This is a genomic window from Agromyces larvae (assembly GCF_022811705.1).
Classification (GTDB): domain Bacteria; phylum Actinomycetota; class Actinomycetes; order Actinomycetales; family Microbacteriaceae; genus Agromyces; species Agromyces larvae.
The window spans coordinates 57,672-170,738 of sequence record NZ_CP094528.1 but is presented as its reverse complement, the minus strand read 5'-3'; the positions used below and the strand labels follow the sequence as shown (position 1 = coordinate 170,738).

At 70.4% G+C, this 113,067-nt stretch carries 102 protein-coding genes, 2 tRNA genes, 1 other RNA gene and 3 pseudogenes (2 of these 108 running past the window's edge); 41 read left to right on the top strand and 67 right to left on the bottom strand.

The features are described from left to right. Positions 1 to 404: the 5' portion of a type I DNA topoisomerase gene (gene topA / locus MTO99_RS00745; RefSeq protein WP_243556109.1), read on the bottom strand. Its footprint begins 2,416 nt before the window's first position; the window shows 404 of its 2,820 coding nt (coding positions 1-404); the start codon lies at positions 402 to 404; its stop codon lies beyond the left edge, outside the window. Positions 405 to 760: 356 nt separating this feature from the next. On the opposite strand from topA, the gene MTO99_RS00740 reads away from it, so the two are divergent. Then, the gene (locus tag MTO99_RS00740; protein ID WP_243556107.1) at positions 761 to 997 is read left to right on the top strand and encodes a hypothetical protein; all 237 of its coding nucleotides are present in this window, start codon (positions 761 to 763) and stop codon (positions 995 to 997) included. A 15-nt stretch (positions 998 to 1,012) separates the two neighbouring features. On the opposite strand, the gene MTO99_RS00735 is transcribed toward MTO99_RS00740, so the two are convergent. From MTO99_RS00735 to MTO99_RS00715, 5 genes are all read right to left on the bottom strand, one after another. Then, positions 1,013 to 1,453 (bottom strand): Rv3654c family TadE-like protein, encoded by a 441-nt coding sequence (locus tag MTO99_RS00735; protein WP_243556105.1) that lies wholly within the window; start codon positions 1,451 to 1,453, stop codon positions 1,013 to 1,015. Further along, on the bottom strand, positions 1,429 to 1,773 hold the full coding sequence (locus tag MTO99_RS00730; RefSeq protein WP_243556103.1) for a TadE family type IV pilus minor pilin: 345 nt from the start codon (positions 1,771 to 1,773) through the stop codon (positions 1,429 to 1,431). Before MTO99_RS00730 ends, MTO99_RS00735 begins: the two co-directional genes overlap by 25 nt. Then, entirely contained in the window at positions 1,754 to 1,999 is a 246-nt protein-coding gene (locus MTO99_RS00725) for a DUF4244 domain-containing protein (RefSeq protein ID WP_243556101.1), read from the bottom strand. The genes MTO99_RS00730 and MTO99_RS00725 overlap by 20 nt, the downstream gene beginning before the upstream one ends. 61 nt (positions 2,000 to 2,060) lie before the next feature. Further along, a complete protein-coding gene (locus tag MTO99_RS00720) occupies positions 2,061 to 3,101 on the bottom strand; it encodes a type II secretion system F family protein (RefSeq protein ID WP_243556099.1) in 1,041 nt (346 codons plus the stop codon). Then, positions 3,095 to 4,282 (bottom strand): TadA family conjugal transfer-associated ATPase, encoded by a 1,188-nt coding sequence (locus tag MTO99_RS00715; RefSeq protein WP_256461024.1) that lies wholly within the window; start codon positions 4,280 to 4,282, stop codon positions 3,095 to 3,097. Before MTO99_RS00715 ends, MTO99_RS00720 begins: the two co-directional genes overlap by 7 nt. Before the next feature lie 436 nt (positions 4,283 to 4,718). Between MTO99_RS00715 and acs the strand changes: the two genes are divergently transcribed. Then, positions 4,719 to 6,671, top strand: a complete 1,953-nt coding sequence (gene acs / locus MTO99_RS00710) for an acetate--CoA ligase (RefSeq protein WP_243556097.1) — start codon at positions 4,719 to 4,721, stop codon at positions 6,669 to 6,671. Positions 6,672 to 6,838: 167 nt separating this feature from the next. On the opposite strand, the gene MTO99_RS00705 is transcribed toward acs, so the two are convergent. Together MTO99_RS00705 and sp36 are read right to left on the bottom strand one after the other, a co-directional pair. Continuing rightward, a complete protein-coding gene (locus tag MTO99_RS00705; RefSeq protein ID WP_243556095.1) occupies positions 6,839 to 7,306 on the bottom strand; it encodes a RidA family protein in 468 nt (155 codons plus the stop codon). After that, positions 7,303 to 7,533, bottom strand: coding sequence for a Sp36 family protein (gene sp36, locus MTO99_RS00700; RefSeq protein ID WP_243556093.1), 231 nt, complete (start codon positions 7,531 to 7,533; stop codon positions 7,303 to 7,305). Before sp36 ends, MTO99_RS00705 begins: the two co-directional genes overlap by 4 nt. A 114-nt stretch (positions 7,534 to 7,647) precedes the next feature. Here sp36 and MTO99_RS00695 point away from each other — a divergent pair, with 114 nt between their 5' ends. The 3 genes from MTO99_RS00695 to MTO99_RS00685 all read left to right on the top strand — a co-directional run bounded on the left by MTO99_RS00695 (position 7,648) and on the right by MTO99_RS00685 (position 11,438). Next, positions 7,648 to 10,323, top strand: a complete 2,676-nt coding sequence (locus MTO99_RS00695) for a transglycosylase domain-containing protein (RefSeq protein ID WP_243556091.1) — start codon at positions 7,648 to 7,650, stop codon at positions 10,321 to 10,323. Beyond that, entirely contained in the window at positions 10,320 to 11,306 is a 987-nt protein-coding gene (locus MTO99_RS00690) for a metallophosphoesterase (RefSeq protein WP_435520780.1), read from the top strand. Before MTO99_RS00695 ends, MTO99_RS00690 begins: the two co-directional genes overlap by 4 nt. A 55-nt stretch (positions 11,307 to 11,361) precedes the next feature. Continuing rightward, positions 11,362 to 11,438, top strand: a tRNA-Pro gene (locus tag MTO99_RS00685). An 80-nt stretch (positions 11,439 to 11,518) separates the two neighbouring features. On the opposite strand, the gene MTO99_RS00680 is transcribed toward MTO99_RS00685, so the two are convergent. Then, the gene (locus MTO99_RS00680) at positions 11,519 to 12,820 is read right to left on the bottom strand and encodes a UDP-glucose dehydrogenase family protein (RefSeq protein WP_243556089.1); all 1,302 of its coding nucleotides are present in this window, start codon (positions 12,818 to 12,820) and stop codon (positions 11,519 to 11,521) included. Positions 12,821 to 12,885: 65 nt separating this feature from the next. Between MTO99_RS00680 and MTO99_RS00675 the strand changes: the two genes are divergently transcribed. Together MTO99_RS00675 and MTO99_RS00670 are read left to right on the top strand one after the other, a co-directional pair. Beyond that, complete coding sequence (locus tag MTO99_RS00675; RefSeq protein ID WP_243556087.1) at positions 12,886 to 13,359, top strand: VanZ family protein; 474 nt, start codon at positions 12,886 to 12,888, stop codon at positions 13,357 to 13,359. Between the two features lie 2 nt (positions 13,360 to 13,361). Continuing rightward, on the top strand, positions 13,362 to 13,886 hold the full coding sequence (locus tag MTO99_RS00670) for a VanZ family protein (protein ID WP_243556085.1): 525 nt from the start codon (positions 13,362 to 13,364) through the stop codon (positions 13,884 to 13,886). Here MTO99_RS00670 and MTO99_RS00665 read toward each other — a convergent pair. The 8 genes from MTO99_RS00665 to MTO99_RS00630 are packed head-to-tail and all read right to left on the bottom strand — an operon-like array spanning position 13,807 to position 23,073. Further along, a complete protein-coding gene (locus MTO99_RS00665; protein WP_243556084.1) occupies positions 13,807 to 15,117 on the bottom strand; it encodes a UDP-glucose dehydrogenase family protein in 1,311 nt (436 codons plus the stop codon). The two genes, MTO99_RS00670 and MTO99_RS00665, sit on opposite strands and share 80 nt — an antisense overlap. A 9-nt stretch (positions 15,118 to 15,126) precedes the next feature. Continuing rightward, a complete protein-coding gene (locus MTO99_RS00660) occupies positions 15,127 to 16,854 on the bottom strand; it encodes a S8 family serine peptidase (protein ID WP_243556082.1) in 1,728 nt (575 codons plus the stop codon). Continuing rightward, positions 16,854 to 17,996 carry a glycosyltransferase family 4 protein gene (locus tag MTO99_RS00655; RefSeq protein ID WP_243556080.1) on the bottom strand — a complete coding sequence of 381 codons (1,143 nt, stop codon included), beginning with the start codon at positions 17,994 to 17,996 and terminating at the stop codon, positions 16,854 to 16,856. Before MTO99_RS00655 ends, MTO99_RS00660 begins: the two co-directional genes overlap by 1 nt. Next, entirely contained in the window at positions 17,993 to 18,955 is a 963-nt protein-coding gene (locus MTO99_RS00650) for a glycosyltransferase family 2 protein (protein ID WP_243556078.1), read from the bottom strand. Before MTO99_RS00650 ends, MTO99_RS00655 begins: the two co-directional genes overlap by 4 nt. After that, positions 18,952 to 19,512 carry an acyltransferase gene (locus MTO99_RS00645; RefSeq protein WP_243556076.1) on the bottom strand — a complete coding sequence of 187 codons (561 nt, stop codon included), beginning with the start codon at positions 19,510 to 19,512 and terminating at the stop codon, positions 18,952 to 18,954. The genes MTO99_RS00650 and MTO99_RS00645 overlap by 4 nt, the downstream gene beginning before the upstream one ends. Beyond that, entirely contained in the window at positions 19,509 to 20,840 is a 1,332-nt protein-coding gene (locus MTO99_RS00640; RefSeq protein WP_243556074.1) for a wax ester/triacylglycerol synthase family O-acyltransferase, read from the bottom strand. Before MTO99_RS00640 ends, MTO99_RS00645 begins: the two co-directional genes overlap by 4 nt. Positions 20,841 to 20,852: 12 nt before the next feature. Continuing rightward, positions 20,853 to 21,785 (bottom strand): glycosyltransferase family 2 protein, encoded by a 933-nt coding sequence (locus MTO99_RS00635; RefSeq protein WP_243556072.1) that lies wholly within the window; start codon positions 21,783 to 21,785, stop codon positions 20,853 to 20,855. Next, positions 21,769 to 23,073, bottom strand: a complete 1,305-nt coding sequence (locus MTO99_RS00630) for a glycosyltransferase family 4 protein (RefSeq protein ID WP_243556070.1) — start codon at positions 23,071 to 23,073, stop codon at positions 21,769 to 21,771. Before MTO99_RS00630 ends, MTO99_RS00635 begins: the two co-directional genes overlap by 17 nt. A 260-nt stretch (positions 23,074 to 23,333) precedes the next feature. Between MTO99_RS00630 and MTO99_RS00625 the strand changes: the two genes are divergently transcribed. Genes MTO99_RS00625 through MTO99_RS00605 form a run of 5 tightly spaced genes read left to right on the top strand, consistent with a single transcriptional unit; the run spans position 23,334 to position 29,066 of the window. Next, positions 23,334 to 24,173 (top strand): hypothetical protein, encoded by an 840-nt coding sequence (locus MTO99_RS00625; protein ID WP_243556069.1) that lies wholly within the window; start codon positions 23,334 to 23,336, stop codon positions 24,171 to 24,173. A 3-nt stretch (positions 24,174 to 24,176) separates the two neighbouring features. Beyond that, positions 24,177 to 25,760 carry an O-antigen ligase family protein gene (locus MTO99_RS00620; protein WP_243556067.1) on the top strand — a complete coding sequence of 528 codons (1,584 nt, stop codon included), beginning with the start codon at positions 24,177 to 24,179 and terminating at the stop codon, positions 25,758 to 25,760. After that, positions 25,757 to 26,626, top strand: a complete 870-nt coding sequence (locus MTO99_RS00615) for a glycosyltransferase family 2 protein (protein ID WP_243556065.1) — start codon at positions 25,757 to 25,759, stop codon at positions 26,624 to 26,626. The genes MTO99_RS00620 and MTO99_RS00615 overlap by 4 nt, the downstream gene beginning before the upstream one ends. Next, a complete protein-coding gene (locus MTO99_RS00610; protein WP_243556063.1) occupies positions 26,623 to 28,137 on the top strand; it encodes a lipopolysaccharide biosynthesis protein in 1,515 nt (504 codons plus the stop codon). The genes MTO99_RS00615 and MTO99_RS00610 overlap by 4 nt, the downstream gene beginning before the upstream one ends. Further along, positions 28,134 to 29,066, top strand: coding sequence for a GDSL-type esterase/lipase family protein (locus MTO99_RS00605; RefSeq protein ID WP_243556062.1), 933 nt, complete (start codon positions 28,134 to 28,136; stop codon positions 29,064 to 29,066). The genes MTO99_RS00610 and MTO99_RS00605 overlap by 4 nt, the downstream gene beginning before the upstream one ends. 66 nt (positions 29,067 to 29,132) lie before the next feature. Here MTO99_RS00605 and MTO99_RS00600 read toward each other — a convergent pair whose 3' ends face one another. From MTO99_RS00600 to MTO99_RS00545, 12 genes are all read right to left on the bottom strand, one after another. After that, positions 29,133 to 30,089, bottom strand: coding sequence for a glycosyltransferase (locus MTO99_RS00600; RefSeq protein ID WP_243556061.1), 957 nt, complete (start codon positions 30,087 to 30,089; stop codon positions 29,133 to 29,135). Between the two features lie 51 nt (positions 30,090 to 30,140). Next, the gene (locus tag MTO99_RS00595; RefSeq protein ID WP_243556060.1) at positions 30,141 to 31,709 is read right to left on the bottom strand and encodes a sugar transferase; all 1,569 of its coding nucleotides are present in this window, start codon (positions 31,707 to 31,709) and stop codon (positions 30,141 to 30,143) included. 249 nt (positions 31,710 to 31,958) lie between these two features. Continuing rightward, the gene (locus MTO99_RS00590; RefSeq protein ID WP_243556040.1) at positions 31,959 to 33,176 is read right to left on the bottom strand and encodes a glycosyltransferase; all 1,218 of its coding nucleotides are present in this window, start codon (positions 33,174 to 33,176) and stop codon (positions 31,959 to 31,961) included. Beyond that, complete coding sequence (locus tag MTO99_RS00585; RefSeq protein ID WP_243556038.1) at positions 33,173 to 33,733, bottom strand: acyltransferase; 561 nt, start codon at positions 33,731 to 33,733, stop codon at positions 33,173 to 33,175. The genes MTO99_RS00590 and MTO99_RS00585 overlap by 4 nt, the downstream gene beginning before the upstream one ends. 18 nt (positions 33,734 to 33,751) lie before the next feature. Beyond that, on the bottom strand, positions 33,752 to 35,056 hold the full coding sequence (locus MTO99_RS00580) for a hypothetical protein (protein ID WP_243556037.1): 1,305 nt from the start codon (positions 35,054 to 35,056) through the stop codon (positions 33,752 to 33,754). A 164-nt stretch (positions 35,057 to 35,220) separates the two neighbouring features. After that, positions 35,221 to 36,555 carry a polysaccharide pyruvyl transferase family protein gene (locus tag MTO99_RS00575; protein WP_243556035.1) on the bottom strand — a complete coding sequence of 445 codons (1,335 nt, stop codon included), beginning with the start codon at positions 36,553 to 36,555 and terminating at the stop codon, positions 35,221 to 35,223. A gap of 132 nt (positions 36,556 to 36,687) precedes the next feature. After that, positions 36,688 to 37,854, bottom strand: a complete 1,167-nt coding sequence (locus MTO99_RS00570) for a heparan-alpha-glucosaminide N-acetyltransferase domain-containing protein (RefSeq protein WP_243556033.1) — start codon at positions 37,852 to 37,854, stop codon at positions 36,688 to 36,690. A gap of 41 nt (positions 37,855 to 37,895) precedes the next feature. Next, positions 37,896 to 38,747, bottom strand: a complete 852-nt coding sequence (locus MTO99_RS00565) for a universal stress protein (protein WP_243556031.1) — start codon at positions 38,745 to 38,747, stop codon at positions 37,896 to 37,898. A 66-nt stretch (positions 38,748 to 38,813) separates the two neighbouring features. After that, a complete protein-coding gene (locus tag MTO99_RS00560) occupies positions 38,814 to 39,794 on the bottom strand; it encodes a class I SAM-dependent methyltransferase (RefSeq protein ID WP_243556029.1) in 981 nt (326 codons plus the stop codon). Between the two features lie 151 nt (positions 39,795 to 39,945). Next, positions 39,946 to 40,746 (bottom strand): O-fucosyltransferase family protein, encoded by an 801-nt coding sequence (locus MTO99_RS00555; protein WP_243556028.1) that lies wholly within the window; start codon positions 40,744 to 40,746, stop codon positions 39,946 to 39,948. A 122-nt stretch (positions 40,747 to 40,868) separates the two neighbouring features. Beyond that, positions 40,869 to 41,165: a universal stress protein gene (locus tag MTO99_RS00550; RefSeq protein WP_243556026.1), complete on the bottom strand. Its 297-nt coding sequence runs from the start codon at positions 41,163 to 41,165 to the stop codon at positions 40,869 to 40,871. Positions 41,166 to 41,345: 180 nt separating this feature from the next. Beyond that, positions 41,346 to 41,744: a hypothetical protein gene (locus tag MTO99_RS00545; RefSeq protein ID WP_243556024.1), complete on the bottom strand. Its 399-nt coding sequence runs from the start codon at positions 41,742 to 41,744 to the stop codon at positions 41,346 to 41,348. A 350-nt stretch (positions 41,745 to 42,094) separates the two neighbouring features. Between MTO99_RS00545 and MTO99_RS00540 the strand changes: the two genes are divergently transcribed. Continuing rightward, a complete protein-coding gene (locus MTO99_RS00540; RefSeq protein WP_435520779.1) occupies positions 42,095 to 43,372 on the top strand; it encodes an IS110 family RNA-guided transposase in 1,278 nt (425 codons plus the stop codon). On the opposite strand, the gene MTO99_RS00535 is transcribed toward MTO99_RS00540, so the two are convergent. From MTO99_RS00535 to MTO99_RS00525, 3 genes are all read right to left on the bottom strand, one after another. After that, a complete protein-coding gene (locus MTO99_RS00535) occupies positions 43,333 to 44,541 on the bottom strand; it encodes a DUF4012 domain-containing protein (protein WP_243556022.1) in 1,209 nt (402 codons plus the stop codon). The two genes, MTO99_RS00540 and MTO99_RS00535, sit on opposite strands and share 40 nt — an antisense overlap. 37 nt (positions 44,542 to 44,578) lie before the next feature. After that, positions 44,579 to 45,473, bottom strand: a protein-coding gene (locus MTO99_RS00530; RefSeq protein WP_243556021.1) for an IS5 family transposase whose coding sequence is annotated in 2 segments (ribosomal slippage) — positions 44,579 to 45,121 and positions 45,123 to 45,473 — 894 coding nt in all. Because the reading frame shifts where the segments join, the coding sequence is not laid out codon by codon here. Between the two features lie 46 nt (positions 45,474 to 45,519). After that, complete coding sequence (locus tag MTO99_RS00525; RefSeq protein WP_243556019.1) at positions 45,520 to 45,927, bottom strand: hypothetical protein; 408 nt, start codon at positions 45,925 to 45,927, stop codon at positions 45,520 to 45,522. 229 nt (positions 45,928 to 46,156) lie between these two features. On the opposite strand from MTO99_RS00525, the gene MTO99_RS00520 reads away from it, so the two are divergent. After that, positions 46,157 to 47,899 (top strand): ABC transporter ATP-binding protein, encoded by a 1,743-nt coding sequence (locus tag MTO99_RS00520; RefSeq protein WP_243556017.1) that lies wholly within the window; start codon positions 46,157 to 46,159, stop codon positions 47,897 to 47,899. A gap of 356 nt (positions 47,900 to 48,255) precedes the next feature. On the opposite strand, the gene MTO99_RS00515 is transcribed toward MTO99_RS00520, so the two are convergent. After that, positions 48,256 to 49,494 carry an IS256 family transposase gene (locus MTO99_RS00515; protein WP_243558862.1) on the bottom strand — a complete coding sequence of 413 codons (1,239 nt, stop codon included), beginning with the start codon at positions 49,492 to 49,494 and terminating at the stop codon, positions 48,256 to 48,258. A 226-nt stretch (positions 49,495 to 49,720) separates the two neighbouring features. Here MTO99_RS00515 and MTO99_RS00510 point away from each other — a divergent pair, with 226 nt between their 5' ends. From MTO99_RS00510 to MTO99_RS00500, 3 genes are all read left to right on the top strand, one after another. Beyond that, positions 49,721 to 50,635, top strand: coding sequence for a glycosyltransferase family 2 protein (locus MTO99_RS00510; RefSeq protein ID WP_243556016.1), 915 nt, complete (start codon positions 49,721 to 49,723; stop codon positions 50,633 to 50,635). 425 nt (positions 50,636 to 51,060) lie between these two features. Next, entirely contained in the window at positions 51,061 to 51,948 is an 888-nt protein-coding gene (locus MTO99_RS00505) for an O-antigen ligase family protein (protein WP_243556014.1), read from the top strand. Continuing rightward, on the top strand, positions 51,945 to 52,943 hold the full coding sequence (locus tag MTO99_RS00500) for a glycosyltransferase family 2 protein (protein ID WP_243556012.1): 999 nt from the start codon (positions 51,945 to 51,947) through the stop codon (positions 52,941 to 52,943). The genes MTO99_RS00505 and MTO99_RS00500 overlap by 4 nt, the downstream gene beginning before the upstream one ends. 55 nt (positions 52,944 to 52,998) lie before the next feature. Here the strand turns inward: MTO99_RS00500 and MTO99_RS00495 are convergent, their stop codons facing one another. From MTO99_RS00495 to MTO99_RS00490, 3 genes are all read right to left on the bottom strand, one after another. Then, positions 52,999 to 54,129: a polysaccharide pyruvyl transferase family protein gene (locus tag MTO99_RS00495; protein WP_243556010.1), complete on the bottom strand. Its 1,131-nt coding sequence runs from the start codon at positions 54,127 to 54,129 to the stop codon at positions 52,999 to 53,001. A gap of 22 nt (positions 54,130 to 54,151) precedes the next feature. After that, complete coding sequence (locus MTO99_RS19110; protein WP_354002502.1) at positions 54,152 to 54,916, bottom strand: nitroreductase family protein; 765 nt, start codon at positions 54,914 to 54,916, stop codon at positions 54,152 to 54,154. A 244-nt stretch (positions 54,917 to 55,160) separates the two neighbouring features. After that, positions 55,161 to 55,874, bottom strand: a complete 714-nt coding sequence (locus tag MTO99_RS00490; protein WP_243556008.1) for a GT-D fold domain-containing glycosyltransferase — start codon at positions 55,872 to 55,874, stop codon at positions 55,161 to 55,163. A gap of 312 nt (positions 55,875 to 56,186) precedes the next feature. On the opposite strand from MTO99_RS00490, the gene MTO99_RS19105 reads away from it, so the two are divergent. From MTO99_RS19105 to MTO99_RS00480, 3 genes are all read left to right on the top strand, one after another. Then, on the top strand, positions 56,187 to 58,211 hold the full coding sequence (locus tag MTO99_RS19105) for a DUF2264 domain-containing protein (protein ID WP_354002501.1): 2,025 nt from the start codon (positions 56,187 to 56,189) through the stop codon (positions 58,209 to 58,211). Continuing rightward, positions 58,205 to 59,395 (top strand): polysaccharide pyruvyl transferase family protein, encoded by a 1,191-nt coding sequence (locus MTO99_RS00485; RefSeq protein WP_354002500.1) that lies wholly within the window; start codon positions 58,205 to 58,207, stop codon positions 59,393 to 59,395. The genes MTO99_RS19105 and MTO99_RS00485 overlap by 7 nt, the downstream gene beginning before the upstream one ends. Before the next feature lie 214 nt (positions 59,396 to 59,609). After that, complete coding sequence (locus MTO99_RS00480; RefSeq protein WP_435520778.1) at positions 59,610 to 60,851, top strand: IS30 family transposase; 1,242 nt, start codon at positions 59,610 to 59,612, stop codon at positions 60,849 to 60,851. A gap of 296 nt (positions 60,852 to 61,147) precedes the next feature. Here the strand turns inward: MTO99_RS00480 and MTO99_RS00475 are convergent, their stop codons facing one another. Both MTO99_RS00475 and MTO99_RS00470 read right to left on the bottom strand, forming a co-directional pair. Beyond that, on the bottom strand, positions 61,148 to 62,539 hold the full coding sequence (locus MTO99_RS00475) for a Coenzyme F420 hydrogenase/dehydrogenase, beta subunit C-terminal domain (protein WP_243556003.1): 1,392 nt from the start codon (positions 62,537 to 62,539) through the stop codon (positions 61,148 to 61,150). A 200-nt stretch (positions 62,540 to 62,739) separates the two neighbouring features. Next, positions 62,740 to 62,942: pseudogene (locus MTO99_RS00470) on the bottom strand (IS481 family transposase); the annotation flags it as partial. Positions 62,943 to 63,120: 178 nt separating this feature from the next. Between MTO99_RS00470 and MTO99_RS00465 the strand changes: the two are divergent. Together MTO99_RS00465 and MTO99_RS00460 are read left to right on the top strand one after the other, a co-directional pair. Further along, a complete protein-coding gene (locus MTO99_RS00465) occupies positions 63,121 to 65,031 on the top strand; it encodes a DUF4012 domain-containing protein (protein ID WP_243556001.1) in 1,911 nt (636 codons plus the stop codon). A gap of 68 nt (positions 65,032 to 65,099) precedes the next feature. Further along, positions 65,100 to 65,612, top strand: coding sequence for an RAD23 family protein (locus MTO99_RS00460; protein WP_243555999.1), 513 nt, complete (start codon positions 65,100 to 65,102; stop codon positions 65,610 to 65,612). A 67-nt stretch (positions 65,613 to 65,679) separates the two neighbouring features. On the opposite strand, the gene MTO99_RS00455 is transcribed toward MTO99_RS00460, so the two are convergent. Further along, positions 65,680 to 66,918, bottom strand: coding sequence for an IS256 family transposase (locus MTO99_RS00455; protein WP_243558862.1), 1,239 nt, complete (start codon positions 66,916 to 66,918; stop codon positions 65,680 to 65,682). A 149-nt stretch (positions 66,919 to 67,067) separates the two neighbouring features. On the opposite strand from MTO99_RS00455, the gene MTO99_RS00450 reads away from it, so the two are divergent. After that, positions 67,068 to 67,607, top strand: coding sequence for a nitroreductase family protein (locus tag MTO99_RS00450; RefSeq protein WP_256461044.1), 540 nt, complete (start codon positions 67,068 to 67,070; stop codon positions 67,605 to 67,607). A gap of 27 nt (positions 67,608 to 67,634) precedes the next feature. Here MTO99_RS00450 and MTO99_RS00445 read toward each other — a convergent pair whose 3' ends face one another. The 3 genes from MTO99_RS00445 to MTO99_RS00435 are packed head-to-tail and all read right to left on the bottom strand — an operon-like array spanning position 67,635 to position 71,166. Further along, the gene (locus MTO99_RS00445; RefSeq protein ID WP_243555997.1) at positions 67,635 to 69,110 is read right to left on the bottom strand and encodes a sugar transferase; all 1,476 of its coding nucleotides are present in this window, start codon (positions 69,108 to 69,110) and stop codon (positions 67,635 to 67,637) included. A gap of 30 nt (positions 69,111 to 69,140) precedes the next feature. Then, on the bottom strand, positions 69,141 to 69,743 hold the full coding sequence (locus tag MTO99_RS00440; protein WP_243555995.1) for an arsenate reductase/protein-tyrosine-phosphatase family protein: 603 nt from the start codon (positions 69,741 to 69,743) through the stop codon (positions 69,141 to 69,143). A gap of 1 nt (position 69,744) precedes the next feature. Continuing rightward, a complete protein-coding gene (locus MTO99_RS00435) occupies positions 69,745 to 71,166 on the bottom strand; it encodes a tyrosine-protein kinase domain-containing protein (protein ID WP_243555993.1) in 1,422 nt (473 codons plus the stop codon). 84 nt (positions 71,167 to 71,250) lie between these two features. Between MTO99_RS00435 and MTO99_RS00430 the strand changes: the two genes are divergently transcribed. Beyond that, positions 71,251 to 71,994, top strand: coding sequence for a CPBP family intramembrane glutamic endopeptidase (locus MTO99_RS00430; protein WP_243555991.1), 744 nt, complete (start codon positions 71,251 to 71,253; stop codon positions 71,992 to 71,994). A gap of 147 nt (positions 71,995 to 72,141) precedes the next feature. On the opposite strand, the gene MTO99_RS00425 is transcribed toward MTO99_RS00430, so the two are convergent. The 9 genes and pseudogenes from MTO99_RS00425 to MTO99_RS00385 all read right to left on the bottom strand — a co-directional run bounded on the left by MTO99_RS00425 (position 72,142) and on the right by MTO99_RS00385 (position 81,991). Further along, positions 72,142 to 72,756 (bottom strand): thymidine kinase, encoded by a 615-nt coding sequence (locus tag MTO99_RS00425; RefSeq protein WP_243555989.1) that lies wholly within the window; start codon positions 72,754 to 72,756, stop codon positions 72,142 to 72,144. A gap of 15 nt (positions 72,757 to 72,771) precedes the next feature. Further along, positions 72,772 to 73,995, bottom strand: a complete 1,224-nt coding sequence (locus MTO99_RS00420) for a hypothetical protein (RefSeq protein WP_243555987.1) — start codon at positions 73,993 to 73,995, stop codon at positions 72,772 to 72,774. Next, the gene (locus tag MTO99_RS00415) at positions 73,992 to 75,182 is read right to left on the bottom strand and encodes a sensor histidine kinase (RefSeq protein ID WP_243555986.1); all 1,191 of its coding nucleotides are present in this window, start codon (positions 75,180 to 75,182) and stop codon (positions 73,992 to 73,994) included. The genes MTO99_RS00420 and MTO99_RS00415 overlap by 4 nt, the downstream gene beginning before the upstream one ends. Positions 75,183 to 75,341: 159 nt before the next feature. After that, complete coding sequence (locus MTO99_RS00410) at positions 75,342 to 76,688, bottom strand: radical SAM protein (protein ID WP_243555984.1); 1,347 nt, start codon at positions 76,686 to 76,688, stop codon at positions 75,342 to 75,344. Between the two features lie 407 nt (positions 76,689 to 77,095). Beyond that, a pseudogene (locus MTO99_RS00405) lies at positions 77,096 to 77,233 on the bottom strand (hypothetical protein); the annotation flags it as partial. Between the two features lie 24 nt (positions 77,234 to 77,257). Next, positions 77,258 to 77,485, bottom strand: a pseudogene (locus MTO99_RS00400) (Rv2578c family radical SAM protein); the annotation flags it as partial. 66 nt (positions 77,486 to 77,551) lie between these two features. Further along, positions 77,552 to 79,318, bottom strand: a complete 1,767-nt coding sequence (locus MTO99_RS00395; protein ID WP_243555982.1) for an ABC-F family ATP-binding cassette domain-containing protein — start codon at positions 79,316 to 79,318, stop codon at positions 77,552 to 77,554. Between the two features lie 288 nt (positions 79,319 to 79,606). Beyond that, positions 79,607 to 80,317 (bottom strand): 4a-hydroxytetrahydrobiopterin dehydratase, encoded by a 711-nt coding sequence (locus tag MTO99_RS00390; protein WP_243555980.1) that lies wholly within the window; start codon positions 80,315 to 80,317, stop codon positions 79,607 to 79,609. An 84-nt stretch (positions 80,318 to 80,401) separates the two neighbouring features. Continuing rightward, the gene (locus MTO99_RS00385; RefSeq protein ID WP_435520777.1) at positions 80,402 to 81,991 is read right to left on the bottom strand and encodes a malate:quinone oxidoreductase; all 1,590 of its coding nucleotides are present in this window, start codon (positions 81,989 to 81,991) and stop codon (positions 80,402 to 80,404) included. Positions 81,992 to 82,051: 60 nt separating this feature from the next. Here MTO99_RS00385 and MTO99_RS00380 point away from each other — a divergent pair, with 60 nt between their 5' ends. The 3 genes from MTO99_RS00380 to MTO99_RS00370 all read left to right on the top strand — a co-directional run bounded on the left by MTO99_RS00380 (position 82,052) and on the right by MTO99_RS00370 (position 85,332). After that, positions 82,052 to 83,296 (top strand): alanine racemase, encoded by a 1,245-nt coding sequence (locus tag MTO99_RS00380; RefSeq protein ID WP_243555978.1) that lies wholly within the window; start codon positions 82,052 to 82,054, stop codon positions 83,294 to 83,296. Next, a complete protein-coding gene (locus tag MTO99_RS00375; protein WP_243555976.1) occupies positions 83,296 to 84,861 on the top strand; it encodes an N-acyl-D-amino-acid deacylase family protein in 1,566 nt (521 codons plus the stop codon). The genes MTO99_RS00380 and MTO99_RS00375 overlap by 1 nt, the downstream gene beginning before the upstream one ends. A gap of 78 nt (positions 84,862 to 84,939) precedes the next feature. After that, positions 84,940 to 85,332: a RidA family protein gene (locus tag MTO99_RS00370; protein ID WP_243555974.1), complete on the top strand. Its 393-nt coding sequence runs from the start codon at positions 84,940 to 84,942 to the stop codon at positions 85,330 to 85,332. Positions 85,333 to 85,429: 97 nt separating this feature from the next. Here MTO99_RS00370 and MTO99_RS00365 read toward each other — a convergent pair whose 3' ends face one another. Together MTO99_RS00365 and MTO99_RS00360 are read right to left on the bottom strand one after the other, a co-directional pair. After that, on the bottom strand, positions 85,430 to 86,485 hold the full coding sequence (locus tag MTO99_RS00365; protein ID WP_243555972.1) for an aspartate-semialdehyde dehydrogenase: 1,056 nt from the start codon (positions 86,483 to 86,485) through the stop codon (positions 85,430 to 85,432). Positions 86,486 to 86,595: 110 nt separating this feature from the next. Then, the gene (locus tag MTO99_RS00360) at positions 86,596 to 87,870 is read right to left on the bottom strand and encodes an aspartate kinase (protein WP_243555970.1); all 1,275 of its coding nucleotides are present in this window, start codon (positions 87,868 to 87,870) and stop codon (positions 86,596 to 86,598) included. Between the two features lie 156 nt (positions 87,871 to 88,026). Between MTO99_RS00360 and MTO99_RS00355 the strand changes: the two genes are divergently transcribed. Then, positions 88,027 to 88,518, top strand: a complete 492-nt coding sequence (locus MTO99_RS00355) for a hypothetical protein (protein WP_243555968.1) — start codon at positions 88,027 to 88,029, stop codon at positions 88,516 to 88,518. A 28-nt stretch (positions 88,519 to 88,546) separates the two neighbouring features. On the opposite strand, the gene MTO99_RS00350 is transcribed toward MTO99_RS00355, so the two are convergent. From MTO99_RS00350 to MTO99_RS00340, 3 genes are all read right to left on the bottom strand, one after another. After that, positions 88,547 to 88,906 (bottom strand): nuclear transport factor 2 family protein, encoded by a 360-nt coding sequence (locus MTO99_RS00350; protein ID WP_243555966.1) that lies wholly within the window; start codon positions 88,904 to 88,906, stop codon positions 88,547 to 88,549. Positions 88,907 to 89,080: 174 nt separating this feature from the next. Then, the gene (recR, locus tag MTO99_RS00345) at positions 89,081 to 89,677 is read right to left on the bottom strand and encodes a recombination mediator RecR (protein ID WP_243555964.1); all 597 of its coding nucleotides are present in this window, start codon (positions 89,675 to 89,677) and stop codon (positions 89,081 to 89,083) included. Between the two features lie 2 nt (positions 89,678 to 89,679). Beyond that, the gene (locus MTO99_RS00340; RefSeq protein ID WP_243555962.1) at positions 89,680 to 92,103 is read right to left on the bottom strand and encodes a DNA polymerase III subunit gamma and tau; all 2,424 of its coding nucleotides are present in this window, start codon (positions 92,101 to 92,103) and stop codon (positions 89,680 to 89,682) included. Positions 92,104 to 92,230: 127 nt separating this feature from the next. On the opposite strand from MTO99_RS00340, the gene MTO99_RS00335 reads away from it, so the two are divergent. Continuing rightward, the gene (locus MTO99_RS00335; RefSeq protein WP_243555960.1) at positions 92,231 to 92,611 is read left to right on the top strand and encodes a TraR/DksA family transcriptional regulator; all 381 of its coding nucleotides are present in this window, start codon (positions 92,231 to 92,233) and stop codon (positions 92,609 to 92,611) included. Between the two features lie 106 nt (positions 92,612 to 92,717). Here MTO99_RS00335 and qcrB read toward each other — a convergent pair whose 3' ends face one another. The 4 genes from qcrB to pta form a co-directional block, all read right to left on the bottom strand. Further along, complete coding sequence (qcrB, locus tag MTO99_RS00330; protein ID WP_243555958.1) at positions 92,718 to 94,274, bottom strand: cytochrome bc1 complex cytochrome b subunit; 1,557 nt, start codon at positions 94,272 to 94,274, stop codon at positions 92,718 to 92,720. Between the two features lie 5 nt (positions 94,275 to 94,279). After that, positions 94,280 to 94,723, bottom strand: a complete 444-nt coding sequence (locus MTO99_RS00325; RefSeq protein WP_243555955.1) for a sigma-70 family RNA polymerase sigma factor family protein — start codon at positions 94,721 to 94,723, stop codon at positions 94,280 to 94,282. Positions 94,724 to 94,815: 92 nt separating this feature from the next. Continuing rightward, positions 94,816 to 96,057 carry an acetate/propionate family kinase gene (locus MTO99_RS00320; RefSeq protein WP_243555953.1) on the bottom strand — a complete coding sequence of 414 codons (1,242 nt, stop codon included), beginning with the start codon at positions 96,055 to 96,057 and terminating at the stop codon, positions 94,816 to 94,818. A 1-nt stretch (position 96,058) separates the two neighbouring features. Next, complete coding sequence (pta, locus tag MTO99_RS00315) at positions 96,059 to 98,218, bottom strand: phosphate acetyltransferase (protein ID WP_243555951.1); 2,160 nt, start codon at positions 98,216 to 98,218, stop codon at positions 96,059 to 96,061. Between the two features lie 164 nt (positions 98,219 to 98,382). Here pta and MTO99_RS00310 point away from each other — a divergent pair, with 164 nt between their 5' ends. The 11 genes from MTO99_RS00310 (at position 98,383) to MTO99_RS00260 (ending at position 106,156) form a co-directional block, all read left to right on the top strand. Next, a complete protein-coding gene (locus tag MTO99_RS00310) occupies positions 98,383 to 99,732 on the top strand; it encodes a flavin-containing monooxygenase (RefSeq protein WP_243555948.1) in 1,350 nt (449 codons plus the stop codon). Continuing rightward, positions 99,729 to 100,682 carry a bile acid:sodium symporter family protein gene (locus MTO99_RS00305; RefSeq protein ID WP_243555946.1) on the top strand — a complete coding sequence of 318 codons (954 nt, stop codon included), beginning with the start codon at positions 99,729 to 99,731 and terminating at the stop codon, positions 100,680 to 100,682. Before MTO99_RS00310 ends, MTO99_RS00305 begins: the two co-directional genes overlap by 4 nt. Continuing rightward, on the top strand, positions 100,679 to 101,638 hold the full coding sequence (locus tag MTO99_RS00300) for an SDR family oxidoreductase (protein WP_243555944.1): 960 nt from the start codon (positions 100,679 to 100,681) through the stop codon (positions 101,636 to 101,638). The genes MTO99_RS00305 and MTO99_RS00300 overlap by 4 nt, the downstream gene beginning before the upstream one ends. A gap of 81 nt (positions 101,639 to 101,719) precedes the next feature. After that, positions 101,720 to 101,816, top strand: an RNA gene (gene ffs / locus MTO99_RS00295) — signal recognition particle sRNA small type. Beyond that, a tRNA-Ser gene (locus tag MTO99_RS00290) sits at positions 101,814 to 101,901 on the top strand. Before ffs ends, MTO99_RS00290 begins: the two co-directional genes overlap by 3 nt. Positions 101,902 to 102,099: 198 nt before the next feature. Continuing rightward, positions 102,100 to 103,278 (top strand): ThiF family adenylyltransferase, encoded by a 1,179-nt coding sequence (locus MTO99_RS00285; protein ID WP_243555942.1) that lies wholly within the window; start codon positions 102,100 to 102,102, stop codon positions 103,276 to 103,278. Further along, a complete protein-coding gene (locus tag MTO99_RS00280) occupies positions 103,275 to 104,483 on the top strand; it encodes a molybdopterin molybdotransferase MoeA (RefSeq protein ID WP_243555940.1) in 1,209 nt (402 codons plus the stop codon). The genes MTO99_RS00285 and MTO99_RS00280 overlap by 4 nt, the downstream gene beginning before the upstream one ends. After that, positions 104,483 to 104,953: a cyclic pyranopterin monophosphate synthase MoaC gene (moaC, locus tag MTO99_RS00275; protein ID WP_149159726.1), complete on the top strand. Its 471-nt coding sequence runs from the start codon at positions 104,483 to 104,485 to the stop codon at positions 104,951 to 104,953. Before MTO99_RS00280 ends, moaC begins: the two co-directional genes overlap by 1 nt. Continuing rightward, entirely contained in the window at positions 104,950 to 105,669 is a 720-nt protein-coding gene (gene mobA, locus MTO99_RS00270) for a molybdenum cofactor guanylyltransferase (RefSeq protein ID WP_243555938.1), read from the top strand. The genes moaC and mobA overlap by 4 nt, the downstream gene beginning before the upstream one ends. Next, on the top strand, positions 105,666 to 105,917 hold the full coding sequence (locus tag MTO99_RS00265) for a DUF6457 domain-containing protein (RefSeq protein ID WP_243555937.1): 252 nt from the start codon (positions 105,666 to 105,668) through the stop codon (positions 105,915 to 105,917). The genes mobA and MTO99_RS00265 overlap by 4 nt, the downstream gene beginning before the upstream one ends. Further along, positions 105,917 to 106,156 carry a MoaD/ThiS family protein gene (locus tag MTO99_RS00260; RefSeq protein WP_149159729.1) on the top strand — a complete coding sequence of 80 codons (240 nt, stop codon included), beginning with the start codon at positions 105,917 to 105,919 and terminating at the stop codon, positions 106,154 to 106,156. The genes MTO99_RS00265 and MTO99_RS00260 overlap by 1 nt, the downstream gene beginning before the upstream one ends. A 60-nt stretch (positions 106,157 to 106,216) precedes the next feature. Here the strand turns inward: MTO99_RS00260 and moaA are convergent, their stop codons facing one another. From moaA to MTO99_RS00245, 3 genes are read right to left on the bottom strand one after another with little or no spacing between them, the layout of a single operon-like run. Beyond that, a complete protein-coding gene (gene moaA / locus MTO99_RS00255) occupies positions 106,217 to 107,224 on the bottom strand; it encodes a GTP 3',8-cyclase MoaA (protein WP_354002499.1) in 1,008 nt (335 codons plus the stop codon). Further along, complete coding sequence (locus MTO99_RS00250) at positions 107,209 to 107,649, bottom strand: molybdenum cofactor biosynthesis protein MoaE (RefSeq protein ID WP_243555933.1); 441 nt, start codon at positions 107,647 to 107,649, stop codon at positions 107,209 to 107,211. Before MTO99_RS00250 ends, moaA begins: the two co-directional genes overlap by 16 nt. Beyond that, complete coding sequence (locus tag MTO99_RS00245; protein WP_243555931.1) at positions 107,646 to 108,143, bottom strand: MogA/MoaB family molybdenum cofactor biosynthesis protein; 498 nt, start codon at positions 108,141 to 108,143, stop codon at positions 107,646 to 107,648. Before MTO99_RS00245 ends, MTO99_RS00250 begins: the two co-directional genes overlap by 4 nt. 241 nt (positions 108,144 to 108,384) lie before the next feature. Here MTO99_RS00245 and MTO99_RS00240 point away from each other — a divergent pair, with 241 nt between their 5' ends. Then, on the top strand, positions 108,385 to 108,894 hold the full coding sequence (locus tag MTO99_RS00240; RefSeq protein ID WP_243555929.1) for a hypothetical protein: 510 nt from the start codon (positions 108,385 to 108,387) through the stop codon (positions 108,892 to 108,894). Between the two features lie 21 nt (positions 108,895 to 108,915). On the opposite strand, the gene MTO99_RS00235 is transcribed toward MTO99_RS00240, so the two are convergent. The 4 genes in view from MTO99_RS00235 to MTO99_RS00220 are tightly spaced (at most 46 nt apart) and all read right to left on the bottom strand, a layout consistent with a single transcriptional unit that may run on beyond the window. Further along, entirely contained in the window at positions 108,916 to 109,590 is a 675-nt protein-coding gene (locus MTO99_RS00235) for a GNAT family N-acetyltransferase (protein ID WP_243555927.1), read from the bottom strand. Positions 109,591 to 109,636: 46 nt separating this feature from the next. Continuing rightward, positions 109,637 to 111,628: a helicase HerA-like domain-containing protein gene (locus MTO99_RS00230; RefSeq protein ID WP_243555925.1), complete on the bottom strand. Its 1,992-nt coding sequence runs from the start codon at positions 111,626 to 111,628 to the stop codon at positions 109,637 to 109,639. A 9-nt stretch (positions 111,629 to 111,637) separates the two neighbouring features. Further along, the gene (locus MTO99_RS00225) at positions 111,638 to 112,759 is read right to left on the bottom strand and encodes a sulfate/molybdate ABC transporter ATP-binding protein (RefSeq protein ID WP_243555923.1); all 1,122 of its coding nucleotides are present in this window, start codon (positions 112,757 to 112,759) and stop codon (positions 111,638 to 111,640) included. Beyond that, positions 112,756 to 113,067, bottom strand: partial view of an ABC transporter permease gene (locus MTO99_RS00220; protein ID WP_149159737.1) — the final stretch only. The gene runs 528 nt beyond the window's last position; only the last 312 of its 840 coding nucleotides appear in the window; the start codon falls outside the window, past its right edge; the stop codon is at positions 112,756 to 112,758. Before MTO99_RS00220 ends, MTO99_RS00225 begins: the two co-directional genes overlap by 4 nt.

Genomic DNA, 113,067 nt, shown 5'->3' with positions numbered 1-113,067 from the left:
AGGATCGCGTCCTTCGTGATCTCGTGGAACACCATGCGACGCACCGGCACTTTGGGCTTCAGCTCCTGCAGCAGATGCCACGCGATGGCCTCGCCCTCGCGGTCTTCATCGGTGGCGAGCAGGAGTTCGTCGGCGTCCTTCAGCGCGCGCTTGAGTTCGGCGACCGTCTTCTTCTTCGAGTCGCTGACGACGTAGTACGGCTCGAAGCCGTTGTCGACGTCGACCGAGAACTTCGCGAGGCCGCCGCCGCGCTTCTTCACCTCGGCGGGCAGGTTCTTCGGCTCGATGAGGTCGCGGATGTGGCCGACCGACGACAGCACCGTGTAGCCGTCGCCCAGATACTGGGCGATCGACTTCATCTTGGTCGGCGACTCGACGATGACCAGTTTCTTCGCGCCTGACAACCAGACTCCTTGCGATTCGAACAGAGAGGGACGCACGTATCGACCCGCGCCCCCCCGGCGGTGTGCAGTCAACCGGTGCGCGCTCGGCACCGACAGCCACACCATACACACCCTCACCGTGAACCCCCACGGCCGTCCCCAGCGACGGGTACGGCGCGGACCCTTGCGGAAAACCCCTCTCCGCTCCCCGTCCCCTCTCCTCCGCGCCACTTCGGCGGCCCGCGCGCCACCGCGACTGGCGCGGAAGACGCCGAAGTGGCGCGGACGGGAGGCAGGTGCCGGCGCCCGCACCGAACCCGCGAGCCGGCGCGGCGCGCGCTCTTGCGGAACCCGCCGGGCGGAGGACAATAGCGAACATGGACACGTCATCCACGGCCTCGTACACCGCCAAGTTGATCGACGGACCGCTCGAAGGCCGCACCGTCGCCACCGCCTTCCTCGACACGGGCGACCCGCGCCCGCGCATCGAACTGAACGCCGACGGGGGCAAGCGCTACGTGTATTCACGCGGCGCCGGCCTCGAGTTCGACGGCGACAACTCGTCGCTGCCGACCGCGGTCGAGTACCGCTTCGTCGAGACCGTGTTCGACTGAGCACGACTCGGCCGATCAGTCCGCCCAGCCGGGCGGACCGGCTCGGGCGCGCGCCTCGACGGCGAGACCGAGCACTCCGCGGCGCACGCTGACGGACGCCACCGGACCGGCGGTCTCGCAGCCGACGAGTTGCGCGCCGTTCCGTTCGGCGACCGCTGCCGCGAGATCGCAGGGCACGCCCGCGATCGCGCCGCTCAGCGCGTCGGCGGCCGCGAGAGCGGCGGCATCGGCCGCGTTCGCCGCGCGCTGGGACGCGATCGGCACGGCCAGCAGCGGCACGATCAGCGCGGTGAGCGCGATCATGCCCGCCACCGTGGCGAGCACCAGCACGGTGCCGGCTCCGCGTTCGTCGCGGCATCCGCGGCGCCATCGCAACCGCAACCGCGACCGCAACCGCAACCGCAACGACGGCGCGGTGCCGGCGCACACGGTCAGCGCCCGCCGTCGATCGCGCACGATTCGCTCCGCAGTTCGATCGCCGACAGGAGCCCCGACCCGCCGGCCCGCAGCACCGCGCACACGAACGGGCCGTCGCGGGCGACCTCGAGCGCGGCCCCGCCCGAGACCCGGTCGGCGATGCCGGCCGCCGCGTCGAGCGACTCGCCGCGCGCGAGCGCGCGAGCGGCGTCCGCCGCGGCATCCGTCAATCGCACCTGCTGGGCGCCGAGCTGGATCGCCCCGAGGCACGCGGCCAGCACGAGCGCGACGGCGGGCAGTGCGACCGCGAGTTCCGCGGTCGCACTGCCGCGCTCGCGGTCAGCCGACCGTGAGCGCATTCCGCACGAGGTCTGTGAGGATGCCGCGCACCTCGTCGCCGCGCAGGATGACGACCAGCAGGCCGGCGAAGCCGACCGCGGCCATCGTCGCGACGGCGTACTCGGCGGTCGCCGCGCCGCGGTCGCCGAGGAGCCGACGGGACGACGCCCTGACGGCCCGCCGGACGCGCGCCCGTGCCAATCGGGCGAGGCGCGCCCGCCGGTCGATGGAGTGGGTGGAGTGCATGTGGTTCCTTCCTTCGGTTGGGTTCGGCACGAGTTCTGGGGAGATGCCGGCTCGGCCGGCTTCACGCGGCTCCGAGCGTTCCGGTGACGACCGAGATCATGAGCGGAGCGACGCCGAGCAGGACGAACGCGGGCAGCACGCACGCGCCGAGCGGCAGCATGAGCCGCACCGAGAGCGCCGCAGCCCGCACGACGGCGTCGGATCGGGCCTGCCGACGCCGACGCGCCGCCTCGGAACGCAGCAGGTCGGCCACCGGCGCACCCGCGCTCGACGCGAGCCGAACCGTGCCGTCGACGTCCTCGATGCCGACCGCGGCGGGCACGTACCGTTCGATCGCCGACGCGACGGACTCGCGCGACCGTTCGAGCGAGCCCCCGCCCGACATGGCGACCGCGAGCAGGTCGAGTTCGAGTCCGGGCGACGGCCGCTCGGGCGCGGCGCGGCGAGCGAGGGCCGCATTCCACCTGGCGCCCGCCCAGAGCAGGGCGCCGCCGACGGCCAGGCAGACGAGCCCGATCGGCGACCCGAGCAGCACGCCGATCGTGTCGAACCCGAGCAGCGCGCCGAACCCGATCGCGATGAGCGGCAGCGCGGTGACCAGGCGGGCGCTGGCCCGTGGCCCGGCCAGCGCCGCCCGCACGTCGCGTCGCGCCTGCGCCTCATCGCGCAGCGCGCCGGCCAGGTCGCGCAGGCTCGCCGCGAGCGGCGCACCGGACGACTCGGCGACGTGCCAGGCCGCAGCCAGCGTCGACCATGCGGCTCGGGTCGGGCCGTCGGGTGCGGCGCGCGCGATCGCTTCGCCGACCGGATGCCCCGCAGCCGCAGCCGCGCCCGCAGCCTCGGCCACCCCTGCGGTCGCAGCCGCGCCCGCAGCCGCGGCCACCCCGGCCGCCGGGGCCACCCCGGTCGCCGCATCGTCCAGGTGCCGCCACACCGAAGCGGCGGGCACCCCGGCCGCGAGCATCACCGCGAGCCGCTCGGCCACCACGGCGACCGCCTCGAACCCGGCGGCCTCGTCGGGCCGAGCGCGGCGCAGCCGTGCGAGCGGGCCGGCGCCGGGCTGCTGCGCTCCCCCGCCGGGTGCCCCACGCCCGTTCAGCACGGCGCCACCGCCAGCCGATCGCCCTCGAGCGCGAACCGCCCGATGCCGGCGAGCCGCCGGCCGCCCGCGGCACGCTCGACGTGCAGCACGAGATCGAACGCGCTGACCGCCTGCCGCGCGACGGCATCCGGCGTGAGCCCCGCGACCGAGCCGAGCGCCTCGAGCCGCGCCGGCACGTCGTCGAGCGAATTCGCATGCAGCGTGCCGGCGCCGCCGTCGTGCCCGGTGTTCAGCGCCGAGAGCAGTTCCCGGAGTTCGACGCCACGACACTCGCCGACCACGAGCCGGTCGGGCCGCATGCGCAGCGCCTCGCGCAGCAGTGCGTCGAGACCGACGCGCCCGCTGCCCTCGAGATTCGGCTGTCGCGCCTCGAGCCCCACGACGTGCGGATGCCCGACCCGCAGTTCGGCGACGTCCTCGATCACGACGATCCGCTCGGACGCGGACGCCTCGCCCAACAGGGCCGCGAGCAGCGTCGTCTTGCCGCTGCCGGCGGCGCCGGTCACGAGCAGGTTCGCCCGGTCGGCCACCGCCGTGCGCAGACGCGCCTCCTGTGCACCGTCGAGCATGCCGGCCCGAGCGAGCGCCGCGAGCGAGAACCCCGCGGCCCTCGGCACCCGCACCGAGATCACGGTGCCGATCGTCGATATCGGCGGCAGCACCGCGTGCACCCGGATCCCGCGCCCGAGCCGCACGTCGACCGCGGGAGTCGCCTCATCGATGTGGCGGCCGCCGCGGGCGACCAGCTGCACCGCGAGCGCACGCACCTGCGGCTCGTCGGCCCGCCAGGCCGGGTGCCGCTCGGCGCCGGCACCGCGATCGACCCACAGCCCCGCTTCGCCGTTCACGAACAGATCGGTGACGGGGCCGTCTGCCGCGTACGGCGCGAGCGGGCCGAGCAGCGCGAGGTCGTCGCGCGCGCCGTCGAACCCGAGGGACCCGGCGGCGGATGCCACCGGCACGGCCGCCGCCGATGCATCCGGATGCACCGAACGATCAGGATGCACCGAGCGATCCGGATGCACCGATGCATCCACAGGCACCGATGCATCCACAGGCACCGATGCATCCGAGCGCACCGGGCCATCCGAGGGCACCGGCCCAGCCGGATGCACCGGCGGGGACGCGCTCGGCGAGGCATCCGTCAACCAGGACGGAGTGGCGACGAAAGGAACGGACATGCCGCGAGCGTAGGCAGCCCGCGACCGCCGGAGTCCGCGAATCGACCCGCAGATATGACAGAACCCTCCGCCACGCCATTGTGGAGGAGGGCTCGTCTTGACAGAATCGTGGTCGCGCTCCCACGACCCCGTTAACGTAAGGGGGCGGCACCCATTGGGGGGAACAGGTGCCGCCTCGGCAGCGCAAGGATTGGGGGGAATCACGAGCGCTGCAGGCCGCGAAACGAGTGTTCGGGCTTGATCAGCATACGGGTTCCAGGTTCATGCGCAAGTACTTTTTGTCCTCATTTGTGCCGACATACAGAACTCTCTGCGGAAACACACAGTGACAGCGCGTTTCCCTCCGTTTTCAGTGCACCCCGCGCGGCCGGGTACAGTGCTGGTTGGGCAGGCGAACCCAACCGGATCCACACTCGCGAAGGAGCGACTGGAACACATGAACGTGCAGATCGATCACACGCTCGAGGAGATCAGGCGCTTCCGCCCGAGCCCCGAGTTCGCCGCCCAGGCCGTCGCCGACGCGCGACTCTACGACGCAGCATCCACCGACCGTCTCGGATTCTGGGCCGACCAGGCCCGTGAGCTCCTGACCTGGCAGAAGCCCTTCACCGAAGTGCTCGACTGGTCGAACCCGCCGTTCGCGCGCTGGTTCGCCGACGGCGAGCTGAACGTCGCCGTGAACTGCCTCGACCGCCACGTCGAGGCCGGCATCGGCGACCGCGTCGCCATCTACTGGGAGGGCGAGCCGGGCGACTCGCGCGCCATCACCTACGCCGAGCTCACCGAAGAGGTGAAGCGCGCCGCGAACGCGCTCACCGAGCTCGGCATCGGCAAGGGCGACCGGGTCGCGATCTACCTGCCGATGATCCCCGAGGCGGTGGTCTCGATGCTCGCCGTCGCCCGCATCGGCGCCATCCACTCGGTCGTGTTCGGCGGGTTCAGCGCCGACAGCCTCGCCTCCCGCATCGACGACGCCGAGGCCTCCCTCGTGATCACCGCCGACGGCGGATACCGCAAGGGCCGCGTGTTCCCCCTGAAGCCGGTCGTCGACGAAGCCCTCGCGAAGACCGAGGGCGGCAGCGTGCGCAACGTGCTCGTCGTCAAGCGCGGCGAGAACGACATCGCGTGGAACGACGACCGCGACCTCTGGTGGCACGACACCGTGTCGACCGCGAGCCCCGAGCACGCGGCGCAGGCGTTCGAGGCCGAGAACCCGCTGTTCATCCTGTACACGTCGGGCACCACCGGCAAGCCGAAGGGCATCCTGCACACCTCGGGCGGGTACCTCACGCAGACGGCGTTCACGCACAAGAACGTGTTCGACCTGCACCCCGAGCGCGACGTCTACTGGTGCACCGCCGACATCGGCTGGGTCACCGGGCACTCCTACGTCGTCTACGGCCCGCTCGCGAACGGCGCCACCCAGGTGCTCTACGAGGGCACCCCCGACACGCCGCACCCCGGCCGGTGGTGGGAGCTCGTCGAGAAGTACGGCGTGACCATCCTCTACACCGCGCCGACGGCCATCCGCTCGTTCATGAAGCTCGGCCGCTCGGTCGTGCACGACTTCAACCTGCGCACCCTGCGCCTGCTGGGCTCGGTGGGCGAACCGATCAACCCCGAAGCCTGGATCTGGTACCGCCACGTCATCGGCGGCGGCTCCATCCCCGTGGTCGACACCTGGTGGCAGACCGAGACCGGCGCGATCATGATCTCGGCCCTGCCCGGAGTCACCGACCTGAAGCCGGGCAGCGCGCAGGTGCCGATCCCCGGCATCTCGGTCGACATCCTCACCGACGAGGGCCAGAAGGTCGAGGGCGAGGGCGGCGGTCTGCTGGTCATCACCGAACCGTGGCCGAGCATGCTGCGCGGCATCTGGGGCGATCCCGAGCGGTTCAAAGAGACCTACTGGGCGAAGTTCGGCGACAAGTACTTCGCCGGCGACGGTGCACGCCGCGACGAGGACGGCGACTTCTGGCTGCTCGGCCGGGTCGACGACGTCATGAACGTCTCGGGCCACCGTCTCTCGACCGCCGAGATCGAGTCGTCGCTGGTGGCGCACGAGATCACCGCCGAGGCCGCCGTCGTCGGCGCCGCCGACGAGACCACCGGCCAGGCGGTCGTCGCGTTCGTCATCCTGAAGGAGCGTCACGCGAACGACCTCGACCCGAAGGATGCCTCGGAGGAGCTGCGCCGCCACGTCGCGATGCAGATCGGCGCGATCGCCCGCCCCCGACAGGTGTTCATCGTGAACGAGCTGCCGAAGACCCGCTCGGGCAAGATCATGCGGCGTCTGCTGCGCGACCTCGCCGAGGGCCGTCAGGTCGGCGACACCACGACGCTCGCCGACACCGCGATCATGGACATCATCAGCGCCCAGGTGCGCTGAGCGGGCGAGCCCGGAGTGCAGGACGCCTGCACTCCGGCACCCCGCACACTTCGGCGTGCAGGACAGTCGGCTGTTGGTAGGACGTGGGCATCGGCTCACGTCCTACCGACACGCTGAGGTCCTACACACCCCGGGAGGGCGGCGGCGTCCGCGAGCGCAGCAGGTGCTTACGCGAACTCGACCACGAGCTCGAGCTCGACGGGGCTGTCCAGCGGCAGAACGGCGACGCCGACGGCCGAGCGCGCGTGGCGCCCGGCATCGCCGAAGATCTCGCCGAGCAGCTCGGATGCCCCGTTGATGACACCGGGCTGGCCGGTGAAGGCGGGGTCGGATGCCACGAAGCCGACGAGCTTGACGACGCGGGTGACCCGGTCGAGCGAGCCGATCTCGGCGCGCACCGCGGCGAGCGCGTTCAGCACCGCGGTGCGGGCGTACCCCTTCGCGGCGTCGGCCGAGACCAGTTCGGCGCCCTCGCCGACCTTGCCCGTCGCGGGCAGCGCGCCGTCGACGAACGGCAGCTGCCCGCTCGTGTAGACGTACGACCCGGTGACGACCGCGGGCACGTAGGCGGCGACGGGCGGTGCGACCGGCGGCAGCTCGATGCCGAGTTCGGCCAGCTCGGCCTCGAAGGTCATCGGGCGTCGCCCTCGAACTGCTTCGCGGCCTCGGCGGCCGCAGCCTGCCCGGCGGCCGCAGCCTGCGACGAGTCGCCGCCGACGGCGCGCTTCAGGTAGGCGACGAGGCCGCCTTCGGGCCCCTGCACGATCTGCACGAGCTCCCACCCCTCCGAGCCCCAGTTGTTCAGGATGGCCGCCGTGTTGTGGATCAGCAGCGGGGTGGTGACGTACTCCCAGGCGGGCATGTCGCTCCTTCGTCGGGGGTGGTCGTGATCGGGCGAACACGGCCCGGATCCCCGGATTTCCGCGCGCCGAACACGTGCCGGGTTTCCCCAGCATTCTCCATTAGGCTCCACTATATGTCTGCCCAGAATCGCTCGACGAGCGGTGTCGCCACGGGTGTGCTCGGCCTCATCGGCATGAGCGCGCTCGCCGGAATCCTCGTCACCGCTGCCGTCACCCCGGCCCTCGCCGTCACCGGCATCGCCGCGAACAGCGGTATCTCGATGTTCGAGAACCTTCCCGGGTACCTCGAGATCGGCGACCTGTCGGAGAAGACCGACGTGTACGCCACGAACGCCGACGGCTCGACACACCTGCTCGCCTCGTTCTACGAGGACAATCGCGAAGAGGTCGGCTGGGATCAGATCAGCCAGTACGCGAAGGATGCCGCGGTCGCCGGTGAAGACCCCCGGTTCTACGAGCACGGCGGCATCGACGTCCAGGGCACGGTGCGCGCCGCGCTCAACGAGTACGTCATCGGCGGCGCCACGCAGGGCGGATCGTCGATCACGCAGCAGTACGTGAAGAACGTGCTCGTGAACAACGCGGTGCGCAAGGCCAAGACCGAAGAAGAGAAGGAAGCGGCGGTCGAAGCCGCCATCGAGACCACTCCCGAGCGCAAGCTGAAGGAGATGAAGTACGCGATCTCGCTCGAGAAGAAGACCTCGAAGGACGAGATCCTCCGCGGCTACCTGAACATCGCGCTCTTCGGCGGCCGTGTGTACGGCATCCAGTCGGCGTCGCAGTACTACTACTCGAAGAACGCGGCCGATCTCACGCTGCCCGAGGCGGCGAGCCTCATCGCGATCGTGAACAACCCCGAGAAGTTCCGCCTCGACAACCCCGAGAGCGAGTCGAACGGCGCCAACACGGTCGACTCAGAGACGGGCGAGGTGGTGCCGTACGCCGCAACGAAGGAGCGGCGCGACTACATCCTCGACGAGATGCTCAAGTACGGCAAGATCACGCAGGAGGACCACGACGCCGCGATCGCGACGCCCATCGCCCCTGCGATCAACCCGCCGAGCACCGGCTGCCAGACGGCGGGCAGCAGCGCGTACTTCTGCGACTACGTGAAGAACGCGATCCTGAACTACTACGACGACCCGACGACCACCGACATCGACGAGGGTCAGGAGTTGCTGAACGAGGGCGGTCTGCAGGTCTTCACATCGATCGACCTCGAGCTGCAGGCCAAGGCCCAGCAGGCGATCGACGAGAACGTGCCGTACGTCGACGACCGCTTCGACGTCGGCTCGGTCGCCGTCACCGTCCAGCCCGGCACCGGGCGGATCCTCGCGATGGCGCAGAACAAGCACTACTCGCAGGAGCAGGCGGTGCTCGACGCCGACCGCTCGTACAGCGCGATCAACATGGCCGCGCCCTACGACTTCGGCGGGTCGAGCGGCTTCCAGCCGGGTTCGACGTTCAAGGTGTTCACCCTCGGCGAGTGGCTGAACGAGGGGCACTCGCTACGCGAGTCGTTCAACGGCAACCGCCGCCCGATCTCGAAGTTCCCCGGCGCATGCAGCGGCGGCGCCTACACCGTCGCCGGCGGGTTCAACCCCAAGAACGACGACGCCACGATCGCGAACAACGCGGTCGACGCGACGAAGTACTCGGTGAACTCGTCGTTCATGGCGATGGCTGAGCAGCTCCAGCTGTGCGGCATCAAGAACACCGCTCAGGCCTTCGGCGTCTACCGGGCCGACGGCCTCGAGCTGGGCAAGCGGTACGCGTACAACGACGACGGCACGCCGGTGCTCAACCCCGACGGCAGCCGCGCGCTCGACCCCGACTTCGAGTTCCCGCCGTCGGCGGTGCTCGGCACCGAGGAGGTCGCTCCGGTGACCATGGCGGCCGCGTTCGCGGGCATCGCGAACAACGGCTACACGTGCTCGCCGATCGCGATCGACAAGATCCTGACGAAGGACGGCGAAGAGATCCCGCCGCCCCCGTCGACATGCCAGCAGTCGGTGACGCCCGAGGTCGCCCACGCCATGGAGTACGCGATGGCGCAGACGTTCAACGGCGGCACCGCCTCGGCGTCGAACACGGGCACCGGTGTGCCCCACATCGGCAAAACCGGTACCACCGACTACGCCTACGACACCTGGATGATCGGCTCGTCGACGACGGCCGCCACCGCGGTGTGGGTCGGCAACATCACCGGCGGCGACAACCGCACCAACCTGCGGAATGTGAGCTTCGACAGCGGCGCGGCGGCGACGGCACGTCACCGCATCTGGCCGATGATCATGGAGTTGGCCGACAACAAGTACGGCGGCGCCGAGTTCCCCGAGCCCGATGCGTCAGCGTTCAAGCAGGTGCTCGTCGATGTTCCGCAGGTCGCGGGGCTCACGTTCGACGCCGCCAAGCAGGCCCTCGAGGCCGCGGGCTTCGTGGTCGAAGACGGCGGCCAGCAGGACTCGAACCTCCCTGCGGGGCAGGTCACGGGCACCGACCCGGCCGGTCAGGCCGGTCGTGGCGCCACGATCCGCGTGTTCACGAGCAACGGGCAGGGCACCACGGTGCCCGACCTCACCGGCCTCACCGAGCAGGCGGCGAAGGCCGCGCTCGACCAGGCGGGGTTGAAGATGAAGGGCAACGGCGGCGGAAACCAGGTCGTCACCTCGCAGGACCCGCCGGCTGGCACCGCGGCCCGCAAGGGCAGCACGGTGACCGTTCAGTTCGGCGGCGATGATGACGGCGGCAACGGCGGCACGCCCCCGACTCCCGGCACCGGCGGGTGACTCGCGCAACCCGCTCCCCCGTCGCGCTGATCGCCATGGCGATCGGCGCGGCGGGGCTTGCCGCGTTCGCGTACGGTTCGCTGATCGAGCGCACGCGGTGGACGCTGCGTCGCGTCGACGTGCCGGTGCTCCCGGCCGGGTCGACGCCGATCAAGGTGCTGCATCTCTCCGACCTGCACATGGCGCCGTGGCAGCGGTCGAAGCAGCAGTGGGTCCGGTCGTTGGCCGCGCTCGAGCCCGACCTCATCGTCGACACGGGCGACAACCTCGGCCATGAGCGCGGTCTCGAGGGCATCCGGGCGGCGTTCGAGCCGTTCCGCGGTGTACCCGGCGTGTTCGTCAACGGATCGAACGACTACTTCGGGCCGGTGCTGAAGAACCCGTTCCTGTACTTCGGCGGGCCGTCGGCGCATGTTCCGCGCTCCAAACGGCTCGACATCGACGCGCTGCACGCGTACTTCGCCGATCTCGGATGGCTCGATCTCGACAACCGCGCTGCGGCGATCGATCTCAACGGCACGCGTCTGGAGTTCTTCGGCGTCGACGATCCGCACAAGGGCTTCGATCGCCTCGACCTCATCACGGGCGCGGTCGACGATCTGCGCGCCGACGATCCGCTCGGCGACGAGAGCTGGCCCGACGCCCCCCGAGAGGCTCGGGGGCCGGGTGGCCGCCCGACCCTCACCGTCGGCGTGACGCACGCCCCGTACCGACGCGTGCTCGACTCGTTCGTGAACCACGGGGCACAGCTCATCCTGGCCGGACACACGCACGGCGGGCAGGTGTGCGTACCGGGCTACGGCGCGCTCGTCACGAACTGCGATATTCCGCGCAAGCAGGTGAAGGGGCTCAGCGTCTGGCGGCACGGGCTGCGGTCGGCGTTCCTCAACGTGTCGGCCGGTCTGGGCACCTCGATCACGGCGCCGGTGCGGTTCGCGTGCCCGCCCGAGGCGACGCTGCTGACGCTGATCCCGGCCCCCTGACCGTGGTCGGGAGCGCCGTTTTTCTCGGCTATGCTGGTTGAGGCCGTTCGGCCGCCGGGGTGTGGCGCAGCTTGGTAGCGCGCTTCGTTCGGGACGAAGAGGTCGCAGGTTCAAATCCTGTCACCCCGACCATTCGATGAGAGCCCCTCCTTCGGGAGGGGCTTTCGTCGTCTCCGGCGGTGGCGTCGGGGGTGTCGACCGCGAGGGTGCGCTCAGGGCCTGCCGAGACCGCGGTAGGTCCAGCCTGCGGCGCGCCATGCGTCGGGGTCGAGCACGTTGCGGCCGTCGATGATGCGCGCCGCGGCGACGCTGCGCAGGGTTTCGGCCGGGTCGAGGGCGCGGTACTCGGCCCATTCGGTCGCGAGCACCACGAGATCGGCGCGGTCGAGCGCGGTCGCGGTCGAGGTGGAGTACTCGAGCTGAGGATGCCGCGCCCGGGCGTTCTCGACACCCTCCGGGTCGACGGCGACGACATCGGCTCCGAGCCCTTTGAGCTGCACCGCGATGTCGAGCGCGGGTGAATCGCGCACATCGTCGGAGTCGGGCTTGAACGTCACGCCCAGCACCGCGACCTTTCGCCCGTGCACCGAGCCGCCGAGCAGTTCCCGGGCGAGTTCGACGACGCGGTGACGGCGGCGCAGGTTGATCGCGTCGACCTCCTTCAGGAACGCGACCGACTCCCCCCGACCCAACTCCTCGGCCCGCGCCGTGAACGCCCGGATGTCCTTCGGCAGACACCCGCCACCGAACCCCACCCCCGCGTTCAGGAACCTCCGCCCGATCCGGGTATCATGCCCGATCGCATCAGCCAACTGCGTGACATCCGCCCCCACCGTCTCCGCGATCTCCGCCATCGCATTGATGAACGAGATCTTCGTCGCCAGGAACGCGTTCGCCGCCACCTTCACCAACTCGGCCGTCGCGAAATCCGTCACGATCCGCGGCGTCCCCGCCTCGATCGCGCTCGCGTACACGCGGTCGAGCACATCGGATGCCTCGGGGCTGCGCACTCCGTACACCAGCCGATCGGGCTGCACCGTGTCCTTCACGGCGAACCCCTCGCGCAGGAACTCGGGGTTCCACGCGAGCGTGGCGTGCGGCGCGACCTCGGCGAGCCGATCGGCGAGCCGCTCGGCTGTGCCGACGGGCACCGTCGACTTGCCCGCCACCACCGCACCCGGCGCAAGATGCGGCAGCAGCGCGTCGAACGCGGCATCGACGAACCGCAGATCGGCGGCGTGACCGCCCGCCGCCTGCGGGGTGCCGACGGCGAGGAAGTGCACCTCGGCGCCCGCGGCATCCGCTGGATCGGAGCTGAACCGCAACCGACCCGAGCCGAGCGCACTCCGCAGGATCTCAGGAAGACCGGGCTCGAAGAACGGCGGATCACCCACCGCGAGCCGGGCGATCTTCTGCTCATCGACGTCCACCCCGACCACCACATGGCCGAGCTCGGCCATCGCGGCCGCGTGCACCGCCCCGAGATACCCGCAGCCGATGACCGAAATGCGCATGCCGATGACTCCTCACGTGCGTCGGGAGCCGATGAGCGGACCCGGATCAACTCTACGATGGGGCGATGGGCGAGCGTTCACGGAGCAGGTCGAGCACGATCGCGCGCGCGCTGCTGGTTCCGTACCTGGTGCTGCTGGCGCTCATCGTGTTCCTGCCGGCCCGCGAGGCGGGTCGGGTGACCGGCATCGTGGGGTGGGCGGCCGAACTGCTCGCCGGCTTCGGCGTGCCGCGCGAGCCCGCTGCCGTGGCGCTCGAGTTCCTCGCGAACGTCGCGCTCTTCGTGCCGTTCGGGGTGCTGCTCGCGCTGGCGTGGCCGCGGCTCGGAGCGTGGTCGGTGATCGGCATCGGCGCGGCGACCGCGACCGTCATCGAACTGGTGCAGCTCGGCATCCCGTCACGGGTGAGCACCGTGTCGGATGTGATCGCGAACACGACGGGCACCGCGATCGGCCTGGTGCTGGTGCTCGCCGTCGCGGCAGGCGCCGTTCATCGTCACCAGCGCGTCGTCCGATCGTCACGGCGGCGGACTATCCTGTGATGATGTCGCCGACGAGTCGGGTGTCGTTCGGGGCTGCGGTGGTCGGGAGATCGAGACCGCTGCCGCCCGTCGTCGTCGCCTACGCCGTCGCGCTCGGCCTGGTGGGATTCTGGCCGCGTCCGGTCGACCGGGCGTTCGCCGGGGTGGCCGATCTGGTGATCGCAGCGCTGCACGCGATGGGCGGCCCGCCGTGGCTCGACCCGGCCTTCGCCGAGCGCGCTGCGAACGTCGCCCTCTTCGTCCCGCTGGGGTGGCTGGTCGCGTCGGCGGCGCGCCGACGGATGCCGGCGCACCTCGCCGTGATGCTGGCCGGCGCGGTGGGCGCGGTGGCGAGCTCGCTCATCGAGTTCGGGCAGGCGGTGCTGCTGCCGGCCCGGGTGCCCAGCGAGGGCGATGTCGTCGCGAACCTCCTGGGGGCGCTGGCCGGTGCGGCGATCGTGTTCGCGATCAGCCGCGACCGAGTGCGTGATATCGCCAGCCCGCCGCGCGCCATGCCGACGGGTCGAGCACGTTCCGCCCGTCGATGACGGCGCGCGACGCGACGAGGTCGCCGACCTCGTTCGGGTCGAGCACGCGGTAGTCGGCCCACTCGGTGACGAGGATGACGAGCTCGGCTCCGCGCAGCGCCTCTCGCGGGTCGGCGACGTAGTGCAACTGCGGATGTCTCGCGCGAGCGTTCTCGATGCCCTCGGGATCGGTCGCGACCACGTCGGCTCCGAGCCCTTTGAGCTGCACCGCGACGTCGAGCGCGGGTGAGTCGCGCACATCGTCGGAGTCGGGCTTGAACGTCACGCCCAGTACCGCGACTTTCCGCCCGAAGACGGTGCGCCGATCGCCGCCGAGGATCTCCCGGGCGAGTTCGACGACGCGGTGACGGCGGCGCAGGTTGATCGCGTCGACTTCCTTCAGGAACGCGACCGACTCCCCCCGACCCAACTCCTCGGCCCGCGCCGTGAACGCCCGGATGTCCTTCGGCAGACACCCGCCACCGAACCCCACCCCCGCGTTCAGGAACCTCCGCCCGATCCGGGTATCATGCCCGATCGCATCAGCCAACTGCGTGACATCCGCCCCCACCGTCTCCGCGATCTCCGCCATCGCATTGATGAACGAGATCTTCGTCGCCAGGAACGCGTTCGCCGCCACCTTCACCAACTCGGCCGTCGCGAAATCCGTCACGATCCGCGGCGTCCCCGCCTCGATCGCGCTCGCGTACACGCGGTCGAGCACATCGGATGCCTCGGGGCTGCGCACTCCGTACACCAGCCGATCGGGCTGCACCGTGTCCTTCACGGCGAACCCCTCGCGCAGGAACTCGGGGTTCCACGCGAGCGTGGCGTGCGGCGCGACCTCGGCGAGCCGATCGGCGAGCCGCTCGGCTGTGCCGACGGGCACCGTCGACTTGCCCGCCACCACCGCACCCGGCGCAAGATGCGGCAGCAGCGCGTCGAACGCGGCATCGACGAACCGCAGATCGGCGGCGTGACCGCCCGCCGCCTGCGGGGTGCCGACGGCGAGGAAGTGCACCTCGGCGCCCGCGGCATCCGCTGGATCGGAGCTGAACCGCAACCGACCCGAGCCGAGCGCACTCCGCAGGATCTCAGGAAGACCGGGCTCGAAGAACGGCGGATCACCCACCGCGAGCCGGGCGATCTTGCGTTCGTCGATATCGATGCCGACGACCTCGTGGCCGAGCTCGGCCATCGCGGCCGCGTGCACGGCTCCGAGATACCCGCAGCCGATGACCGAGACTCTCATGCGCCTCCCTTAGTTTCTGATCGTGACCGTGATGGTGGAGCTCGTCGCGGTGTTGCCCGCCGCGTCGATCGCCCGCGCGAGCACCCCGTAGGTGCCGTTCGGAAAGCCGCGGGTGTCGAGGCTCAGGCGCCAGGTGGCGCCGTCGGCGAGTCGCACCGCATCGCCCAGCTTCGTGGTGCCCGAGAAGAAGGCGACCGAGGCGACGCCGCTCGCGTCGGTCGCCGTCGCGGTGGCCGAGACGGTGCCCGCGACCGTGCTGCCCGAGACCGGCGACGTGATCGCGACCGACGGCGGCGTGCGATCGGGGACCGGGGTCGGGGTGGGCGTCGGCGTCGGCGTGGGCGTCGGGGTGGGCGTCGGCGTCGCGTCCGATGGCACCGTCGAGGCGAGGTATCCGTAGTACTTGCCCGCCACCGGGCTGAGCGGATCGCCCTGGTAGCGGTGGCCGCGCGCGGCCGCATGCTCGGCCTGCTGCAGCACGGTCCGCCGGACGGCGGCATCGGTGGCGCCACGACACTCGCCTCCGACGGCGAGGCAGTCGAGCACGACCCCGCTGACCGCCGCCGCCGACATGCTGGTGCCCGACTGGATGATGCCGTACCGATTGCCCTTCAGCGTCGTGTACGGGCACATGCCGGGCGCCGCGAGCGTGTGGGCGGTGTCGGCGCCCACGGCGAAGCTGCTGTTCAGGGCCGGGCGATCGTCGGGGGTGCTGACCGCGCACGGTGCGCGCCCGAGTCCGCCCGGTCTGCCGTCGTAGTCGGCGACGTTGGTGGCCGCGAGCACCTCGTCGTATGCGGCGGGCACGACTCCGGCGAGACTCGCGTCGGAGTTGCCCGCGCTCGCGACCACGACGATGCCGCGGGCGGTGAGCGCACAGATCGCCTGGTGCAGCACGTCGCCGTTGCGCCGCCCGCAGTCGCCGTCGTCGGCGCCCGGTGCGCCGAGGCTCAGATTCACCACCCGGATGTCGTAGCGGGCCGCGTTCTGCGCCACCCAGTCCAGGCCGCAGAGCAGCGTGCTCGTGGTGCCCCGGTTGCGGTCGTCGAGCACCCGCACCGAGTAGATCGGCGCCCCGGGCGCGATGCCGACGGTGCCGTCGGCGTCGTCGTAGGCCCCGAGGTATCCGGCGACGGCCGTGCCATGGCCGTTCGCGTCGCCCGCGGTGCCCGAACCGAAGCAGTTCACCGCCTGCCGCAGGTCGATGTCGGTGTGATCGCTCACGCCCGAGTCGATGACGGCGACCGCCGGGCCGTTCCAGTCCGTCGTGCCGTCGCCGGCCCGAACCGGCGGTTCGTCGGCCTCGACCGCCGGCACGTGGGGCGGCAGCGTCTGCGCGAAACCCTCGACGACGAGCTCGGGCGCGATGCCCTCGACGAGCGGGCTCGCGGCGAGCCTGCCCGCCTGCGCCCCGGTGAGCCGAACACTCACCCCGTCGAGCACCTCGCGGTACCGCTCCGTCGGCGCCAGCCCGAGCGCGGCGACCGCGAAGTCGGCCGCGTCGTCGGAGACGAAGCTCACGGTGTACGTGCCGGCCGGCAGCGGCTCGGCGGCCATGGGCGTCCCCGCCGCGGTGATGGCCGCGCCGGTGCCGAACGCGAGGCCGCCGACGAGCAGCAGCGCCCCGGCCGCAAGTCCGCTGCCTCGGCGGCCGCGAGCACGCAGAGCGCCCGGGCTGGCCGGGAAACCGCGGCCGCTCAGGCCGCCCGGCACCTTCGGGATCCGCTGCGAGGCCATCATCGACTCCCGACCGGTTCACGGTGGGCCGCACCCGGCGGTCGACCTGCGACGGACGGCCCGTGCAGCACCGCCCGGTACGCATCGAGGGTGAGCCCGGCGATCCTCGGCCAGTCGAGCTCGGAGAGATCGGGACGGTCAGGCCGCTCGGAACGCGCCCCGCTCCCCCGGCCGGCCCAGGCGATCGCATCGGCGAGCGTCGCGGCATCCAGTTCGCCCTCGTAGCAGCGCACCCAGTCGTCGCCGACCAGCGCGGCGAGTTCTCGCATCGCACCGATCGCGGGCACGAGCACGGGCCGGTCGGCCGAGAGCGCGAGAATCGCCGAGCCCGAGTTCTGGATGCGCGTGTACGGCAGCACGACCAGGTCGGCCGCGCGCAGCCACCGTGCGAGCCGGTCGTCGGGCTGGAAGCCGGTGGCGAGCACGACGCGCGGGTCGCGCTCGGCTGCCTCGGCGAGCTCCCGGGCGAGTTCGGGAGACGATGCCCGGCCGGCGATCGCGATCTGCAGCGTCGGGTCGTCGAGCGCGCGAACGACCGACAGCAGCCGCGGGATGTTCTTGTAGGGGCGGATCATGCCGACGCTCGCGATCACGGTCGCGTCGCGTCGCAGCCCGAGCTGCTCGCGCGCCTCGGCGCGCGTGGCGCCGAAGTCGTAGTCGTCGCGATAGTGGCCGTGCGGCGTCACGAACGCGGGGATGTCTCGAAGCTCCGGATGCCCCGTGCGAGCCGCGTCGACGCCCTCCTCGGTGAGCGCGAGGATGCCGTCGACGTTGCCGAGCAGCAGCCGACGGTAGCGCGCGTGCAGCGCGGGCGTGGCGCGCCGCTCGTGCGGTTCGACGTTGTGCACCGTCCACACCAGACGGGTGCCGCGCAGACGCGCGATCCGCAGGAAGGTGAAGAACAGCGCGAGTCGGGCCCGCATGCGCCAGGCGCGATGCCCCGACAGGAAGGTGAGCTCGGGCCAGTGCAGGTGCACGATGTCGGTGCGCCGCACGAGCAGCCGCAGGTAGGAGAGGTCGCGCACGTCGACGCCCTCGCGCTGCAGGCTGCGGGCCAGGTTCGCGTTGTACGGGTTGGCGTGCGCGGTGCGGAACGCGGGTTCGGCCTCGACGCGAAGCGCGCCCGGCACGCGCGCGCTCACGCCCGCACCTCTGCGGCCTCGCCCCCGAGCAGCCGCGGCTCGGCCTCGGGATACCCGGTGCGCCAGTCGGCGCGCCGCCGCCACACGATCGACCAGCTCGGCTCGGCGGCGCGGGTGACCCGTTCGAGCAGCGCCCGAAGGCCGGCGCCGGCCTGCAGCAGGACGATGCCGAGCGCGGCGGCGGGCCCGCGCCGCACGCGGCGCAGCAGCGTCGCCTTGCCCGCCATCACCAGGCACATCTTCGCGCCGCTCGACGACGAGGATCCGCCGACCTCGTGCACGATGACGGCATCGGGCACGATGACCGGCCGGTAGCCGAGCCGGCGCGCCCGCATCGAGAACTCCGCGTCCTCGCCGTACAGGAAGAACGCCTCATCCATGCCGCCGATGCGATCCCAGTCGCTGCGCCGCGCGAGCAGCAGGCAGCCCGTGACGATCGGCACGGTGCGCACCGAGTCGCGCTGCCACCTGCCGAGCGACTCGGGGTCGAAGACGCGCGAACCGCGGAACGCCGTCGTGAGCCCGGTCGCGAAGCACACGAGCGACCACAGTGTCGGTGCTCCCCAGCAGGAGCTCGGGTCGAGCGTGCCGTCGGGCCGCAGGGTGCGCCCGCCGTAGACCCCGTACTCGGGGTGCGCCTCGGCGTGGTCGACGAGCCGTTGCAGCGAGCCCGGCAGCACGAGCGTGTCGGGATTGAGCAGCAGTACGGCATCACCCGACGCGTGCGCGACGCCCAGTTCGACCCCGCGCGCGAAGCCGAGGTTGCCGCCCGCGTCGACGACCACGGCGTCGGGGTGGGCCGCCCGCACGGCGTCGGCGCTGCCGTCGGTCGACCCGTTGTCGACGAGCACGATCTGCAACGGCACCCCGTCGTGCGACGCGGCGATCGAGGCGAGGCATGCGAGCGTCGCCTCGCGCGTGTTGAAGCTGACGACGATGACGCTGACCTGCGCGATCATGCGACCCGCTCCTCGGTCGGCACGTCGGCCGGGACGTCGAGCGGCCGGGTGCCGATGACCTTCGCGGGCACGCCCCCGGCGATGCAGTTCGCGGGCAGGTCGCGGGTGACCACCGCGCCCGCGCCGACGATGGCGCCGTCGCCGATGGTGACGCCCGCGACGACGACCACGTTCGCGCCGAGCCACACGTCGCGCCCGATCAGGATGTCGCGTTCGAGCTTCGGCTGGTGCATGACGTTGCGGCCCTGCACGATGCCGTAGTTCGATGCGGTGATCGTGACGTTCGGTGCGAGCAGGCAGTGGTCGCCGAGCGTGATGCGGCCCGTCGAGTCGCCGGCCCACACCACCGAGTGCTCGCCGATGTGGGTGCCGGCGCCGAGCGTGATGCGCTCGGCGTTGCGGAACGACACGTTCGGCGCGAACGTCACGTTCGGGCCGCGGGTGAGCTTCGGCACCTGGCGCACGTGCGAGTACGCGTCGAAGTGGGCCAGGCGCAGCCGGTGCACCCAGACCCGGGGGTCGAGGATGGAGCGGAGGAATCCGAGCGTGCGACTCATGCGTCCAGCACCTCCTCGACGGCGGGTTCGGCGACGGCTTCGGCACCCCGAATGGCGCGTTCGAACTCGGCGACCACCGGCGCGAGATCGATGCCGGCGCTCGCGGTGACCGCGAGCGTGAAGCGGCGGTGGTACGACGAGGCGAAGACGGCGATCTCGTCGCGGGGCTCGAGCACCGGCCACAGCGTCATGGCGTGCACCTCGGCTGGGCCGAAGTACGCCCGCCTGGGACGCCATGGCAGGTACGACGCGTACCCCGCCCTCGGCTCCAGCCCGCCGCTGCCCCCACCGTCGCGGGCGCCGGCGACCTGCCGCGCGACGATCGCGACGAGGTCGCCGAGCGAGCCGCCGTCCGCCGCAGTCACCCGCGTCATCACGATGTGGTTGCGCTGTTCGCCGCCGTTGCCGCGCTCGCGTTTCGAGATCGGCACGAGCAGCGCGGCCTCGTCGGGCAGCACCCGGGCGACGGCGCGCAGCGCGAGCGCCACGGTCAGGTCGCTCACCGAGCCGCCGGCGGCACGGGCGACCGCGCGCACCTCGCCCAGGTCGAACTCGGCGAGCGCGGAATGCCTCGGGGGGAGCATCCGTTCGATGAGGCCTCGGCGCGCGATGATGCGGTTGCGCACCGGGCGTGCGAGCCGCCCGCCCCATCGGCGCAGCCGGCGGCGGAACGGCTTGCGCGAGTACTCGCGCCAGGCCCCGCCCAGGCCGGGCTGCGCCGACCACCAGACGCTCGCAGCCGCGAGCAGCAGCCCGGTGCCCGTGCGCGGTGGCTGCGGCGCCTGCGCCAGCGCCGCCCGTTCGGCCGCGGCCGCGTGCGTGGCGAGGAACGGCCGGCCGTCGACGAGCGCGTCGATCAGGCGCATGCCGTAGATGCCGTCGCCGAGCGCGTGCTGCGCCCGGCCGATGAGGGCGACCTGGCCCGAGTCGAGTTCGGCGACGAGGATGTCCCAGAGCGGTCGGTCGAGCCGCATCGGCCCGTTCCCTCGCCCTGAGAACAGCTCGGCCCGCTCGGTGCCGTCGCCGACGACGGCCGGGTGGAACCGCACGTGGAAGGCGTAGTCGAGCTGTTCGACGGCGACCCAGGCCGGCGCCGTCAACCCGAGCGGGGTGCGGCGAAGTCGGCGCGACATCGCCGGCATGCGGGCCACCGCCGACCGCACGAGGTCCACGATGAGTTCCCGGTCGAGCCGGCCGTCGGGTGCGCGCAGCGGCCCGCCGTCGACGACCATCGTGCACGCGGGCCGGGCGGCCTCGAAGGCGACGGAGTTCGCGATGAACTTCTCATCGAGCGTGCCCATGAGCTCGACGGCGGCGTGGTTCGGCATCGAGCGCCCTCCTCAGGCCAGGCCCGCCCTCCCCGGCTCTGCGGCCGGGGAGACGGGCGTCGGTCGATGGTCATCGACGAAGCGCTCGCCGTCGAGCCGCATTCGGGTGCTTCGGGCGAGGCCGGCCAGGATGCCGCGCAGCATTGCGCGATCGGCGGCCCCGCGACGGGCGTGGCGGGTGTGGCGCACGGCGCGCACGGCGGTTCGTTTCAGCAGGATGCCGAGCATCGGGATGCCGACGGTGGGCCGGGTGCGGATCCACTTGTTCGCCATCGCACCCAGGCCGAGCCCGTATCCGCGGTGCAGGTCGGTGTAGGCCTCGCCCTCGCGGGTGTTCACGTGGTGCACCACGGCGCCCTCGTCGTGCACGAGTGCGTATCCGCTCTGCAGCACGCGGCAGAACGCGTCGAGGTCTTCGGCGCCCGCGAACTCGCGGCCGGCGCCGAGCACCTCGTCGAACCCGCCGAGGCCGAGGATGAGTTCGCGCCGGAACCCCATCAGCGCACCGTGCCCGCCGTCGAGGCCGTCGAGGGTGCGCTCGAGCCGGTCGACTCCGGCGATCGACGACGGTTCGGTCACGAGCGTGTGGTCGAGCATGCGCCCGGTGACCGCGCCCACCCGGGGGTCGTCGAAGTGCCGCAGGATGCGGTCGGTCCAGCCGTCGAGCGCGACGCAGTCGTCGTCGGTGTAGAGCACGTAGGGCCGGTCGGTCGAGGCCAGCCCCAGGTTGCGTGCGATCGAGAGACCGCTCACGTCGCTGCGCACGGCCCGCACGCCCGCGTCGGCGGCGACGTCGAGCGTCGCCGAACCGGTCGACGCGGAGTCGACCACGAGGATCTCGGCGCCGAGGGGGGTCGCGGCGACGATCGACGCGAGCGACCGGGCCAGCATGTCCGGGCGCTCGCGCGAGCACACGATGACGGTCAGCTCAGTCGGCGCGGGCATGGGCCGCTCCCTCCGCCGCCGACGGGCGTGCGCCGGATGCCTCGTCGGCGACGGGCTCGGGGGCGGCACCGGGTTCGCGGCGCGCGACCGGCGCACCGGCGGCGACCAGGTCGCGCGCCGCGCGATAGGCGGCGACGAGCGCGACGTTGGCGGCCGCCCAGGTGAGGTCGTCGGCGTGCGCGAGGGCACCGGCGCGCAGCCGGGCGAGCTCATCGGGGTCGGTCGAGAGCCGGTCGAGGTGCCCGACGAGTGCGGCGACCTCGCCCGGCTCGTGCACGAGCCCGTGCACGCCGTGTTCGATCACGGCGCCGGCCGCGCTCGAGACCAGCGGAACGCAGCCGGCGAGTTGCGCTTCGTAGGTGACGAGCGCGCTGCCCTCTTCGAGGGTCGGCAGCACGAGCACGTCGGCCTCGGCGAAGACGTGCGCCGGCGCATCGGAGAACCCGAGGCACTCGACGCTCGGGTGGTCGAGCTGGTCGCGCAGCACGTCGCGGTAGGCCGGCACGAACTCGCCGTAGACGAGCAGGCGCCCGTGCTGCGACGCGGTCGACGACAGCCAGGCGCGCAGCGCGTGATGCAGGCCCTTGCGCGGCTCGCAGCGTCCGACGAACACCGCCGTGAACGGCCGCCCCGGGTCGTCCCGTCGGGCGGGCACGGCGTCGGGGCGCGCGCCGTACCGGTGCCGCAGCAGGCGCGCGCGCGGGAAGCCGCGGTCGAGGAAGGTGCGTTCGACGGCGGTCGAGGGCACGAGCACCCCGGTCGCGGCATCCCATTCCCGCTGCTCGATCGCGAGCCGGCTCGCGTTGAAGGCGTGCGTCGCCCGCTGCGGCAACTCGATGCCGAGCGCGGCGAGCTCGCGGGCGACCACGGCGTAGGCGTGGGCCGTGTGGGTGTTCGGGGCCTCGCGCACCGCGGCGATGCCGAGGTCGCGGGCGAGCTCGAACGTGCGCAGCGATGCGAGCGGCCAGCCGTGCACGACGTCGGGCCGAACCGCCCGCAGTCGCGCGGCCGCGCGCCGATCGTGCCACGAGTAGGCGCGGTCGCCCCCGAGCAGGGCGTGCGGCACTCGGCGACCGCCGACCGTCATCGTGCGGGTGAGCGAGGCGACCCCGTCGACGGGGCGATCGACGGCCGCGGCGACCAGGTGCACCTCGTGCCCGGCGGCGACGAGCTCGGCGACCTGGTTCGATGCCGTCCAGCCGATGCCGGGCGCGCCGATCGGGTGAGGGAAGCTGTACAGGATCCTCAGTCGATCCTGATCCCTCGGTCTGCGGGTGACGTCCGTCATCTGGGCCTCACTCGGGGTGACTCGATCGGGCTTTCATGACAGCGCAGCCCGGGCGCATGCCACAAGGGGTCGGGGCCGCTGGTCGACGAATCGACGCAGAGGATTTACATGCTCGCAATCTTCCGCAGCCTCATCGGTAATACCCCGGCTGAATCATGGCCACGTGCCCGCTGCGGTGGGGACTCCGAATACGGGCATCGGCGCCCGGGCAACCGTACTCTCGGCAACCGTCGTCCGAATCGGAAGGAATCCGCCCGCTCATGGACGTTCCCAAGTACTTGCAGACCCTCTGGTCGTACCGCGCACTGCTCGGTGTCGGCATCGTCGTGGCGGTCGCCGCCGCGCTCCTGGCCGGCTTCACGATCAAGGACGGCGAGGTCGTCTCGCGCGCCGATCGCGTGTACACGGCGTCGACCACGGTGCTGCTGGGCAGCGAGAGCAAGCCGCTGTTCCAGGCCGAGGTGCCGGGCGTGCCCATCGAGCAGGGCACCACACCGCCCGAGCAACTGGACCTCACCTCGACGGCGGTCGTGTACGCCTACCTGGTGAGCGGCACCGAGATCTCCGAACGGGTGCAGGCGGTCGTCGGCGAGTTCGCCGACGGCGAGCTGCTCACCGCGGTGCGGCGCACCACCCAGCCGGCCGGCGACGAGTCCTTCCCCGGCCGGCTCACCCTGCCGATCCTCGACATCGTGGGCGCCTCGGGCGACCCCGAGCGGGCCGAGCAGATCTCGCGCACCGCGAACGACGTCTTCCAGAAGTACGTGACGAGCGAGCAGGACGCCGCGAAGATCCCCGAAGAGAACCGGGTGCAGCTCACCACGATCAAGCAGAGCGACGCCGTCGAAGAGGACGGGTCGAACCCCGCGATCCCGATCGTGGTGACCGGGCTCGGCGTGTTCCTGCTCTTCGTCGCCCTCGCGTTCCTGCTCGACAACGTGAAACGGTCGAGGGCGCGGCGTCGCGGTCGCCCCCGTGCCGGCGCAGGCGCGACGCCCGACGAGGCATCCGAGGCATCCGAGGCGCTCGACGAACGCGAGCTGCACGACGTGCTCACCGGGTCGCAGCCGGTGTTCGCCGGCGAATCGCGACCGGACTGATCCGTGGCAGGCACCGCCGTCTCGTCGGGCCGCCGGGTCGCCCCGGGTGAGGGCGCCCGCGCGAACGCGCGCGCGTCGATCGCCACCGCGGTGGTGACCTTCGCCGCGCTCGCCAGCGCGCTCGTGCTGCCGCCGATGGTCGCGGGCGGCGCCCTGCTGGCCGTCGCGCTGCTCTACCTGACGCGCACCCTGGTCTTCAGCTGGACCGGGGCGCTCGTCGCCCTCGCGGCGGTCATCATGCTCGTGCCGATTCGCCGGTACGCGCTGCCGATCCCGCTGCCGTTCGCGCTCGAGCCCTACCGCCTGCTCATCGTGGTGCTCATCGTCGCGGTGACGGTCGCCCTGCTCGTCGACCCGGCGTTCCGCTGGCGCCCGGTGCGGTTCGGCTGGCCCATCGGCGTGTTCATCGGCACGATGCTGCTCTCGATCTCGGTGAACGGCGCGGGCCTGGTCGAGCAGGGCCTGGCCGCCGCCGCGGTCGGTGCGGTGGTCAACATCCTGCTGCTGCTGAGCGTGCTGTTCACGGCCCGCCAGCTGCTCCGCGAGGAGCGGCACGTGATGCTGCTGCTGACGTTCCTCGCGTGGGCGGGCGCGGCGGTCGGGGTGTTCGCGATGGTCGAGAAGGTCACGCGGCAGAACGTGTTCCTGATGCTCGGCAATGTGCTGCCGCTGACGCTGCTGCGCGAGGAGGGCGAGTCGCTGCGGGCAGGAGGCGCCCGTGCCTACGCGTCGGCGCAGCATCCCATCGCCCTGGCCGTGCTGCTGTGCATGCTCGTCCCCATCGCGATCTACCTCGCGAAGTACGCCGGCTGGCCGCGCAACGAGATCAACCGGCGCATCGTCTACGGCGTCGTCGTCGGGTGTCTGCTGCTCGGCGTGCTCGCCGCGATCTCGCGCACCGCGGTGGTCGTGCTCGCGGTGATGTTCCTCGTGACGCTCGTGTTCCGCCCCTACCTCGCGATCACGCTCGGGCTGCTCGCGCTGCCTGCACTGCTGCTCGGCATGGCGGTGCAGCCGAAGATCGTGGGCGAACTCGTCGGCTCGTTCTTCGACCTCGACTCGCTCGTCGCATCCCAGTACACGTCGGCCGGCTGGGGCGGCGCCGGGCGGCTCGCCGACCTCGAGCCGGCCATGCGCGAGGCCGCGACCCTGCCGTTCTTCGGCACCGGCCCCGGCTCGCGCATCGTCATCGGGGAGGAGCGCAACGCGTACATCCTCGACAACCAGGTGCTCGGCACCCTGCTCGAGACCGGAGCCGTGGGCGTGATCGGCCTGGCGGTGTTCGTGCTGGCTCCGCCGATCATGCTGCTCGCGTTCGCGTTCCGCAGCACCGCGGCGCTGCGACACCGCTTCCTCGCGTTCGCGATCGCGATCTCGTGCTCGGGGTACGCGGCGGCGCTCTTCTTCTACGACGCGTTCGGGTTCATGCAGACGTTCCTCGTGCTGTGCCTGCTGCTCGCGTGCGGTGCGTGGGTGCTGACCGAGGCGCCGAGCAGGGTGCCGATCGCTGCGCCGGGCACGATGCCGCGCGGCACGCCGAACCCCGAGCACCGCCCCCGCCCCTCCGCACCGGAGCCCGCCGCATGACCGCCCGGATGAGCGTGGTCGTGCCCGCCCACGACGAGGCGGCGATCATCGGGCGGCTGCTGCGTCGCATCGTCGAGGGCGACCCCGACGGGCGCATCGAGCTGGTGGTCGTCGCGAACGGATGCACCGACGACACGGCGCGCGTCGCGGCATCCGTGCACCCTCGCGTGCAGGTCGTCGAACTCGACGAGGGATCCAAGATCGCGGCCCTGAACGCCGGCGACCGCGCCGCGGTCGCGTTCCCGCGCGCGTACGTCGACGCCGACGTCCTCATCTCGGCGACGACGCTGCTCGACCTGGCCGACGCGCTCGACCGCCCCGACGGGCCGCTGGTCGCCGCGCCCGGACTGCACGTCGACACCTCGGGCGCATCGGCCGCGGTGCGCGCCTACTACCGGGTGTGGGCCCTGTCGGAGTACCGCGGCGACGGGCACATCGGGTCGGGGGTGTACGCGGTGTCGGCGGCAGGGCGTGCGCGCTGGGCCGAGTTCCCCGACGTGATCGCCGACGACCGCTTCGTGCAGCAGCAGTTCCTCCGCGAGGAACGGCTGACGCTCGCGCACGCGTCGTTCACGGTGCGCGCGCCGCGCACGTTCCGCGCGCAACTCGCCCGGGCCACGCGCATCCGCACCGGCAACCGCGAACTGCCGGCATCGCTGCAGGTGGCCGCAACCGCTCCCGCGTCGGCGCGCTACGGCGCGCTCGTGCGCAAGGTCGCGAGGCGCCCGCGACTGTGGGGTTCGTTCGCCGTGTACTGCGTCGGCTACGGCGTGCCGATCGTGCGCTCGCGCGTCGACGCGCTGCTCGGCCGCACCACCGGCTGGAACCGCGACGAGACCGTGCGGGCGGAGGCCGCGCGCACATGACCGGCACCGCAGAGCGCGACCGCGACCCGCGGCGCGAGCAGCTCGGGCACAAGGCGTCGCGCGGCGTCGCGGTGACCATGGGCGGGCTGTGGTCGAAGACGCTCATCCAGATGCTCTCGACGGTCGTGCTCGCGCGTCTGCTCGACCCGGCCGACTTCGGGCTCGTCGCGATGGTGATGGCGATCGTCGGTGTCGCCGACCTGGTGCGCGACTTCGGCATGACGGGCGCGATTCTGCAGGCGCGCGCGCTCGACGCGCGGCTGTGGTCGAGCGTGCTGTGGTTCTCGGTCGCGCTCGGCCTCGTGCTCACGGCGATCGTGGCCGCGAGCGCGCCGCTCATCGCCGCGCTGTTCGACGAGCAGCGACTCGTGGTGCTGACCCTGGCGATCGCACCCACGCTGCTCGTGAACGGGCTCGCCATGCCGATGCAGGCCAAGGTGCAGCGCGATCTGCGGTTCGGCACGCTCGCGAACGTCGACGTGGTGTCGATGGCGGTGGGGGTGGCGGGTTCGATCGCCGCGGCGTTCGCGGGCTGGGGCGTGTGGTCGCTCGTCGTGCTCGCCGGGCTCGGGCAGGTGTACCGGCTCGTCGCGCTCTGGGTCGCCGCGAAGCCGCGCTTCGGCCGCCCGCGCATCGAGCGTCGAGTGCTGCCGCTGGTCACCACCGGGGGCAGCATCTTCGGCGTGCAACTGCTGAACTACGCGGCGCGCAACCTCGACAACGTCTTCATCGGGCAGCAGCTCGGGCCTGCCGCGCTCGGTCAGTACACGCGCGCGTACGCGCTGTTCCTGCTGCCGCTGCAGCAGCTCACGGGGCCGCTCGGCCGGGTCGCGCTGCCGGTGCTGAGCGCCCTGCAGGACGACGCCGACCGCTACCGCCGGTACATCCGCGGCGCCGTGCTCGTGATCGGCTACCTGTCGCTGCCGACGTACGCGGTGCTCGCCGCGGTGTCCGACCCGCTCATCACCGTCCTGCTCGGCCCCGACTGGGGGCACGCCGCGCAGATCTTCAGCATCCTCGCGATCGCGGGCGTCGCCCAGGCGATCGGCAACGTGCAGGGATGGCTCTACATCACGCTCGGGCGCGCGCATCGGCAGTTCGCCTACTACCTCGTGACGCGGCCGATCGTGATCGGCGGATTCCTCGTCGGCCTGTGGTGGGCGGGCGTGAACGGGCTCGCGCTGGTGTACGGCCTCACCACGCTCGCCCTGCTGGTGCCCGGGTTCTGGTTCGCGATCCGCGGCACGTTCGTACGCGGCGGCGACATCCTGCGGCCGGTGCTGCGGCCGGCGCTGCTCACCCCGTTCGTCTTCGCCGCATCGTGGGCGACGGTGCAGCTGCTCGACCTGCCCGAGTTCGTCGAGCTCGTGCTCGGCGGCGTCGCCGGGCTCGTGCCGCTGGGGCTCGCGATCGCGGTTCCGGCGTACCGTCGCGACCTCGCGCAGATCGTCGCGTTCGTGAAGAAGATGCGCCGGCCGGCCACGGCGGCGTCGACGGGAGAAGACGCATGAGGCGATCCGGTTCGAGGCTGCGGTTCGGCGGTGGGGGGCGTTCCGCTTCGGGACGCTCCACTTCGATCAGGGTCGGATGCCTCGCAGCGGCGCTCCTCGCAACGACCGCGCTTGCGGGCTGCACCCCGGCCGAGCCGCCCGTCGCGACGCCGACGCCCACGCCGACCGCCGCCTCACCGCTCGAGGGCATCGCGACGCTGATCGCCGTGGGCGACTCGATCACGCTCGGCGTGAACGCGTGCGGCGAGCTCGCCCGGTGCCCCGCTGCGTCGTGGGCGACGGGCGCCGATCCGGCAGTCGAGAGTCTCGCCACCCGCATCGGCCGGGCCACCGGCGTCGCGCCCGAGGCATCCGTCGTCGCGGGCGAGGGCGCGCGCATGGGCGACCTCGTCGACGACGTGCCGCGCATCGTCGCCGACGACCCCGACCTCGTGGCCGTGCTGCTCGGCAGCAACGACGTGTGCGCGCCGTCGACCGACCAGATGACCTCGATCGACGCGTTCGCGTCGGCCGCCGAGCAGGTCGTCGGCGGCCTCGCCGACGCATTGCCCGACGCGACGGTGCTCGTGCTCTCGGTGCCCGACCTCGAACAGCTCTGGAACCTCGGCCGCGCCTCCGACCAGGCGGTCGGCGCGTGGTCGCGGTCGCCCGCGTGCCGGTCGCTGCTCGGCGAACCCCGGTCGGATGCCCCCGCCGACGTCGCCCGCCGTGCCGACGTCGCGGCGCGGGTCGACGCGTTCGACGCGGCGCTCGCCGATGTATGTAGCACCCGCGAGAACTGCGTCTTCGACGACGGCGCGGTGCACGCCACCGCGTTCGGCGTCGACGACGTGTCGCACGTCGACTTCTTCCACCCGTCGGTGTCGGGTCAGCGCGCGATCGCCGAAGCGGCCTGGGACGCGCTGACGCGCGAACCGACCGCGGGGTGACAGCCGCGGACGCGGCCGCACGCGGCGGGCCGGCCCCGCCCGGAGCCGGCCCGCCGCCCGCTCCCCTCAGGCCGCCTGCTCCAGCACGAACGGCGGCGCCGCGACCCGGCGGGTCGTGCGCGAGGCCGCGTAGGCGAGGTCGCCGGCCGTGAGCTCGTCGGCGTCGCGCATGATCGCGAGCTCGCGCCGGTCGAGTTCGGCGCCGATCTGCACCTGGTGGTCGTCGACGTGCTCGCGGTGCATCGCGCGGCGCGGCACGAGCACGGGGAACTTCTGCTGCTCGAGCGCGGTGATGGCCGCGCCGGTGCCGCTGTGCGCCACGACGACGTCCGCTTCGGCGACCGCCTGCTCGAGCTCGGCGTGCGGCACCGAGGCGCGTCCGTCGGCGATGCCGAAGGGCGTGACATCCTGCGCTCCGGTCTGCCAGAGCACCTCGTCGCAGTCGGCGAGCAGCGGCACGAGGGTTCGGTAGAGGCGGTCGAACCGGTACCCCTCCTGCGTGCCGACCGACACGACGGCGCGACGCACCGGCCGGGGCGTGCGCTCGGCGACCGGTTCGTACTCGTCGAAGATCGACCCGCGGTACTGCCATCGGTCGGTCGCCCACGCCGGGTACTGCGTGTAGGTGGGGATGCCGCCCGACATGCGGATGAGCCGTCCGCTGACGCTCGGTCCGGTCGCGCGCGCGGCGCTCTCGATGTAATAGGAGGGGATGCCGCGTTTGCGGGTGAGCGGCAGGAAGGCGACGGCGGGGCTCGAGCCGGTGCTGATCGCCCGCTCGAACGTGCGCCCGCGCAGCAGGCGACGCGCGAGCGCCCGGATGCGCAGGATGTTCATCGCGTCGCGGGGGGCGGCGAACGGGGCGTAGATCACCTCGCGGTCGGCGAGGATGCTGCGGCTCAGTCCGTTCTCGAACGTCACCCACGTCTGGTCTTCGGGCGGGATGCCCATGCGCTCGGCGAGGGTGTGCAGTTGCTTGAGGTGTCCGCCGCCGGAGCAGACGAGCAGGGTGTTGTCGGTCATTCCGGGCTCCTCTCGGGTGGGAATCGGGTTGGGATTCGGCTGGGAGTCGGATCAGTACGCACCGTCGCGTCGCAGCACCGCGCGCACGGTGCGCAGCAGAATGAGCAGGTCGCTCGTGACGGACCAGTTCTCGACGTAGTAGAGGTCGAGTTTCACGCTCTCGTCCCAGCTCAGGTCGCTTCGTCCGCTCACCTGCCAGAGCCCCGTGATGCCGGGTTTGATGAGCAGGCGCCGACCGTCTCGGTGCTCGTAGCGTTCGACCTCGTCGGGCAGCGGCGGCCGCGGGCCGACGAGGCTCATGTCGCCCTTGAGCACGTTCCACAGCTGCGGCAGTTCGTCGAGCGAGTACGCGCGCAGCACCCGCCCCACTCGCGTGACCCGGGGGTCGTCGCGCAGTTTGAAGAGCACGCCGTTGCCGTCGTCGCGGTCGGCTGCGATCCGGTCGCGCAGCGCTTCGGCGTCGACGACCATCGAACGGAACTTCAGCATCGTGAATCGCGCCCCGTGCGCCCCCACCCGCTGCTGACGGAAGAGCACCGGCCCCTCGCTGTCGAGGCGCACCGCGACCGCGAGCGCGGCGAACAGCGGTGCGAGCAGCAGCAGCGCGAGTCCCGCGAGCACCAGGTCGAGCCCGCGCTTGACCGAGTGCGCGAACCCCGAGTACTGCGGCAGGTCGACGTGCACCATGGGCAGCCCTTCGACGGGCCGCAGGTGGATGCGCGGGCCGGCGACGTCGGTGAGGCGCGACACGAGGATGAGCTCGACCTTCGAGTTCTCGAGATCCCAGCCGAGGGCGCGGATGGCGCCCCGGCCGCCGGGCAGGTCGCCGGCGATCATCACGGCGCGCGTGCGGGTGCGCTTGGAGACCTCGACGAGGTCGTCGCGTGCGATCTGCGGCAGCGCGCGCATTCGAGCGGATGTCTCGTGCCGAGCCGTGCGATCGGCGACCGGGTCGCCGTGGGCGACCGAGTCGCCGTCGCCGTCGGTGAGGGCGATCGCGATGGGCCGGTACCCGGCGCGCAGATTGCGGTGCAGGGCGTCGACGACGCGTTCGACGTCGATCGTGGAGCCCACGACGATGGCCCCGGTGAGGCAGCGACCGCCGCGGCGAAGCGCCTGCAGCGCCTGACGCCAGAGCACCCGGCCGATGAGCAGCAGCGCCAGCCCGACGGGCAGCGCCACCCCGAGGTATCCGCGTGCCAGATCGATGCCCGACAGGTACGCGAAGATCGCGACCGCACCGAACGCGATGAGCGTCGCGTTCGCGACGCGCTGGTACTCGGCCACGCCGACCCCGATGATGCGTCGCTCCCGCGACCGCAGGGCCGACAGCGCCGCCATCCACAGCACGCCGATGCCGAGCCCGGCGATCGCGTAGGCGATGTCGATGCGGCGCGCACCGAGGCCGACGGCCTCGATGCCGAACCGCGCGATCTGCGCGACCACGAGCGACACCGCGATGGTGACGGCGTCGGTCGCGGTGATGGCCGAGGCGAGTTTCCGGGGCCAGGCGAGGCTGCGCGGCTGGTACGCGACATCGGTGCGAAGCGGGTGGCGGTGCGGCGCGCGCTTCGGGGTGTGCGGCGGCTGGACGGCCGCCGAGAGGGTGGTCTCTGACATCGCATCGTCCTGGACTCGAGTTCGCTTGGGTGCGTGGACCTCGAGCCGGATCGCCGACGCGAGGGGCGTCGACGGCGACGAGACAGTGGTGCGTGGTGCGGAGTTCGGGTGTCGTCAGCGGAGCTTCGGGTGAGGATGCTCCGGTCGCCGGGTAGCCCTTTCGGTGCGACGAAACCCACGCTAGGCAAGCCGGTCGACGGCGCGGAAGCGGTCGGCGGGGAGATTAACCTGATCGATCGCCGGTCGACATCAACCGGTCATATTCGGGTTGCCGAGTGCGAGCCCGAGCACCGCCCGATGGCGGGATTCCCACGAGTTCTCGGTGATGAACCGCTGCCGCTCGGGCTCTGCCGCGGGCCCGTCGGCGAGCGCGTCGTCGATGACGTCGACGAAGTCGGCGACCCGGTCGACGAGGCGAACGCGGTCGCCCAGTCCGCGCACCGGGGGCAGGTCGATCGACACCACCGGGGCGCCGGCGGCGAGGTATTCGTAGACCTTCAGCGGGCTCATCGCCTCGGTGAGGCGGGTCACCCGGTGGGCGAGCAGGGCGACCTCGGCGTGGCGCAGGGTCGCGGCGAGCTCGGCGCGCCCGACGCCGGCGTGCACGTGCACGTTCTCGAGCGTGCCGACGCCGGCGAGGTAGCCCGGGTCGGGCTGGGGGCCGACGAGGACGAGCTGCACGTCGGGCCGCGCGCGGGCGAGCGACTCGATGCCCTCGACGTCGAGCCGGGAGTCGAGCGTGCCGACGTAGACGGCGCGCGGGGCGGGGATGCGGTCGAACCAGTCGGGTGCCGCCGGCGCCGGGCCCAGCCACTCGCCGGGTTCGACCCCGTTCGGCACGACCAGGTGGGGGCCGGTGGGCGCGATGCGGTCGATGATCTGCTGCGACACGGCGGCGACCGCCACCCCCGTGTCGGCGATGCGCCGGTACGCCTCGCGGTAGGCGGGCCAGTACTCCCGACGCGCGGGCGAGCTCGACCAGTCGTCGCGGCCGTAGTACGTGACCCGCCCAGCCCACGAGAAGTCGCCGAATCCCGCCGCGAGCGGGTTGGCCGTGATCACCGCCGGGGTGTCGAGGTCGGCCGCAGCCCGCGCGATCGACCGGCCGTACGCGCGGTACGACCGCTCGACGGCGGCGAGCGCCTCGGGGTCGCGCCGGCCGAGCCGCAGCGGCGTGTGCAGCCGGCGGCCGCGGCCCGACGGGAACGGCTCGTCGAGCCGCAGCACCCGGCGGCCCGCGGCCGTCGGCGCCCACCGCCACGGGTTCGCGACGACGAGGCGGCGCACGCCGGGGTGGTCGATGAGGTGGCCGGCGAGCCGGTCGGGCGGGCGCATCATGCCGCGCCGGCACGCGTCGTTCCAGGTCTCGTACGAGAACGTGAACACCACGTCGAGCGGTGCGGTCGAGCCGTCGGCGGCGCCGGTCCCGGCGGCCTGGGGCTCGACGAGGTCGTCGGCGCGGGTCATGCGGCCAGGCTCCGCACGACTCGGGCGGGGCTGCCGACCGCGACGGTGCGCGGCGGCACGTCGTCGCGCACGACGCTGTTCGCGCCGATCACCGCGCCCGCCCCGATCGTGACGCCGGGCAGCACGACCGCGTTGTGGCCGATCCAGGCCCCGCGGCCGATGCGCACGGGTGCGACCCGCGCGATCGGCTGGTCGCGGATGAACGTGTCGGGGTCGTCGAACCCGTGCGAATGGTCGGAGATGTAGACCCCGCGGGCGATGCCGACGCCGTCTTCGACGACCACCTCGGCGACGGCGGTGATCGAGGTCTGGTTCATGCGCACCCGGTCGCCGATGACGATGGCGGGCGCGGCGAGGTCGCGGCGCGGCACGAGCAGCCAGGAGCCCGCACCGATGAGCACCCCGTCGCCGATCGAGATGAAGTCGGCGTTGCCGACCCGGAACGGCAGCAGAATGCGCGAGTCGCGGCCGAAGCGGTGGAACCCCCGCGCGGCGATGCGGCTGTACGCGGCGTCGCGCGCACGCTGCATGGCGAGCAGCACGTCGAGACCGTTCATCGGGCTCCTCTCACGGGGTCAGCGCCAGATGCGCGCCAGCAGGTCGTCGGTGGGCCGAGGTGCGAGGGCGTCGATGTCGGCGGCGCTCCACTCCGAGAGCGACGGGTCGACGTTCCATCCGCCCGATCGCGACGGGTTCTTGGATCGCGCCTTCAGGTACGAGGTCGCCGAGCGCTGCACCTCGCCCCACGAGGTGTCGTAGAGCGAGCCGAGCACGAGCGAGTCGTAGGCGTAGAGCTGGCCCGGCTCCCCCGTGCCGTTGATCGCCTGCGCGAGGGTCGCCTGGTGCGCGCCGTCGGGCGTGGGATACCGGGTGCGCACCGCGAACAGCTGGGCTGCGGCGATGGAGTGGTCGAGGGTGAAGTAGGGCGTGCCGAGGTTCGGGTCGTTCGGGTGCGGCCCGCCGAGTTGCAGGGCGCAGTTCAGCCCGCCGAACACCACGGAGTCGCGCACCGTGAGGCCGCGGGTGAACCCGCGCCCGTACATCTGCAGCGCGTCGAGGTGCTGATCGCCGCCGGCCGGGCGGAACACGGGTGCGATGTAGCATCCCTCCCAGGTCGATGCCGAGAGCGACGCACCCTCGCCGGTCGCGTAGCCGAACGGATCGTTCGTGTCGATGCGCGAGTCGGGCATGACCACCTCGTACACGTCGCACTGCGTGACATCCGTCTTCGAGGCCGTGATGCGCAGGCCGGTCTGCACCTTGGTCTGCGCGACGCAGGTGCGCGAGCAGTCGGTGAGCAGGATGAATCGGGCCGTGAAGCGCGCGAAGGTGACGCCGAGCACGCGATCGAGGCGCATCGAGTCGGCGATCGTGACGGTGCCCCAGCCGTCGCGCGGACTCACCAGCACGTTCTTCGGCCACGTCGCCTTGCCGAGGTTCGCGAGCACGGGGGCCGCGCTGGCGGCGGCGCCGAAGCCGGGCAGCGCGCCCGGTCGCACGCGCACGTGCAGGCCCTGGGCGATGTCGGCGTCGGTCGCGGCGGCGATGGCGGCGCCGATCGCCTTCCAGGTGCAGTCGACGTCGACGGTTCGCACGCCGGGCCCGCCGGGCACCGGCGTGTGCGCCGGCCAGTGCGTGCCGTTGGGGCCGAACGACGGCACCCGCGCGGGCGCGCCGCTCGCGTCCACGGCGTCGACCGCGTCGGCGAGCGGAGCGGGCTCGGCGGGCTCCGGAGTCGGCGGCGCGGACCTCTTCGCGCCGGTGTCGGCACCGCCGTCGGCGAGCGCACCGATGCCGACTGCCGCGCCGACGCCGACCACCACGGTCGCGGCGGCTGCGGCGGCACCGACGATCACCGATCGGCGGCTGATCTCGGACATCCGACTGCTCCTCTGTTCGCGGGACCCGTCTCGAGGATTCGACGGCGAATCGATGCGTGGGAGACACCGCGGAAGGAGCCGGATCCCCGGCGCACTCCCCCTCGGATGTCGCGCTGCCTCATCGACAGCATGACACGGGCCGCGCCGTCGTCGCGGGGTCGCCGTCAGGTGGAAACGAGGTGTTCACCCTGATGAAACACCGGCGTCGCCGTGAAGCTGCGTTCGGCCAGCGAGCGCACCGCGGGCAGGCGCTCGGCGATGCGGGCGGCGATCTCGTCGCGGTCGGCGAGCACCTTCGCGAGTCGTGACGGCAGCTCGGCGGCGAGCGCGGCTCCGGGTTCGACGCACAGCGCCGGCAGGTCGAACAGGGCCATGAGGCCCTCCACCTTGCCCTGGCTGGCGATCGTCACGGCCGGCACGCCGGCCATCAGCGACATCACCGCGAGGTGCATGCGACCGGTGATCACGATGTGGGCTCGGGCGGCGAGCTCGCGCACCTGCGGCGGCGCGAGCAGCCGGTCGACGAGCACGACGCGTTCATCGCCCGCGAATCGATCGGCCAGGTCGCGGCAGTGCGGCAGGTCGTCGGCCCCGGGCCGCGACACGTGCGGCACGATCACCACCCGGTCGCAGGTCTCGAGCAGGTCGTGCACCACGGCGGCGTTCGCCCCGGCGGGCACGTGCGCGGCGATCAGCCCGCTGACGTTGACGAGCGCGATGCGCTCGGCGCCGTCGAGCGCGCGCGCGAGGTCGTCGGGCAGCGGCGCGAGCGAGCGGGCGGTGAACACGAGATCGGCGGCGAGCACGACACCGCCGCGGTCCGGGCTCCCGCCGGCCGAGGAGTGCCCGACCGAGTCGGACGCGCCTCGAGACCCCGCGACATCCCCGCCCAACCGCCCCGCCGACACCGGGTCGCGCGGCGTGAGCAGCACGCCCGCCTCGGCCGCCCGCCGCATCGCCCACCGTGCCTTCGGGTGCGGTGCCGTGTTCCAGCTGAACCCGACGATGCGGCTGTCGAGCCCCGCCTCGGCCGCACCCGCCGCGATCAGCGCCCGGTTGGCCGAGGCTGCGGCGTGGTACGCGCCATCCATGATGTCGGCACCCAGCACCGCGACCGTCGTGCCGCGCGCGACATGCGCCCGCAGCCGGCGCAGCCCGCGCGCGAACTGCAGGGTGCCGCCGTAGAGCAGCATCGGCATCGGCAGCACCTGCACCCGTTCGCCGTAGGAGCTGAGGTCGAAGTCGTCGGCGCGGCGCGTCACCACGACGACGTCGCCCTCGACGTGCTCGAGGTAGGCGCCCACGAGCGCGGCGTCGCCGATGTTGCCGCCGCCCGGCGGGGCGATCACGACCTGCCGTGCCGACCCCGCCCCCGATCCCGCCCGCGCCTCAGGCGGATCGGCGAGCACCGCGCGGGCGATGGCCGCGTGCAACCGCGGCGAGAACCCGGCGCGAATGCGTCGTTGCAGCCGACGGGCGGAGGCGATGATGCGCGACATGCGAACCTTCCGTGCTCGGTGCGGCGCGCGACCGGAGGCCGCCCACCGTGAGGTCACGCTACCGAGCTCGTGTTACGGGCACGTGCCCATCGGGTGTCGGTTCGGGGCAGCCCGCCGGCGGCGGCCCCGCCCTCACCGCACCCGCGCCCGACCGCTCGCGAGCCGGATCGCCTCCTCGAGCGGCCCGCGCCCCACGAACCGCCGCCAGAGCAGCGCGAACACCATGCTGCCGGCGATGAGTCCGATGAGCAGCGGCCACGAGTCATCCGTCAAGCGGCCGTCCTCGACGCGGATCGACCCGGCGATCACCACCAGGTGCGCCGTGTAGATGGTCAGCGGCATCGACCCCATCGCGGCGAACGGCGAGAGCACCAGCCCCGCGACCTGTCGCACCCGTGGCCAGGTGAGCGCGGTGAGCCAGACCGCGACCGCCACGACGAGCGCGGCGAAGCCGACGTTCGCGACCGCCCGCAGCGACTCGCCGAGCGCCGCCGAGTACAGCGCCTCGGCGTGCATCGCGTCGGCCTGCGCGGCGCTCGCCGCGCCCGCGAGCGCGCCGTCGAGCGCCGACGAACGATCGAGCAGCGCGGTCGCGGGGGCGAGCAGCAGCAGCATGACGGATGCCCCGACTCCCGCCGTCCACGCGACGACCGTCGGCCGGGTCGCGCCGAGCCGCGCCAACCCGAGCCCGATGAGCATGATCGGCACCCACTCGACCACCGGGTACGCCCCCGACACGAACCAGTCGACCGGCAGCGCCCAGCCCGCCGCACGCGCGTCGGCCACCCACTGGGTGCGGCTCGCGAGCACCGCGAGGCCCGGAGCGACCGCGAGCAGCGCACTGCCGACCGCGAGCATCACCCACGGACGCAGGAACAGCAGCGGCAGCATCAGCAGGAACGCGACGCCGTACACGTCGAGGATCACGAACACGAGCGGCCGCAGCCCGCCCGTGATGACGAGGCCGAGCACGATCAGGATGAGCCCGCGGATCGCGAGCTGCACGCGCAGCCTGCGCCGGGCGCCGCCCGGCCCGGCGGGCACCGGCCGGGTTCCCCCGGTGAGGAACCCCAGCCCGAACCCCGCGCACAGCGCGAACAGCAGCCGCGGGCGCTCGTCGGCGATCGCGATCAGCGCGGCCGCCTCGGCGGTCGCCGCGGGCGGGGCGACGTGCGCCACGAACATGCCCACGAGCGCGAGCCCGCGCGCGATGTCGACGCCGTCGATGCGTCGCGGCAGCGGCACGAGCGGATGCCCGGATGTCTCGGGCCCCGCGTTCGAGGCGGAGGCTCGTGGCATCCGTTCGTCTTCGCCGGATGCCTCGGATCCGCTCCGATCGCTCAACGCACGACGATGGTCGGAACCTCGAGGTGGGCGAGCACGCCGTGGCTCACCGACCCCAGCAGGAACCGGGCCAGCGCACCCCGGCCGTGGCTGCCCACCACGATCAGCGACGCATGCACCGCCTCTTCGACGAGCGCCGCCACCGGATCACCGGCAACCACCCGGCGCTCGATCTCGAGGTCGGGGTGGGCGGCGGCCGTCGTGCGCAACGCCTCGTCGAGCACCTCTTCGGCGGCGCTGCCGAGCGCGTCCGCGCCCACCATCGCCACGCCGTAGCCGTACTCGCCGCCGACCATGACGGCGATGTCCCACGCGTGCACCGCGATGAGCGGTTCGCCGCGGCGCTCGGCCTCAACAGCCGCGAACGCGAGCGCCCGGTCGGAGACCTCCGACCCGTCCACCCCCACGACCACGCCGCGCCGCCCGGTGACGTCGACGTCGGGGATCACCGCGACCGGCGCCGCACTCGCCGCAGCGATGCGCAGGCTGTGCACGCCGCGCCGGCTCGGCCGCTTGCCGCCGTGCCAGTCACTGCCCACCACGAGCAGGTCGGCGCCGCGCGAGATGCGTTCGAACACCTCGACCGAGTTGCCCTGCTCGAGATCGTCGATGACCTCCAGCTGCGGAGCCACCGCATCGACGACGTCATGCGCGACCGCGAGCGACTCACGTGCGCTCGACTGCGCCGCCAGCAGCAGTTCGGCATCGCCCGTCGCCTCGATCGCGGAGTCGACGACGTGCACGAGCCGCAACGGGCTCCCGAGTGCCGCCGCCCGCTCAGCCGCCCACCGAACCGCCCGCTCGGTCGCGGGCCCGGCCCCGCTCACCCCTACCGCGATCTCGCCCATGAAGTCTCCTGTCGCCTGCATCCATCATCACGCGATGAGGGCCGTGGTGCCAGCGCTTTGCGCGTGTCACGCGCGGGATCGCATGGCGCGGACGATGCGGCGGGGGATTCTCCGAAACACGAGATGCGGGCCATAGAGCACCGCCCACCTCGCACTCAGCCGTCGTGCATTCCGTCGAGAGGCTCTGACGTCCGCGTTTCTCCGAATAGCGCCCTTGAGATGCCGAGGTCGACGCCTCGAAACGACGTTGAGCGCATCCATGGCATGTGGCAGTTGCACCTCAACTGGCGTATTCCGTACGCGATCCCGTCGTAGAAGCGTGAGTTCGAGCACATTCGGAACGATGAGGTCTGGACCCAGCTTCGTGCTCGTGCAGCAGTTGTTCTCATGAGCGTGAACGCACACGAAGTGCCTGGCGAGCCGCTCGAACACGGGTAAGAAGATGCCGTAGAGAAACTCGGACTCCAATAGGAGCTGCAATGAGTGCACCTCGAGCACAATGATCCTGAACCTCGACAACGTCTCATCGGTCGCGTGAAGCAGGTTGCGGTACTCGGCTCCCTCAATGTCCATCTGGAGCAACAGATCCGCGCCAGGTGAAGAGTTCGCTCTGACCCAATCGTTGATGTCGAGGTTGTTCTCGCTCGGGCCCACATCGAGCCACTTCTTCTCGAACCGCTGAAGGCCATCGATCAGCGGTGTTCTCAGCAGTTCGACGTCTGAGGTGTAGTCGCACATAAACGACTTCACGCCGAACCGCCGTGCGAGGTCATCCTCGAAATCCTTGAAGTTCGCCACTCCCGGTGAAAAGCATGCCTCGATGCCATCGAGGTCATCGGGCACCAGGTATCCGCCGTCGCGCTTGGGCCCGATCCGCATGAGCGGGATGCCGCAGCGCACTGGAGTGATCAGTTCGACAGCTCGCTCAAGACTTGCTCTCGTGACGTCCGTCGCACGATCGGCGGTGCGGGGACTGAGCCCGGATGCACGCAGCGATCCCGCCACGAGATCCTCGGTGACCCCGAACCGCTCCAGGATGTCGCTCATCGCCTCAGCTTGGCAGGCGCGCCGTGGCCATCACAAGGACACCTTCAGGCCACGAACGCGGAGGGAGCGGCGACGTGGGCGCATGGTTCTTGTGTCCCCAGCACAGTTCTGGCTTTCAGCGCGTCCAGACTACTGCTGGAGTCCTTGGCCTTCAATCAGGGCCGTAGGAAGTCCAGTCAATGCGGTTTCGGCGAGACATGAGTTCGACCAGTTCCGCCGCGGTGCCATGCCATTCCCTCGGGTGGCCAGTTGCAGTTGCCAATGCAACGTGAATGCCGAGTTGCTGGGATATTTCGGGGTAGAACGTCGTATAGGGGGGCAACGGACCCTGGTCGAACTGCAGCAGCGAATCGCAGTTCTTCGACAACCATGCGGCCGAAACCGCGAACGTGCCCTGAGACACACAGAGAGTTCTCGCAGATCTAAGCCGGTGAAAATCGGCCTCGGCAGACCCGTTCACCTCCAAGAAATCGATTCCTTGCGATCGGCAGTGGAGGCTAATAACCCTTAGATACGGGTGGTCATGGGACTGGGTTACGGCAACAACACGAGCAGGTGCGGTCTTCTCGATTGCAGCAAGGTAGTAGTCCAGAGGAGGCGGCGCGTACCGTGGGTGTGGACGAGGCCGAAACACGTCTCCTGCTCGAAGATGCAGCACGAAATCCTCCGACTGTTGCTGCTCCGGGAGCCGGTCCCGCAGTGCGAGCAACACACGTGCTCTCTCGAGCGTCGTTCTCGTGAAGCCGAGTGAATCGAAATAGAAGAACGATCCGAAGATGCCGGTTGCGCCATCGGGAACGCGCGCCTTAGTGAGTTCAATCGCACCAACAGAACCGGGATTGAAGATGGAATCCTGCGGAAGCACGACGGTCCCCGCCCCTAAGCGCTCAGCAAGGCGAACCGCATTCGCAACCGCAAAGACGTGATTGCCGATGTTATGGAGGGTGCGCATTCCGACATAGCTGAATGAACGGCCTGACCCTTGCAGGAAGACACGCTCGCGCCGGGGTCGCCGGACAGTCCGCAGCCAATCGATCCCGTATCGCGGCGCCTCCCATGGGAGAATAGGGTGTTTCACGTCATCGACCCGTCGGATGCTGGCTTCCTTTTCGCCACCTTATCGACGAGCGCAATGACCGGGGCGCCGGCCACAACCCGGCGCTCGATCCCAAGCTCGGGGGTAGGAAGCGCCTCGTCGAGCAACTCTTCAGCAGCGCTGCCGAGCGCATCGCCCGTCGCCTCGATCGCGGAGTCGACCACGTGCACGAGCCGCAACGGGCTCCCCAGTGCCGCCGCCCGCTCAGCCGCCCACCGAACCGCCCGCTCGGTCGCGGGCCCGGCCCCGCTCACCCCTACCGCGATCTCGCCCATGAAGTCTCCTGTCGCCGCAACCCGCACGTGCCGGCTGTTGCACCTGCACTGCCATCTTGACGAGCGCGGGCGGGTTTCGGAAGGGTGCGCGGTGCGGCGGGCGTGTCGGCACGTTCACGCGAGTCGGCACGAGTCGACCGGCTCGCTCCTTGAGCGAGCCGGTCGAGATCCCTGATCAGGTCAGGCATGCTTCCGCGCCCTGCGCACCGTCGTCAGCACCACGATGAGCGCCGCACCGAGGATGAGGGCGCCGCCGCCGATCCAGATCCAGAGCACCGGCAGGTCGAAGCCCGTGCCCATCAGTGCCCGATCACCGGTGCCGGCTCCGGCGTCAGCGGGCACCACTGTCAGCGTGCCCGTTGCGACGACCTGCCCCGCCGTCACGGTGATGGTGGAGGTGCCGGGCGTGGTGGAACTCGCCGTGTACGACACCGACCCCGCGGCATCCGTGGGCCTCGAGAACATGCTGGCCTTGATGACGCTCAGGGTGACCGCGTCGGGCGCGGTCGCCGTCGATGGCGTGTTCGGCGGGAACCCGGTGAACGTCAAGGTCACCGACGTGCCGACGTTCGTGGTCACCGACGGCCCTTGGGCGGTGTACCCGGCTTGCGCTTGGGCAGCTGTGGGAACCGCGAGCAAACGCGGCTGCCGCAATGGCTGTTGCGGCGAAGAACTTTCGGAACATCGGATGCACCCCTTTCGCGCCGCACCGAACGGTGATCATGCACTTGGGGGGTCATCCCCCCGTTGCTTTCTTCTCGGCCCCGTAGCCGGGATGCTGTGGGGTGACGGCCAGCCGGGCCCGGCATGATTGTTGCCCCCTGTCGAACGCATGATCTGGGGGGTGTTGTCACCGGGCCTGGTCTGGCAGCGTGTGATCGCTGATAGGGGCTGGGCCCGGGACGTCGCCGAGGCCGTTCGTAACGTGGATGCCGAGACGCGCTGCCGTGCGCTGGCCGGCGTCGATCACGAATGAACGGAGGGGGCACGTGAACACAGGAATCACCGGGCACACGGACGTCGAAGTCTTCATCGGACTCGACGTTGGGAAGGGCGAACACCACGCCGTAGCCCTTGACCGTGCCGGGACGCGACTGTTCGACAAGCCGCTGCCCAACGACGAGACCCGACTGCGGACGCTGATCGACGAGCTCAGGGGCCGCGGGCCGGTACTGCTCGTCGTCGACCAGCCGGCCACGATCGGTGCCCTACCGGTCGCCGTCGCCCAGGCCGCCGGTGCACTCGTCGGCTACCTGCCAGGCCTGGCGATGCGCCGCATCGCGGACCTGCACCCCGGCGAGGCCAAGACGGATGCCCGAGACGCGCTGATCATCGCCGAGACCGCCAGAACCATGCCGCATACGCTGCGCTCGATCCAGGTCGCCGACGAGCAGATCGCGGAACTGTCGATGCTGTGCGGCTTCGACGACGACCTGGCCGGACAGATCGTGCAGGCCAGCAACCGCATCCGCGGCCTGCTCACCCAGATCCATCCCGCACTCGAGCGGGTGATCGGCCCGAAGCTGGATCACCCCGCGACCCTCGACCTGCTGCAGCACTACCCGACCCCGGCCGCGATGACCGCGGCCGGAGAGAAACGCCTCGGGAACCGGCTCATCAAACTCGCACCCCGCAAGGGTCGCGAATGGGCCGGCGAACTCATCCAGGCACTGCGGCAACAGACCGTGGTCGTCCTCGGCACGAACGCGGCCGGCACCGTCTTGCCGCGCCTGGCCGAGCAGCTGGCCGGCCTACGCCAGCAACGCGAAGACGTCGCCGCCGAGGTCGAGCAGCTCGTGGCGGCCCACCCTCTTCACCCCGTCCTGACGAGCATGCCCGGAGTCGGCGTCAGGACCGCAGCCAGACTCCTGACCGAGATCACCGGCAAAGCCTTCCCGACCGCCGGGCACCTGGCCGCCTACGCCGGACTCGCGCCCGTGACCCGTCGATCGGGATCCTCGATCCGCGGGGAGCACCCCTCCCGACGAGGCAACAAGACCCTCAAACGCGCGATGTTCCTATCCGCGTTCGCCGCCTTGCGAGACCCTGAGTCGCGCGCCTACCACGACCGCAAGATCGCCCAGGGCAAACGCCACAACCAGGCCCTCATCGCACTCGCACGACGCCGATCCGACGTCCTCTACGCCATGCTCCGCGACGGCACCCTCTACGAAGTCCCCGCCCGAACCCAACCCGTCGCCGCTTGACAGAACACATAGGGGCACCCCCCTGCGAGACCCCGAGGTTGTAGGTGCCCGGCGGGCTGTACACGTGCACCGAGGTGCTGATCGATCCGGCCGGTGTGCCGAAGCCGCCGCCACCGGTCACATACCCGGGCAGACTCGTCGCCGCGTCGGCGGGCGCGGTGTTCGTGAGGGTGACGTCGATCGCGTACTCGGCGAGCCGGTCGCCGCGGCACGTCATCGAGCCGGCGGCGATCTCGACGGCGAGACGCGTGTCCATCTTCGACCCGGTCATGTCGTTGAGGTACACCCCGAACGCCTGCCGGTCGTCGCCGCTTCGGGGCAAACCGCCGGCGAGCGTGGTGTCTTCGAGAATCGCCTGCTCCGAGGCATCCGCGCTCCAGATCAGGATGCGCCGCTCGTCGCCCGACCGTGCGAGCGCGCCGATCAGGGCGCGGGTCGGCGGCGCCGGCCGAGCCGCCCGCGACCGCCTCGAACACCGCGGCGGCCGCGCCGGCGAAGAACGCGTCCTGATCGGCAGGGTTCGGGTAGCGGGCGTAGACGTCGGCGAGGAGCCGCTGCACCACCGTGCCCGCTTCGAGCACGTCGCCGGTCGACATCGTCACCGGTCCGGTCGCTTCGAGCACGTGCGAGAGCACGACCGGGTCGAGCGCGACGACGAGGTCGGGTTCGACACCGAACCGCTGCCGCCACATCTCGCGGGCGATGGGCGCGCCGAGCGGGAACTGCGGCAGGAACGCGACATCTTGCATGTAGCGTGCCGGGTTGTTGCCCCACAGTGCGCGTGACTCGACGGGCAGCTCGGTCACGATCGGGTCGAAGCGGCCGGTGTCGCCTGAGTCGGCCTGCGCCGCGAGGCTGAGGGCGCCGCCCTCGGCGTGGATGAGCGCGAGCGCGCTCGGCACACCGCCCGTCGAGCGCAGCTCGGCATTGTTCTGGATGAGCAGCAGGATGTTCCGCGGCCCATCGGCGCCGAGCACCGCCGGCAGCAGCCGGGTGGCGCGGTCGAGCGCGTCGACGATCGCGCCGGTATCGGCCAGCAGCGCGACCAGTTCGTCGCGGGCCTCGGCGATCGGGCCGATCAGGTCGATGTCCGGGTCGGCGAGGCGGCCCGAGTCGAGCGCGTCACGCTTGCAGCGCCAGGATCGGTGCCGGGTCGATGCGGCCCGCATGCGGACGGAACGCCGCCGGGTCGAGCGACGCCGCGACCTAGGGCGTGTCTGACAATTGCTGGGTCCAGGCGATGATGCTGTGGAGGAGGACTGCGGCGCGGTAGGTGACGGCGTGCTTGTCGTATCGGGTGGCCAGGCGGCGCCATTGTTTGAGGTGGCAGAAGCGGCGTTCGATCACGTTGCGGTTCTCGTAGTCGATGGCGTCCAGCCCGACCGGTCGTCCGCCGCGTGATCCTCGACGTTTGCGGTGGCCTTTCTGGTCGTCGGGCTCGGGGATGACGGCCTTGATCCCGCGGTCGCGGAGGTGGGAGCGGATCGCGCGGGACGAGTACGCCTTGTCGCCGCGCACCGCGTCCGGCCGGGTACGTGGCCGACCGGTCTCACGTCCTACGCGGAGGTGTGCCATCAGCGGCAGGAACATCGGCGAGTCGCCGGCCTGACCAGGCGTGATCAGCGTGACCAGTGGCAGCCCGTTGCCGTCCACGAGCTGATGGATCTTTGTCGACAAGCCGCCGCGGGAGCGGCCGATGGCGTGATCAGGCGGCTCTTCCCGCAGATTCGTGTAGTTCGACCCAGCCCCCTGTGAGGCGCGTCGTGTTCGTCGCGTGCTGATGCGCGCGGGCGATCGTGGACTCCACCGACAACGACCAATCCACCAGCCCGGCCGCATCCGCCGCGGCCGTCAACTTCGCGTGCACCTTTTCCCAGGTGCCCTCCGTCGCCATCCGGTGATGCCAGGTCCACACCGTCTGCCACGGCCCGAACACCTCGGGCAGATCCCGCCACGCGATCCCCGCCCGATACCGGTAGATGATCGCCTCGACCATCGTCCGCGCATCCGAGAACGGCCGACCCTTACGACCCGTCGGGCGCGGCAGCATCCCCTCGATCAACGACCACTGAGCATCCGAGAGCACCTGAAACCGCGACACGCGTCAAGCCTCTCAGCCGGACAATGATCCAATTGTCAGACACGCCCTAGGCAAGCGGCGTCACGGCACCCGATGCCACCCGGTCGACGGATGCCGCGATCACCTGCATGCCCTCGAGATTCACCCCCGCCCACGGCAGCAGCTCGGCGACGCGCCAGACCGGGTCGCCGGTAAGGGCGGCGGCCTCTGAGGCGTGGCCGGCGAGCACACGGGCGGATGCTTCGGCAGCCTGCGTGTCGCCATCGATGATGTGCTGGCGGGTTGTGTCGACGAGCGGCACCGCGGCCTCGAGCTCGCCCTTCGCGAGGAACGCACGGATGCCGACCCAGGCCGCCAGGGCGATCACGACCGCGAGCAGGATGACGAGCGTGACCCAGATCCAGCGGCGGCGGCGCGGGCTGCGCTGCCGGGCGTCCACGGATGCCCCGGGAGTGGTGACGGTCGAAGGGGTCACGAGGTTCAGGGTAGCCGGGTGCCGGTCGGCGGCAATGTGACGCGCGCAGCCCGCCGATCTCAGCTGTACCGACAACTCGTGGCCGAAGTGAGCAGAGGAGATCCCGCGCGCCCTCGGACTCTTGTGCGACGATGTGGCAGGTTGGAAGCGGTTCCGGGCGGCCAATCGGACGGAATCGCGCTGGGGGGTGTATCGCGTGAAGTCGGTGCTGGCGACGCTTCGAGCTGTCGTGTCGGTGCTTCCCCAGGGCGCCGGCCGATTCTTCACCGCGTATGCGATTGCGCAGGGTGGTCTGGCGCTGCTCGACGGGTTCGCCGTCGTGCTGCTCGTGGCTGTGCTCACGCCGCTCAGCGGTGGAGGGGTCGCAGAGCTCCCGGTCATCGGCGAACTCAGCGGCGGAGCGATCGTGGTCACCCTCGCGGTGATGTGCCTGCTCATCGTAGCGAAGAGCGTCGCAGCGATCTTCCTGCTCCGCTGGGCGAGCCGGCGGAGCGCACACTACGACGCGTACCTCGCACAGCAACTCTTCACCGCCTACCTGCGTGCCCCTTGGCGCGAGCGGCTCTCGAAGCACTCATCCGAGGTCGTGAGCCTCACTGGGGTCAGTGTTCGCACGACAGTGTTCCAGTTCGTCCTGCCAGCGACCCAGCTGCTCGGCGAACTTACGACGCTGCTCGCCGTCATCATCGTGCTCGCGGCGGTGCAGCCCTGGGCCGCCGCGCTCGCCCTGGTCTACATGTCGATCGTCGGCGCGCTGTTGCTCTTCTGGATCGCGAAGCGCACCCGTCGCGCCGGGCGTGTCGTCTACGAAAACCAACTCGCGGAGGCGCGGCTCATCACCGAGATCATCGGCGCGTTCAAAGAGATCGTGCTCCGCGGAAAAACCGACGAAGTCAGCGAGGTCGTCGGCCGAACCAGGCGCGCGGCAGCGACCGCGTTCGCGAAGGTGCAGTATCTCTCGCAATCCCCGCGGTACGTCGTCGAGGCCGCGATCATCGGCGGGTTCGCGCTGATCGGTGGAACCGCCCTCGCCATCGGTGGCCCCGACTACGCCCTGTTCTCGATCGCGGTGTTCGGCTTGGCCGGCTTTCGGCTGACGCCGTCGGTCATCCGGGTTCAATCGATCGCGAACTCCCTGCAGTACGCCGAGCCGCAGGCTCGCCGAGTGGTCGACGAACTCCTCGTGGCATCCGATCGCCCCCGACCGAGCCAACCCACCGGGGTTACCCTGCCGCCGCACCCCCGAGCGATCGAGATCGACCGGGTCGGGGTACGCTTCCACCACAAGTCGCACGCAGCTCTCGAGGAGGTCTCGCTGCAGATCCCGTTCGGTAGTTCAGTGGCGTTCGTGGGCGCCTCCGGCGCCGGCAAGTCCACCCTGGTCGACGTCATCCTCGGCCTCATCGAGCCCGACATCGGCACCGTCGCCATCGACGGGGTGCCCATCAACCGACTCGTCGACTCGTGGGGCCCCTCGATCGGATACGTCCCCCAAGACGTCATCCTGTTCGACGCGACCGTCGCGCAGAACGTCGCCCTCACGTGGACCGACGACCCCGACCCCGACCGGGTCCGCGAGGCGCTCCAGCGCGCTCAACTGCTCGACACGATCGAGTCCAGGCCGGGCGGGCTCGACGCCCGAATCGGAGAACGCGGTCTGCGCCTTTCTGCCGGTCAGCGGCAACGACTCGGCATCGCCCGCGCGCTGTACACCTCACCCAAGGTGCTCGTGCTCGACGAGGCCACGAGCGCGCTCGACACCACCACCGAAGCCGCCGTCTCGGAGGCGATCAGACAACTGGCAGGCGAAGTCACGGTGATTCAGGTTGCTCACCGCCTCGCGACGGTCATGTCGGCCGACCTCGTGTGCTTCCTCCGCGACGGCCGACTCGTGGCGCAGGGCACGTTCGACGAAGTCGTCGACGCTGTGCCCGACTTTGCGCTCCAGGCGAACCTGGCGGGGCTGCGGTGACAACGGCACAGTTCAGGAGGCTGTCAACCAGTGCTTGATCGGTTGCACAGACCTACGATATACGCGGCGCATCGGGAACGACACAGCATAGACGATTCGCACCACCAGAACCGCACTCCCCGGAACGAGCACGCGCGACAGCCGATGGATAAACCTGCCGTCTTTGGCGGGTGCAACGTCGGTCGACGTTATGCCCGATCTACCCAGCAGTAACGCAGCCACAGTCACGTTGCTGTGACCGCCAACGAGATGAGCAGCTCGTCCAAGAATGATGGCATCACGGAGTACTTCATATCCGCTCTGGAATCCCGGGTTCGGGGTGTGTCCGATGAACGGTGGATCTGGTCTGGCGCATTTCAGTTGATGCGGCCTTCGAAGGTGATCGCGAACGCGTTCAGCGCCGGCTTCCACCTCGTGACCCAGCGTGCCCGTCCTCGCCCGGTGGGGTCAAGCGAGCGGGTCACGAGGTAGAGGCACTTCAGCGCGGCGGCATCGTTCGGGAAGTGCCCGCGAGCCCTGACCGCTCGTCGGTAGCGGGCGTTGAGAGACTCGATCGCGTTCGTCGAGCAGATGATGCGGCGGATCTCGATGTCGTAGTCCAGGAACGGGATGAACTCGCTCCAGGCGTTCTCCCAGAGCTTGCGGATCGCGGGATACATGCTCGCCCACTTCTCCGCGAACTCCTCGAACCTTGCCTTCGCGGCGGCCTCGGTCGGGGCGGTGTAGACCGGCCGCAGGTCGCGGGCGATCTGGTCCCAGTACTTGCGGGACGCGAACTTGAAGGTGTTGCGGATCAGGTGGATGATGCACGTCTGCACGACCGCGAGCTCCCACGTGGTGGTGATCGACTCGGGCAGCCCCTTCAGCCCGTCGCAGACGACGATGCAGACGTCCTCGACGCCGCGGTTCTTCAGCTCGGTGAGCACGCCCAGCCAGAACTTCGCACCCTCGCCGCCGTCGCCGGCCCAGATCCCGAGGATCTCGCGCTCCCCGGCTGTGGTGACGCCGACAGCGACGTAGAACGGTTTGTTGCGCACCTGCCCGTCCCGGACCTTCACCACGATCGCGTCGATGAACACCACCGGGTAGACCCGGTCCAACGGGCGGTTCTGCCACTCGGTCATCTCCTCGATGACCTTGTCCGTGATCTTCGAGATCGTGTCCTTGCTCACGCTCGCGCCGTAAACATCGTCGAAGTGCGCCGCCACCTCACCCGTGGTCAGCCCCCGCGCCGTCAGCGACAGCACGATCTCGTCGATCCCGTCCAGCCGGCGTTGCCGCTTGCGGACGATCTTCGGCTGGAACGACCCGTCACGGTCCCGCGGCACGTCGATCTGAACCGCGCCAACCGCGGTGAGCACCGTCTTGGACCGGGTGCCGTTGCGGGCGTTGTCACCCTCGCTGGCGCCGTGCTTCTCGTAGCCGAGGTGCTCGGTCATCTCGGCCTCGAGCGCGGTCTCCAAGACCGTCTTGGTGAGGTTCCCGACCAGCCCACCCGGGCCGACCAGGCTCACGCCCTGCTCCTTCGCCTGCGCGAGCAACTGCGCGGCGATCTGCTGCTGATCGATGATCTCTCCGGCCACAGGATCGATCATCTCGATGACATCGGTCATCGCCCTTCCTTTCGGTCAGGCCAGATCCAGATCCACCGTTGTCCTGACAGTCCCCACGTCGGACGGCTCGAGTCGCACTTCCCGGATCCGACGCAGACTCGACCCGCCCGCGCGGGTAGCAGCTAGGCTGCGAGTGGCGGGTCAGCGCTCCCAACGCCACTGCGCGTGCGGAGTCACCACGACTCGTAACGCGCCGGAGGGGGGCGGTTTGGCCATCGATTGCGGGCTAGATGTGGTGATCGTCACCTACGCGAGCGAAGCCCATATTCGGCAATGTCTGGACAGCCTCTTCCGCCACCGGCCGTCCTGTGAGATGCGCGTACTGCTCGTCGACAACGATTCTCCCGACAGCACACTCGACGTGGTCAGGGGCGACTATTCGGAGGTCCTTGTCATCGCTCGCGAACACAACGATGGCTTCGCTGTGGCGAACAATGCGGCCCTGCGCGCGACGACGGCACCGTTTGTTCTCGTGCTCAACCCGGATACCGAGATCGAGGCGGGCACCCTAGACCACCTGATGTCCGTCATGGCCAACGAGCAGAGCATCGGCGTCTTGGGCTGCCGGCTGTTGACGGCCGATGGCACGCTCGATCACGCATCCAAACGGTCCTTCCCTTCCCCGATGACGGCCGCGAAGTACTTCCTCCTCAAGGCAATCGGGCGCAGCGGGTCGGCGTACGTCAGGCCTGACGTGGACGAGAACTCCATTGCTGACGTCGACGCGATTAACGGCGCGTTCATGCTGGTACGTGCACGTGCGATGGATGAGGTTGGTCTATTCGATGAGAAGTACTGGATGTACGGCGAGGACCTCGATTGGTGCGCCCGTTTTCATTCGGCGGGCTGGCGCGTCGTCTACGATGGCACCGTGGTCGCCCACCATCTGAAGGGTGGTAGCACAGGCGGGCGGCGGCCAATGCGGCTGAACTACCACTTCCACCGCAGCATGGAGATTTTCTATCTCGATCATGTGAGCAGCGGTCACCGGCTGGCAGACGCGATCGTGTCGATGGGAATCTGGCTGCGCTTCGCTCTTACTTCGGTGAGCCACAGTGTCGCAAATGCTACGAGAAACCGTCCGATGGCGAAGAAGCCGGCGGTGGATGGAGCAGTCGATTGACTGGTCGGTCGCGGGCTGTGGAGCGAACTCGTGGCGTTGCAGTGGCCGCCGATCAACCGGCGCGCTCGTTCCCCTCCACCGCCTTGTTCCTGATGCTTGTTGCCGTTACCAGCCGGGGTTTGATCGAGATTGTTGTCGGCAAGACCGCTGCTTACGCCATACAAGCGGCGGCGGTTGCCGTATTCACTCTTGTGCTTCTGACACGCCACCGACCACGATCTAGCGGCTATCTCGGGGTCGCCCTAGCGCTCTTCTGGGCTCTGATAGTCGTTGCTCTCCTATCAGTCCTCGCGTCATCTGAATCAGCAGGCGCGAGCACCGCCACAGCATACGCCGTTGTGATGCTCGGTTTCGGGGGGCTACTGACAGTGTACGGAGGCCTACGTTTCTCGTTCTCCACGACACGGGGTTTGGGCTCATCGATCGTGGTTGTCACCCTCCTCATGATCGCCGTCGCGATGCTGCAGCAATTCGCGAACCTCGACGTATTCTCGGGCGTGGATTTCGGTACGCGTCGAGATACAGCGCGACCGTCGGCGATGACAGGAAGCTTCCTTCACTATCCAATTGCCCTGTCATTGCTCTCGTTCATCCTTCTTGGCCTTCATTCAACAACTCGCCGCCGAATGCATCTCGTGGTCGCGTGCGCTGGGTTCCTCGCCACCATAGTCAGCTACTCACGCTCGGGCATGGTGATCACGCTGGTGGGCTTGGCAATCGGGGTCGTTCTTGCGAAGAGCCTCAGATCCGCGATTCGCGTCGCTATCGTGTTGCCCGTCCTGGCGGTGGTGCTCGCGCTTGGGCTCCCAGTCGACACGTACCTTGAACGGTTTCTCAGTATCTTCCGATCGGATGGTTCCGGCAATCCAGGACGAATCGCGGCTTGGCAGCGCATATTGGATACCTGGTCGAGTTCTCCTTTGGTCATCGGGAGTCATGCCGGTGAGTACTCCAACATCTCATCCAATCTCGGTGCTCTCGGCCGAGTCGGTTCTCCAGAATCCGGCCTTCTTCAAGTTCTGATCAGCCTTGGAATCGCTGGGGTCGTGGCCTTCTACGGGCTGATGCTCATCAGCGTCTTCGCGTCCCCCTCGGGTGCGCCTTGGTTTAGGGCGGGCTTGCTTGGTGGAATCGTCCAGAGCTTCGCCTACCAATCGGTTGAGGTGCTTCCATTCATGGCGATCTACGCAATTACGCCGTTGATCGCAACGGCGACGATCACGCGCATCGACGGTCGGGTGCCGAACGATCAAGAGCTCGGTGTGTCAGTTTTTAGTGTGCGGAGAAGGAACGCCGAAAGGGGGGCCACATGACGCCAGCATCGCACCCGAAGGTGTCGATCATACTGCCTGTGTACAACGCAGAGTCGTACGTCAAAGGAGCGCTGTTGCGCCTTCTTGACCAGACGTTCATCGACTTCGAACTGATCGTTGTCGACGACAGCTCAATGGATCGGACTCGAGATCTTGCTCAGTCAGTAGCCAGGCAGGACGTGCGAGTCCGCGTAATCGAGTTGCCGGTGAATGGCGGGGTCGCAAGCGCTCGCAATGACGGCCTCGCTCTTGCGACCGGGACGTACGTCTGGTTCGTCGACGTCGATGACGCGTGGGACGATGGGTTCTTGGCTCGAACGGTCGACGCGCTCGAAAGAAGGAGTGCCGATCTGGCCGTATGTAGTGCCGTCCATCGTTTCGGTTCAGACTGGTCATCCAACGAGTTCGTGGTGCGATACCGGAACGAGAACGTCTTGGAGGGCATCGAAGCCGTCGAATCACTGCTGGCCGGTTCTGGTGCACTTTGGAACAAGTTGTTCCGACGCGATGTGCTTGGCCTCAACCCGTTCCCGCCCCTGCGCTCGAAGTCCGATCACGCTGGCGTACTGCTGGTGCTTCCGGAGCTGCGCCGCATTGTCACTGTACCCGAAGTTCTCTATACCTATGTTCAACGGGATGGTTCCATCAGCAACGGAGGCAATCCTCAACCTCAGAACTTTCTCGTTCTGCTTGGGATCGCGGCTGCGTCACTCGGGCAATTTCCTAATACGAGAAGGTTTCGGCATGCGCACGCCCGCTTCAGATGTAGCATCATCGCGCGTGCCCTGCGCGAAGCCTGGAGGTACCCGACTGGCGCGAGCGAACTCGCGAAGCAGCTCCCGACCATGGTGACCTGGCGTGAGGTCTTGCTCACAGGCGCGAGTGATCGACGCGCATTCGTGACGTGTGCTGCGGCGAAGATTGCACCTCGCTCTGCAAAACGAGCTTTCCGCCACATAGGACGAAACCGATGGACGACGCAGGGCGCGGTCTGACGAACTCCCGCGAGCGACGTTTCACATGCGCGCGTCCCACAATCCGTGCGCACCGTTATCGATGTTCGCCAGCGGCGGCAACCATCGACCCTACGTAGTCCTGAAGGCGCCGCCGTTCATGATCGAGAATGCGGCGAATAACGAGAGTTGGTGCCGCGGCGGTCGCCGCCTCCAACGCCTCACCCGGTTCTGTGACGAGCAGGTCTGTGCGCCCCGTCAATGACAGAAACGATCTGATCCTCCCATCAAATCTCGGCGGTGGCACGACGACAAAGTCGCGGTCGAAGATCGTTGAGAAAGCAGTTCCGTGAAAGGAGTCGGTAACGACGAATGAGGCGTCGCGGAACAGCCTCACGAAGTCTCGGGCCGCGGGAAGAACGATCTTCCGGCCAGAGCCGCGTCGGTGCTGGCTCCAGTACTCGACACGGACTACCGGCAGTCCAAGTTTCTTTGAAAGCGCCTCCACAACCAAAGGGAACACCGGACCTCGATTCAGTTGGTAGACGAGCAGATACGGGGACTGCACGTCATCTCCTCCACCCGCGAACTCGTTCCAGAATGATCTACTCACGCCGAGCGTCGGATCAACATGACTCTGCGCGGCGATGCCCAGTTCAGCCAGGTACTCGGCGGTCTGTTGTTCACGAACGCTGACGCCGCGAAAGGTGCTCAGCGCGTGAATGAGTCGGTCCTCTTCGGCGCTAGGCAGGCGTTGCATCCCAAGTGACGACGAGATGCTGAACTTGTGCGCCCCGGGCGGCGCGAACTCAAGATAGTACGGCCCATTGTCGTGAGTGTGGATGACGTTCCACACCTGATCTGATCCAACACAGTATGCCGAAGCAGCGTCGAACTCATCGCTCGCGCGCAGATCGCCAATCGACCGGTAGACGTCCCTCGTAAGTGTCAGGTTCTCCTGTATCGAGCTCTCGAACACACGTCCCATGTGGCGGGCATTCGAGTGACGAACGGACGCATACAGTGCCGTGGCGACCTGCCCGAACCGCGGTACCGTGCTTCGTGATGCGATCGACCATCCAGTGTCGTCGACGTTCGACTGACGATAGTCGATGAAACGTGGTGTCGCGCCAGCGCGTCGGAGTATCTCCTGGGTCGCTAACGTCTGGAGGAATGAGCCGTAGTTGCGCGTGAAGTGCCGGGTGATGGTATTGACCAGAAGAGTCACGGTAGCGGATCCTCTGATCGAACTATGACGCAGATCTCACGATCTCGGTCTCCTGTCGTCGAACAGATCTTGCAACACGAGCACCAGTCGATGCGTATCCAATGGCGATCATCGTAATTGGCACTTCTGACGGCCTCATTCCCGCTGCTGCTCGTAGCTTCTGAGCGCGCCCGTTGCGCAAACTCAGGTTCAGCATGCACGTATCGACTCCGAGGGCGTGCAACGCCCATACGAGCGTCGAAGAGAAGATGCCACCCTCAATCCAAGCCTGGTTCCGCTCGCCAAGTCCGACGAAGTATCCCAGGTCGACAGAAACAAGAGCAACCTTCGGTATCTCATCACCGAAGCCGCGGTTGCCATCCTGATATCGGAGTATCCCGCGCTTCGCTTCACCTGAGTAGAACCTGACGAGCCATGGTTGCCTGTTGCACACGGATGGTGACCGTGTTGCGAGCGTGATCGCCGTGTTCAGGATCTCGTCTGATGGTATTGAGCCTTGAAAATTGCGGACGCTGTGGCGAGTGGTGAAGAACGCGAATGGATCGTCTAGTCGAGCTTCCGCAGCCAAGTGAGTTGGCGACGGCGCGACCCCATCGTCGAGCGCGTTGCCAACGTTCCAGTCGTGCAGTGCCTCTTGCGCGGCCGCCGCTGATTGGACATAGGCGGCTTGTGGTGCGCGGGCTCGAGCTTCCGGTAGATACCGCGATAGTCGAGCATCGACAGAAGCTCCGAACGGTCGACGAGGTGACCGTAGGGAGAGGGCCTTCTCGACGCTGTGATACGCCATCGTGAGCTGCGCTTCGAGTTGCGTGTCACTCGTCCGTGACGGACGCCTTCCGCTATACGTCGCGAAGCGCTTGTATCGGACTGAGTCTCGAAGAAACTCCATCGTCAGTAGCTGCCAGCCCACGAAACGTTTGAGCGTCTCAGCAATACGCCGCAGAAACGAAGGACTACCGACAACCACCATAGTTACGCGACTCCCCCCACGATCACTACAACCATCTGAGGCTACCTGCCTCATTGTGCGCTCAGTTGTTCGCTTGACCAGTCCAGACCGGCATGGCCTCCGGCCGTTGGCCATCCTTATAGACGTAGTTCCATGATGCGGACAAGTGGCCGATGTCCAGCGCTTGGACTCCCACCCTGGCCAATCTGTGAGCAAGTACGGTGCCCGCGACCCCGAGCGAGATCAGTACGAGATCGGGGCTTCGCTTCTGGACTTCGTCGACTACCCGATCGAGATCGGCGTAGGCGTCTTTGGCGACCGAGAACAAGTAATCCGCAGATTGCAGGTTGTCAAACAACTCATCGAGAAGCTCAAAGCGAGATCCCTCCCCAGTGACAACGAGCGCCTGACGGCCGTCCCAGATATCCCGCCAGAGACGTACGGCGTCCTGCCCGTACTCCTCGAAGAACCACATTCGCGAGACCATTTGATCGCCGAAGCGAGTGGCTGACTCGGGAATGAGCTGGAGAATGCGCGATCCGTGGCGCGTCCACCATCGGGCCGCCATCCGAGGATTTGCCGAGCGCTTCAGGTTGTAGGTACTCGGTAAGCACAGGAGCAGGTTCTCCGCGGGCTCTGCGAGTGTGGTTCTGAGATCCTGTGCCAAGTCCGGACTATTCGTCTGAAATGGAATCGACAGCTTCGGATTCAGCATCATCCCGAGTTCGCCGTCCCCGAACCGCGCAAGGCTGAGACGTTCGCGATGGACGGCAATAAGGGTGTCGGTTGCCGACATCTGACGTCCGCGGAGGCGACGAGTAATGCGCGGGCGAACCCACCCCGCGACGACGAGCGTAGCGATCGGTGAGAGTATCGCGATGAGCGATCTCCGGACGGTCGTAGCCAGCGTCCGCTTCATAACACACCTCAATGCGTCGTTTCATGTCTCGTCACGGATTCAACCTGTGGTCGCAAGAAGTTCGGTGAACGTCTCCGATGGTGTCAGATGTCCGCGTGGTCTGCGAGCGATATCGATGAGTCGCGACCCTTGCGCTCGCGGGATGAATCTGCTCAAGTCAAATGATCCTCACGTGGAGACTGTGATCAGATGACAAGTGCAGCGGATTGGTCCTCGAACACTCACTCCCAGTTCCGATCAAAGGAGGACTGGCGCAAAACGGGAAGGGCTCTCCGCGACGGCGCGATCAGAGCGCTCAGCGAACCGGGCAATCCCGCGCTGTGGTTCCCTGAGAGTGAACACGGGAAGCGCGTTGACCGTCTTGAGGGCCTTGCTCGTGCACTCCTTCTCCACTCGCTTGTCACGTCCGATTGTCAATCGGACGACGCCGATGCCTTCTTCGTGGACGAGATCTGCGCAGGACTCGGACCTGACGACTCAGTGGCGTGGCCTCGCTACGTCTCGCGGTCGCGCTCAGATGCGTCTCGTCAGGTATGTGTGGAGGCATCCGCCATCGCGCTGTCCATGTGGATCAGCCCGCGGGTCTGGCAGGCGCTTGACGCAACCGTTCGATCGAAATTGGCGGCCTTCCTCGTCGAATCGATGGAGCCCTCACTGAAGTCAACCAACAACTGGCAGCTGTTCAGCCTCCCGATTGCTGGGTTTCTCCTCCGGTTCACGAGCATCGATCCGGATCGGCTGAAGTGTGTGGTGTCAACGTCACTCCGTGCAGCGGAGAGGATGTATCAAGCCGATGGGTGGTATTCCGATGGGGGTAGCCGCACGTTTGACTACTACAACGCCTTTGCATTCCACTTCTACCTTCCCGTGTACGCATTCTTGACGAGAGACGAGCGACTTCGAAGTCGGTACGGGACGAGGCTTGCTCGTTTTCTCCCACAGTTGGAGCTCCTCATTTCCGCCGAGGGAAGTCCGGTCTTCTTCGGTCGCTCTCTCACCTATAGGTTTGCAATATGCGCGCCACTGGGGATTGCGGATCTGCTGGGAGTGTCTCCAGAAGGTTCGATTGATCGACGCCGATTGATCGAGTCCGTGTATGACTTCTACGCTCAGCGCTGGTCGTTGGAATCAGATCGGCAAACCGTGCTGCGCGGATGGACTCAACCAGACGCAACGATTGTCGAAAGCTATTCCGGCGCGCTCGCCTCCTATTGGTTGGCGAAGGGGTTTGTTTTCATGTTGATCCCCGATGGCGGTCCATTCTGGAATTCCGCCTCGGGCTCGCTTGCCTCCCGATCAGCCGCAGACGAGGCTGGATGGCACTCCAAGTGGTTGCCCACTCCCGGGTTCCTTGTCGTTCGCTCACCCCACGATGCACGCGTGGCGTTGATCAACCACGGGAGTGATAGGTCGCGGGGGCTGAGAGTGCATCCTGCCGACGACCGCCAGTACGGGCGGCTCGCGTACTCGAGCACAACTGCTCCAGCAGAGGTGAAAGGCGTGAGAGACAATGCATTCACAGTCTCCGCCGGGAAGCACGAGTGGACGACATCACGGATTGTTGCTTCTGCGGGTCGGGACACCTGGGCATCATCGGATGCCATTCTTCGACCCGTCTCGACGACCGACGAAGGCCGGCTCGGCCGTTACTACCACCGGCTGCTCAAGCGGGTCGATCGGGTGATACTTCTGCCGAGTTTTCTGCGCAGTCGGCGTGTGTCGCTCACTGCTGGGGGATGGCAGGTCCATATTGCCTCCTTCAGCCGAAGCCCCCGGCAGAGAACAGTTTCGTTTGGAGGCTGGGCGGTTAACGACAGTACGAGCACCCGCCTCCTGGGGATTGCGGGCTTCTCCGGACCTCGTCCCGAGACAACGGTGGTCCCAACTGCCCTGGGACACCGAAACCGCATCATGACCTACGTTTCCGGGCGGCTACCCCGCTTCGAATCTCACGTCTTCGCAGTCGCTACTTGGTGCGGTGCCGAATCGATCGGTCCGGGCGATCCGCCCCGACTGCGAGGGCTGATAGGCAGGAAGCTTGAGATCGAGATGCCCGATGGTGGGAAGTATGGCGTTGATCTCGATCGCAGATGTGCAAGCCGCGTGACCCTCCTTCAGCCTCCTCCGACAACTTGCAGTGCGACAGGCTCGCCAGGTATCCCGCCAGGTCATCCTTCGAGCATTCACAGGAGGGGGCGGTTCGCTTCGTGGTGAGTAAGGAGCCGTCGTTGAGTGACCGATACCACCCCCGCGTCCTCGTCCGCTCTCTCCCGCTCGAGAGCGGCAATTACGGAGGGCTCCTTCAGGCCTACGCGCTTCAGCAAGCGCTTCTAGTTCTTGGTACAAACCCGATGGCTGATCGGGCCGATCGTTTCGACAAGTACTCGTCGAAGCGACTCAAGGAGGCCGCCCGAAGAGTAATCGTTGCCTTGGGGTACCGGAATCCTGGTTGGCTCACGCGAATTGCACGGGATGCTGACCGGAGGGGGGTCGCAACCTTCGCAGATCGTCACATCCGCTCCGTTCCGCTGTATGTGTCTCGCCAACGGGTTGATGCCGCGCTCGTCGACTCGTTCGATGCCTTCATCGTTGGGAGCGATCAGGTATGGCGTCGGCGATATGCAGATCCACGTCCGAATCTCTTCGAGTTCTTGGAACCAGACGATGGCCGACCGCGATTCAGCTATGCGGCGTCGTTTGGTCGAGATGACATCGATGACTACGGCGCAGGTCTCATCGCTCAGACCGCAGAACTGGCGCAAAGGTTGACTGCGATCTCGGTGCGCGAGGCATCAGGTGTGGATCTGGTTTGGAAAAACTGGGCCTTGCGTGCCCAACAGTTGATCGACCCCACCTTTCTTGTGGAGCCCGAACGTTACATCTCGCTGGCCTCAACAGCTGTGGATCCTCAACCCCAAGGCCGCGTGATCGACTATGTCTTGGACGACAACCCTGCGGCACGTCGGACGGTGAACGGGATCATGAACCACCTCGGCGATGCTTCCTTCTCACTATTGCCTCCAACGCCGAGGTCCTACTGGGACTTTCGACGGCACCGAGAGCAATTCCGCCGCCCGAGCGTAGAAGCATGGCTCGGCGCGATTGGTTCCGCCAGATTCGTGATCACTGATTCGTTTCACGGCACCGCTCTCTCAATCATTCATCACGTGCCGTTCGTATCGATCCTCAATCCATTCCGGGGCGCTGCGAGGCTCGAGAGCCTCATGGATCTGTTCGGCCTGGAGGATCGGATCGTCGAAGCCGGAGCAGCCATTCCCGCTGCGGTTGTCGACCGTTCCATCGATTGGGACCGGGTTGATGCGACGATAGAACGGGAGCGTGAACGGGCGACCGTGTACCTGTGTCGTGCGCTGTCGGGAGATCGGTCTTGGCACTGATGCCCCTCCCGGCATCAGTGCTCAACGGAACTCCCAGAATGTTCCAACTCGGGAATGCTTCTGCCTGCCGGCCTTGCCGGCGCATCCGACGAATGATCAACCGCTGCTCTTGTCAACGTCGATTGAAATCTGACCCCTTTTCGTCGTGGTGGGTTCCAGGCATGGTCGCAACACCTCCTAGATCCTGGGAGTTGTGTTGTCATCGTCTCGTCGTGTGAAGAAGGGTCCTGGGCGTCGCCCGCAGTCGGCCAAGCGGAGAAGGTTCATGGAGCTCCGCGAGCGGGGGTGGAGCATCGCGGCAGCGGCCCGCGAAGTCGGAGTCTCGCGGACGGCAGGGCATAACTGGTCCCGCGGCTACAAGACCTACCGTGGCGGCGTAGTCGTCGGGTTCGTCGCACCTCTCGAACGTCTTGCCGTCCGTGAGATCAGCGAGCGGTTCCTCTCCGAAGATGAGCGGATCCAGATCGGTGATTCTCTTCGTGCCGGCAAGAGCATGCGTACAGTCGCGAGGGAACTGGGCCGGTCGCCATCGACCATCGCCCGCGAAGTCGCGCGGAACTCGACTGGTCGTGATCGGTACCGTCCGTTCGAAGCTCACCGGCACGCTGTCGCCCGCCGCGGCCGCAACCATGTCCCCCGGATCGACAGCGAGGACCGTCTATTCGCCGAGGTCGACGAACTGCTGCAGCAGCGGTGGAGCCCCGAGCAGATCAGCCTTCACCTTCGAGCGAAGTATCCAACGGACGCGACGATGCACCTGAGCACGGAGAGCATCTACCAGGCCGTCTATCGCCCCGGATCGCCGCTCTCGCGGCCCACCCGCCTCGCCCCGCACAAGCCATCACCGCTGCGGACAGGCCGGCAACACCGACGAGCGCAGCAGGGCACCGACCGGCGCCGCCCGCGCTTCGAGCAGCCGATGCTGACCATCCACGACCGCCCTTTCGATCCCGCCGACCGTTCAGAGCTTGGCCATTGGGAAGGAGACCTCATCATCGGGAAGGAGCAGGGTTCCGCGATCGGCACGCTCGTGGAGCGACAGACACGGACCAGCCGACTCCTCCATCTGCCGCTCAGAGACGCGGATGCCCTCCACGACGCGCTCGTCGCGCGCATGAGCGATCTGCCTGCCGAATTGCTGAAGTCGATCACCTGGGACCAAGGCACCGAGATGGCGCGCCACCTCCGAGTGAAGGAATCGCTGGGCGTGCCGGTCTACTTCTGCGACTCCCACTCGCCCTGGCAGCGCGGCAGCAACGAGAACATGAACGGGCTCCTCCGCGACTACTTCCCGAAGGGCACCGACCTCAGTATCTACTCCGCCGGACACCTCCGTGCCGTCGAGGACGAACTCAACGCGAGACCCCGAAAGGTCCTCCAAGGACGATCGCCAGCGGCCGTCCTCCCGACGCTGATAGCCTCGCCTCACGTCCCCGGTGTTGCGACGATGACTTGAAACCGCCCCGGCGTCGACAGCTCTCGAGTCCGACGATCCCGGCCCGGAGTTCAAGGCCGCGTACTGCGCTGACCTCCCAAAGCGAACCAACCCGCTGCTGGCGCCCGCTGACCGCCGCTTGGACGTGCGCGCCGTCTCACCGGGGGCCTCATGGTGGATGAGTTCGGCCGATGACCCATGAGGGTGCTTCGGCAATTCGAGCTATCCGCTGACCGGGAAGACGACCGAGCGGAATCGAGGTGGAGCTCCTCTATGTCGGTCGTTCGGACCCCTGACCCCGTTCCGAGACGTTCTTCCTACCGCTTGGTTCCGCGCACCTTCCGTACCAGATACCTCAGGATGGCGATCGGACCACGTTGGGCGGCGTCGACTCGCTGGTACCTAGCGATTGCCGTTCGCATCCGATCGATGTAGTGATCAAGGTCATTTGTCGCTCTCGCCTGCTCGAACCATTCGAGGGACATTCGTGAGATATCACGCCGCTGTCGAATCAGCCGGATGCGCCCTCTGCTCACACCATCAGTGCTGGGGGAAACACGCTTGATCGGCACGCTGAGTCCTGCGGCGATGTCGTCGGCGAGGCGGACGCGAAGGCCGACGCGGCGATGACGGAAGTTCCCTGCCTGTGAACGGGCCGCCTCGTCCGGACCGAGATCCGTGAGCACCACCGCGCCAGTGTCCTCTGCGGCGCGGAGGATCTCCGTCGCTCGCGCGTCTCGGGTAACGACAATGTTGGTACCGCGCCAATCTCGCTGGTACTGCTCGAGCCAAGCATCACCGAACACGACGTCAGCGGTCTCCGCGAACACGTCATCGCAGAAATTGCAGGCCTCAGGTTGGAATGCTGCGTATCCCCAAGACCCGTCGATCGCCGAAGCAACCGGCCTGACGACGCGTTCTCCTGTCCGCGCAGTCGCGGAGTAGTCATATCGGTTCGCAGCACGTGTGGGGTTCTTCACTCGAAAGTCCACCGTCTCCAGACTCGATGGCGGCACTCCCGCTTGCCACGCGAGCGACTCCGCGAAGAACGTGCTCTTCAGATGTCCGCACACAATCCCCACGAAGAACGCGAGTTGACGGTTCAGCGCAGGCACTTCGTCGGCGAGCAGTCGCATCGCCTTGATGAAGCACGGAACTCCGACGACCGCGTAACGCTTGTCGGGCCGCAGCGCTGCACCGACTTCAGCGAGCGTCGTCGCGTAGTACATCGACTTGCGCGCGCTGAGAAGCTCATCGACGCTCGACGAGACGACGTACTCGAACAATTCCGAACCGTCAGAGCGACCGACGTGCAGGATTGAGTCGACCACTCGACGTTCCAGCAATCCGCTGAGCAGCCGGGTGGCCAGCCCACCCGAGCTGCTCTGGACGACTGAGTCATCTTCCGTCAGGCGGCCCGCCATCACAGCCGAGTAATGGCCGATTCGATCGTCGTGCGGAAGATCGCCGAATCGTTCCGATGCGAGGGCGTCCTCGTTCTTGGCAGCGTCGGAGAACGGGCAAACTCGAGTTGCGAGAGAGATCTGTTCGGAGGTCGCTGTCGCGAGGTTCGCCTGGTACAGGCCGCGGGACCCGAGGGTGACTGCAATTGCGCCGCCAGTACGAATGGCACAGGCGCCGCAGCCGATGCACATTCCGCGTTCGACGACTTGCTCGATACCGTGGCGGATCTGATTCCGCTCGGACAAGGCGAACCTCACTCCCCGGATTTCGGTCCGTTGGTGCGCTCGCCCGTACCATACGTGCGCACGGTCACACACTATATGGAAGAGCGGTTTACGGTCGCAAGTGTTGAGGCGCTCATCGCTACAGTCTCTTCAGCTGAGCCCGTCAGCAGTTCGCTATTGGCTAGCTGCGGTTCTCTCTGAATTGCAGACGCGGGCATGGTCCCAGCCGTCGCTTCTCGGAGCCGCTCGCCCTGCTGCTCGCCGACGAACCGCTGCCACCACCATCTGCCGTGTCACCGAATTTCGTCGCGTCGACATGGATCATCGCCCATGAACGGCCGTGCTGATAACTGCGGATGGGTTTGCCTGTGACCCGATCGAAGTGACTGAGCCGATTGATCCGGCATTGCACGATCACGGCATGACGGTCGAGGTAGGGATGCCGGGGGAGAAGGATGGACAAGGTTACCTTCGAAGTGCGTTACTCGGATGGCAGGCCTCGTAACGCCCGGGTTACGCTACTGACCGTGACGCCGTCTTCCGGGGGTTCGGGGTCGTCGGGTGGAACCCATGGGGATAGGGTGCCGGCCCGACGTGATGCGGTGCGCGGTTCCCGCGGATCCGAGAAAGGGGCGGCAGGCGGTGATCGGGCGCACCGGTCCAGCGGGGGATCACACTCCGGTTCGGGCCGCTCCCACGGCTCAGGCCACCACCATCGCTCGAGCACCGCGCGCCGCCGCAAGCGCACCCGCCGCATCCTCACCTGGTCGCTGGTCGGCCTCGCCGCCCTGCTCGTGCTCTCGCTGGCCTGGGTCGGCATCCGCGCCCTCCTCGCCAAGAACGAGCTCGAGGCGGCGGTGCCGCTCGCCCGGCAGGCGCAGGAGCAGATCCTCGACGCCGACGCCGCTGCGGCGCCGAAGACCGCACGGGACCTCGCCGACCACGCGGCATCCGCGGCGTCGCTCACCGGCGACCCGATCTGGCGCCTATACGAATCGATTCCTGGGCTCGGGCCCAATCTCGAGGTGTTGCGGTCGATCTCGGCATCGGTCGATCGTGCGGCGTCGGGCGCCGTGCTGCCGCTGGCCGCGGCCGCCGAGGGCATGGATCTGGCGCGGTTCGCGCCCGTGGGCAATCGCATCGACCTGCAGCCGATCGTCGACCTGCAGGAGCCGGCACACCAGGCGCGGGTGGCGATGGACACCGCCGCGGCGATCGTCGAGCAGCCGCGGGTGGCCGCGGCCGACGTCATCGGCCCGCTCGCCGACGCCCGCGACGAGTACGTCGACCTCATCGGGCAGGCGCGTGACGTTGTCGGCGCGCTCGACCGCGCCACCACCCTGCTGCCGCCGATGCTCGGCGCGGCGGGGCCCCGAGACATCCTGCTGCTGTTCCAGAACAACGCCGAACTGCGCTCGCTCGGCGGCATCCCGGGTGCACTCGCGCTCGTGCACGCCGACGGCGGCGGCATCGGGCTCGTGCAGCAGGCGAGCTCGAGCGACTTCCCGCGGTTCGACCCGCCGGTCGTCCAGTTGCCGATCGAGACTCGCGCGCTCTGGGGCGACAACACCGCGCGGTACATCCAGGATGCGACGTTCACCCCGCAGTTCCCACTCGCGGCCACCGTCGCCCGCGAGATGTGGCGACAGCGTTTCGGGCAGGAGGTGCAGACGGTCGTCGCGGTCGACCCGGTGATGCTGAGCTACCTGCTGCGCGCGACCGGGCCGCTGACCCTCTCGACCGGCGACGTGATATCGGCCGACAACGCGGTGACCTTCCTGCTGCAAGACGTGTATCTGCGGTACGAGGTCGCACAGCAGGATGCGATCTTCGCCGAGGTCGCGGCCGCCGCATTCGACGCGCTCGCCGCGGGCGGCGCGGACCCCCGTGCACTCATCGACGCCTTCGCCCAGGCCGGTGCGGAACGACGCATCCTGATCTGGAACGCGGACGCCAACGAGCAGGCGGCCCTCACCGGCACCTCGCTCGTGGGTGCACTGCCCGAAGGCGGCGACGACGAGCAGGCGTTCGGCGTGTACTTCAACGACGCGACCGGATCGAAGATGGACCGCTTCCTGCAACTGGGCATCGACGTCGGCACCGTCACCTGCCGTAACGATGGTCTACCGCTCTACGAGATCCACGTCACGCTCACGAACACCGCACCCGGCGATGCCGCCACCAGCTTGCCCGCCTATGTGACCGGTGGCGGCAGGTATGGCACCCCGCCCGGTTCGATCCGCACCACGGTGCACGCCTACAGCGAACTCGGCAGCTACAACCTCGGCGTGAAGCTGAACGGCGAGCCCACCGGCTACCATCCGACGTCCGACACGGGATACACCCTGAGCAAGGTGGTGTCAACCCTCGCGCCCGGTGAGACCGCGACCTACACCTTCGGATTCCTCGGCGGCGAGTCCGGATCCAAGCAGCCGATCATCGAATCGACGCCGTTGATGACACCGATCGAACCCCAAAGGGTCGCGCTCTCATGCGACTCTGCCGTATGGTGAGCGTGTTGTGTGTACCCCGTACGGGGTGGCCTGCATCGATCTGATACCAAAACGGGGGTTCGGTACTCATGATTCGAAGGATCCTGGCGACGATCGCCGTCGCCGCCGCGGCACTGTTCGCAGCGCCCGCGGCCGCACAAGCTTCAGAAGGTGGCACCGGATACGTCGGCCAGGGCACGAACCTGACGCTCACGGTCGGCCAGGTGGGCACCATGACCTTCACCGGCCTGCCGCCCAGCACACCGTCGACGGCCACCGCGCCCGACGCCGTCACGCTGGCGGTGCTGAAGGCCGCGACCGCATCGAGACCGACGGATGCCTCGGGCACCGTGTCGTACCAGGTCTCCTCGAACACGCCGGGCACGTACACCGTGACCGTGACGGCGGGGCAGTATGTCGCCACCGGCACACTCACCGTCGTACCGGCCGACACCGCCGGCAAGACGACTGGCACCGCGGCGACCGGGTTCGACCTGCCGGTGCTCTGGATCTGGATCGCCGTCGGTGCGATCGTGCTCGGAGCCGCACTCGTGCTCGTGCTCACCACTGTGCGCCGATCGCGCAAGGCTGAGGCCGAGTAGGCGAACCCCGCCCACCGGCACCCGTTCGGGGTGTGTCCGATGAACGGTGGATCTGGTCTGGCGCATTTCAGTTGATGCGGCCTTCGAAGGTGATCGCGAACGCGTTCAGCGCCGGCTTCCACCTCGTGACCCAGCGTGCCCGTCCTCGCCCGGTGGGGTCAAGCGAGCGGGTCACGAGGTAGAGGCACTTCAGCGCGGCGGCATCGTTCGGGAAGTGCCCTCGTGCCCTGACCGCTCGTCGGTAGCGGGCGTTGAGAGACTCGATCGCGTTCGTCGAGCAGATGATGCGGCGGATCTCGATGTCGTAGTCCAGGAACGGGATGAACTCGCTCCAGGCGTTCTCCCAGAGCTTGCGGATCGCGGGATACATGCTCGCCCACTTCTCCGCGAACTCCTCGAACCTTGCCTTCGCGGCGGCCTCGGTCGGGGCGGTGTAGACCGGCCGCAGGTCGCGGGCGATCTGGTCCCAGTACTTGCGGGACGCGAACTTGAAGGTGTTGCGGATCAGGTGGATGATGCACGTCTGCACGACCGCGAGCTCCCACGTGGTGGTGATCGACTCGGGCAGCCCCTTCAGCCCGTCGCAGACGACGATGCAGACGTCCTCGACGCCGCGGTTCTTCAGCTCGGTGAGCACGCCCAGCCAGAACTTCGCACCCTCGCCGCCGTCGCCGGCCCAGATCCCGAGGATCTCGCGCTCCCCGGCTGTGGTGACGCCGACAGCGACGTAGAACGGTTTGTTGCGCACCTGCCCGTCCCGGACCTTCACCACGATCGCGTCGATGAACACCACCGGGTAGACCCGGTCCAACGGGCGGTTCTGCCACTCGGTCATCTCCTCGATGACCTTGTCCGTGATCTTCGAGATCGTGTCCTTGCTCACGCTCGCGCCGTAAACATCGTCGAAGTGCGCCGCCACCTCACCCGTGGTCAGCCCCCGCGCCGTCAGCGACAGCACGATCTCGTCGATCCCGTCCAGCCGGCGTTGCCGCTTGCGGACGATCTTCGGCTGGAACGACCCGTCACGGTCCCGCGGCACGTCGATCTGAACCGCGCCAACCGCGGTGAGCACCGTCTTGGACCGGGTGCCGTTGCGGGCGTTGTCACCCTCGCTGGCGCCGTGCTTCTCGTAGCCGAGGTGCTCGGTCATCTCGGCCTCGAGCGCGGTCTCCAAGACCGTCTTGGTGAGGTTCCCGACCAGCCCACCCGGGCCGACCAGGCTCACGCCCTGCTCCTTCGCCTGCGCGAGCAACTGCGCGGCGATCTGCTGCTGATCGATGATCTCTCCGGCCACAGGATCGATCATCTCGATGACATCGGTCATCGCCCTTCCTTTCGGTCAGGCCAGATCCAGATCCACCGTTGTCCTGACAGTCCCCGCTTGTCGACGATTCTGGGTACAACGCGGGAAACGCCGCGCCCGACCGCCCGGCGTCGAAGGCGACTAGGGTCAGTATCGACGACCTCGAGGATCTTGCGCGACGACGCTCTTCGGTACGCTGGTACCGTCCGGAGCCGGTGCCACGCAGCATCGTCGAACGGGCCGTTGAGATCGCGTTGGAATCGCCGACGGCGTGCAACCGTCAGCCATACGAGTTTTATCTCGTCGACGAGCCCAGCCTGGTTCCGAAGGTCGCTGCGGTGCCTATGGGCACTGCGGGATATGTGCACGGATTGACCGCCCTCGCGGTCATCGTCGGCGATCTCTCGGCGTTCGCCGATGAGCGCGACCGTCATCTCATCTACATCGACGGCTCGCTCGCAGCGATGTCCTTCATCCTGGCTCTGGAGGCGCCAGGCGTCTCCACACTCTGCATCAATTGGCCTGACATCCGATCACGCGAGCAGGCCATGGCTCAGCTGCTCAGACTGGAACAGCACCAACGCATCGTGATGCTCGTCGCGTACGGATTCGCAGATGAGCAGGCTCGAGTCCCGTTCTCGCAGAAAAAGCCCGTCGGCATGGCGCATACGTTCGTCTCGTCGGTGAGCTGACCAGGCCAAGTGCCACCCTGCTCGCCGTCACACCGCACTCCGACCCGGCGCCAGCACCGCGCGAGCCGTCCGGATCATGATCATCAGGTCCCCGGTCAGCGACCAGTTCTCGACGTAGTACAGGTCGAGCCGAATCGCCTCCTCCCAGGTAAGCGCAGAGCGGCCGCTCACCTGCCAGAGGCCGGTCATGCCGGGTTGCACGAGCAGGCGGCGGTGCGCACCTCGGTCGTACAGTTCGACTTCGGCCGGTACCTGAGGTCGAGGCCCCACCAGGCTCATCGAGCCGCCGAGCACGTTGAAGAGCTGCGGGAATTCATCAAGCGAGTACTTGCGCAGGATCCGCCCGACGGGGGTGATGCGCGGGTCCTCCTTGACCTTGAACAGTGGGGTATCGCCCGCGCCCTGCTCGCGCAGGAGCGCCGCGAGCTCCGCGTCGGCGCCATCTCGCATCGAGCGGAACTTCAGCATCTGGAACGGTCGTCCGCCCTTGCCGACGCGGGTCTGCCGGAAGAACACCGGGCCGGGCGAGCTCAGTTTGACCGCGATCGCGACGCCGACGAGCATCGGCGAGAGCACGACGGCGAGCGCGCCACCCACCACGAGGTCGAACGCGCGTTTCGCGACGAGCTTGCGGCCCTCGAACCGCGGGGTCTCCACGTGCATCAGCGGCAGCCCGGCCACCGGGCGGGTGTGGATGCGCGGGCCGCCGATGTCGATGAGGCTCGGGGCGACAACGAGGTGCTCGGCGCCGGCCGAGAGGCCCCAGCTGAGTTCGCGCACCCGCTCGGGGCCGAGTTCGTCGGCGCTCGTGATGACGATGGTGTCGGCGCCGAAGTCGCGCATCACGGCGAGCGGGTTCGCGAAGGTCCGGACGGCCGGGATGCTGGTGCCGTCGAGAGTCTCACCTGATCCGCCGGGGACGCACACGCCGACGACCTGGTACCCGGCCTCAGGCATCCGGACGAGCGCCCGCCCGATCGTGCGCACCGACTGTTCGGAGCCGATCAGCAGCACACGGGTCGTGAGCCCGCCGCGGCGTCGCACCATCCCGAGCCACTGCCGCCACATCCATCGCGACAACAGCAGCACGAGCAACCCCAGGGGGAACGCGATGAGCACGTAGCCGCGCGCGACATCCACCTTGAACAGGAACGCGACGATCGCGACCAGGCCGAACAGCCGCACCGCGCCGTCGGCGATCGCCTTGTATTCCGCTGTACCCACGCCCAGCACGCGCGGCGATCGGGTGTCGTACAGCTCGAGTGCCACCATCCAGCTCACGACGATCACGAGCGACAGCACGGTGTAGCTGATCGCGATGTCATCACGCGAGCCGCTGAACCCCGTCGCGGAGCGGTCGATGCCGAGCCATCCGATCTGCGTGCCGAACACCACCCACAGCAGCACGAGCAGGTCGGTCACGCGCACCCGCATGACGAGCGCATCCGACCAGTCGGCCGTCGACATCCACGACGAGGTCGGCCGTGCCGCGCGAGTCAGCATGACCGGCCTCCCCGGGTGGGGCGGCGAAGCTCAGGTACCGACACGGTCGCCCCGGACGATCGGCATAGCGAGCGGACTCAGGATCGCATCGATGGCGCGTTCGATCAGCTCCCCCGCTGCGGCGTACACGTCGGGTGCACGGCCGTACGGGTCGAGGATGTCGTCGTCCTCCGGCGCGGCCGGCGGAACGGCGAGGCCGCGCTGGGCGGGCACGGCCTGGAGGAGATGCTGCAGCATCGCGGCAGGATGCTCCGCGGATGCCGCGGAGCCGGTGCCGTTCAGCAGGACGAACTCGGCGAGGCGTGCGAACTCCCGCAGGGTGAACGCCCGCCGTGATGCCGCGGGAACGAGTGACGCGACCTCCGCGCGGTGGGCGCGCGTCGCGGTCAGCACCAGGTCGCTCTGCCGCACGAGGTCGGGTGTCAGGGATCTCGCCGAGTGCGGTCGGGGCTCCACGCCCGCGGCGACGAGCACATCGAGCGCCTCGGGTGTCATCGCGCTGCCCACGAGTGCGCGCGTGCCCGCGCTCGACACCACGGCATCGACACCGAGCCGCTCGAGCCGTGCCGCGAAGAGACGTTCGGCGAGCGGCGAGCGGCAGATGTTGCCCGTGCAGACGAACAGCACCCGCATGTCACGTCACCGTCGGTTCCGCCGGTTCCGCCGCTGGTCCGTAGCGATAGCCGTATCCGTACCCATATCGCCCGTACCGGTACGCGTCGGAGCCCTTCGTCGGCAACATCGTGATGACGATGCCCGATACCGGCGCATCGACGTTCGCGAGCACGTCGATCGAGCCCTTCAACTGCCCCCGGTGGGCGCGACCCGCCGCGACGACCACGATCGCCCCGCCGACGGTGCGCGACAGCACCGCCGCATCGGTGACCGGCAGCAACGGCGGCGCGTCGAACAGCACGACGTCGAACGCCCGGGCGAGCTCCGCCACCGCCTTCTGCATGGCGGCGCTGCCCAGCAGCTCGGAAGGATTCGGGGGAACCCGACCGGCCGGCAGCACGTACATCTCGCCGCGCCCCCACGGCTGGATGACGTCCTGCAGGTCGGCCCGTCCGATGAGCAGGTCGGTGAGACCGGCCGCCCCCTCGAGACCCAGGTACTGCGCCATCTTCGGTCGCCGCAGATCGGCGTCGACGAGCAGCACCCGCGAGCCGGCGTCGGCGATCGCGATCGCCAGGTTCGCCGCTGTCGTCGACTTGCCCTCGCCCTCGATCGAGGACGTGACCACGAACGCCCGCTCGGGCCGATCGAGCTCCAGGAACTGCAGGTTCGTGCGCAGCGCGCGGAACGACTCGGCCCGTGGTGAGTGCGGGTCGGCGTGCACGATGAGCGGACGGTCCTTCGCCTTCGGGTCGAACACGATGCCGCCGATGATCGGCGTTTCGGTGATCTGCTCGATGTCGCGCTCGCTGCGGATGCGCGTATCGAGCGTTGCGCGCAGCACCGCGATACCGACGCCGATGGCCAGTCCGATCAGCCCGCCGAGCACGAGGTTGAGCGGCACGTTCGGGCTGACGGGCCGCTGCGGCACGGCCGCGTGCTGCACGAGGGTGAGCTTCACCGGCGAGGACGCGGTGGTCTGCCCGTCGGCCGTCGTGCTCTCGGTGGACTCGATCGCTCCCACCACTTTGGTGAGGTTCTCGGAGACGGCGGTCGCGACCTGCGCGGCGCGCGCGGGCGACTCGTCGGTGACGGTGATCTCGATGAGCGTTGTGTCGTTGAGGGCGACGGCGCCGACGTTCGCGGCCAGCACGTCGTCAGTGACGTCGAGCCGAAGCTGGTCGATGACGGGTAGCAGCACGATCGGCGTCGTCGCCAGGTCGGCGTACGTCGTCACCCGCTGTTGCGTGAAGGCGTTGCCCTGCTGCATCTCGCCGATGGTGCCGCCGGTCGATGTCGAGACGAACACCTTCGCCGACGAACTGTACTTCGGGGTCTGCACGAACGAGTACGCGGCCGCCGCGCCGATCCCGAGCAGCGCGCAGGCGACGATGATGATCCAGTTCTGCCGCAGCACCCGGATGTAGTCCGAAAGCTCCACAAGCCCCCCAACGCGTCCCGCAGCCCCCGCCGCAAACGTCCGCTTCGATCATGCTGCCACAGTTCGACCGTTACGCTCACGTACGTGAACCGTTCTGACGGCGCACGTCTCGGCGACGACGCCGCTGAGACGGCTGCGAACGCGCGGCGCCGACTCGTCGTCGGCGCGGTCGCCCTGGTCGTCGCGATCGTCGCGATCGTCGCGTGGGGATGGCTCGTCCGCACCGTCGTCATCCCCGAGCCGGTGCAGTTGTTCGCCGCCTACCTCGTCGTCTGGATCCCGCTCGCGATCGCCGTCGTCGTCGCGGTGCGCAGGCACGGCAGCGGATCGTTCGTGCACGACCTCGGCCTGCGGTTCCGGTGGATCGACCTGCTCTGGGGCTTCGGGGTCGGATGCCTTGTGCGCGGGGTCTCGGCAGTGATCGAGACCGCCGTCTGGGGGCGGATGTCGGGATCGGGCGTCGCGTTCGGCGTCGACCCGGCGTGGGCCTGGTTCACCCTGCTCGTCGCACCGGTGCTCATCGGCCCGCTCATCGAAGAGGTGTTCTTCCGCGGACTCACCCAGCGCGCAGTCACCGACCGCTCCCGCGCGGCCAGCGCCCGCCCGCGTACGGCGGCCGCGATCGGCATCGTCGCGACGGCGCTCGTGTTCGCCCTGCTGCACCTGCTCGAGGCCACCTCGCCGGGCACCGCAGTCGTGCTCGAGCTCAGCTCGTTCACGGTCGGGCTCGGGTGCGGCATCCTCGCGGCGCTCACCGGCCGCATCGGCGGGGCGATCATCGCGCATGCCGTGTCGAACGGTCTGCTCGTCCTGCTGGTCGTGAGCTGAGGCATCCGAACCGCCCTGAGTCACCGCCGCCGGAGGCACGAGCCGCGGGCTCTCCCCGCTTGCGGGCTAGTATCCGAGCAATGTTCGGCTCTACGCTGCGGGTGTCCCCACCGGCCGCAGCGCGAGCGAGGTCCGCCCGCCCACGCCTCAGTGCCGCCCGTTCAGCACCCCGCCCGACTCCTGCAGGTAGCAGGCGCCGCACAGCGACTCGTACGTGACATCCTGCCCGTCGATCGCGACCTGGTCGCCGTCGAAGACGTAGCGTCCGTCGATGAGCCGGCCGTTGAAGATCGCCTTGCGCCCGCACCGGCAGATGGTCTTCAGCTCTTCGAGCGAGTGCGCCACCTCGAGCAGGCGCCGGCTGCCGCCGAACGCGACGGTCTGGAAGTCGGTGCGGATGCCGTAGGCGAGCACCGGCACGTCGTCCATGAGGGCGATGCGCAGCAGATCGTCGACCTGGTTCGCCGTGAGGAACTGCGCCTCGTCGACGAGCAGGCAGCTCACGTCGCGCCCGGTGCGTTCGACGACCGCGGCCCGCTGCCGTTCGAACAGCGGCAGCACCTCGTCGTCTGGGCCGATCGTGAAGTCGACCTCGCGGGTCACGCCGAGTCGCGACACGATCTCGCGGTCGCCTTTCGTGTCGACCGCCGGTTTGGCGAGCAGCACCTCGTGCCCGCGTTCTTCGTAGTTGAACGCGGCTTGCAGCAGGGCGGTCGATTTGCCCGAGTTCATCGCGCCGTATCGGAAGTACAGCTTCGCCATCAGTCGCGCACCCGTTCACTCGATGACATATCGCAACTCCACCATCACATTCTCTCCTGTGACGGCGGTGCGAGCGCCCATGCCGAACGCGCGCGCGATCGACGCGAAGCGGCGCAGTTCGCGACGGCTCGGCGGCCGCGGGCCGGGTGTCGCGTCGATGACGACGTGGCCGAGGCTGCTGGCCGCGTCGTCGAGCGCGAACCGGCGCGCGGCGCGGCGCACGCTCGGCGGGCTTGCGGAGGTGCCGGCGCCCTCCTGGCGACGCAGGACCACGCGCACCGCGGAGGTGCGGCCGCCGCCCGCGAGCCACGACAGCAGGGCAGCGACGGCCGAGCGCTGGTCTTCGGTGAAGCTTCGTGCATCGGATGCCTCGTCGGCGACCTCGATCGCGATGCCTTCGTCGGCGGTCAGCGCGCTCGCGAGATCGTCGAGCCAGGTCGCCTCGACGCCCTCGCGCACGGCCCGGCGCAGCGCCTCGGCGAGATCGCGGGCGCGGTCGGCGTCGTCGACGCTGATGCGGTCGGAGGTCATCACCCCGGCGAGGAACGGCAGCACCTCGCCTGAGAGGACGGCCACCGGCGAGGTGCGCCCCGCGGTGGGGCGCGAGCGACCGGATGCCGCGGCCACCGCGCGGGCGAGCGCGGCGCGGTTCGCCTCCCGCTGCCACCGCAGCACGTCGGCTGCGAGCGACGCCGAATACGCGGCCGCCGCGGCCGACATCGCGAGCACCACCGCGACCCGCACGAGGATCGTCGCGGGCAGCGGGCCGAGGGGCACGACGATCGACGTGCCGCCGACGACGAGGATCGAGAGGACGGCGGCCGACAGCACGCCGGCGAGCGCGAGCGCACGCCAACTGCAGAACGGTGCGAGCACGAGGATGAGCAGCCCCACCACCGCGGCCCCGTAATCGTCGTACAGGTAGCGGTCCTCGCCGGCGGTCGACACGAACTCGGCGATCGCGCCGCCGCCGGCGAGCACGACGACCAGCCCGAGCCGTTCCGACGTGAACGGGCCGCGTGCCGGTGACGTGCCGATGACGGCCATCGCGCCGGCGATTGCGACGAGCAGCACCCCGAGCGCGGCCGCGGGCGCCGAGCGCAGTTCACCGGCGTGCACGAGCGTGAGCCCGGTGGCGAGCAGGGTCGCGGCGACCGCGCCGGTCAGGACGAGGCCCCGCGCCGCGACGGCGCCGAGCGGATCGAGCTCTTGTTGCGTGATGCGCAGGCCGGTGTTCATGCGTTCGCCTCCCCCGCGGTCGGACGATCGTCGTGGGGTTCCAGCGGCAGGGTGAGCACGACGGTCGTGCCGATGCCTTCGGTCGACCAGAGCCGCACCGTGCCGCCGGCCTGCTCGACCCGGGCGCGGATCGAGGTGCGCAGGCCGATGCGGTCTTCGGGCACGTGCGAGGTGTCGAACCCGACGCCGCTGTCCATGACGGCGACCGTCACTTCGCCGCCGCCGACGCCGACCGCGAGTTCCATCTCGTCGACCTGCGCGTGGCGGGCGACGTTCACGATGCACTGCGCGACCGCGGCGTCGAGTTCGGCGAGCTGCTCGGGCGGCACCCGCGACAGCACCGACAGGTCGCCCGTGACGCGCACCCGCAGGCTCGCGTCGGCCATCGCGGTGAAGGCGAGCGGCAGCAGTTCGGGCGGCAGCGCGTCGCCGACCGTCGCCGTGGGCGCGGATTCGCCCCGGCGATCGACGGCCCAGTCGCGGCCGATCACGAGCCCCAGGTCGTGCCGGATGCCGGCGCGCAACCGGTCGCTCACCGGCCCCGAACCGGCGTCGGAGATCGCCACGAGATGTCCGAGCACGGTGTCGTGCAGTCGTGCGGTGGCCCGGAGTTCGTACTCGTGCCGGAGGGCGAGCTCGCGCGCTTGGCGACCGGCCCGGGCGAGGCCGATCGCCCGCTGGCGCTGCGATCGGCGTGCGAGGCCGTCGAAGCTGCGGATGGCGACGAGCATCAGCAGGACGAGCAGCGACGGCACGTTGATCACCCACGCGCCGCCCACGATGGTGCACGCCACGAAAACCACCGCTTCGCCGAGCGCCCAGCCGAGCGACGCCCAGACCACGGCGATGCCCGTGCCGATGCCGGCGCCGCCGACGAGGATCAGCGCCGTGCGCGGAAGCGAGAGCAGCACGTTGTTCGAGTCGGTGAACAGGTCGTCGCGGCTCATCACGAGCACCGCGGCGGCGAAGACGATCGCCGTCCCGCCGGCGAGGTAGACGAGCGTGTTCGTGATCGTCGGGCGCAGGTCGATGAGTCCGATGAGCCCTGCGAACGCGAGCGCGACGCCGAACGCGATGAGCCCGCGCGGCTCGACGGCGCCGATCGCGACGACGAGGCCGACGATGCCGGCGACGGCGACGCAGACGAGCGCGGCAGCGTGCCCGGCGCGGGCGAAGGCGCGGCTCATGACGCCCCGGGAGAGGTGATCGGGCAACCCCAACGCCATGCCGCCTCCGTTCGGGTCCGACGCGTCTGTGCGTACGGCCGGTGGACCGGCCTGTCCGGATTATCCCATCGAGCGCGGATGCGCGCAGGTTCTGTGTCGGCGGTGATCGTGTGCGGGGCGTCAGAAGAGGGTCGGCGCGGTGTCGTGCGCGGCCGGTCCGACGGCGCCGGCGGCGGGCGGGGCGAGACCCGGAGCGCCCGGTCGGCCGATGCGCGCGCCGGCCGACCGGGCGGTGAAGCGCACGCCCCCGGTCGCCGGATCTTCGCGCACGCGCACGAGTCCGTGCGCCCGGATGAGCGGGCGGATGCGCTCGGCCAGCCAGTCGCGATACGCCTTCGGCGCGTAGGCCGCCGCCCCCGGATACATCGCCCGGTACTTCGGCACCAGTTCGGGGTGCTCCCGCTCGAGCCACTGCAGGAACCACGGCTTCACCGCGCCCCTGAGGTGCAGCGCCGAGTGGATGACGCCGGTCGCGCCGGCCGCCTTCGCCCGCCGCAGCGCATCGTCGAGATGCGCCCGGGTATCGGTGAGGTACGGCAGGATCGGCATCAGGAACACCGTGCAGTCGAACCCCGCGTCGCGCGCGGCCGTCACCGTCGCGAGTCGGGCATCGGTCGACGGAGTGCCCGGTTCGACCGACCGCTGCAGGTCGTCGTCGTACACGGCGATCGACATCGCGAGGTCGATCGGCACCTGCTGCGAGGCATCCGTCAGCAGCGGCAGGTCGCGCCGCAGCAGCGTGCCCTTGGTGAGGATGCTGAACGGCGTGCCGCTCGAGGCGAGCGCGTCGATGATGCCGGGCATCAGCCGGTACCGGCCCTCGGCACGCTGGTACGGGTCGGTGTTCGTGCCCAGCGCGACCGGGTCGTGCCCCCACGACGGCCGCGCCAACTCGGTGCGCAGCACGTCGGCGACGTTCACCTTCACCACGATCTGCCGGTCGAAGTCGTCGCCCGCGTCGAGATCGAGATACTGATGTGTGGGCCGCGCGAAGCAGTTGTGGCTCACCACGCCCTCCGCGATGAAGTCGCCCGTCGTCGTGGTGATGTCGACGAGCTGCTGCGAGCCGCCCTCGATCGGCTCGATCGACACGACCCGCAGATCGGCGACGGTCTTCACCGCCGCCCCGATGAGCGACAATTTGCGCGTGATCGCCGGCTGCACGATGCCGAAGAAGGCAGAACGCGCCGGCAGCCCGCCGAGCAAGCGGATGTTCGCCACACCGTTGAGCCGCACCGGGTCGCGAATGGAAGCCAGACCGAACCGAGCGAGCCCCCGCTCGATCGACGTGAGGATCTCCTCGTTGGAGTTGCTGAAACGGAGGATGCCACCGCTGCACGACCCCTCGGCATCGAAGACGCCGCTGAGGAAGCCGGCGTCCCATCCTGCCGAGCGCGCGTCGGGCCATGCGATGAGCGATTCGATGGTTTCGACATGCGCACGCTGCGCGGTGCGGATGCCGACCATTCGCCTCCGCGTGGGAGTTGCCGGAGCGAATTCGAACGGGGGAGGTCGATTCCGTACCTGCGCAGGTATCCCCTCGTTCGGTCGAGCGCCTCCAGGTCGGCCAGCGCGAGGCGGAACTGGCTGACACGGTTGATCCCACCGTTCGAACGCCGGTAGTCGCCGCGAAAGACCATGCCATCGCCCCTGATCATGCCGGTGAGGTACCCGAGGGCATAGTCCTCAGAGAAGATCGGGATCTGTGTTCGAGTGCCGGCCCGGCCGAACCCCATGAGACGGTTCGACGTCGTCAGGTAGGGGCGCTGCCCCGCTCCGGACATCGCGCCGGTGACGTGCCTCCAGCCCCGCTCGGTCAGGAATCGGTGGTCACCGCTCGCGATGATCGTCGTGCCGTCGGCCAGGCGAACACGGTAGGCAGGTTTCCGCGTCGTCCATTTCGCGAGGACCTTCGCGGGCGTGTACCGGCGGTACCGGCCGTCGACTCGGGTGCCGAGCACCTCATCACCCACGCGGATGTCACGGAGCCGGCACTCGCGTCCGTCGGCCATCGTGATCATGGTGTCGGGGTGGACACAATAGGCACACGCATGGCTGCAGCCCCGGTAGGGGTTGATCGTCCAGCCGAAGGGCACGTACGACTGGCCCGGCACGCGGTTGAGCGCCGACTTGGCGAGCACTTCGTGGAACGTCATGCCGGCGAACTCGGGCGTCTGCACCGAGCGCACCAGGTTGTTCAGCCGCGCCAGCCCGGGCAGCGCGTCGACCTGCTCGACGCCCAACTCCTGCCCGCTCCACCGCACCCCGACATTCGAACACATGTTCGAATTTCCCGCAACCCGGCGCGCCCGGCACTCCCGGCTCGTCCGTCACGCAGCGACCGACGCGCCCGCCACGCGGCCCGCGTCGAGCCGCAGCTCCTCGCCCGCCCAGCGCCGGCGCAGCCACCGGTCGTGGCTCGCGATCACGACCGCGCCGGGGTAGCCGCCCAGCGCCTCCTCGAGCTCGGTCGCGAGCCCGAGCGACAGGTGGTTCGTCGGCTCGTCGAGCAGGAACACGTGCGGCGGCCGCGCGATCACGAGCGCCAGCGCGAGCCGGCGCTGCTGCCCGGTCGACAGCACGCCGACCGGCCGATCGAGGTCGCGCGGCGCCAGCAGGCCGAACCCCGAGAGCGGCACCTGTTCGGCACGCCGCTCCCCCACCGTGCGCGCGTACAGCGTGCGCGGCGAGGCATCCGGATCGGCGAACCGCACATCCTGCTCGAGCAGGCCGACCCGCAGTCCCTTGCGCAGCGTGACCGTGCCCCGGTCGGGCGCGACGCGCCCGGCGAGCAGGCCGAGCAGCGTCGACTTGCCGGCTCCGTTCGCGCCCGTCACGAGCAGGCGGGTCTCGGGGGCGATCGCGAGCGTGCCGATCACGAGCCGGTCGCCGACCGAGGCATCCGTCACCTGGGCCAGCTGGCCGGATGCCTCGCCGAGCGCGTGCGCACCCGACGGGATGCCCGCGAACTCGAGGGGCGCCGGCGGCTTGCGCACCTGCTCGCGCTCGAGCGTCGCGAGCCGCACCTCGGCGTTGCGCACCCGGCGCGACACCGCCTGGTCGGTGCGCGAGTGCTTGAACTTGGCGATGAACTTGTCGTTGTCGGTCGGTCCGCGGCCGTGCGACACCTGCCGTGCGGTGTCGGCCGCGGCGAGGCGCAGCCGCCGCAGCTCGTCCTGCTCTGCCTCGTACTGCCGCTGCCACCGGTCGCGTTCGTCGGCCTTCACCCGCAGGAACTCCGAGAAGCTCCCGCCGAACACCTGGCCGCCCGCGGACGCGAGACCGTCGGACGGCGACAGGCCGTCCGGCCCTTCGCCCGAACCGGTCCGCGCGAGCGCGAGCGCACCCGCCCGACCCGGGTCGAGGTCGACGAGGCCTGTCGCGACCCGGTCGAGGAACTCGCGGTCGTGGCTCGCGAACACCACCGGTCCGCGCCAGGCGCGCAACCGGGTCTCGAGGAACGCGGCGGTCGCGTCGTCGAGGTGGTTCGTCGGCTCGTCGAGCAGCAGCGCGTCGGGCGCCGCGAGCAGCAGCGCCGCCAGCGCGAACCGGCTGCGCTGACCGCCCGACACCTCGCCGACCGTGCGGTCGGGGTCGATGCCCGAGATGCCGAGGCCCTCGAGCAGTTCGTCGCGGCGCGCGGGCGCCGACCAGACCTCGGCGCGTTCGGCCGCGTCGAGCGCGGCCTGGTACCGAGCGGATGCCGCAGCGGCGGCCTCGCCGTCGTCGTCCGCGTTGCCCGGATCACCGAGCGCCGACGCGGCCGCATCGAGCTCGCGCTCGATGGCCCGCACCTCGGCGAGCGCCCGTTCGAGCACCTCGCCGATGCGATCGCCCGGCCGGTACGGCGGCTCCTGCAGCAGCAGGCCGGTGCGCTCGGGCCGTGCCAGACGGCCGTCGACGACGGCCTGGTCGGCCGAGGTGCCGGCCAGCAGGGCCAGCAGGGTCGACTTGCCGACGCCGTTCTCGCCGATGAGGCCCAGGCGCTGCCCGGGCGAGACGGTGAGGTCGAGGTCGGAGAACACGCGCCGGTCCCCGTAGGCGACGGACAGGCCGTCGGCGCGCAGATGGTCGGAATGGGAAAGACGTACAGCCATGGATGCCCCGTTTCGCGAGCCGGCTCCCGAGACGCCGCGGCACGCGCGGCGCCCCGGGAGCGGAGGATGGATCCCGCCGGGCATTCGCCGTCGACGAATCGGGTGCACGCGAGACTGTCGCGATCAGTGGAAGAGCACACCCGGGGTCAACGGCGCCTCAGGCGCGGGACGATGGGATGTGCTCACTTCATAGCGGGTACGACGGTAGCACGAGGCATCCGATCGCACCAGGGGGTTCGCTGGGAGGACGCTCCATCCGCCGGTCGAGACGCGTGCTCCGCGGCGGCGCTACTCGACCGGCGGCGCCGCGGACACGTCGACGCAGACGACGCCCTCGTTGCCGTCCTGGTCGGCGATCACCGTGAGCCCGGGCGCCTCGCGGTCGTCGACGACGGTACCGCCGGCGGCGAGCGCGGCGGCGATCCGCTGCTCGGCGACGTCGGGCGCCACGTAGACCTCGAGGTGGAACCGCTGACGGGAAGCCTCCCGGTCGTCGCCGTCGCCGAACCACAGGTTCGGCACCCTCCCGGTGGCGTCGCGGATCTCGTCGCTCGGGGTTCCGCGGCCCTGCGACGAGGCGTCGCCGGTGAGCAGGGCGGCCCACACGGGCGCGACGGTCGCCGAGCGGGCCGTGTCGAGGCCGAGCTCGATCTCGCTGACCGATGCCGGGTCGGCGACGAGCCCGAGCTCGGCGGCGATCTCGGTGATCCGTCGCGCGAGGTCGACGTCCTGCTGCGTCACCCATTCCACGACGTACTCGGTGCCGTCGTCGTCGCGGTAGATCGCGTCGTCGCTGACCGCCTCGAGATCGACGTGCCCGGTGCCGATCGATACGCGCGGGTGGTGACCGAGCGCATCGCCCGCCTCGCCCACCGCGACGACGAAGCGTGCCGCGGTCGAGAAGCCGTCGACCAGGTAGCGGGCGTGCACCCCCTGGCCCAGCTTGCGCCAGTCGGCCAGGCCGGCCGCAGCGATCCGATCCCCCGTCAGCATGTCCATGGACGAGGAGTGTAGCCCCGGCTCAGCGCGGCGGCATCAGGCAGATGCGTTCGAGTGCGACGCACTCCGACCGCGAGGGTCGTCTCAGGCCTGCAGCTGCAGCACGCGGGCGGTCTCGGCGAGCGACGCCGCCGCCGCCTTCGGGTCGTCGGACAGCTTCGTGCCGTAGGAGGGGATCATCTCGCGCAGCGTCGGCTCCCAGTCGGCGAACCGGTCGGGGAAACAGCGCTGCAGCACGTCGAGCATGATCGGCGCCGCAGTCGACGCGCCCGGCGAGGCGCCGAGCAGGCCCGCGATGGTGCCGTCGGCGCCCGTGATCACCTCGGTGCCGAACTGCAGCACGCCGCCCTTGTCGCCGTCGCGCTTCATCACCTGCACCCGCTGGCCGGCGGTGATCAGCTCCCAGTCTTCGCGCTTGGCGGTGGGCATGAACTGGCGCAGCGCGTCGAGCTTCTTCTCACGCGTGGCCATCAGCTCGCCGACCAGGTACTTCACGAGGTCGAAGTTGCGGAACGCCACCTGCAGCATGACGCCGAGGTTGTGCGCGCGCACCGAGAACGGCAGGTCGAACCAGGTGCTGCGCTTCAGGAACTTCGGCGTGAACCCGGCGTACGGGCCGAACAGCAGGGCGGTCTCGCCGTCGACGACGCGGGTGTCGAGGTGCGGCACCGACATCGGCGGCGCGCCGACGGCGGCCTTGCCGTACACCTTGGCCCGGTGCTGGGCGACGAGCTTCGGGTTGGTGGTGCGCAGGAACTGCCCCGAGATGGGGAACCCGCCGAACCCCTTGATCTCGGGGATGCCCGAGTGCTGCAGCAGCGCGAGCGCCCCGCCGCCGGCGCCGACGAACACGAACCGGGCGCGCACCTCGGCGGGCGTGTTACCCACGAGTCGGCGCAGCTTCAGCTTCCAGGCGCCGTCCTTCTGGCGCTTCAGCCAGGTGACCTGGGTGTCGGTGACGACCTCACCGCCGCGCGCCTTCAGGTCGTCGAACAGGAACCGGGTGAGCGCGCCGAAGTCGACGTCGGTGCCCGCGGCGATGCGGGTCGCGGCGACCTTCTGCTTCGGGTTGCGCTTCTTGGCGAGCAGCGGGGTCCACTCGGCGATCTCGTCCTGGCGTTCGGTGTACTCGAGCCCGGGGAACAGCGGCTGGTCCTTCAGCGCGTCGACGCGCTTGCGCAGGTACTCGATGTTCTTCGCGCCGTGCACGAACGTCATGTGCGGCGTCGAGTTGATGAACCGGTTCGGCTCGGGCAGCGCACCGGTCGAGACGAGGTGGGCCCAGTACTGGCGGCTGATCTGGAACTGCTCGTTGATCGAGACGGCCTTGGCCGGGTCGACCGAGCCGTCCTTGCCCTCGGGCATGTAGTTGAGCTCGCAGAGGGCGGCGTGGCCGGTGCCCGCGTTGTTCCAGGCGTTCGAGGACTCCTGCGCGACCTCGCCGAGTCGCTCGTAGACCCGGATGCTCCAATCGGGCTGCAAACGCGAGAGCAGGGAGCCGAGCGTGGCGCTCATGATGCCCCCGCCGATCAGCACGACGTCGACGGTTTCCTCTGAATGCACGACTTCCAGTCTATGTCGGCTCGGGCGGCGCCCTTGACCGCGGGGCACCTCCTGCGGTAGCGGGCGACCGCATCGGCCCGGATGCTCCGCCGCGTACACTGACCGTGGCATCCGGCCGTGCGGATGCCGGACCGCCGCGATCGGCGCCCGTCGCGCCGGAGGGAGACCGCCGTGCCGCTATCCGTGGCCGACCTCGACGACATCCGCATCAGCCCGGCCGATACCGGCCTGCCGGCTCGCGCCGCGGGCCTCACCGTCGGCGAGTTCCTCGACACCGAACCGACGCTCGACGAATTCTGGACCCCGCTGCTCGTGCTCGACGACGCCGCGCTCCGCGCGAACGCGCGGGCCATCCAGTCGTGGTGCGACGAGCGCGGCCTCGAGCTCATGCCGCACGGCAAGACCACCATGGCGCCCGCACTGTGGCGGCTGCAGCTCGATGCCGGTGCGACGGGGCTCACCCTCGCCACGCCCGGGCAGGTGCGCACCGCCCGCGCGTTCGGCGTGGCATCCGTCATGCTCGCGAACGCGCTCGTCGCACCGGCCGCGCTCGCCTGGGCGGCCGCGGAACTGGCCGATCCCGGCTTCGAACTGCGGGTCTGGGCCGACTCGATCGACACCGTCGACGCGATGGAGACAGGCCTCGGCGGGCTCGGCGACCTGCCGCGGCCGATCGACGTGCTCGTCGAGCTCGGCGCCCCCGGCGGACGCACGGGCGCACGCACCCTCGACGAGGCGCGGCGCCTCGCCGAACGCATCGCTGCGTCGCCCGTGCTGCGGCTCGCCGGCACCGCCGGCTACGAGGGGGCGCTCGGACACGACCGGTCGACCGGCGCGGTCGCCGCCGTGCGCGGCTACCTCGCCGACCTGGTGCGACTGCACGAGACGATCGCCGGCCTCGCCGACGGCGACCTGCTGCTCACCGCGGGCGGCAGCGCCTACCTCGACTTCGTCGCCGAGGCGTTCGCAGCGCCCGCCGCGCAGACGCCCGGCACCCGGCGCGTGCTGCGTTCGGGTGCCTCGCTCGTGCACGACGAGGGCTTCTACCGCGGCATCTCGCCCATCGACGACCGGCTCACGCCCGCCATGCGCGGCCTCGCGCGGGTCGTCTCGCACCCCGAGCCCGGGCTTGCGCTGCTCGACGGCGGCAAGCGCGACTTCCCGTACGACGAGGGGCTGCCCGTGCCGCTGACGCTCGCCGGAGCCTCCGCGACCGCGTTGAACGACCAGCACACATTCCTCCGCGCCGCCTCCGGCGCGCGCGACGCGACGGGCGCGCTCGACGTCGCCGTCGGCGACGTCGTCGAGCTCGGGCTCTCGCACCCGTGCACCGCGTTCGACAAGCGCCGACTCATCCCCGTCGTCGAGCGGTTCGGCAGCGACCGGGTCGTCGCGCTCGTGCGGACGTTCTTCTGATGCGCGTGCTCATCGCCGGGGTCGTGGCGGTCGACGGCGAGGCATCCGCATCCGACCCCGTCGACGTCGTCGTCGACGACGGGCGCATCGCGGCGGTCACGGCGCGCGGCGAGGCATCCGACCGGGCCGTCGACGTCCGCATCGACGGCGGCGGGCGGATGCTCGTGCCCGGCTTCGTCGATGCGCACTCGCACGCGCTCGGTCGCCTCGGCGACCCCGACGTGCAGCTCGGGCTGCTGCGCCAGGGCATCACCACCGTCATCGGCGGGCAGGACGGCGTCGGCGTCGCGCCCGGCGACGGCGGCTACGCGAGCGAGTACTTCGCCGCGATCGACGGGCCGCACCCCGGCTACCCGGGCGGCGGCGTGGGCGAACTCCTCGCCGCGCTCGACGGTGCGTCGCCGGTGAACGGCGCGTACCTGGTTCCGGCGGGCACGGTGCGCTTCGAGGTGATGGGGCGATCCACGGATGCCGCGGGGCCGCGCGAGCTCGCCGCGATGCGCCGGCTCGTGGCCGACGGGCTCGCCGACGGCGCGGTGGGGCTCTCGACGGGGCTCGACTACGTGCCCGGGCGATTCGCCTCGACCGACGAGATGACCGAACTGGCGCGCGAGGTCGCCGCCGTCGGGGGCGTCGTGGCCTCGCACCTGCGCGGCGGCTACGAATCGGGGTCCGCCGAGGGCGTCGCCGAGCTCGCGGCGATCGCGCGCGGCTCGGGTGCGGCGGTGCACGTGTCGCACTTCCACGCCGAGCCCGAGATCGTCACCGGGCTGATGGACGCCCTGCGCGACGACGGGGTGGATGCCACGTTCGACGCGTACCCGTACACGCGCGGCTGCTCGCTGCTGTCGATGCCGCTGCTGCCGCCCGACCTCTCGGTGCGCCCGACCGGCGAGGTGGTCGCGGCGATCGCCGACCCGGTCGTGCGGGCGCGACTGCTCGACGAATGGTTCCCGAGCGTCGTCGAATACCCGAGCCTCGGGCCCGACTGGCCGTCGATGCTCACCTTCGGGCACATCGCCGCACCCGCGTACGACTGGGCGCACGGGCGCACGATCGCCGCCGCGGCCGGGCGCGCCGGCACGACGCCCGCCGAGCTTGTGCTCGACGTGCTCGCCGCCGCCCGGCTCGAGGTGAACGTCGTCATGGCCGTGCGCTCCGACCGCTCCGACACCCACCTCGCGCGGATCCTCGCGCACCCCGCCGCGATCGGCGGATCGGACGGCATCTGGGTGGGGAAGCATCCGCACCCCCGCGCCCGCGGGACGTTCGCCCGGTATCCGGGCCTGCTCGTCGACGAGCTCGGCTGGGGCGGTGCCGCGGCGCTGTGCTCGACCCGCGCCGTCGACCGCTTCGGCCTCGGCGACCGCGGGCGCGTGCGCGTCGGCGCCGTCGCCGACCTCGCCCTCGTCGACCCCGACCGCATCGCCGACCGGGCCACGTACGAGCATCCGCTCGCGGTCGCCGACGGCATCGACGACGTGCTCGTGGCCGGGGTCCCCGTGCTGCGCCACGGCGAGCTGACCGGAGCGACGCCCGGTCGCGGCATCCGTCACCGTCGCTGACGCGCCCCGCCGCCGACGCAACCTCTAGCCTGTTCAGGAACCCGCCCCACCGCGCATCGCACAGCAAGGAGCCGCGAAATGCCGAAGACCGCCGTCACCCTCTCGAACGCACCGAAGCCCGCCGGGCCGTACAGCCACGGCGTCGTCGCGAACGGATTCCTGTTCACCGCCGGATTCGGGCCGCAAGACCCGGCCACCGGGCAGGTCGTCGAGGGCGGAGTCGCCGAGCAGACCCGGCAGGTGCTGCGCAACATCGGCGCGGTGCTCGCCGAGCACGACCTCACGTTCGACGACGTCGTGAAGGTCACCGCGCACCTCGAAGACCTCGCCGACTTCGCCGAGTACAACACCGCCTACGCCGAGTTCTTCAGCGAACCGTTCCCCGTGCGCACGACGGTGGGGTCGCGGCTGGCGAACATCCTCGTCGAGATCGACGTCGTCGCGGCCCTGCCGCAGCCGACCGGTCTGTAGGACATTCCGCCGTTCGTAGGACGCAGGGGCGCCCTCGCGTCCTCCGAACGGCGAAATGTCCCGCACACCGCGGAATGCCCGAACGGCGGGCGTGAGCTCAGACCGCGGCCGGCAGCTTCGCCGCGACCAGCTCGGCGATCTGCACCGCGTTCAGCGCGGCGCCCTTGCGCAGGTTGTCGTTCGAGACGAACAGCACGAGGCCGCGGCCCTCGGGGGCCGACTGGTCGCGGCGGATGCGGCCGACGTAGCTCGGGTCGGTTCCGGCGGCCTGGAGCGGCGTCGGGATGTCGCTCAGCACGACGCCCGGAGCATCCTGCAGGATCTCGGCCGCACGCTCGGGCGAGATGTCGTTCGCGAACTCTGCGTGGATCGACAGCGAGTGGCCCGTGAACACCGGCACGCGCACGCACGTGCCCGCGACCCGCAGACCCGGCAGCTCGAGGATCTTGCGGCTCTCGTTGCGCAGCTTCTTCTCTTCGTCGGTCTCGAGATCGCCGTCGTCGACGATCGAACCCGCGAGCGGCACGACGTCGAACGCGATCGTGCGCGGGAACTTCTCGGCGTCGGGGAACGACACGGATGACCCGTCGTGCACGAGCGAGCGCGGGTCCTGCTCGACCGCGGCCCTGGCCTGCTGGTAGAGCTCCTCGCCGCCGGCGAGCCCGGCACCCGACACGGCCTGGTAGGTCGAGATGACGAGCCGCTCGAGCCCGGCCTCCTCGTGCAGGGGCTTCAGCACGGGCATCGCCGCCATCGTGGTGCAGTTCGGGTTCGCGATGATGCCCTTCACCGCCTCGTCGATGGCGTGCGGGTTCACCTCGGAGACGACGAGCGGCACCTCGGGGTCCATGCGCCAGGCGCTCGAGTTGTCGATGACGGTGACGCCGGCCGCCGCGAACCGGGGCGCCTGCGCCTTCGAGGTCGCGCCGCCCGCGGAGAAGATCGCGATGTCGAGCCCCGTGGGGTCGGCGGTCTCGGCGTCCTCGACGACGACGTCCTCGCCCTTCCACGGCAGCGTCGTGCCCGCCGACCGCGCCGACGCGAAGTAGCGAATGGATGCCACGGGGAACTCGCGCTCCTCCAGCAGCCGCCGCACCACCGCGCCGACCTGCCCGGTCGCCCCGACGACGCCGATGTTCACTCCGTTGCCCACGTTCGCTCCTCCATCGCCCGGCCGCACGCGACCGGGAAGTCCTCGTTCCATTGTCCCCGCTGCGGGCGCGCGTGACGCCCGATGGCGGGAGGTTGGCAGGAAACCGCCCGTCAGCGACCGGTGCCGGCGTACACCACGGCTTCGGTGTCGCCGTCGAGCTCGAACGCCGCGTGCACCGCACGCGCCGCGTCGTGCACGCTGTCGGCCCGGGTCACGACGGAGATGCGGATCTCGCTCGTCGAGATCATCTCGATGTTGATGCCGGCCTGGTACAGCGCCTCGAACAGCTTCGCCGACACCCCCGACGCCGACCGCATCGCGGCGCCGACCAGCGACAGCTTGCCGATCTGGTCGTCGTACTGCAGCGACTCGAAGCCGACCTGGTCCTGCACGCTGCCGAGCGCCGACAGCGCCTTCTCGCCGTCGGACTTCGGCAACGTGAACGAGATGTCGGTGCGACCGGTCGCCGCAGCCGACACGTTCTGCACGATCATGTCGACGTTCGCGTTGGCGTTCGCGACGATCTTGAAGATCGCGGCCGCCGCGCCCGGCTTGTCGGGCACGCCGACGATGGTGATCTTGGCCTCGGAGAGGTCGACGGCGACGCCGGCGATGACGGAATCTTCCACAGCAGCTCCTTCGGGGCTTCGCGAGGGGTCGTAGACGATGGTGCCCTCGGAGTTGTTGAACGACGACCGCACGTGCAGCGTCACGCCGTGCCGGCGGGCGTACTCGACGGCGCGGATGTGCAGCACCTTCGCCCCCGAGGCGGCGAGCTCGAGCATCTCTTCACTCGTGATGCGGTCGAGCTTGCGGGCGCGCTTCACGACCCGCGGGTCGGACGTGAACACGCCGTCCACGTCGGTGTAGATCTCGCACACGTCGGCGTTCAGCGCCGCCGCGAGGGCGACCGCCGTCGTGTCGCTGCCGCCGCGGCCGAGCGTGGTGATGTCGCGCGATTCGCGGCTGAAACCCTGGAACCCCGCGACGATGACGATGGCGCCGTCGTCGAGCGCCTCCTGCAGGCGCACCGGGGTGACGTCGACGATGCGTGCGGCGCCGTGCGTGGCATCCGTGATCATGCCCGCCTGGCTGCCCGTGAAGCTGCGCGCCTCGTGGCCCATCGCCTTGATCGCCATCGCGAGCAGCGCCATCGAGATGCGCTCGCCCGCCGACAGCAGCATGTCGAGCTCGCGCGGCGCCTGGATCGGCGTGACGTCGTTCGCGAGGTCGAGGAGTTCGTCGGTCGTGTCGCCCATCGCGGAGACCGCCACGACCACGTCGTTGCCCGCCTTGCGGGTCTCGACGATGCGCTTGGCGACCCGCTTGATGCTCTCAGCGTCGGCGACGGACGATCCGCCGTACTTCTGCACGATCAAGCTCACGTGGTCTCCTGGGGACTGGATTCGCGGCGAGGGACGGATGCCACGGGCAATCGGATGCCACGAGGCGGCGCCGCGGCACCATCTTACGGCGGCCCGGCATACCCCCTCCGCCATGTGACATCGCCCGCCCGCGCACCGCGCCGATAGCATGCCCGCATGGGGGAGCTCACCGACGCGTGGAGCGAGTTCAACGTCGCGATGCTGGGCGCGACGGCCGCGCTCGCGGGCCTGGTCATCGTCGCGATGTCGGTGAACATCGCCGAGATCATGAAGGCGCCGTCGCTGCCCGCCCGTGCGGCGGCGGCGCTCGCCGCGCTGATGGCGGCGATCATCGTGACGGCCGTCGGACTCGTGCCCGACCAGCCCGTCGTGGCCTACGGAGTCGAAGTGCTGTTCGCGGGCCTTCTGGCGGCGGTGTTCGAGTACCGCGCGACGCGGCTGATCTACGCGCAGGGCGGGGAGTTCGGCCCGCGCTGGGCGAAGGCGGCCGTGGGCTGGCTGCCGGTGACGCTCTTCCTGTTGGGCGCGGTACTCGTGTTCGCGGGGTCTCCGGCAGCGGCGCTCGGATGCCTCGCGGCCGCGTCGATCCTCGCGATCGGCTCGGCCGTGCTGCACGCGTGGATCGTGCTCGTCGAGGTGCTCCGCTGAGACGGATGCCCCGGGCGGGCGCCGCGGCTCAGGCGCCGTGCGGCCTCGGCATGTACCACTCGGTGTACTCGCGCGCACGACCGTCGTCGCCGAATCGGATGATCCACAGGTTCAGGTAGTCGCGATCCGCCGGGTACTCGGTGCGCCCCTGGATGAGCGCCAGTTCGAGCGTCTCGTGCAGGATCCTCCAGTCGAACGCCCACGTCCCCGACTCGTCGCGATCCTCGAGCCATCCGGCCACGATCTCGTCGCGCCCGCGCCGGGCCTTGGCGTCCGGAGCGGTGAGGTAGACGGCGTCGTCGCTGAAGAGCGCGGCGATGTCGGCCGGATCGTTCGTCTCCCACGCGCGGATGTACCCTGCGACCCATTCGGCGGCTCTGCTCGGCATGCGCCCAGTCCACCCGGGCGGAGCATCCGCGTCAAGGCCCGGCGGAGAAGCCGCGCGCGCAGTCCTCTCTCCGCCGTTCGGACGCGTTTCGGCGCCCGCGTCGCGGGTGGACACGCCGAAACGCGTCCGAACGAGGGGTTCGAGACGCGCCCGGCCGACTCGCAGGGGGTCGGGTCAGCCGACGGCGCGGCGACCCTCGAACGCGCGACCGAGGGTCACCTCGTCGGCGTACTCGAGGTCGCCGCCGACGGGCAGGCCCGACGCGAGGCGGGTCACCGCGATCTCGAGTGTGGTGAGCATACGGCTGAGGTACGTCGCCGTGGCCTCGCCCTCGAGGTTCGGATCGGTGGCGATGATGACCTCGCGCACCGTGCCGTCGGCGAGCCGCTGCATGAGCTGGCGGATGCGCAGCTGGTCGGGGCCGATGCCGTCGATGGGGCTGATCGCCCCGCCGAGCACGTGGTACAGCCCGCGGAACTCGCGCGTGCGCTCGATCGCCACCACGTCTTTGGCCTCTTCGACGACGCAGATGAGCGTGGGGTCGCGTCGCGGGTCGCGGCAGATCGAGCAGGTGACCTCTTGCGAGACGTTGCCGCAGATCTCGCAGAAGCGCACCTTGTCGCGCACCTCGAGCAGGATCTCGGCGAGCCGGGTCACGTCGAAGTGCTCGGTCTGCACGATGTGGAACGCGATGCGCTGCGCCGACTTCGGCCCGATGCCCGGCAGCCGGCCGAGTTCGTCGATCAGCTCTTGGACGATGCCCTCGTACACGGCTACCTCCGCTCGCCGAAGCCGGTGCCGGGCACCTCGACCTCTTCGAGGAACCGGGCGCCGAGCACCTCGCGCACGACCGCCTCGCCGTAGCGCTGCACGCCGCGCGGCTCGGCGACGGGCGCGGGCGCCGCGTCGATCACGACCTCGGGCGGGGGCCCGGGGTCGAACGGCGGCTCGTCGTCTTCGGGCGGGGCGTCGGCGTCGCTCGGCACCTCATCGGGTGCGTCGCGCACGGCGGTCGCGGTCGCGGTCGAGCTCGTGGCGGCTTCGGTCGCCGGCGCGGATGCGACGGGGCCGCTGCCTGCGCCGATCGGCTCGGCGTGCTCGGGCGGGTCGGTCGGAATCGCGACGGTCGCCCACGACGAGACGGCGCCCGCCACGACGGCCGACGACGAGCCGGCGCCGCGAGCGGGTGCGGCGGCACCGGCGGGCGCCCTGCGGGCCGGAGTTGCACCGGCCGGAGTTGCACCGGCCGGAGCTGCACCGGCCGAAGCTGCACCGGCAGGAGCTCTACCGGCCGAAGCCGCACCGGCAGGGGCATTACCGGCAGGAGCCTTGCCGGCCGGAGCGCCGGCGGGCGCCCCGCCGTCGGGCGCCCCGCGGGACGACGAGCCGGTCTCGGCACGCGTCGAAGACGCAGCGGACGCGGCGGAAGCCGGCTCCGCGGCGGCGGGCGCCGGCGACGTCTCAGCGGGGGCCGACGCGGCCGGCTCGGCGGGCGGCGCCACGGACGCCTCGGCCGCCGCCGGCTCGCCGGGACCCTCGGCCTTCGCGATGAACTTCACTCGCACGCCGAGCACCTCGGCGATCGCATTGCGCAGCAGCTCGCTCACGCTGTTGCCCGGCGAGCCGCGGAAGCTCGCGACATCCGCCTCGCTCGGGAACGCGAGCACGAGCACGTCGCCGTCGCGGTACTCGCGCACCTGCGCGGTGAAGGCCACCATCCATGCCGAGCGCTTGGTGCGCTGCAGCAGGGCGAGCACCTCAGGCCAGGCGTCGCGAACCTGTGCCAGCGTGACCGGGCCCACCGGCGCGGGCCGCGGCGTCGTGGCCGGGCCGGGCTGCGCGGACGGGGCGCTCGGGGTCGGGGCGCTCGGGGTCGGGGCGCTCGACGCCGGTGCCGACACGTCGGAGGCCGTCGCAGCGGGCGGAGCGGCGTCGGCCCCGGCGACCGCGACCGGTTCGACCGGCGCAGGTGGCGCAGCCGCCACCGGCGGCGCGTCGCTCACCCGCCCCGCTGCGCTCGAGGGCGCCCCGTCGACGCCGACCCGACGCTCGAGCCGCTCGACACGGGCGAGGGCTCCGCGAGCGCTGTCGTCGATCGCGGGCACGAGCACGCGGGCGAGCATGAGTTCGAGGTGCAGTCGCGGCGAGGTCGCGCCCGTCATCTCGGTCAGGGTCTGACTCACCAGGTCGGCCACACGCGACAGCTCGGCCGCGCCGAACAGCGTCGCCTGCGACCCCATGCGCGCGAGTTCGTCGGCGGGGATGCCGCGCAGCACCGCCGCGGCGGCCTCGGGCGACGACGCGGCGACCACGATGAGGTCGCGCAGCCGTTCGAGCAGATCCTCGACGAAGCGACGTGGGTCCTGCCCGGTCTGCACCACCCGGTCGGCTGCGGCGAACGCGGCCGCCGCGTCGTTCGCGCCGATCGCATCGACGACCTCGTCGAGCAGCGCGCCGTGCGTGTAGCCGAGCAGCGCCACCGCGCGCTCGTAGTCGATGGTCGAGCCCTCGGAACCGGCCATGAGCTGGTCGAGCAGGCTCAGCGTGTCGCGCGGTGAGCCGCCCCCGGCCCGCACGACGAGCGCGAGCACGCCGGGTTCGACCGCGATGCCCTCGTCGTCGCAGAGCTGCTGGACGTACTCGAGCATGGGCGCGGGCGGCACCAGCCGGAACGGGTAGTGGTGCGTGCGCGAGCGGATCGTGCCGAGCACCTTGTCGGGCTCGGTGGTGGCGAAGATGAACTTCACGTGCTCGGGCGGCTCTTCGACGATCTTCAGGAGCGCGTTGAACCCGCCCGAGGTCACCATGTGCGCCTCGTCGATGATGAAGATCTTGTACCGGTCGCGGGCGGGGGCGAAGATCGCCCGTTCGCGCAGGTCGCGGGCGTCGTCGACGCCGCCGTGGCTCGCCGCGTCGATCTCGACGACATCGAGCGAACCGCCCCCGCTCCGCGAGAGCTCGACGCAGCTCGGGCAGGTGCCGCACGGCGAGTCGGTCGGACCCTCGACGCAGTTCAGGCAGCGCGCGAGGATGCGAGCCGAGGTGGTCTTGCCGCAGCCTCTCGGACCGCTGAAGAGGTACGCGTGGTTCACCCGGTCGGTGCGCAGCGCGGTCATGAGCGGCTCGGTCACCTGGGACTGGCCGATCATCTCGGCGAACGTCTCTGGCCGGTAGCGGCGATACAGGGCGGTGACCACGGGTCCATGCTAGTTGCCGCGTCCGACACCGCTTCCGCAACCCCAGGGGGTACTCTGCAAGGCACGCGGTGTCGACGCCGGCATCGCCGCCACGCCGCCAGTGCGCGGCTGGGAGGGAGGGCCCAGCATGTCGATGACCCGCAGCTTCACCACGAGCCGCATCGAGAAGTTCGAGCGGCTGCTGCGCGCCGAGGAGGCCGAGGCGGAGTCGCGTCTCGCCGAGCACCGCGAGGGCATCAGCGAGGTGCGCGCGGCGAGATCGGATGCCTCGGCCGACGACGAGCACGACCCCGAGGGCCCCACCATGACCCAGGAGTGGTCGCAGCGGTCGGCGGTGCTCGCCGACGCCGAACACGAGCTCGCCGACGTGCGCCGCGCGCTCGCCCGCCTCGCCGAGGGCAGCTACGGCGTGTGCGAGCGCTGCGGCAAGGCGATCACGGTCGCCCGTCTCGAGGCCCGCCCGACGGCCACCCTCTGCATCGACTGCGCACGCCTCATCGTGCACTGACCGCCGACGCTCGCCGGCCGCCGCCCATCCCCCGAAGGCGCGGAGGAGCAGCGGGCTCGCCCCGAGCACTCCGTAGAGGGCGGCGCAGCCCGGCCAGCGGGAAGCGCTACTCGGGCAGCGGCGGGCGCGGCGGGGCGGCGAGCCGGTCCTCGAAGAACAGCCCGAAGAGGGCGCCGCGGATCCGCGAGCCCCGCGGGCGTTCGGGTGCGGTCCCGCGATCGATGAGCCGCCACCGCTCCTCCTCGGTGAGCGGGGCGTGCACCTCCGCGTACTCGCCGCCGGGCAGCCGCACGATACGCCCGGTCTCGTACCCGTGCAGCACGAGTTCCCGGTCCTTCCGCTGCAGCGCGAGGCACACCCGCCTCGCCACGTCGAACCCGACCAGGGGGCCTGCCACGACGAGCACTCGGAACATCCAGATCGTCGCCTCGAGTCCCACCTGGAAGTGCGTCGCGATCAGGTCGGCGCTCGCCGCACCCCACAGGGCGCCGTAGAACACGATCGCCGCCACGCCGATGCCCGTGCGACCGGGGGCGTTCCTGGGCCGGTCGAGGAGGTGGTGTTCGCGTCGGTCTCCGGTGATCCAGGCCTCGAGGAACGGATACACCGCGACGAGCGCGAGGAACACGCCGACGACGAGCAACGGCACGATGACGGCGAGGGTCCAGGTGCGGGAGAACCACTCGACCTCCCACCCCGGAGGCACGAGGCGCAGGGCGCCGTCGAGGAACCCCGTGTACCAGTCGGGCTGGCTTCCGGCCGACGCATCCGCCGGCGATGACGGACCGAACAGCCACACCGGCGCGACCGTGACGGTCGCCGCGAACCCGAGGATGAGGCCGACGACGATGAGGAAGAGCGCACCGGCGCGCACCGCCAGTTGCGGGAGCAGCGGCAGACCGACGGCGTTGCCCTCGGTGCGGCCCGGCCCCGCGAACTGCGCGGGCCCGTGCCGGAAGGCGAGACGGATGCGCAGCGCCAGGAAGAGGACGAGGCCTGCGGGTGCGATCAGGATGTGCACGGGAGCGAGATGCTCGATGATCTGCCCGGGGAACTCACCGCCGAACAGCAGGGCCGACAGCCAGGTGCCGACGACCGGGATGCCCAGCACGATCCCCTCGACGATGCGCAGCCCCGTGCCCGACAGCAGGTCGTCGGGCAGCGCGTACCCGCTCCACCCGGCGAGGAGCGCCATCAGGAACACCAGGAACAGCAGCACCCAGCTCCACTGCCGCGGGCGGCGGAACGCGCCGGTGAAGAAGGTCACCAGCAGCTGCATGATGAGCGCGGCCGGCAGCAGCAGGCCCGCCCAGTGGTGCGCCTGACGCATCAGCAACCCGCCGGGCACCTCGAACGAGAGGAACAGGGTCGATTCGAGCGCCTTCGACATCTCGACGCCGCGCAGCGGCGCGTAGCTTCCCGAGTACACGACCGGTTCGCTCGAGGGCGTGTAGAAGAACGTGAGGAAGACGCCGGTGACGAACAGCACGACGATGCAGGCCATGGCCACGACGCCGAACAGGTTCGACCAGTGCAGCGGCACCGCGCGACCGCGGAGCTCGGCGACGGTTGCTCGCGTGCGCTCGGCGGCGGCCGTGGAGCGCACCGCGTGCGACAGGCGGTCGGTGAGCGACGAGCGGGATTCGGGCGCGTGGACGGGCATGGCGATCACACCCGGTTCCAGTGCCGCAGCACGTCCGGATGCACCCGGATCCAGACGACGCTGACGAGCGCGCCGGTGAAGTCCACGCTGATCAGCGCGGTGGCCTCCCCCGCCTGCGTGACGAGCAGACCCGCCTGGCCGTTGACCGAGCGCTCGACGATGCGCCGGTCGGCCCGCGCCGCCATGCCGTGCACGAGCACCGTGATCGCGTCGCGCGTGCCCTGCACCACGCGCGCTCGGGAACGGCCCGGCTCGCGGGATTCGACGACGACGCGCACATCGGGATCCAGTGCCGCCTCCAGGCGGCCGACATCGCCCGCCTCCGCGGCGACGCGGAACGCGCGCACCGCCCGGTAGCGCATCGGGCGGGCCGCCCATTCCCACGCCGCCGCCCACGGCGTGCGCCCGGTCGGGCGACGGGTTCCGATGTCGTTCGAGATCGCGGTCATGTCACTGCCCTCCACACACTGAGACACGGTGGACGGCGGCGATGTGACACCCGGCCGGACGACGGGCGTGCGCGCGGGGCGCGCGAGGGCGATCAGGCGGTGACGACCGCCTGGGTCTGGCGGGCGATCTCGAGCTCTTCGTCGGTCGGCACGACGAGCACCTCGACCTTCGACGCGTCGGATGAGATACGACGTGCGCCGCGTGACCGCGACGCGTTGCGCTCGGGGTCGAGTACGACGCCGAACCCCTCGAGGCCCGCGAGCGCCCACTCGCGCACGCGCGCCGAGTTCTCGCCCACGCCGGCGGTGAACGCGATCGCATCCACCCGGCCGAGCTGGACCGCGTACGCCCCGATGTACGAACGGATGCGGTGCGTGTACACCTCGAACGCGAGCGTCGCGTGCGGGTCGCCGTCGTCGACCGCCTGCTCGAGGTCGCGCATGTCGGCGTGCCCGCCGAGGCCGAGCACCCCGCTGCGCTTGTTCAGCAGGTCGTCGAGACCGTCCGCGTCGAGCCCGGCCCGGCGCTGCAGGTGCAGCAGCACCGCCGGGTCGATGTCGCCCGACCGGGTGCCCATCACGAGCCCCTCGAGCGGTGTCATGCCCATGCTCGTCTCGACCGAGCGCCCGCCCGACACCGCGCACACGGATGCCCCGTTGCCGAGGTGCAGCACGATGGTGCGCACCTCCTCGACCGGCCGGCCGAGGAACTCGGCCGTCGCGCGCGAGACGAACCGGTGCGACGTGCCGTGGAACCCGTACCGGCGCACCCGGTGCTTCGCCGCCAGTTCGCGGTCGATCGCGTAGGTGTACGCCGCCGGGGGCATGGTCTGGTGGAACGCCGTGTCGAACACCGCCACGTGCGGCACGTCGGGGAACGCGCGCTGCGCCGCCACGATGCCCTCGAGGTTGGCCGGGTTGTGCAGGGGTGCGAGCGCCGACAGCTCGTCGATGTTGATCTTCACGAGGTTGGTGATCACGGTCGGTTCGAAGAACCGCGCACCGCCCTGCACCACCCGGTGGCCTACCGCGATCGGCGGCAGGTCGTCGAGCGACGGCCCGTGCTCGCGGAACGCCTCGAGCATCACGCCGAAGCCGACGGTGTGGTCGGGGATGGGCAGTTCGCGCACCCATTCGGATGCCTCGGATGCCTCGGACCGGTCGGATGCCTCGGACCGGTCGGATGCCTCGGGCGACGCCTTGTGCACCGCACGCCCCTCGCCCTGCCCGATGCGCTCGACCAGTCCGCTCGCGAGCGTGCGCGAAGCATCCACATCGATGAGCTGGTACTTGAACGAGCTGGAGCCCGAGTTCACGACCAGGACGATGCCCATCTCACGCCTCCGCGGCCTGGATCGCGGTGATCGCGACCGTGTTCACGATGTCCTGCACGAGCGCGCCCCGCGACAGGTCGTTGACCGGTTTGCGCAGCCCCTGCAGCACCGGCCCGATCGCGACCGCGCCCGCCGAACGCTGCACCGCCTTGTACGTGTTGTTGCCCGTGTTGAGGTCGGGGAAGATGAACACCGTCGCCCGCCCCGCGACATCCGACCCGGGCAGTTTCGTGCGCGCGACCGCCGCGTCCACCGCCGCGTCGTACTGGATCGGGCCCTCGACCGCGAGCTCGGGCGCGCGTTCGCGCACGAGCGCCGTGGCCTGGCGCACCTTGTCGACGTCGGCGCCCGACCCCGACTCCCCCGTCGAGTACGACAGCATCGCGACGCGCGGCTCGATGCCGAACTGCACCGCCGTACGCGCCGACGACACGGCGATGTCGGCGAGCTGCTCGGCCGTCGGATCGGGCACCACCGCGCAGTCGCCGTAGACGAGCACCCGGTCGGCCAGTGCCATGAGGAACACGCTCGACACCACGCCCACATCGGGCCGCGTCTTGATCACCTCGAACGCCGGGCGGATCGTGTGCGCCGTCGTGTGCGACGCGCCCGACACCATGCCGTCGGCCAGTCCCAGCTCGACCATCATCGTGCCGAAGTACGAGACATCCGTCACCTTCTCGCGCGCCTGCTCGAGCGTGACCCCCTTGTGGGCGCGCCGCTCGCGATACGCCTCGGCGAACTTCGCGACGTACACCGCGTCGTGGTTCGACACGACGTTCGCCCGCGAGATGTCGAGGCCGAGGCCGATCGCGCGCGAGCGCACCTCGATCTCCTCACCGAGGATCGTCAGGTCGGCCACTTCGCGCTTCAGCAGGGTCGCGGCCGCCCGCAGGATGCGGTCGTCGTCGCCCTCGGGCAGCACGATGTGCTTGCGCGCCTGGCGCGCACGCTCGAGCAACTGGTACTCGAACATCAACGGCGTGACCACGTCGGTCGTGGCGACGTCGAGCAGGTCGAGCAGGGCTGCCGCATCGACGTGCTGTTCGAAGAGCGCGAGCGCGGTGTCGCGCTTGCGCTGCGACTCGGCGGCGAGCGTGCCGCGCGCCTGGGTGATCGCGACGGCGGTGGCGTAACTGCCGAGGTCGGTGCGGATGATCGGCAGCTTCGCGCGCAGCCCCTCGATGAGCCGCTCGATCGTCTCGGAGAGCGGGAACCCGCCGTTCAGCACGATGCCCGAGATCGACGGGAACGTCGCCGAGGAGTGCGCCGTGAGCACGCCGAGCAGCGCCTCGCTGCGGTCGCCGGGGATCACCACGACCGAGCCCTCGATGAGCCGGGTCAGGATGTTCTCCATCGACATCGCCGCGATCACCACCCCGAGCGCTTCACGGTTGAGCAGCTCGTCGTCGCCCGAGAGCAGCTCACCGTCGACCGCCCGCATGATGGTGCGCATCGACGGGGCGACGAGGTACCGGTCTTCGGGGATCGCCCACACGTGCACGCCCGACGGCGGGTCGGCCGTCTCGGCGCCCGTGGCCCCGGCCTCGATGCGGGCCGCGGTGCGCACGCTGCCGATGATCTCGTCGAGCCGGTCGGGGTCGGCCCGGTTCGCGACGATGCCGAGCAGGGTGGCGTGCTCGCGGGCGAGCTCGCCGACCGCGAGCTCGGTGAGCTGGGCCAGCTGATCGGGCGTGCGCGGTTCGGCGAACCCGAGCTGCTCGCTGCGGCCTCGGCCCTCGGACACCCGCCCGCCGATCACGAGCAGCACGGGAGTGCCGAGGTTGGCCGCGATGCGCGCGTTGAACCACAGCTCGGTGGGGCTGCCGACGTCGGTGTAGTCGGTGCCGACGATGACGACCGCGTCGCACTTCGCCTCGACGGCCTTGAACCGCCGCACGATGGTGGCGAGCGCGGCCTCGGGGTCGGCGTGCACGGTCTCGTAGTCGACGCCGATGGCCTCGTCGTACTCGATCGGCACGACGCCGTCGTGTGCGAGCAGCAGGTCGAGCACGTAGTCGCGCTCGTCGGTCGACCGGGCGACCGGCCGGAAGACGCCGACGCGGGTCGCACGCCGGGCGAGGGTGTCGAGGGTGCCGAGCGCGATCGTGGACTTGCCCGTGTTCCCCTCGGCGGAGCAGATGTAGATGCTGTGCGCCACGGCCCCAGCCTATTGGGCGCGGGCAGCCCTCGCGCGGTTCGATCGACTCGATTCGTTGACTCGAGGTCAGGAACGGAGCATCCGTCGAATATCATGGCCGGACGCCTGCGCACCCCCATCGCCGCGGCGCGCACCCCATCCCCGTCTGGACACCGGAGTCTCCCTTGCACCCCATCGCCGTCATCGGCGCGGGCCCGTCTGGCCTGGCCGCTGCGCGCGCCCTCGATCGCGCCGGCATCCCGTTCGAGGTGTTCGAGGCCGGCGACGACGTCGGCGGCCTCTGGAACATCGACAACCCGCGCTCGACGGTCTACGAGTCGGCGCACCTCATCTCGAGCCGCACGACGACCGAGTTCGCCGAGTTCCCGATGGACTCGACGACCGACTACCCCGGTCACCGCGAGCTGATGCGGTACTTCCGCGCGTTCGCCGAGCGGTTCGGCCTGCGCGACCGCATCCGGTTCGGGACGCGGGTCACGCGCGTCGAACCCGTCGACGGCGACGCGAGCGGTGCGAGCGGGTGGCTGGTTACCACGAGCGGGCCGGATGCGACGGAGCCGGATGCCACGGCGGAGACCCGCACGTACTCGGGTGTGATCCTCGCGAACGGCACCCTCGCCGAGCCGAACGTGCCGACCTTCCGCGGCGAGTTCACGGGCGAGATCCTGCACTCCAGCCGGTACAAGCGCGCCGCGCAGTTCGACGGCAAGCGGGTGCTCGTCATCGGCGCCGGCAATTCGGGCTGCGACATCGCCGTGGACGCGGTGCACCACGCGGCATCCGTCGATCTCAGCGTGCGCCGCGGGTACTACTTCGTCCCGCGCTACCTGTTCGGCAAGCCCAGCGACACCCTGAACCAGGGGCGCCCGCTGCCCGCCCGGCTGAAGCAGGCGATCGACAGCCGCGTGCTGAAGGCGTTCACCGGCGACCCCGTGCGGTTCGGGTTCCCGAAGCCCGACTACCGGATCTACGAGTCCCACCCGATCGTGAACACCCTCGTGCTCAACCACCTCGGGCAGGGCGACCTGCGGGTCATGCCCGACATCGACCGGTTCGACGGGCGCACCGTGCACTTCGCCGACGGACGCAGCGCCGAGTACGACCTCGTGCTGCTCGCGACCGGCTACACGCTCGACTACCCCTTCGTCGACCGCGCCCACCTGAACTGGACGCAGGCGGCGCCCACCCTCTACCTCAACGTCTTCCCGCCGTCGTTCAACGGGCTGTACGTGCTCGGCATGATCGAGGCATCCGGCATCGGCTGGCAGGGACGCGCCGAACAGGCGGCGCTCGTCGCCGCCTACTTGGCCGCCGTGCGCGACGACCCGGCGGCCGCAGCCGCCTTCCGGGCCCGAGCGGATGCCCCGTGGCCCGACCTCACCGGCGGATACCGGTACCTCGGGCTCGACCGGATGTCGTACTACGTCAACAAGGACGCGTACCGGCGCACGGTGACCAAGCTCCTCTCGTCGCTGCCCTCCGCCACGCCCCTCACGAACGGAACCCGCCCATGAACGTCGATGACGTCGTCGTCAGCTTCGCCCCCGGTTCGCTCGTGATCCTCAACGTGGTGCTCGGGTTCATCATGTTCGGCATCGCGCTCGACACGAGCGTCGACGACTTCAAGGCCGTCGCGAAGGCGCCGAAGGCGATGCTCATCGCGCTCGTCGCCCAGATCGTGCTGCTGCCCGCGGTGACGTTCGGGCTCACGCTGCTGCTGAACGTGCAGGGGTCGATCGCGCTCGGCATGATCCTCGTGGCGTGCTGCCCGCCCGGCAACATCTCGCAGGTGCTCACCTACCGCTCGCGCGGCAACGTCGCGCTCAGCGTGTCGATGACCGCCGTCACCAACGTGATCTACATCTTCGTGCTGCCGTTGAACCTGGCGTTCTGGGGCGGCATCCACCCGACCGGCCGCGAGTTCATCGAGGCGGTGAGCCTCAACGGCTGGCAGATGATGGCCGAGATCCTGCTCATCATCGGTCTGCCGTTCGCGCTCGGCTTCGCGCTGCGGGCGCGGTTCCCGCGGTTCGCCGCTCGCGTGCAGCCGTATGCACGCTGGATCAGCCTGCTCGCGCTCGTCGGGTTCATCGTCGCCGCGCTCGCGGGCAACTGGGCGGTGTTCGTCGCCGTGCTGCCGATCGTGCTCGGCGTCGTGTTCCTGCACGACGCCGTCGCCCTCGGGCTCGGGTACGCGAGCGCCCGCATCGGCGGGCTGCCGCCGCGCGACCGCAAGGCGATCACGTTCGAGGTCGGCATCCGCAACGCCGGCCTCGGGCTGGGGCTGGTCTTCGCGTTCTTCGGCGGCCTGGGCGGCATGGCCGTCGTGGCCGGCTGGTGGGGCGTGTGGGACATCATCGCCGGCCTCGTGGTCGCCACGCTCTGGGCGCGGCACTCGAAGCGGCGCGAGACGGATGCCGCGGCATCCGTGTCGCCGTCGCCCGCCCCCGAGGCGTCCGCATGAGGCGCGACCTGCGCGTGCTCGTCACCGGCGGCAGCGGGTTCCTCGGATCGGCCGCGGTCCGCGCGCTGGCGGAGCATCCGTCGGTCGCCCTGGTCGTCTCCGGAGACGTGCGCGAACCCGCCTCGCGCGACGACCTGCCGGCCGGCGCGGTCTTCGAGCGCGTCGACGTGACGGATGCCGCAGGCACCGCCGAGGTCGTCGCCCGCCACCGCATCGACACCGTCGTGCACCTCGCGGCGATCGTGAACCCCGGCACGGTCGGCGAGGACGTCGAGCGGCGCGTCGACGTCGACGGCACCCGCAACGTGCTCGACGCCGCGGTCGCCGGCGGCGTCACGCGCATCGTCGTCTCGTCGTCGGGCGCGGCCTACGGCTACCACGCCGACAGCCCCGAGTGGTTGAGCGAAGACGACCCGATCCGCGGCAACGAGGAGTTCAGCTACTCGCGGCACAAACGGCTCGTTGAGGAGATGCTGGCCTCGTACCGCAGCTCGCATCCGTCGCTCGGGCAGGTGGTGCTGCGCATCGGCACCATTCTCGGCCCGACCGTGCGCAACCAGATCACGGCGCTGTGGGATGCTCCGCGGCTGCTCGTGGTGCGCGGCAGCGACAGCCCGTTCGTGTTCGCCTGGGTCGACGACGTGGTCGGCGCGATCGTGGCCGGCGCGACCGGCGACGTGACCGGCGCGTTCAACGTCGCCGGCGACGGCAAGGTGACCGTGCCCGAGATCGCCGCGCGGCTCGGGAAGAAGACGCTCGTCGTGCCGGCGCCGCTGCTGGCGTTCGGATTGCGGGTCGGGCACGCGCTGCGCCTCACGGTGCACGGTCCCGAGCGGGTCGGATTCCTCAGGTACCGGCCCGTGCTCTCGAATGAGCGGCTGAAGACCGTGCTCGGCTACGTGCCGGGCAAGACCAGCCGCGAGGCGTTCGAGGCGTACCTCGCCACCCGCCGGTAGACGAGGCGGGTCAGGGGCTCGTCCAGCACTGCGGCGGAGGCCGCGGTGTTCAGCCGGGGCATCCGGCTCGGGTAGACTTGCGGAGGCTCCTCACGTGGCGCCATCCAGGCCAACTCCCCCAGGGCGGAGACGCAGCAAGGGTAACCGGGCTCTGGCGGGTGCGTGAGGGGTCCCTGGAGGATTCGCCTAGTGGCCTATGGCGCACGCTTGGAAAGCGTGTTGGGTGAAAGCCCTCGGGGGTTCGAATCCCCCATCCTCCGCCACGTGAATGAGCGCCGCACCCACCGGGTGCGGCGCTTGTTCGGTCTGGATGGGTGCGCTGGAACCGCTCACCCGGTCGCTTCACCGCGGTGAGGGCGATGCCGGCGGGTGCAGCGAGCGCGCGAGAACCCGGCTGCGCCGCCGTCGCCCAGCGAAACCCCGCATCGACGCTGCGCCGTCGCGGCGTTAGCGTGGTCGGCATGCCGCTGCCTCCACTCGTCGACCCGGTCGACGCCCTCGATCCCGACGAGCTGCGCCGCACCGCGCGCCAGGTGCGTCTGCCCGAACTCGGCGAGGTCGGTCAGCGCCGGCTCGCGGCCGCGCGGGTCGCCGTGGTGGGTGCGGGCGGGCTCGGCTCCCCCGCGCTGCTCGCGCTCGCGGCGGCCGGGGTCGGCACGATCGGCATCATCGACGACGACGTGGTGGACGTGACGAACCTGCACCGTCAGGTCGTGCACGGCACGGCCGATGTGGGCCGGCCGAAGGTCGACAGCGCCGCCGAGCGGCTCGCCGCCCTCGCGCCGCAGCTCGTCGTGGAGCGCCACATGCTGCACCTCACCGACGAGAACGCGCCCGCCGTGCTCGGCGGCTACGACCTGGTGCTCGACGGCAGCGACCGGTTCGAGACGCGGTACGTCGTGTCGGATGCGTGCGCCGACCTCGGCATCCCCGTGGTGTGGGCGGCGGTGCTCGGCGTCGATGCGCAGGTGTCGGTGTTCTGGGCGCGCCCGCCCGCCGTCGACGGGCGCGACGCCGTCGAGGGCGTCACGCTGCGCGACCTGTACCCCGCCGAGCCCGAGGGCGGAGTGCCGACGTGCGCCGACGTGGGGGTGCTCGGTTCGCTCTGCATGCAGGCGGGCGCGCTCCAGGCGACCGAGGCGATCAAGCTCATCACGGGCATCGGCGAGCCGCTGCTCGGGCGGGTGCTCGTCATCGACGGGCTGCGTGCGCGGCAGCGCGAGGTCGGGTTGCGTCCGGCGGCGGATGCCACGCGATCGGCGGATGCTCCGCCGCGACCGGATGCCGCGCCGCGACCGGATGCCACGACCGAGACGGATGCCGCGCCGGCACCTTCCCCGATCGGCCACGTCTCGGCAGGCGAACTCAGGCAGCGCCTCGACCAGGTCACGGTGCTCGACGTGCGCGAGCCGTCCGAGCGCGCGGAGCGCGCGATCGCGGGGTCGCTGCACACCCCGCTCGGCGCGGTGCTCGCGGGCGACCGCACCGGGCTCGACCGCGATCGCGCGATCGTCGTGCACTGCGCGATCGGGCCGCGCGCCGAGCGCGCTGCGGCGGTGCTCGCCGCCGAGGGGTACCGGGTCTCGGTGCTCGACGGCGGCATGCAGGCGTGGGCGGTCGTCGAGGCGGCCGCCTCGTGATCACGGTCGAAGCGCAGCTCGCGCGTGTGCTCGCCGGCGCGGCCGAACTGCCGCACGAGACGGTGCCGGTCGACGCCGCCCACGGCCGCGTGCTGGCGGTCGACCTGCGCAGCGCGATCGACTCGCCGCGCGACGCCAACTCCGCGATGGACGGCTATGCGCTGCGCCGCGCCGACGTGCTGGGCGCGAGCCCCGACGCCCCGGTCGCGCTGCGCGTCGTCGGCGAGGTCGCCGCGGGCTCGGGTCACGACCCGGTGATCGCCCCGGGCGAAGCGGTGCGGATCATGACCGGTGCGCCCGTGCCGGCCGACGCCGACGCGGTCGTGCCGATCGAGCGCACCGCCGACGCCGACTGGGCGGCCGACCCCGTGCGCATCGCCGATGAGCCCGCGCCCGCCGCCCACATCCGCCCGGCCGGCGACGACCTCGCGGCGGGCGAGCTCGTGCTGCCCCGTGGCATCCGGCTCACCGCGCGAGCGCTCGCGAGCGCCGTCGGAGCGGGCGTCGGCGAGCTCGAGGTCGTGGCCCGCCCGCGGGTCGCGATCATCGCGACCGGTGACGAGCTGGCCGAGCCGGGGGCTCCGCTCGCCCGCGGGCAGGTGCACGACTCGAACAGCCTGCTCGTCGCGGCGCTCGCGGTCGAGCAGGGGGCGGTCGCGGTGCACCGCGGTCGCGCGGGCGATGCGCCGGGCGCACTCGACGCCGAGGTGCGGCGTGTGCTCGAGGCATCCGTTCGGCCCGACCTCATCGTGCTCACGGGAGGTGTCAGCGCCGGAGCCCACGACCCCGTCACCCGCCTCGCGCTGGAGTTCGCGAAGGTCGCGATGCAGCCCGGCAAGCCGCAGGCGTTCGGACGCATCGACGGCGTGCCCGTGTTCGGGCTGCCGGGCAACCCGGTGAGCGTCGCGGTGTCGTTCGAGTTGTTCGTGCGGCCGTTCCTCGCGGTGCTGCAGGGGCTCGACCCGACACGGCCGACCGAGCGCGCGATCGCCGACGAGGCGTGGCGCACCCCGGTCGGCCGGCGGCAGTACCAGCCGATCGTCGCGCAGCGCGTCGACGGTGTGCTGCACGTGCGCCCCGCGTCGGATCGGGGCAGCGGGTCGCACCTGGTGGGCCGGCTGGCGCGCGCCGAGGGGTTCGCGGTCGTGCCCGCGGAGGTCGCAGCGATTGGCGTCGGCGACGAGGTGGAGGTCATGCTGGGGTGATGAGCTTCACGCATCTGGATTCGGCGGGCCGTGCCCGCATGGTCGACGTGACCGAGAAGGCCCCGACCGTGCGCAGCGCCACCGCGCGCGGGCTCGTGCGGTGCAGCGCCGAGATCGTGCGGATGCTGCGCGACGGCGCCGTGCCGAAGGGCGACGTGCTGGCGGTGGCGCGCATCGCGGGCATCGCGGGCGCGAAGCGCACAGCCGAGCTGCTGCCGCTCGCGCACGTGATCGGCGTGCACGGCGCGGTCGTCGACCTCGAGGTCGTCGACGAGGGCGTCGAGGTGGCGGCGACGGTGCGCACCGCCGACCGCACGGGCGTCGAGATGGAGGCGCTCACCGCGGTGTCGATCGCCGCGCTCGCGATCGTCGACATGGTGAAGGGCGTCGACAAGTCGGTCACCATCGAGCAGATCCGCCTCGTCGCGAAGACCGGCGGCAAGTCCGGCGACTGGCACCGGCCCGCATGACGCACGCGCCCGGCCCCTCGCTCGCCGCGCTCGTCCTCGCGGGCGGGCGGGCGCGCCGCCTCGACGGCGCCGACAAGCCCGGGCTGCGGGTGGGCAGCGCCCGGCTCGTCGACCACGCGGTCGCGGCGGCGCGCACGCTCGGCGCGGATCCGATCGTGGTCGTCGGCCCGCCCGGCATCGTCGACGCGGATGCCGCGGTGCGCGTCGTCCGCGAGGATCCGCCGTTCGGCGGCCCGGTCGCGGCGATCGCGGCGGGGCTGCGCGAGCTCGAGGCATCCGCACCCGACCTGACCGTGCTGCTGGCCGCCGACCTGCCGCGCGCGCAGGCGGCCGCCGCCCTGCTGCGCCCGTGGATCGACGCCGCCGACCGCACCCCCGACCCGCAGGAGGCGGGCGCGGTGCTCGTCGACGCCGGCGGCCGCGACCAGTGGCTGGCGGGCGTCTACCGCACGGCCGCGCTGCGCGAGCGGCTCGCCGCGCTCCGCGAGGCAGGTGCTTCGCCGCACGGTGCCGCGCTCGGTGCGCTGGTCGGCGCGCTCGCGCTCGCGCGCATCCCCGACGAGGGCGAGTCGGCCGACATCGACACCTGGGACGATCTCGACTCGTGGCGGGCCCGGCTCGGTACCCTCGAAGCATCCGCCGACCCCGTCGGACCCGACCCCGCCGGACCCGACCCCGCCGGACCCGACCCCGCCCGCCCCGAGGAGGACGCATGACCACGGATGCCCCCACCCCCGCCGAGCTCGACGAATGGGTCGCGCAACTCGCGCCCGAACTCGGGCTCGACGCCGCCGACGTGCCGACCGGCCGCGTGCTCGACCTCGCCCGCGACGTCGCGCACGGGGTCGCCCGACCGGGCGCCCCCGTGTCGGCGTTCGTCGTCGGGCTGGCCGTCGGCCGCGGGCTCGACCTCGACGAGGCGCTCGCCCGCGTCGACGCACTGCTCGCCGAACGGCGGGACTGATGGCGCGGGTGCGTCTGTTCGCCGCCGCGGCCGACGCGGCCGGCACCGAGGAACTCTCGCTCGAGGCATCCGATCTCGGCTCGCTGCTCGCCGCGCTCCGCGCCCGGGGCGACGACCGGCTCGCGCACGTGCTCGACCGCTCGAGCTTCCTCGTCGACGGGTCGCGCACCAGCGAGCCCGCGACGCCGCTCGCGGCCGACGCGCTCGTCGACGTGATGCCGCCGTTCGCGGGCGGCTGAGCCGGCGGGGATGCGCCAAGCGCGTCCTGCGCGCCCCGCGCGCCAACCGTATCCGGCGCGCTACCCGCCGATCGCGCTCATCGGCCGGTCGGGCTGGAGGAATCCGGGGTCGTCGATGCCGTGCCCGGCGAGCTTGCCCGAGATCGCACGACGCATGATCTCGGCGAGCGCGTCGTCGCCCGCGCCCGACCGCAGCGGCGCGAGCAGGTCGTCCTCGGTGCGGGCGAACAGGCACGTGCGGAACTGCCCGTCGGCCGTGATCCGCACCCGGTCGCACGCCCCGCAGAACGGCCGCGTCACCGACGCGATCACGCCGACCGTCGCCGGCCCGCCGTCGACGAGCCAGCGTTCGGCGGGTGCCGCACCGCGGTCGCCGATCGGCGTCAGCGTGAACCGCTCGCGCAGCGCGGCGAGGATCTCCTCGGCCTCGACCATCCGCACGCGCGACCAGATGTGCCCGGCGTCCAGCGGCATCTGCTCGATGAACCGCAGTTCGGCGCCGATCGACACGGCGTAGGCGAGCAGGTCGGCGAGTTCGTCGTCGTTCTCGCCGCGCATCGCGACGGCGTTCAGCTTCACGGGCGCGAAGCCCTCGTCGATCGCCGCGCGGATGCCCGCGAGCACGTCGTCGAGCCGGTCGCGGCGGGTGAGCCGCAGGAACCGCTCGGGCCGCAGCGTGTCGATCGAGATGTTCATGCGCGCGAGTCCCGCCTCGCGCAGCGGGCCGGCGAGTTCGGGAAGTCGTAGCCCGTTCGTCGTGAGCGAGACCTCGAGCGGCCCTTCTTCGCCCTCGATCGCCGCCATCCGGCGCACCACGTCGACGACGTCGCGGCGCAGCAGCGGCTCGCCGCCCGTGAGGCGCACCTCGGTCACGCCGAGCGACGCGGCGACCCGGGCGAGCCGCTCGAGTTCGTCGGTCGTCAGGATGTTGTCCTTCGCGAGCCAGGGCACGCCGTCCTCGGGCATGCAGTACGTGCAGCGCAGCGAGCACCGGTCGGTCAGCGAGATCCGCAGGTCGCGATGCACGCGCCCGTAGCGGTCGACGAGGCCGGTCACAGTCCCACCCATGCGGATGCTCCGTCGTGCTGCCATTGGCGTTTCCACACGGGAAGGTCGGCCTTGATGCGTTCGACGATCTCGCGGCACGCGGCGAACGCTTCGGCGCGGTGCGCGGATGCCACGGCGACCACGAGGGCGTCGTCGCCGACGTCGAGGCTGCCGATGCGGTGGCTCACGGCGATCTCTATGGGGTCGGGGTCGCTGTCGGGGTCGGTTCCGGCTTCGGCGAACGGCGCGAGGATGCCGCGGAGCATCGACTCGGCGTCGGGGTGCGCCGTGTAGTCGAGCCCGACGACCCGCCCGTCGACGGCGGGGTCGTGGTCGCGCACCTGGCCGACGAACAGCGCGACCGCGCCCGTGCGGGGGCTGCGCACCGCGGCGAGGTGCGCGCCGACGTCGAGCACGTCGTGGGTCACGCGGGCGATGCGGATCATGCGTGGTCTCCCCCGTCGAGCTGGGCGATCGCGTGCGGAAGCACTCGCGCGATCACCGCGACACCGTCGCGCACGCCGCCGGTCGAGCCCGGAAGGTTGACGACGAGGGCGGGGCCGGACGCACCGGATGCCACGCCGGCGAGTCCGCGCGACAGCAGCGCCCCCGGAGCGGGCGCGCGCCGGAGTTCTTCGCCGATGCCCGGCAGTTCGCGCTCGAGCAGCGGGCGCGTGCCCTCGGGTGTGCGGTCGCGCGGGCCGATGCCGGTGCCGCCCGTCGTCACCACGAGCCGTGCGCCGCCGGCGAGCGCGGTTTCGATGGCGCCGTGCACCGAGTCGGCCCCGTCGGGCACGACCGCCGGGTCGCCGACGCGGCATCCGGCTTCGCGGAGCATCCGTACCGCCAGCGGACCCGACGCGTCCTCGCGGGCGCCCGCAGCCGCCCGATCGCTCACGGTCACGACCGCCGCCCGGATCCCGCTCGCGTCAGCGTCCATTCCGTCAGGCTAGTCGAGCCGCGAGCCGTCGACGCCGCTCGTGCGTAACGAGCCGGACTCGGCCGTGTCCTCATTAATGCCGAATAGCGCCCGCCGGGTGCGAGCGCCGATGATGTCAGAGATGTCAGCGGCGCCGATTCGAGCGAGGAGTGGGGACGCAGGGGGCTCCTTCTCAGCGTCGCCGGCAGTAGGGGGCGACGGCCTCAGGGTGATCACCCTGAGGCCGCGTCGCTCGCTCTCGATGAGCATCGGTCTGCAGGTGGGCCTGCTCACGGTGCCTTTCCTGCTGCTGGCCGCGTGGGTCCTTCCCGATCCCGTCTCCCGAGCCGTCATCGTGGGATTCACGGTGGCGCTGATCGTCGCGGTCTGGTGGGCGTGGGTGCGGTTCCGTCGCACCGAGGTCACCGCGAGCCGATACGGCATCGTCGAGACCGGGTTCCTCGGCGGGGTGCACGTGGTGCCCGCGCGCAGCATCGCCCGGATCATCCGATTGCAGCTGTACCGTGGCGCGAGCCTCGAGACCTCGAACCAGCTCTTCGCCGTGGACCGCGACGGCTACTGTCTGCTGCGACTGCGCGGGGCGTTCTGGGACTGCGAGTCGATGGACGAGGTCGCTGCGGCGCTCGGCGTCGAGGAGGAGGTGCGGCCCGAGCCCGTGACCGTGTCCGAGCTGCGCCGCACCGACGCGCGCATGCTGTACTGGTGGGAGCGCGGGCTGCGCATGCCGGGCGACGACGGGCAGCGCCGGTAGGCGCCCGGCCCGTTCGCGGGCTCAGCTCGTCGCGATGCCGAGCAACGGCCGGTCGGGCCGGTGCGTCGGCAGTTCGATGAAGCCGAGCCGATCGTAGAACGCGCGGGCGTTCGTGTTCGCGGGGTCCATGCCGAGTTGCACGCCCGGCACGTTGCGCGCCGCGAGCGCGGCCCGCAACGTCTCGATGAGCGCCCGACCGAGCCCGTGGCCCTGCGCCTCGGGCAGCAGGTCGATGTGCAGGTGCGCGGGATGCGTCCCCAGGTCGTCGTTGCGCATGCGGTCGGGGTCGGCGCCGTCGCGCAGCAGGTCGGACTCGGTGTAGCCGACCGCGGGCTGCGGGGCGAGGCCCGGCGCCGGGTGGCGCGCGATGAACCCGGGCGTCCACTCGCGCCGCCACCAGTCGATGAACGCCGCCGTGTCGGCGACCCCGATCACGTAGCCCACGACGGCGTCGTCGCCCGAGCGCAGCAGCGCATCGGGGTCACCGGCGCCGGGCGCGGGATCCGCCGCGGGGCGGACGACGACCCAGGCCAGGTCGGGCTGGTGGTCGACGTACGGCCAGGCGTAGACCTCGGGCATCAGCGTGTCGTCGGAGTACCGCCCGCGGGCGTCGCCGCCGGCGGCGGCCGTGCGCACGCACACCTCGCCGACGGCGGCACGGTCGGCGGGCTGGTAGGGGCGGATCTCGTAGGTCACCGCGCGAGCCTACTCCGGCCCGCGAGCCCGGGCCCGAGACGCGGGCTCATCGGCGCCGCCGGGTGCCGAAGATGCCCTCGACGACGCTGGTGAGCACGTCGCGGGTGGCCTTGGAGCCGAGCACCTGTTCGAGCATCGAGCCGCCGCCGCCGCTCGCGGTCGAGCGGTTGGACGATCGCGATCGAGACTTGCTCCGGCTGCCCGCGGTCTCGCGCATGATGCGGTCGTACTCGGCCTGCGCGGCCTTCTGCTCCTTCGCCCGTTGCTTCTCGATCGCCGCCTGCTGCTTGGCGTACTCGGCGTCGGCGGCCGCCTTCGCCTTCGCGTCCTCGACCGCTTTCGCCGCGGCGGCCGCGGCGTTCAGCTTCGCGGTGAGGATCTCGCCGGCCGACTCGCGGTCGACCGGGGTGCCGTACTTCGCCTGGAGCGGCGAGGCGGCGACGGCGGCGTCGATCTGCGCGTCGGGCGTGGGCGACATGAGGGCTTGCGGGGCGCGCAGGCGGGTCCACGCGACGGGGCTCGGCGCGCCTTTCTCGTTCATGACGGTGACGACCGCCTCACCGGTGCCGAGGCTGGTGAGCACGCTCTCGAGGTCGTACGCCGACTTCGGGTAGGTCGACACGGTGGCCCGCAGGGCTTTCGCATCGTCGGGCGTGAAGGCGCGCAGCTGGTGCTGGATGCGCGAGCCGAGCTGGGCGAGCACGTCGCCGGGCACGTCCTTCGGGGTCTGGGTGACGAAGAACACGCCGACGCCCTTCGAGCGGATGAGCCGCACCGTCCGCACGATCTGCGCCTGGAAGTCCTTCGAGGCATCCGCGAACAGGAGGTGGGCTTCGTCGAAGAAGAACACCAGTTTCGGCTGGTCGAGGTCGCCGACCTCGGGCAGGTCGTTGAACAGGTCGGCCAGCAGCCACATCAGGAACGTCGAGTAGAGCGCGGGTCGGTCGGCCACGCCGGGTACCTCGAGCAGGCTGATGATGCCTCGGCCGTCGGATGCCACGCGCAGGAACTCGGCGGTGTCGATCTCGGGTTCGCCGAAGAACACGTCGGCGCCGGCCTCGGCGAACGCGACGAGCTCGCGCAGGATCACGCCGACCGTGGCCTTCGACAGGCCGCCGAGCGCGTCGAGCTCGCCCTTGCCCTCGTCGGAGACGAGGTACTGCAGCACGGCCCGCAGGTCGGAGAGGTCGAGCAGCGCGAGCCCCTGGTCTTCGGCGTAGTGGAAGACGAGGCCGAGGCTCGACTCCTGGGTGTCGTTGAGGCCCAGCACTTTCGACAGCAGCAGCGGGCCGAACCCGGCGACGGTGGCTCGGATCGGGACGCCCCTGCCGATGCCGCCGAGCGAGAAGAACTCGACCGGGAAGCTCGCGGGCGTCCAGTCCTGCCCGATGCCGCGCGTGCGGGCGAGCAGCTTCTCGCTGCCCTCGCCCGGGGTCGCGAGCCCCGACAGGTCGCCCTTGATGTCGGCGGCGAACACGGCGACCCCGGCCGCGGAGAGCTGCTCGGCGAGCACCTGCAGCGTGCGGGTCTTGCCGGTGCCGGTCGCACCCGCGACGAGCCCGTGCCGGTTCGTCATCGCGATCGGGATGCGCACCTGCACCGCGGGGTCGGCCTCGCCGTTCACGAGTGCGCCGAGCTCGAGCGCGGTGCCGTCGAACGCGTACCCGGCGGCGACCGCACCCGCCTCCGCTGCGGTGAGCGGAGCATTCGGTGCCGGCGACTCCGGCACTGATGCGCCAGTGGCATCAGACCCAGAGGATGCTCCCGCCGGCGACTCCGGCACTGATGCGCGTGTGGCATCAGTGCCGGAGTCGTCGGCGGCGGATGCGGTGTCGGGTGCCGGGGCGGCCGATTCGCGAGCCGCGTCAGCTGCGGCCTGCGCGGCGGCGGCCTGCGCATCGGCTGCGGCCTGCGCGGCGGCGGCGGCCTCCTCGGCCTTGCGGATCGCCTCCTGCGCCTGTCGCTGCAGTTCCTGTGCCGCTTCGGCCGCCGCCTGGGCGGCAGCCTGTGCCTTCGCGACCGCGTCGTCATCCCCCATGGGGCGATCCTAGCGACGGGGTGCGAGCGGGTGCAGGCTCGTCTCGGCGGCCTTCACGGCGAGCCACGCCTCGCTGCCCGGCGCGAGCTCGAGCTCGGCGACGGCGGCGGCCGTCACGTCGGCGTGCACGGGCGGGGCGCCGAATCGCAGTCGCACCCCGCCGCCGGGCGACGGCTCGATCGCGGTCACCCGGTCGTGCCACACGTTGCGCAGGCTCGTCCGCTCGGGCCGCCGGGTCGCGACCACGACCGACGACGGACGGAAGACGGCGGCCGCCGACTCCCCCTCGACCAGCGGTTCGGCGGCGTCGCCGGTGAAGGTCGCCTCGCCCGCCACGACGGTGCCTCCGGCGGCGGCGCCGACGACGAGGTTCACGCCGGCGAGGGCGGCGGTGAACGGGCTGCGCGGCGCAGCCAGCACCTCACGGGTGGGCCCGGTGTCGACGATGCGGCCGCGCTCGAGCACGGCGGTGCGGTCGGCGAGCACGACCGCGTCGATGACGTCGTGGCTCACGACGACGGCCGACGTGCCCGATGCGGCCAGCTGCTCGCGGAGCATCCAGCGCAGCTCGGGCACCACCTCGACATCCAGCGACGCGAACGGTTCGTCCAGCAGCAGCAGGGCCGGGCGCGCCGCAAGGGCGCGCGCGATCGCGACCCGCTGCCGCTGCCCGCCGGACAGCTCGGCCGGGCGGCGATGCGCCAGGCCGTCGAGCCCGACCCGGGCCAGCCAGGATGCGGCGAGCGCGGTCGCGTCGCGTCGGGGCGTCCCGGCCGCGCGGGGACCGAACGCGACGTTCTCGAGGGCGGTCAGGTGCGGGAACAGGGTCGGATCCTGCCCGAGCAGTCCGATCCGGCGTCGCTCGGGGCGTACGAACGTCGACGACCGGTCGGATGCTTCGGCGAGCGTGCGTCCGTCGAGTTCGATGCGGCCCGCGGCGGGGCGCAGCACGCCCGCGAGCAGGGCGAGCACGGTCGACTTCCCGGCGCCGTTCGGGCCGAGCAGGGCGAGCACCTCGCCCGCGCCGACCGCGAACGCCACGTCGAGGTCGAACCCGTCGCGCACGAGCCGCAGCCGCGCGTCGAGCGCACCGCCCGCCGCCGCGGTCGAGGTCGCCGGTCCGCGCGTCATCCGACGCTCCCGGGGCGCCAGCCGCGCACCAGCACGAGGATCACGATCGCCACGACCAGCAGCAGCAGCGACAGCGCCACCGCCGCCCCCTGCCCGACGCCCGAACCGTTGAACGCCGTGTAGATCGCGAGCGGCATGGTGCGGGTCGTGCCGGCGGCGTTGCCCGCGAACAGCGCGGTCGCACCGAACTCGCCGAGGGCGCGCGCGAAGCAGAGCACCGTGCCGGCGACCAGCCCCGGCGCGGCGAGCGGCAGCGTGACCCGGCGGAACGTCGTCCACCGGCCCGCGCCGAGCGTGGCGGCGGCCTG

What these genes read in the sequence shown, in the direction of transcription:
- MTO99_RS00670 (WP_243556085.1), top strand. Translation starts at nt 13,362, where the DNA reads ATGTCGCCGACGAGTCGGGTGTCGTTCGGGGCTGCGGTGGTCGGGAGA.
- MTO99_RS00605 (WP_243556062.1), top strand. Translation starts at nt 28,134, where the DNA reads ATGAGGCGATCCGGTTCGAGGCTGCGGTTCGGCGGTGGGGGGCGTTCC.
- MTO99_RS00305 (WP_243555946.1), top strand. Translation starts at nt 99,729, where the DNA reads ATGAACGTCGATGACGTCGTCGTCAGCTTCGCCCCCGGTTCGCTCGTG.
- MTO99_RS00610 (WP_243556063.1), top strand. Translation starts at nt 26,623, where the DNA reads ATGACCGGCACCGCAGAGCGCGACCGCGACCCGCGGCGCGAGCAGCTC.
- MTO99_RS00395 (WP_243555982.1), bottom strand. Translation starts at nt 79,318, where the DNA reads ATGGCTGTACGTCTTTCCCATTCCGACCATCTGCGCGCCGACGGCCTG.
- MTO99_RS00570 (WP_243556033.1), bottom strand. Translation starts at nt 37,854, where the DNA reads ATGCCACGAGCCTCCGCCTCGAACGCGGGGCCCGAGACATCCGGGCAT.
- MTO99_RS00595 (WP_243556060.1), bottom strand. Translation starts at nt 31,709, where the DNA reads ATGTCAGAGACCACCCTCTCGGCGGCCGTCCAGCCGCCGCACACCCCG.
- MTO99_RS00490 (WP_243556008.1), bottom strand. Translation starts at nt 55,874, where the DNA reads ATGTCGGCAACCGACACCCTTATTGCCGTCCATCGCGAACGTCTCAGC.
- MTO99_RS00640 (WP_243556074.1), bottom strand. Translation starts at nt 20,840, where the DNA reads ATGCCGAACCACGCCGCCGTCGAGCTCATGGGCACGCTCGATGAGAAG.
- MTO99_RS00225 (WP_243555923.1), bottom strand. Translation starts at nt 112,759, where the DNA reads ATGACGCGCGGACCGGCGACCTCGACCGCGGCGGCGGGCGGTGCGCTC.
- moaC (WP_149159726.1), top strand. Translation starts at nt 104,483, where the DNA reads ATGAGCTTCACGCATCTGGATTCGGCGGGCCGTGCCCGCATGGTCGAC.
- MTO99_RS00300 (WP_243555944.1), top strand. Translation starts at nt 100,679, where the DNA reads ATGAGGCGCGACCTGCGCGTGCTCGTCACCGGCGGCAGCGGGTTCCTC.
- MTO99_RS00540 (WP_435520779.1), top strand. Translation starts at nt 42,095, where the DNA reads ATGCCGAGACGCGCTGCCGTGCGCTGGCCGGCGTCGATCACGAATGAA.
- MTO99_RS00555 (WP_243556028.1), bottom strand. Translation starts at nt 40,746, where the DNA reads ATGCGCACCCTCCATAACATCGGCAATCACGTCTTTGCGGTTGCGAAT.
- MTO99_RS00370 (WP_243555974.1), top strand. Translation starts at nt 84,940, where the DNA reads ATGCCGAAGACCGCCGTCACCCTCTCGAACGCACCGAAGCCCGCCGGG.
- MTO99_RS00335 (WP_243555960.1), top strand. Translation starts at nt 92,231, where the DNA reads ATGTCGATGACCCGCAGCTTCACCACGAGCCGCATCGAGAAGTTCGAG.
- MTO99_RS00230 (WP_243555925.1), bottom strand. Translation starts at nt 111,628, where the DNA reads ATGGGGGATGACGACGCGGTCGCGAAGGCACAGGCTGCCGCCCAGGCG.
- MTO99_RS00460 (WP_243555999.1), top strand. Translation starts at nt 65,100, where the DNA reads ATGATTCGAAGGATCCTGGCGACGATCGCCGTCGCCGCCGCGGCACTG.
- MTO99_RS00585 (WP_243556038.1), bottom strand. Translation starts at nt 33,733, where the DNA reads ATGAACGGTCTCGACGTGCTGCTCGCCATGCAGCGTGCGCGCGACGCC.
- MTO99_RS00660 (WP_243556082.1), bottom strand. Translation starts at nt 16,854, where the DNA reads ATGGCCTCGCAGCGGATCCCGAAGGTGCCGGGCGGCCTGAGCGGCCGC.
- MTO99_RS00665 (WP_243556084.1), bottom strand. Translation starts at nt 15,117, where the DNA reads ATGAGAGTCTCGGTCATCGGCTGCGGGTATCTCGGAGCCGTGCACGCG.
- MTO99_RS00615 (WP_243556065.1), top strand. Translation starts at nt 25,757, where the DNA reads ATGACCGCCCGGATGAGCGTGGTCGTGCCCGCCCACGACGAGGCGGCG.
- acs (WP_243556097.1), top strand. Translation starts at nt 4,719, where the DNA reads ATGAACGTGCAGATCGATCACACGCTCGAGGAGATCAGGCGCTTCCGC.
- MTO99_RS19105 (WP_354002501.1), top strand. Translation starts at nt 56,187, where the DNA reads ATGACAAGTGCAGCGGATTGGTCCTCGAACACTCACTCCCAGTTCCGA.
- MTO99_RS00600 (WP_243556061.1), bottom strand. Translation starts at nt 30,089, where the DNA reads ATGACCGACAACACCCTGCTCGTCTGCTCCGGCGGCGGACACCTCAAG.
- MTO99_RS00675 (WP_243556087.1), top strand. Translation starts at nt 12,886, where the DNA reads ATGGGCGAGCGTTCACGGAGCAGGTCGAGCACGATCGCGCGCGCGCTG.
- MTO99_RS00635 (WP_243556072.1), bottom strand. Translation starts at nt 21,785, where the DNA reads ATGCCCGCGCCGACTGAGCTGACCGTCATCGTGTGCTCGCGCGAGCGC.
- mobA (WP_243555938.1), top strand. Translation starts at nt 104,950, where the DNA reads ATGACGCACGCGCCCGGCCCCTCGCTCGCCGCGCTCGTCCTCGCGGGC.
- MTO99_RS00565 (WP_243556031.1), bottom strand. Translation starts at nt 38,747, where the DNA reads ATGGGCGAGATCGCGGTAGGGGTGAGCGGGGCCGGGCCCGCGACCGAG.
- MTO99_RS00645 (WP_243556076.1), bottom strand. Translation starts at nt 19,512, where the DNA reads ATGAGTCGCACGCTCGGATTCCTCCGCTCCATCCTCGACCCCCGGGTC.
- moaA (WP_354002499.1), bottom strand. Translation starts at nt 107,224, where the DNA reads ATGGGTGGGACTGTGACCGGCCTCGTCGACCGCTACGGGCGCGTGCAT.
- MTO99_RS00285 (WP_243555942.1), top strand. Translation starts at nt 102,100, where the DNA reads ATGCCGCTGCCTCCACTCGTCGACCCGGTCGACGCCCTCGATCCCGAC.
- MTO99_RS00550 (WP_243556026.1), bottom strand. Translation starts at nt 41,165, where the DNA reads ATGGGCGAGATCGCGGTAGGGGTGAGCGGGGCCGGGCCCGCGACCGAG.
- sp36 (WP_243556093.1), bottom strand. Translation starts at nt 7,533, where the DNA reads ATGCCCGCCTGGGAGTACGTCACCACCCCGCTGCTGATCCACAACACG.
- qcrB (WP_243555958.1), bottom strand. Translation starts at nt 94,274, where the DNA reads ATGCCCGTCCACGCGCCCGAATCCCGCTCGTCGCTCACCGACCGCCTG.
- MTO99_RS00580 (WP_243556037.1), bottom strand. Translation starts at nt 35,056, where the DNA reads ATGTCCGAGATCAGCCGCCGATCGGTGATCGTCGGTGCCGCCGCAGCC.
- MTO99_RS00680 (WP_243556089.1), bottom strand. Translation starts at nt 12,820, where the DNA reads ATGCGCATTTCGGTCATCGGCTGCGGGTATCTCGGGGCGGTGCACGCG.
- MTO99_RS00250 (WP_243555933.1), bottom strand. Translation starts at nt 107,649, where the DNA reads ATGATCCGCATCGCCCGCGTGACCCACGACGTGCTCGACGTCGGCGCG.
- MTO99_RS00320 (WP_243555953.1), bottom strand. Translation starts at nt 96,057, where the DNA reads ATGGGCATCGTCCTGGTCGTGAACTCGGGCTCCAGCTCGTTCAAGTAC.
- MTO99_RS00695 (WP_243556091.1), top strand. Translation starts at nt 7,648, where the DNA reads ATGTCTGCCCAGAATCGCTCGACGAGCGGTGTCGCCACGGGTGTGCTC.
- MTO99_RS00445 (WP_243555997.1), bottom strand. Translation starts at nt 69,110, where the DNA reads ATGCTGACTCGCGCGGCACGGCCGACCTCGTCGTGGATGTCGACGGCC.
- MTO99_RS00385 (WP_435520777.1), bottom strand. Translation starts at nt 81,991, where the DNA reads ATGCCACGGTCAGTGTACGCGGCGGAGCATCCGGGCCGATGCGGTCGC.
- MTO99_RS00630 (WP_243556070.1), bottom strand. Translation starts at nt 23,073, where the DNA reads ATGACGGACGTCACCCGCAGACCGAGGGATCAGGATCGACTGAGGATC.
- MTO99_RS00245 (WP_243555931.1), bottom strand. Translation starts at nt 108,143, where the DNA reads ATGGACGCTGACGCGAGCGGGATCCGGGCGGCGGTCGTGACCGTGAGC.
- MTO99_RS00415 (WP_243555986.1), bottom strand. Translation starts at nt 75,182, where the DNA reads ATGAGCCGCGCCTTCGCCCGCGCCGGGCACGCTGCCGCGCTCGTCTGC.
- MTO99_RS00560 (WP_243556029.1), bottom strand. Translation starts at nt 39,794, where the DNA reads ATGAGCGACATCCTGGAGCGGTTCGGGGTCACCGAGGATCTCGTGGCG.
- MTO99_RS00375 (WP_243555976.1), top strand. Translation starts at nt 83,296, where the DNA reads ATGCGCGTGCTCATCGCCGGGGTCGTGGCGGTCGACGGCGAGGCATCC.
- MTO99_RS00715 (WP_256461024.1), bottom strand. Translation starts at nt 4,282, where the DNA reads ATGTCCGTTCCTTTCGTCGCCACTCCGTCCTGGTTGACGGATGCCTCG.
- MTO99_RS00390 (WP_243555980.1), bottom strand. Translation starts at nt 80,317, where the DNA reads ATGGACATGCTGACGGGGGATCGGATCGCTGCGGCCGGCCTGGCCGAC.
- MTO99_RS00590 (WP_243556040.1), bottom strand. Translation starts at nt 33,176, where the DNA reads ATGACCCGCGCCGACGACCTCGTCGAGCCCCAGGCCGCCGGGACCGGC.
- MTO99_RS00425 (WP_243555989.1), bottom strand. Translation starts at nt 72,756, where the DNA reads ATGGCGAAGCTGTACTTCCGATACGGCGCGATGAACTCGGGCAAATCG.
- MTO99_RS00440 (WP_243555995.1), bottom strand. Translation starts at nt 69,743, where the DNA reads ATGCGGGTGCTGTTCGTCTGCACGGGCAACATCTGCCGCTCGCCGCTC.
- MTO99_RS00535 (WP_243556022.1), bottom strand. Translation starts at nt 44,541, where the DNA reads ATGCGGGCCGCATCGACCCGGCACCGATCCTGGCGCTGCAAGCGTGAC.
- MTO99_RS00355 (WP_243555968.1), top strand. Translation starts at nt 88,027, where the DNA reads ATGGGGGAGCTCACCGACGCGTGGAGCGAGTTCAACGTCGCGATGCTG.
- MTO99_RS00650 (WP_243556078.1), bottom strand. Translation starts at nt 18,955, where the DNA reads ATGATCGCGCAGGTCAGCGTCATCGTCGTCAGCTTCAACACGCGCGAG.
- MTO99_RS00575 (WP_243556035.1), bottom strand. Translation starts at nt 36,555, where the DNA reads ATGTCGCGCATCATCGCCTCCGCCCGTCGGCTGCAACGACGCATTCGC.
- MTO99_RS00265 (WP_243555937.1), top strand. Translation starts at nt 105,666, where the DNA reads ATGACCACGGATGCCCCCACCCCCGCCGAGCTCGACGAATGGGTCGCG.
- MTO99_RS00500 (WP_243556012.1), top strand. Translation starts at nt 51,945, where the DNA reads ATGACGCCAGCATCGCACCCGAAGGTGTCGATCATACTGCCTGTGTAC.
- MTO99_RS00730 (WP_243556103.1), bottom strand. Translation starts at nt 1,773, where the DNA reads ATGCGCTCACGGTCGGCTGACCGCGAGCGCGGCAGTGCGACCGCGGAA.
- MTO99_RS00240 (WP_243555929.1), top strand. Translation starts at nt 108,385, where the DNA reads ATGAGCATCGGTCTGCAGGTGGGCCTGCTCACGGTGCCTTTCCTGCTG.
- MTO99_RS00410 (WP_243555984.1), bottom strand. Translation starts at nt 76,688, where the DNA reads ATGGTCGGCATCCGCACCGCGCAGCGTGCGCATGTCGAAACCATCGAA.
- MTO99_RS00725 (WP_243556101.1), bottom strand. Translation starts at nt 1,999, where the DNA reads ATGCACTCCACCCACTCCATCGACCGGCGGGCGCGCCTCGCCCGATTG.
- MTO99_RS00350 (WP_243555966.1), bottom strand. Translation starts at nt 88,906, where the DNA reads ATGCCGAGCAGAGCCGCCGAATGGGTCGCAGGGTACATCCGCGCGTGG.
- MTO99_RS00740 (WP_243556107.1), top strand. Translation starts at nt 761, where the DNA reads ATGGACACGTCATCCACGGCCTCGTACACCGCCAAGTTGATCGACGGA.
- MTO99_RS19110 (WP_354002502.1), bottom strand. Translation starts at nt 54,916, where the DNA reads ATGGCGTATCACAGCGTCGAGAAGGCCCTCTCCCTACGGTCACCTCGT.
- MTO99_RS00325 (WP_243555955.1), bottom strand. Translation starts at nt 94,723, where the DNA reads ATGACCGCGATCTCGAACGACATCGGAACCCGTCGCCCGACCGGGCGC.
- MTO99_RS00515 (WP_243558862.1), bottom strand. Translation starts at nt 49,494, where the DNA reads ATGATCGATCCTGTGGCCGGAGAGATCATCGATCAGCAGCAGATCGCC.
- MTO99_RS00705 (WP_243556095.1), bottom strand. Translation starts at nt 7,306, where the DNA reads ATGACCTTCGAGGCCGAGCTGGCCGAACTCGGCATCGAGCTGCCGCCG.
- MTO99_RS00455 (WP_243558862.1), bottom strand. Translation starts at nt 66,918, where the DNA reads ATGATCGATCCTGTGGCCGGAGAGATCATCGATCAGCAGCAGATCGCC.
- MTO99_RS00625 (WP_243556069.1), top strand. Translation starts at nt 23,334, where the DNA reads ATGGACGTTCCCAAGTACTTGCAGACCCTCTGGTCGTACCGCGCACTG.
- MTO99_RS00420 (WP_243555987.1), bottom strand. Translation starts at nt 73,995, where the DNA reads ATGAACACCGGCCTGCGCATCACGCAACAAGAGCTCGATCCGCTCGGC.
- MTO99_RS00260 (WP_149159729.1), top strand. Translation starts at nt 105,917, where the DNA reads ATGGCGCGGGTGCGTCTGTTCGCCGCCGCGGCCGACGCGGCCGGCACC.